Consider the following 104,933-nt stretch of genomic DNA (forward strand, 5'->3'; position numbering starts at 1 on the left):
GCCAGAGCTGCTTCACTACTGAGAGTGTCTCGGATGCGCATATCTCCTACTGCACGGCGACGCCCGGTACCTCACGTCAGGCCTTCGTCGGCAGCTCCAGAGTTGTATAAGAGACAGGGGCTACGGGTCGAGGGGTTCGGCTCGACGCTGTCGGGTCACGCGAGTGGTAATAAATTATTATTGTGATAAACTTTTATTGAAACGAGTCACGCGCGGGCGCGTGTTCCATGCGTTCAATGAAGAAAGGAAATCCCCGTGAAGAAGCTACCTGAAGCCATAGGGCCATACTCAGCCTATCGGAGGCAGGGCCGGCTCCTGGTCACATCGGGCCAACTGCCCCTGGACCCGGAGACGAACCGGATCGAGGCCGAGAGCGTGCATGACCAGGTCCTGCAGAGCCTGGCCAACATCGAGGCGATCCTGTCCAATGAGGGCCTGGGCTGGTCGGACGTGCTCAAGCTCACGGTATACATGGATGACCTCTCCGCCTTCTCCGAGGTGAACGAAGCCTTCGGGAAGGTCCTGGGCGAGCCCTTCCCGGCCAGGACGGCCATCGAAATCTCCGCCCTACCCATGGGTTCCCACATCGAAATCGAAGCGATTGCATTAGGGGGGCAAGGATGAGCGAAGTGACGACGAGTGGCGCGGGCGGCGCCAAACTCAGCTCGGTGGAGCGGCATGCCGCCAAAGCCGGCATGAGTGTCGAGGAATGGAAGAAAGCCACCAAATTCGACGGTACCGACTGGGGTTGGGTCATCATGAGCATCGGCATGGCCATCGGTGCCGGCATCGTCTTCCTGCCGGTCAAGGTGGGCATGATCGGTCTATGGGTGTTTCTGGTCTCGGCGGTCATCGCCTACCCGGCCATGTACCTCTTCCAGAAGCTCTTCATCAACACCCTGGCCGAATCGGAGGAGTGCGACGACTACCCCTCGGTCATCAGCGGGTATCTGGGCAAGAACTGGGGCTTCCTCCTGGGCGTGCTTTACTTCCTCATGCTGTTGATCTGGGTCTTCGTCTATTCCACGGCCATCACGAACGACTCCGCCTCCTACTTGCATTCCTTCCATATCACCAAGGGCGTCTTGTCGGACAACCCCTTCTACGGCCTTGTGATCGTATGCGCATTGGTGGCCATCGCCTCCCGGGCCGAGAAAGTGCTTTTCCGCATCTCGTCCTTCATGGTGATGACCAAACTGGTCATCGTGGCCGCCCTGGGTGTGGTCATGATCGGCATGTGGAACCTCGCCAATGTCGGTGCGTTCCCACCCTTGGGCTATCTGGTCAAGCAGACCATCGTCCTGCTGCCGTTCACCCTGACGTCCATCCTCTTCCTGCAGTCGCTCTCGCCGATGGTGATCTCGTTCCGCTCGCACAACAAGAGCATCGAGGTGGCCCGCTACAAGGCCATCAGGGCCATGAACATCGCCTTCATCACTCTGTTCGTCGTAGTCTTCTTCTACGCGGTCTCCTTCAACCTGGCGCTCGGTCATGACCAGGCCGTGGAAGCCTATGAGAAGAACGTGTCCACGCTGGCCATCGCCGCGCAGAACATGGACGGCAACTTCGTGAAGATCCTGAGCCTGGTGCTGAACATCTTCGCCGTCATGACAGCCTTCTTCGGTGTATTCCTGGGATTCAAGGAGGCCTGCCAGGGCATTGCCACCAACATCCTCAAGCGGTTCATCCCGGAAGAGAAGATCAATATGAAGGTGCTGAGCTTCTCCATCCTGGTCTTCTCGGTACTGGTGGCCTGGGGGGCGATCCTGCTGAACGCGCCGGTGACCAGCTTCACCTCCATCTGCTCGCCGATCTTCGGCATGATAGGCTGCCTGATTCCCGCCTATCTGGTCTACAAGGTCCCCAAGCTCCATAAGTTCAAGGGTCCCAGCCTCTGGCTCATCATCTTCGTGGGCATCCTGCTGGTGGTTTCGCCCTTCTTCGCCTTCATCAACTAACGCAGTACGGCATCAATCGGAAGGAAACACCATGATACAGAGCAATGAGGGTCTGTTCATCCAAGCGCTCAGGGAGAACGTGCTGCCGGCGACCGGCTGCACCGAGCCCGTCGCCGTGGCCTACGCCGCGGCCAACGCCATCCATATGATGGGCGACAGGACCGTGGGGCATGTGCGTGTCTCGGTCTCGCCGAACATCATGAAGAACGCCCTGGCGGTGATCGTGCCGGGGACCGGTGAACCGGGTTTGAAGATCGCGGCGGCCGCCGGCATCGTCTCGGGCCGCTACGACGCCGGGCTCAAGGTCATATCCGACATCAGGCCCGAGGATGTGCAGGCCATCAAGGACCTGGCCGCCTCCGGCAGGATCGACGTGGAAGTGGCCCCCTACGACGACGACCTCTATGTGGAAGTGGAGATCACCAACGGCACGGAGGACGTGACCATCTTCATCGCCGGCGACCACACCAATATATTCAAGATCGTCCGCAACGGCGAGGTGGTCAAGGAGGATGAGCGTCCGGCCGCGCACGAGGTCTCGCCGGTTCAGCAGGCCTTGCAGGAGTGCAGGCTGAGGCAGATCTGGGACTTCGCCCTGGACGAGCCCTTGGAGCGGATCACCTTCATGGACGAGGCCGGCAAACTGAACATGGCCTTGGCGGAGGAGGGTCTCAAGCACGAATACGGCTTGAAGCTGGGCATGTCGATGAACCGTGCCCGTGCCGTCAATTTCGGTTCGGGCGTGGACGCCGACATCTCCACCGAGATCGTCGCCTATGCTTCGGCGGCGTCAGATGCCCGTATGGGCGGTGCGACCCTGCCGGCCATGTCCAATTCCGGGTCGGGAAACCAAGGCATCTCGGCCACGGTGCCGGTCTGCGTGGTGGCGCGTCATTACGGCGCCACGGACGAGCAGCGCATACGCGCCCTGACCCTGTCCCACCTGACCGCCATCTATATCCACGCCTTCCTGCCGATCCTGGGCCCCTTCTGCGCCACCGACTCCGCGGCCATGGGAGCTGCGGCCGGCATCGTCTATCTGCTCGGCAAGGACTATGACACCGCCGCCGTCGCCATTAACAATATGGCGGGGGACGCGGCAGGCATGGTATGCGATGGCGCCGGATGCTCCTGCGCCATGAAAGTGGCCACATCGGCATCCTCCATGTACCGGTCGGTCAACCTGGCCCTGCAGGGCGTAGCCATTCCCGCCAGCAACGGCATGGTCTGCCCCGACGTGGACCAGACCATCCGCGGCATCGGGCACCTGGGCACCGAGGGCATGGCAAGCACGGATCCCGTGGTCTTGGATATCATGATGAACAAGCAGTGACGGTTCACCGATCACAGCGCAGGAAGCGGCCGGCCGGGTCTTCGGGCCCGACCGGCCGCTTCCTGCGTGTCCGGTGGGGAGCATGGCCGGGCGCATGGACTGATGCGAGGGCAGGTAAGCTGGGAGGGTGATCATGGAAGCAGGGAACAACAGCCCGGACGGGGATGAATCGGCGCGGGTCCAACTTGACCGGCGGTATGTCCAGGCGTTCAAGCCTTTGGTCGCCTTCCTGGGGCAGGTCTGCGGACCGTTGACCGAGATCGCCTTGCATGACGCCTCCCGCCCGGACAGTTCGATTGTGGCCATCGCCAACGGGCAAGTGAGCGGCAGGACCGTGGGCTCGCCGGCCACCGACCTCATGCTGCGCATCCTGGGCCGGGGCAAGGCGGAGAACCGGGATTACATCGCCGGCTACGCGGGTCACGCCGCCAACAGCGACATCCCCTTGCTCTCCTCCACCTACTTCATCCGCCGGCAGGGAAGAATCGTGGGCATGCTCTGCATCAACCGAGACCAGAGCGCACTGGCCGCCCTCTCACGGGCGGTCGTCGATGTGCGCGATTCATACTTTCCGTCCTCGCCTGCCGGTGCCGAGGCTTTGCGGTCCGCCCTGGCCGGGGGTATCCCATCGATGTCCGTGCAGCCGGCGGCATCCGCGGACCCTTCCCTCGTGGAACCGCTCCCCGGGAGCGGCCACCAGGCCGGGGCGGATGATGAGGAGGAGAACCTGAGCCTGACGGTGGACGACATGGCCCAGCGCGTGGTCAAGGAGGCCGTCTCGTCTACGGGCCGCAAACCCGGCGATTTCAGTCTGGAGGAGCGCATGGCCGTGATCCGCGACCTCCACACGGCCGGCTATTTCCTGCTCAAGGGTTCCATCGCCAGCATCGCCAGCCTGCTCGACGTCGCCGAGTCCACGATCTACCGCTACCTCCAACAGGTCCGCAAGGGTTGAGCCAGATATGTCACTGTATCCCTGCTGAGTCCACCGGGAGGGCTGGGGCGGCCGTAAGGGTCTAGTGGGCGTTGCCTTTGATGCGACCGATTTTCAGGGCGGTCTGCAGGACGAAGGCTTCGCGTGGGTTCGATGGATCCCAGCCGGCGATCTTGACGGCTTGCTTCAGCCGGTAACGTACCGTGTTCGGGTGGACGCTCAGGCGCTTTGCCGTCAGTTCCAGGGAACGCCCGCACGCCAGGAAAGCCTCCAGCGTCGCCAGCAGGATCCTATGGGGATCGCCCTGCCGCATGCGCAGATACACCTCGCGGTAGAGCTGGTCGACCGCAGAGGCGTCCCCGATCAGGGCCCGCTCGGGCAGGACGTCGTCCGCCTGGAGGGGGCGGGCCGGACGACCGCCCACGAACACGTCATCGGCGGCCGGAGCCACCTGATAGGTCGTGATCGCGGCCCGTATGGTCCGCGAAGCCCCTTCTGCCCCACGGCGCAAGGGCCCCAGGCAGACCGGGGCGTCTTCGGCGAAGAAATGGAGCAGACCGGTGCCGACCTCCTCCGGGCTTCCCTGATCGCGGGGGTCGACCAGGACCATGGTCAGATCGTCCTTCGTGGCGATCAGGCACTGGCCTCCGATGGCTTGGACACGTTTGCGGATGCGTCGGGTGACGGCGCTCGCGCCGAGCCTGCCTTCCTGTCGCAGTTTGCCGACCATGGCGAAACAGGCGTAGTCGCTGGGCCAGCCCAACATGGTCATCTGCGAGGCCACACCGGCGTCAGCCACCCCGTTGGCCAGGTTCTCCATCGCGAACGCCTCGGCGCGCGCCTTCCAATTCTCGCGCATCTCTGCGGTGTCGGCGTATATGGCGGCGGCCGAGAACGCCACCTCCCTGGCGTAGTAGAGGATGGCGTCCCTGGTCTGACGCTCCCGACCCGGCTGGGCGAAGGCCGCGACATTGTTCTCAAGCAGGTCCACCACCACACGGGTGACATCCAGGGTCTGGCGCAGGCTCACCACCTGTGTGAATTCCAGCGGGGCTATGAAGAAGATGTGGTCCAGGGAGGGTCTGGGTGCGTCATCCGAAGCGGGATCGGACTTGAGGTCCGCTTGCCAGGAGACGAAGTTGGCAACGGCTGTCTCGATCACCAGATTCAATGTCGCCTTGTCGTCCGCAGACAGGGACTGGTACCAGGTGAGCGTCTCGCCCAGATGATCCTGGGCCTGTCTGAGGATGAGGCGGACCGGCTCCGGCAGGCTCGTTGAATCGGCGTCACCCGGCCGGACCCGGTCCGAAAGCTCCCTATGGGCGGCACGGTGCGGTTGGTCGGGTCTCAGCGGCCTGTCCTCCTTGCTGTGCCATTGCAGCGCATGCCATAGGTTGTGCTCGCCGTCGGTCGTGCCCGTGGTCTTCCTGGTCGCTGTTCGACTTGCCTGGCGGCCGCCCGTCGCTGCTCCGGATTTGCTCATGCTGTCAAGCTTAGCCACCTGTCGTTGCGGGACATTGACAGTTCACGCATGGGCGCATTGGTGGAAATGTACAAAACATGCCGGCCCGATTTGTAGGCGGAGCGCTTTCGAAGGCGGCCGCCCGCCGATATTTTGGTCCTTGTGCACACCCAAGAGCAAGAGATGGCGACCGTGGAGGCAGGGCGGCCGCATACTGTCATGCCTTGGGCGACTTTCCCCTGCCTGGGTTCGACGAATACCTTGCTGTCCGGGCTGATCGCTATGTCCGATCGGCGCGCTGCCGCCGATCGTGTGGTGCATGTCTTCGATGGCATGGATGAATCCGGCGACGAAGCCGCTGGTGGCCCGACACGGAGTTCGTTGAAGGTCGTACCGCTGAGGTCGGAGGCGGGAATCGGCATGACCGTGCCCATCAGCCTCGCTTTGGCCGACAGACAGAACCAGGGCCGGGGTCGTTTGGACCGGGTCTGGTACAACCAGCCGGGAGAGTCCTTCATGGCTTCCTGGGCTGCCGCCCTACCCACCCGCATCCTGTCCGGAGCCCGGGGGGGATGGCTGCCGATGGCGGTCGGCCTGGCCCTGGCCCATGGTCTTGACGAGGTTTTGCATGATTGCGGGGCCGAACCTTTGGACGGGTCGGACGGACCAGTCGGTCTGTCCCTGAAATGGCCCAACGATTTGTTCCGGCGGGGAAGAAAACTGGCGGGTGTGCTGTGCGAGTTCGTGCCGGTGGACGAACGGGAATCGGTGCTGGTCGCCGGCGTCGGCCTCAACCTGTTCGTGCCCGCCGACCGGCTGCCCACGGAGCTGGCAGGCTCCCTCCAGCTGGAGTATGGCCCCCTGCCTGCATATGGCGGCCTGCGTGACCGACTCGCCCTGGCTGTCAGCGCGGAACTGGCCCGGTCGTTGACTCGGCTGGTGGAGGGCGGTGATGAGGCGTATGCCGACCTGCGCCGTGAGGTCATGGCCCATAGCTGGACCTTGGGCAGACAGGTCGAGATCAATCCGGTTTCCGGTGATCCGGTGCGTGGTCGGGCCGTCGGTCTCAACACGGACGCCTCCCTGGAGGTGGAGCTGGACGGGGGAGGACGGTTTGCGGTGACCACCGGTGATGTGGGCGTCCTGCCCGAAACGGGTGGAGGAGCCGAGGCAGCTTGATCCGGCGGACGCCGCATGCAGGGGAAGACACAGACAAGGGACGGATGGAAGGACGAGGTCGATGAGGAAACTGGTCGTGGCCAATCGTGGAGAAATCGCTTTGCGGGTGATTCGGACCGCGCGTGAGATGGGAATCGCCACAGTAGCCCTTTACGCCGAGCGCGACCGCCAGGCACCATACGTTCAGCTGGCCGACGAGGCGTTCCTCCTGCCCGGAGACACCAACCAGGAGACATACATGAACGCCGACCTCATCGTCGATACGGCGCTCAGGGCGGGTGCCGACGCCCTCCACCCAGGGTATGGCTTCCTCTCCGAATTCTCCTCCTTCGCCGGCAAGGTCATCAAGGCGGGAATCACCTGGGTGGGACCCTCACCGCAGGTCCTGGACCAGCTGGGGGACAAGATCGCCGCCTGCAAGGTGGTCGAGGCAGCGAAGGTCCCGGTGGTGCCCGGTTTGAGCGAGCCGGTGCGCGATATGAAGACCCTGCTGGCCTTCGCCCACGAAAAGGGTTATCCGGTCATGATGAAGAAGGCCGACGGTGGCGGCGGCCACGGCATCACGCTCATCTCCAACGACGACGACCTGCGTGCCTTCTACATGAACCATGACGCGCTGCAGGGCGGGGACCTTGGTGACTATTTCATCGAGAAGTTCGTGGACAAGGCCCGGCATGTCGAGACCCAGTCCGGGCGCGACAGCCACGGACACTTCACCGTCTACTCAACCCGCGACTGCTCGGTGCAGCGGCGCAACCAGAAACTGGTGGAGGAGGCCCCCGCACCCTTCCTGCCTGCCGAGGCGATCGAGCGATTGAAGACATACTCGTATTCGCTGTTCGACACGGTCGGCTACGTGGGACTGGGCACCTGCGAGTTTTTGGTCACTCCCGAGGATGAGGTCTACTTCATGGAGGCCAACCCTCGGCTGCAGGTCGAGCACACGGTCAGTGAAGAGGTCTGCGGGCTGGACCTGGTGCGCGAGCAGCTGACCATAGCGGACGGCGGCGATCTGACCGAGGCACCTGCGCCGCGCGGCCATGCCTTCGAACTGCGCATCACTTCGGAGGACCCCGCCACGAACCTCACGCCGTCCTCCGGCACAATCGAAGCGATCCGTTGGCCGTCCGGGCCGGGCATCCGCGTGGATTCGGGCGTCGAGGTGGGTGATACGGTCTCGCCGCGCGATGATTCGATGATGGGTAAGCTTGTGGTCTCCGCCCAGGACCGTCCCACGGCCGTGGCCCGTGTCAGGCGAGCCTTGGAGGAGCTTGATATACAGGGTGTCCCCACCCCGGCCTCCTTGTATCGGCGCATATTCGAAGATCCCGCTTTCACCGCCGAGGACGGCCATGGCTTCGACGTGACGACGAAATGGCTGGAACGCACATACCTGAACCAGGCCCCCCGCTCCTCCTCCGCCGGTCAGCCCGCCTCGATGGCCACTGCCGCCGCCCCCGGTCCCGATGGTGCCGGGGACGGGGAGGCCATGGCGACCTTCGCCATCGAGGTCGACGACAAGAGGGTCAAGCTCGCCTTGCCTCCGGAGGCTTTGGCGGCGTTGGGCGCGTCCGCCGGCGAGCATGGGAGCCGCCGGCCGCAGCAGCCCTTGCGGGGGCAGGGTGTCAGGGACCAGGTCGGCGGCGCCGAAGCCCAGGCGGAACGTTCCGGTGCCATCGCGGCCACCATGCAGGCTGTCGTCACCCGCATCAAGGTGGCCGACGGGCAGGCGGTCGACAAGGGCGACCTCCTGGTCGTGCTCGAATCCATGAAGATGGAGAACTACGTGTATGCCCCTGCGAAGGGGATGGTGCGCTCCATCGAGGTGAGTGTGGGCCAGGGGGTGGATGCCGGGCAGACCCTGGTGCAGCTTGATCTGGGTGGCGATGGACATGACGACGGCCCGGATGGCGGCAAGGGGCGGCACAAGCGTGTCGGCCCCGATGGCACGAATGGCGAGACAGGAGGACGGTGATGACGGCTGTGATGAAGAGTCCAGAGCGGGTGCGGCCCCAGGTTGGACAAAGCCCGGAGCGGTCCGCGGCAGTCGGCGCTGCGGACGACGGCGCTCAGGGCGCTGCCCGGTCCCCGGACCGGTCCACCGGTAGGCAACCGGCCCGGACCGCCGTTCGTCGGGCTGCCGAACTGGCCCGGCAGGCCGAGGAGCATGCCCGGGCCAAGCAGGGAGCCAAAGGCAAGCATACGGCTCGCGAACGGCTCGACCTGCTCTTTGATACCGGTTCCTTCGAGGAGATCGGCCGTTTCGCGGGTGGTGACATAGCGGGCGGTAGTGCCGGCTCCGCGGTCATCACCGGCTTCGGTCTGGTATACGGGCGCAAGGTGGCTGTGTACGCGCAGGATTTCTCGGTGCGGGGCGGTACGCTCGGCCGCGCCGAGGGCGCCAAGATCTGCCGGCTGATGGATATGGCCATCGAGCTCAAGGTGCCGATCGTGTCCTTGATTGACTCGGGTGGCGCCCGCATACAGGAGGGGGTCGCCGCGCTCACCCAGTATGGGCGGATCTTCCGCAAGACCTGCCAGGCTTCGGGCTTCGTGCCTCAGATTTCCCTGATCCTTGGGCCGTGCGCGGGCGGTGCGGTGTACTGCCCGGCCTTGACCGACATGATCATCATGACCAAGCGCAATTCCAACATGTTCGTGACCGGCCCCGATGTGGTCAAGGCCGCCACCGGCGAGACGATCAGCATGGATCAACTGGGCGGTGGCCGTGTCCATGCCTCCACCTCCGGTGTGGCCCACTACCTGGGCGAGGACGAGGCGGATGCCATCGACTACGCCCGTACCGTCCTGGCTTACCTGCCCTCCAACTGTGAGGAGCCGGCGCCGACCTATGCATACGCGTCCGGTCACGCGGACCAGGCGGCCGCCAAGCGCCTGGCGGCGATCGTGCCTTCCAACGACCGTCAGCCTTACGACGTCTTGGACGTGGTTCGCGCCATCGTGGACTACGGGGAATTCGTGCAGGTGCAGGAGCTGTTCGCCCGTTCGGCGGTCGTCGGTTTCGCCTGCATCGAAGGGCATCCGGTCGGGATTGTGGCCAATCAACCGCTGGTGGACGCCGGCAGCCTGGACGTGGACTCCTCGGAGAAGGTGGCCCGTTTCGTGCGCCTGTGCGACGCCTTCAACCTGCCTGTCATCACTTTGGTGGACACCCCCGGCTACAAGCCGGGTTCCGACCAGGAGCACGCCGGCATCATTCGCCGGGGGGCCAAGGTCATCTATGCATACGCCTCGGCCCAGGTCCCCCTGGTCACGGTCGTCCTGCGTAAGGCCTTCGGCGGCTCGTACATAGTGATGGGTTCCAAGTCCATAGGCGCGGACATGAACTTCGCGTGGCCCAGTTCGCAGATCGCCGTCCTGGGTGCCCGGGGCGCGGTGAACATCATCCATCGTCGTGACCTGCAGAAGGCGAAGGAGGAAGGCAAGGACGTGGACGCCTTGGCAGAGCGTCTGGCCACCGAATACGAGGAGACCACCGTCAACGCCAACCTGTCCCTGGAGATGGGCGAGATCGACGCCATGATCGATCCCGGGCAGACCAGGGCCGCCATCGCTGATTCCCTGCGCACCCTTGCTTCGAAACGCAGGACACAGATGGTGGATAAACACCATGGAAACCAACCACTCTGACCAACAACCGCGAGTATTTCAGACTTTAGACCAGCATCACTCAAGAAATAGGACATCATGACAGACACTCTGTTCATCAACCGTTTGGCCCAGCAACCCCACGCCCTCATGTTCGCCGGGCAGTCGACACCCTGGACGGTGGCTCTGGCGGACCTGATCCAGGATCCGACCATGGAGGCCGAACTCAAGGACCATGCCGAGGCCGCTTCGCGCCTCCTGACCGCAGTCGCCACAAGCCTGCTGGCGACCGACGGTCGACCGCTCGACCTGTTCGGCTATGCGCCGAACCCGGCCAAGCTGGGAGCCGCGGCCAATGCATCCGTCTCGGTGCCTGGCATCGCCCTGACCCAGCTCGGTGCCTTGATTGATATGGATCGGCTGGGGTACCCCGTGGCCTCGGCCCATCCGCGGGCCCTGCTTGGTCATTCCCAAGGAATCATCGGCGTGCATATGGCACAGGCCATTCAGGATGCGGGCTCCATGGACGCCGCCAGGGGGCAGATCGATCAGATCCTGGCGCTGGCCATGCTGATCGGCGCGGCCGGGACCCGCCAGGTGCGGCGGTTGGGCATCCATGCCCAGGGTGAGGCCACCCCCATGCTTTCGGTCCGCGGCGCGACCCGTAAGCAGGTGGAGATCCTGATCGGGCGTGTGCCTTCGCCCAAGGGGCCGATCAGCATCGCCGTCACCAACTCCAGGCGCCACATGGTGCTTTCGGGATACCCGGAGGATCTGGCCGCATTCGCGATCGAGGTGGGCAAGGAGGCGGACCATCAGGCCAAGCTCCGCGAAGGGAAGGTGCGCGGGGGTACCCCGTTCGCGCCGGTGCTGGAATACTTGGAGGTCGGCCTGCCCTTCCATTCGCCGTTGATGGCGGACGCAGTCGAAGAGGCCGCCGCATGGGCGGCCCGTTGCGGGCTGGATACCGACCGGGCCCGTTTGCTGGCCCAGGAGGTCCTGCTCAAGCACGCGGATTGGGCCGGCCAGGTGGACGCTCTTCTGCGCGGTCAGGATCCAAGTCGGCTGTGGTTGGTCGATCTGGGCCCGGGTGAGACCCTGGGCAAGCTGACCGGCAGCCTCACCCAGGGAACGGGTGTAGGCGTGGTCGAAGCAGCCGGCAGCTCGGAGCGTGCGGCGCTGTCGACCTTGGAGGGTGAGCCCCAGCGAGGTCAGGACTGGTCCGCATTCAAGCCCAAGGTCATCGCCACTCCTGCTGGGGAGAAGATCTCAACCGCCTTCAGCAGGTTGACCGGCAAGCCGCCGGTTCTGCTGGCAGGCATGACTCCGACCACTGTGGATCCGCAGATCGTGGCCGCCGCGGCCAACGCCGGGTACTGGGCCGAGCTGGCGGGTGGCGGTCAGGTAACGGCCGAGGTGTTCGAGCGTCATATGCAGGAGTTGGAGGCCGAGCTGGACGAAGGGCGAACGGTCGAGTTCAACGCCATGTTCATGGATCGTTACCTGTGGAACCTGCAATTCGGTTCCCAGCGCATCGTCTCCAAGAAGCGTGAGTCCGGAGCCCCGATCGACGGCGTCGTCATTTCCGCCGGCATACCGGAGCTGGAGGAGGCCGAGGGTCTCATCTCCCAGCTCAACGCCGACGGATTCCCCTACGTGGCGTTCAAGCCGGGCACCGTCGACCAGATACGCCAGGTGGTGGCAATCGCAAAGCAGGTGGCCCCCAAGCCGATCCTCATGCAGGTCGAAGGCGGGGCGGCCGGCGGCCACCATTCCTGGGAGTCCCTGGACGACTTGCTCTCCACCACCTATGCCCAGGTGCGTGAATGCTCCAACATCATCCTGGTGGCCGGCGGAGGCATCGGGACCCCTGCCAGGGCGGCCGACTACATCTCCGGCTCCTGGTCCCGTGCGTACGGATTGCCGGACATGCCGGTGGATGCTGTGATGATCGGCACGGCCGCCATGACCGCCAAGGAGGCACACACCAGCCCCGAGGTCAAACAGGCCCTGGTGGCCACCCCGGGCATCGACATGAGCCGGCCCGATCCCGACCCCTTCGCCCCGATCGGCGAGCGGTGGGTGCCGTCAGGGCAGTCCGTCGGCGGTGTGGGCTCCGGCCTGAGCCATCTGCATGCGGACATCTATGAGTTGGAGAATTCCTCCGCCGAATGCGGCCGGCTTCTGGTCCGGGTCATGAAGCATCCGGAGGAGCTGGAGTCGCGCCGGGCCGAGATCATCGAGGCTTTGGGCAAGACAGCCAAACCGTACTTCGGCGACTTGGCGGACATGACGTATCAAGGCTGGGCCGAGCGATTCGCACAGCTGTCCAGCCCCTGGGCGGACGACACATACATCGATCGTTTCCTGCACCTGCTGCGCCGGGTGGAGGCCCGCGTGTGCGACAAGGAGTCCGGTGAGTTCGAATCCATCTTCGTCGATCGCGAGGATGTGCGTGAGCCGGGGCAGGCTCTGAGGAGGCTGCGGGAAGCCTATCCGCAGGCCGGCCGACTCAAGGTCGTACCGGCCGATGTGGCCTGGTTCCCGGTCCTGGTGCGCGAATATCCAAAGCCGATGCCCTTCGTGCCCGCCATCGACAATGACCTCCTGCGCTGGTGGGGGCAGGACCAGCTGTGGCAGTCCGAGGATCCGCGCTACCCGGCGGATTCGGTCCGCGCCATTCCCGGCCCGATTTCCGTGGCCGGCATCACCACGGTGGACGAGCCGGTCGCCTCGATCCTGGGCAGGTTCGAAGGGGCGGCCCTGGAACGGGTCCGCCAGGAAGGGGTCGAGCCGGCACAGGCATATTCGCAATTGGCGTGCGCCGGTTCCCCCGAGGAATTCATCCGCCGCAGCCCGCACATCTCCTGGGTCGGCCATTTGATGGCGAACCCGGCCTATGGAACCGCAGTGGGCGACAAGCACTACGAGATTCGTCCGGCGGGCCCGGATCAGGGCCTGGAGCGGTACGACCTGGACATCCATCTGGACACCTACTGGGATGACGACCCGGACGGCGGCCTGGACAAGCACGCGGTCCGCCACATTGTCGTCCCCCTGACCGTGGATCCGCATGCGGCCGGTTCGTTCCCTGTCGTGGACAGGAAGCGTCTGCCTGAGGACGTGTATGCCATGCTGGCCGCGACGGCCGGAATCGGCAACACGGCCATCACCGGCGATCGGCTGGAATCCATGCCCTCCATCGAGCACATGGATGACGAATCCGCGTACCCGTTCGGCGTGGCCCATTCCGGGTACACCTTGTCGGCCAACCTGGGCTTCGACCATGAAGCCGCGACCGGAGCCGCCCTGCCGGCCAGCTTGGCTCCCTCCGCCATCGCGCCCGATGCCTTGGTCGGACCGGCTTGGCCCGCGATATACGCGGCCCTGGGTTCCGTTTATGTGCAGGGCTTCCCGATCATCGAAGGACTCCTGAACGCCGTCCACCTGGACCACCTGATTGAGCTGAAGGTCAGCGAGGATGAACTCCTGAAGCATACGGGCGAGCGGATTGGGCTCACGTCCTGGGCCGAGGAATACCGCGAATCCGCCTCGGGTCGCGTCGTCACCATCCACGTGCGTCATCAGGCCTCTGACGGCAGCGTCCTGGCCGACGAGATCGAGCGCTTCGCCATACGGGGCAGGGCATACTCCGATCAGCTGCCGGAGCCGGCCCCCGACTATGGTGGCATCGAAGCCGACACCGTCGATACGCCCCGTCGCCTGCTGCGCAGGGTCACCGTGACCGCGCCCAGGGACATGACCGCATTCGCGCGCACCTCCGGTGATTTCAACCCCATCCACACTTCCGCCCGTGGCGCCGCCGTCTCCGGCCTGAAGGCGCCGTTGGTGCACGGCATGTGGCTGTCGGCAACCGCTCAGTATGCAGCGCAGTCCCGGGATGAGCAGGGTGCCCACTACGAGATCGCCGGCTGGACCTACAACATGTATGGCATGGTCCAGTTGGGCGACCATGTGGAGATTTCGGTCGAGCGTGTGGGCAAGGTCCGCCATGGCGGCCTGGTCCTGGAGGTCACCTGCCGCATCGACGGCCAGTTGGTTTCCAGGGGCACCGCCATCGCCCGCGCCCCCCGCGCCGCGTACGTCTACCCCGGCCAAGGCATCCAGCAGCAGGGTATGGTCCTGGACGAGCGTGCGCAATCCACGGCAGCCCGACGGACCTGGGAGCGGGCCGATGCCCTGACCCGGTCCAAGCTCGGCTTCTCCATCCTGGCCGTGGTGCGTGACAACCCGAAGACATTGACGGCCAAGGGGGTCACCTACCATCATCCGGAGGGTCTGCTCAATCTGACTCAGTTTACCCAGGTTGCACTGGCGACCGTGGCTTTCGCCCAGACCGCGCGGCTGCGCGAATCAGGTGCGGACATCTGGCCCGCCTACTTCGCCGGGCACTCACTGGGTGAATACAACGCCCTGTCGTCCTTCGCCGGGGTCATGTCCCTGGAGACGGTGCTGGAGCTTGTCTTCCACCGCGGATCGACCATGCATTCGCTCATCGAACGCGACGAGCAGGGCCGTTCGAACTACCGGATGGGCGCCCTGCGGCCCAACCAGTTCGGACTGGGTGATGCCGATGTCAAGGCGTATGTGGAGTCGGTGTCGGCCGATTGCGGCGAGTTCCTGGAGATCGTGAACTACAACCTGGCGGGTCAGCAGTACGCCATCGCCGGCACCATCGCCGGGCTGGAGTACCTGAAGCGGGATGCCGATCGGCGCGCGAAGGAGGCCGGCGGCAAACCCGCCTTCATGTACGTGCCCGGCATCGATGTACCTTTCCACTCCTCCCTGCTGCGCAAGGGTGTCCCGGAGTTCCGTGACACACTCGACCAGCTTCTGCCCGCCCACATCGATTACTCGCGTCTGGAAGGCCGCTACATTCCGAACCTGGTGGCCCGGCCCTTCGAGATGACCCGTGAATTCGCGGCATCAATCCTGGAGGTCGTGCCCTCCGAGCGCATCCAACAGGCCCTGGGCGACCCGGCTGTCTGGGACTCCTATGCCGCGGACGACCAGAAGCTCGGACGGCTGCTCCTGACCGAGCTGCTGTCCTGGCAATTCGCCTCGCCTGTGCGTTGGATCGAGACCCAGTCGCTCATGTTCGGCGCCCGCGAACAGGGCGGTCTGGGTGTGGAACAACTGGTTGAGGTCGGCCTGGGGCACTCGCCCACGCTGGCGAACATGGCCGCGAAGACCTTGCGCCTGCCTGATTTCAGGGAACGTCAGGTCACGGTGTACAACCTGGGCCGTGACGAGGCCAGGGTATACCTGACTGATTCCGACCCAATCGCGTCCATCGAGGACGACGAACCGGTGCAGGAGCCGGTCTCGCCAACCCGGACGGATACAGCGGATTCAGGTACGGCCGTTTCCCAGCCGGTGGAGGCTGCCGAGCAGCCCGCGCCCCAGCCATCGTCATCGCCGGCCACGGCGCAACCGGCCGCTGGGGCTGCCTCCGGCGCGGATGTGCCTGACATTCCCTTCAAGGCCTCCGATGCCATTCGCACCCTCCTGGCCTATTCCGCCAAGATTCGCACCGATCAGATCGGCGCGACCGACACTACCGACACCCTGACCAATGGTGTCTCCTCCCGTCGCAACCAACTGCTGATGGACATCTCCTCGGAGCTGGGTGTGGCATCCGTGGACGGTGCCGCCGAGGCTTCGATGGGGGACCTGAGCGCTCTGGTCAACAAGGTGGCTCCCAACTACAAGCCATTCGGAACGGTTCTGGGCGATATCGTCCGAGACCGGGTAAAGGCGCTCTTCGGCCCCGCAGGCCTGAAGCTCAAGCAGGTCGAGGACCGTGTGACCGGCGACTGGCAGCTGGGCCCCGGGTGGGCCGCTGCGGTGGTGGCAGCCCTGGTCCTGGACACACGCGAAGGCGGTTCCTCGCGTGGCGGGAACCTGGCCCGGCTTTCCACCAAGCCGGCGGCCACCGCCTCCGCGGCGAAGTCCCTGATCGATCAGGCCGTGCAGAATGTGGCCCAGGCCCATGGGGTATCCGTCTCCCTGCCCAGCTCAGGTGGCGCAGCGGGCGGTGCCGTCGTCGACTCCGCGGCCTTGGACGCGTTCGCGGCCAAGGTCACTGGCTCGCAGGGACTGCTGGCCTCAACCGCACGTTACGTTCTCGCTCAACTCGGTCTGAAGCCACCCGTGGCAGCCACCGGTTCGGATGAGGACGCCGCTGTGGTGGCCGCCGTCGAAGCTGAGCTGGGATCGGATTGGCCCAAGCAGGTCGAACCGGTCTTTGACGGCCGCAAGGCGGTCCTCTTCGACGATCGCTGGGCCAGCGCCCGCGAGGACCTGGCCCGTATCCAATACGAGGGCGATCGGGCGGCGGCCCAGGGCAGCTTCCTGGGTGCGGGGCCCGAGGTCCAGGCACAGGCCCAGTGGTATGCGCGCAAGGCCGACACCGAAGGGAGGGCCGACCTGTCCCAGGTCTTCGCCCGCATAGCCGGCGAGGCGGGGCAATCGCCCTCGTCCGATCCCCGGTCGTCCCGCTTCGCTTCGGATGTTGCCGTGGTCACGGGTGTGTCGTCCAACTCCATCGCCGGTTCGCTGGTCGCCGGGCTGCTGGAGGGTGGCGCGACTGTGGTGGCGGTCTTCCACACCTTGGATCAGAAGGCTGTGCAGTGGGCGAAGTCCCTGTACCGCAGCCATGCGGTCGCCGGGGCCAAGCTGTGGGTCCTGCCCGCCAACCTGTCCAGCTTCCGCGACGTGGATGCGTTGGTGGATTGGGTCGGATCCGTGCAGAAGAAGACCACGGGTGCCACGACCACCATCCTGAAGCCCGCGTTGGAGCCCAGCATCCTGCTGCCCTTCGCCGCCCCGCCCATGCATGGCACGATGTCCGATTCCGGCAGGCTGTTCGAGTCCCAGGCCCGGCTCATGCTCTGGGGGCTGGAACGCCTGATCGCCGGCTTCGGGCAGATCGGTGCCGACACGGATGTCGATCACAAACTCCATGTGGTGCTGCCGGGCTCGCCCAACCGTGGCATGTTCGGTGGTGACGGCGCTTACGGCGAGATCAAGGCCGCGTTGGACGCCATCGTCAACCGTGCCCGCAGTGAATCAGACTGGTCAGACCGGGTCACTTTCGCGCACCCGCTGATCGGCTGGGTCCGGGGCACCGGCCTCATGGGTGGCAATGACCCCCTGGTCAAGGCTGTCGAACGGCATGGTGTACGCACATACTCCACCGAGGAGATGGCGGGTGAGCTGCTTGATCTGTGCACGTCCGAGGCGCGCGTCCGCGCCCAGGCGGGCCCGCTGAAAGCGGACCTGACCGGGGGCTTGGGAACCGAGCACCTGGATTTGCGTGAGCTCAAGGACCAGGCCGCCGCAGATGCCGAACCCGGGCAGGGCGTGAAGGCGGCATCGAAGGCGGCTGGGGCCGCAAGCGGTGAACGAACGGTCAAGGCCCTGCCTACGCCGCACGTCCCGAGTCAGGCCCCCGTGGACCTGTCCGAGTGGGATGGCGTCACGGCCCGCCCCGAGGACGAGATCGTGATCGTCTCCATCGGGGAGATGGGGCCCTGGGGCTCCGGCCGTACCCGCTTCGAGGCGGAGCTGGGCATCCACTCGGATGGCGAAGTGGACCTTTCGGCCGCGGCCGTGCTCGAACTGGCCTGGAACATGGGCCTGATCGAGTGGCAGGATTCCCCCAAGCCAGGCTGGTACGACACCGATGGCGAGCTGGTGCGCGAGGAGGACATCGCCGAGCGCTATCACGACGATGTCGTTGCCCGCTCCGGCATCCGCCCCTTCGACGATGGCATGGGCTCCGACTACCGGAATGGTACGAACGAGGAGGAGGTCGACGTCTTCCTGGACCACGATGTGGTCTTCTCCGTCCCCACCGAGGACATGGCCCAGGAGTATGTCAGGCTCGACCCCGACCACACGGATGTAGAGGAGGACGCGGAATCCGGGGAGTGGAACATCACCCGCAAGGCCGGTTCCAAGATTCGCGTGCCGCGCAGGGCCACCATGTCCCGTACCGTCGGTGGGCAGTTCCCCAAGGGCTTCGACCCGGTTAAGTGGGGTATCCCGGCCTCGATGGTCGGCGATGTGGACCCGATCGCACTGTGGAACATCGTGACTACGGTGGACGCCTATCTCTCCGCGGGATTCACCCCCACCGAGATCCTCCAGGCCATCCACCCCTCCAAGGTCGCATCCACGCAAGGCACGGGCTTCGGGGGTATGGCCTCCATGCGCAAGCTCTACCTGGACAGGTTCCTGGGGAGGGAGATCCCCACGGACATCCTCCAGGAAGCCCTGCCCAATGTGGTGGCGGCGCACGTCATGCAGTCCTATATCGGGGGCTACGGCAACATGATCCAGCCGGTCTCGGCATGCGCCACCGCCGCGGTCTCGCTGGAGGAGGGCGCCGACAAGATAGCCCTGGGCAAGGCGGACTTCGTGGTCACCGGAGCCATCGATGACATCGGGGTAGAGTCGGTCATCGGCTTCGGCAACATGAACGCGACCGCCGACTCCGGCGAGATGTACGCCAAGGGAATCGCACCGCGGTTCTTCTCCCGGGCGAACGACCGTCGGCGTGGCGGATTCCTGGAATCCCAGGGTGGCGGCACGATTCTGCTGACACGGGGTGATATCGCGCTGAGGATGGGATTGCCTGTGGCTGGTGTGGTCGGCTACATCCACTCCTTCGCCGACGGCGCGCATACGTCGATCCCGGCGCCCGGTCTGGGTGCCCTGGCGGCCGGCATGGGCGGCAAGGATTCCGATCTGGTACACGCCCTTGCCAAACTGGGTGTGACTCCTGACGAAATCGCAGTGGTTTCGAAGCATGACACCTCCACGAATGCCAATGATCCCAACGAATCCGAGCTCCACAACACGCTGGCCCACGCCATCGGTCGCACGGACGGCAATCCGCTCTATGTCATCTCGCAGAAGAGCCTTACCGGTCACGCCAAGGGAGGTGCCTGCATCTTCCAGATCAATGGCCTTACCCAGCTCTTCCGTTCGGGTGTCATACCGGCGAATGCGGCCTTGGATTGCGTGGACCCGGAGCTCAGGCGAGACGACCACCTGGTCTGGCTGGAAAAGCCCCTGCATGTGGGGTCCATCAAGGCCGGACTGGTCACTTCGCTCGGTTTCGGCCATGTGTCAGGAATCGGCGCCATCGTGAACCCGGGCGCGTTCGAGGCGGCCGTGGCCAAGAGCGAAGGGGTCCAGGTCCTGGAGGAGTGGCGGGAACGGGCCAACACCCGTCTGGCAGCCGGGCAGCGCCGTCTGCAGGAGGGACGCATGGGTCGTGCCGCGCTCTACGAGCCGATAGACAACCGTCGCTTCCATGAGGACGGTGCTTCCTACAAGGGGCATGAAGTGGAGAAGTCCATGCTTCTGAACCCCGCGGCCCGCCTGGGTGCCTCCGGCTACTTCGAGATGTAGGTGTGCTGACGGGCGCCTGTAATGGGTGCGCCATGAAACGGTCCCTCCCGCATGCCGAATGCTGGAGGGACCCTCTGCCGTTCCAGCGTTGCTGCGGGTGTTCCCAGTGCGCGCACAGGCCATGCCTGGCTGTGCTCGAGGAGACAGTGCGACCGGGCGCGGCATTTACAGGGAGGTTTCAAGCCGGTATCCGTGCTTTCCTATGGCTGTGCTGTATGCAAGGTTTTTCGACTGGATCGCGATGTGGGCGGGCGGGGCGTTTTTGGGTCTTTCCCCTGCATGCCTGCATTGACGGGGCGTTCAGGATGGAACAGGGCTCGGCCCCGAGAGTGTCCGTGAGAACCGTCGCCGGACGGATGCGTACGTTTTGGCGGGGGGGGGGGGCGAGACGCGATGGACAGCTCACGCACGGTCCTCGCGCCGCAGAGCCGGGAAGGTCTTTCGTTACTGCTCGGACCTGATGCGTCCTGTTGTTCGCTCGCTTGGGCCGGCCAGCATATAATTGATAGAAATTAGTGTTCTATATCAATAATAAGAATATGCTCCAATGTCGCACAATATATAGGAAAAGTATTAGACTTGTATTATTAGACACTGGATATTGCGTTGTATCGCGTGTAGGGGGCAGTAACCGGCGCACACTGTTTGTCCTTATGTCTGAGTGTGTGAGCAGGAGGTTTGCCGAGAAATGAACCGGGGGAGTGTATCTTTGTCCAAGCTGTCCAAGGAAAATTCATATAAATGCCTAGGGGCGGCATTGTCCGCCATTTCGATGTGTGGATTGCTGCTGTTCGCCCCAGTTGCCGGCACCGCCCAAGCGGCGGAGCTTCAGCCTCGTGACGCTGGTGGCAGCAGCAGGCCACAGTTGGCGCATCGGCAGGATACCAATGGGTGGCATGACCCCAGTTGGATGAAGGTTCCGGATATAGAGGCGCATTGGCTGCATCCGCTCAATCGTGACAATATTTATTGGACCACATGGCGCAGCGGCATTGTGGGAACGACGCCTGGCAGCAATTACACTGTTCTGAATGAAAGCTACGGCTGGTCGGGTGACACCTACAAGACGCGTCCTGTTATGGAGTTCCAGCGCACGGCCGCTGTCGGCACCGCGAATATCACCGACCCGGCTATGTTCTCCACCTACGCCATGGGGGTCTACGGCAATCCTCCCCGTGGGGCCGATGGCGAGCAGCCGTTGACGGTGTATTTCTGGTGTGATAATGCGAACTCGGTCCAGTCCTATATTCCTGCCAGCAGGATTCCACCTGGATATATAGCGGTGATGCGTGTAACCAGTGCGGCTGCTGGTGAGAAGTCCGATGTCTATATGGGTGTCATGCCCACCCCTGGCACGGTTGCGGACCCTGTGACTGGATGGACGCACGGTCCTGGTGTGGGAGATGGCTATCCTTCCGGGTGGGCGACCGGCGGGGAGGTCAGTCAGGCCACCGGCTACCTGCACACCTCGTCGATTTACGCCAGGCAGATCGATGACACGGATTGTGCATCAACCAACCCGACATACTCCACGTCGCAGTATTGCATCTGGGACCCCGTTACCGGTGCCTATTCGCTGTCGCATCTGGTGCAGCCGGGTGATTGGTCAAACGGTATGTCGACCCCGTCGAGGGATCGGTGGAGTCTGCGTCGGCAAGTCGGGGACACCAGTACAGGGCCTGTGAAGGCGGATGGGAGCCCTCAGTCGGTCTCGGTCGAGAGTACTGTGGCCAGTGCCGATATGGGTATGGATGCGTTGGGCAATATGTATCTGTACTATGGGATGGCCGTACCCAGCAGCGGGCTTGCCTACAATGCCGGTATCGTAAAAATCTCCCCGGCCAGGGATTCCGACGGCAATATCGTGGATGGGAGCATAAGCGCTCCTTGGCGTTATACCAATGTGACGAAAGTACGCTCGCAGTTCGGCGAGTCTTGGGGCGCCGCTAACAGCATGTGGGGTGTCGGCATCAGGAACGGCAAGTTCCTTATCGGGACGTCGATCGGAACGACACCCGGTTCCGTGCCCGTCCCCGGTGTGTCCGGCCGTCAATCCCGTCTGGTCCGCATCGACCCCCTGAGCGGGCTGGGGAAGATGATGGGGTCAAGCGACAACGCGGTGGGACATGATAACACTCAATACATCCCCGCTGTGGATTCCGAATCCTTCGATATGGCTTCGGCCCAGGAGCTCATGGTCATACAGGGCGTGCTCTACGACGACGTCAATGGTGAGGGGCGATCGGCCGCCGATGGGGTGAAGCCTGTTGATGCCCGGTCGCTGCCGGGCCAGACCCTTGCTCTCTATGATGCGGACAAGAAGCTGCTGGGTTCCACGGTTTCCTCAGCCAAGGGCACATATTCCTTCATAGTGGCATCCGATGGCAAGTACTATGTCCGCGTGGCACAACCCCGTGTGCTGCAGGCGGGCGGCGAAGGTATAGCGGCTCATCAGACCTGGGGTGCCGCCACGTCAGGAAGCATCGCGGGGGGTGTCCAGAACAGGGTCAATTCAGCTGTCGTCAAATGCAGGGGCGGCGATATCACCAACCCCACGGGCAGGGCGGCCGGTGCCTGCGCGGGCACACTCGAAGCGCCGTATGTCGACAAGAACCTCCCGTCAGTGGGCAGCACCGGCAACGAAGGCGAATGGCCGTCCTACGGTGTCGTGAGCATCCAAACAAGCACGGTGATTCCCAAACTTGATTTCGGTTTCAGTGCAAGAGGAAGTTTCGGCGATGCCAGTAAACCGCCATATAACACGACGATTGCCCAGAAGGGTCCGCTGCTGCAGTCTGCTGATCAAAGCGATCTCAGGCTCGGGAGCAAGTTGGGCTTTTACGGTGATGGGACAAATGCCCCTTCCGCCGACGGACATGACACCGACGATGGTGTGCGCATCAAGCTGAAAGACGGCTCACTGTCGCCGCTTCAGGGCGCCGCTCTGGCCCGGGGCCATTCATATGAGCTCAGTTTGGCGGTGGACGGCAGGCTCGCACCCAGCTCGAAGGTGAGCATATGGCAGCGGAACAACGATGGCACAGGCTCCTCGGGTCCGATTTCAGCGGATGCCGTGAGAGGGGCGAATACGCTCCATCTCAGTCTGCCTGCGGCAGGCGGAGGTATCAGCCCCAAGCAGGTGCGGGCCATCATTGCCCCAAGGGATGTCACTCCTGATGTGGATGACGCAAACGGTGTCTTCGCCAACCATAGGGCGGGTGCGGCATCGAACAATACCAGTCCTTGGACGGTTCCAGGAGAAGTGGAGGACTACGGTATATATTCGGCCGACACCCTGATTCGCTTGCAGGTGCGTGTCAATAACGGAGCGCTTCCGCCTGCGCCTTTCGAGTTCGCCATGACCAATGTCCACGACGGGACCGCAGATGCCGGCAATCCTTCTCGTGACACTGATTCCATTACCCCGACGGCCGTCGGTGACGTCATCACGTCCCCGACAGTCCATGCGGTCGATGACACCTCCAGCGGCAACAAGGGTGTGAAGATCAGTGATGTGACCAACAGGTCCGGCTGGGGCAGTGACTACAGCATCTCCAGTGTCGTATGCAAGGGCACGACTGATGCCGTCAACTTCCCGACGTCGGTTGAGGCGCATGAGGGCGTGGCCACTGTCACGGGTATCACGGGGGGCTCTGACGTGGCCTGCCTCGTGTCTTATGACAACCATGCTCATTTTGTGCTGCCCCGGGCGGGCGATGTTTCGCTCTTCTCCACCCTTGGCGCCGCACTGGTGCTGCTGTCGGTCTCGGGAGTCATCGGTCTGGGGCTGAAAAAGCGGTCCGCGCAGGAATTGTAACAAGCGCACCATCCGGTAGACCGCCCACAGGGGCCTGCATGTGGGGAGGCAGAGATGAGTCTGTTGGGTCGCACATGCATACGGATATGCTGCGGTGAGCGGTGCTTCCGGGAGCCGGGCGCTTGGGGGGCAGGAATCTCTCCGGCTGTTGTCCTCCGCGGACTGAGGGGTCCGGTGGGGGCAGGAGTGCTGTGATGGTTCCGTTTCGTATTCGGAAACAGCGAAGGACGATTCAAGCCCGGGATTGGATGGGGACGAAGTGGATATGGATTCGTCCCCGCCATATGTACCCTGGTTTGCATCGCCGGCATTCCGCCGGCCAGCAGGCCGCTGTATACGGCTCGGGTGAAACTGGGTGTCTGGACGGTGATGAATAAGCTAGGCGATTCGGGGTCTCATATCAATGGACATCATGGGTCTTGGCCACGATGTGGTGAATGTGGAAACCTTCGGGGGGCAGCTGGCCGGCCCTGGCTCGCACATGGGCGACTTGTTCTCGCCGCGTGAGTTGCGCCAGTGCCATGAGCGCGCCCGTTTGAAGGGAGACGACGAGGCGGTTCACCTTTCCGCCCGTTGGGCGGGTAAAGAAGCCGTCCTCAAGGCCTGGTCCGCCGCCTTGGGTTCGGGTCCGGCCCCCTATACGATTGATCGCTTCCCCTGGGCGGCCATCGAGATACTGGATGATTCGCGTTCCCGGCCCGGTGTGTATTTGTCCGATCGCGTAAATGCCCGGTTATATGAATCGGTGGCGTGCGCCGGTTCGCTTTCGTGGTTGATTTCGCTGACCCATGATGGGCCGGTCGCTTCGGCTGTCGTCATGCTCGGCTCCTTGCATACGTGAACCTTCCGGGACTCGCTGATCAAGGAGCGGCCTCCCCTGCCCCATCAGGTCGGGTGCCAATGGGGAGGAGGGGTACGCGCCGCCGCGTGGAGTTGTGGCAGCGGGGCCGACAGGATTCAATCAGCGGGCGTGCCGCGTGGCAATGGCCGGCCCGGTTGTCGGTGGCCCACCCCGAATGCAGCGCTGCTGCAACGGTTTGTTCCCTGGGCTATCGGCGGTCGGCCATGGGGGTGTCCGAGAGGGCGGCCCCTTGTGGTATGCTCTGAATCGAGTTCATGGCCTCTGCGGGCGTAGCTCAATGGTAGAGCCTCAGTCTTCCAAACTGATTACGCGGGTTCGATTCCCGTCGCCCGCTCCAACTGGAAGCCCCTGGAAACAGCGAGAAACCCACTGTTTCCGGGGGCTTTTGCTATATCCGGGCCAGGCTCCCCGCCTGGCTGACTAAGCAAGATTTACGGCAGAAAGCGGCACTGTACGGGCACGTAGGGTACACGATAGGGTACACACCGGAGGTGCTTGGTGGCGTATATGCAAGTAACAACGAATGGATGAGGGACGGTGAGGGAGAGTGATTCATGGGACTGCCGGGATGTTGTGGCTAAAGTGACCATCGACGCTTTTGCCCCCCCCCCCCCGACAGTGCATGTTCGGGAAAGGTGAACCAGTCGTGACGGTAAGGATAAATGGCCGGTTATGTAGGGGCCGCCGTCGTAGAGTCATCTGGATGTCCCATCCTTCGAAGCGGTCTGCAGGGAGGCCTGGTAATTTGACTTCGGCGCAGCGGCAAACCTCTTATAGCGATAAGCGTTCCTGGCGTCCATGGCTCGTCTTCCTGGGCTGTTGCATGCTGTCCTTTGTGGGCTATGGGCTCATTGTGAACACGCCCGGCCTGTACTATCCGATTCTCTCGAAAGAGCTCGGTGTATCGCGCACACAGATTGCGTTGACTTCGACGATCATGAACCTGGCGGGTGCTGCGGCCATGTTGTTCTCGGGGAAATTGATGAAGCGTGTCGATTCACGTTTTCTGCTCAGCCTATGCATCATCGCATGCGTGGTGATTTTCTTTGTCCAGTCCTTCTTCACCCGCCTCTGGCACTTCTATATATCCTTTGCCTTGATCGGTGTGGCATACGTCATACCAATCACCTTGGCGCCCTCCGTCCTGCTTTCCAACTGGTTTGAGCGCAGGCTCGGCCTGGTGATGGGCATCGCCCTGGGGCTATCGGGGCTGGGTGGGATGGTGTTCAATCCCGTTGTCTCAATCTGGATCGCGGATCTGGGCTGGCGGCCGGCTTATCGCTTGACGGCCCTTCTGCTCGCGGTATTCATTCTGCCGTTTTCATTGTTCGTCTTGCGGTTCCGCCCCAGCCTGGGCGGGGCCGTTGCCCCGAACGGGATGGGGGCGACGGAAGAGCTTGGCGGTGAGAGCCCATCAACCGGGGCTGTCCCCGGCGCCTCGGACGATCGTTCCGAAGTCCCTGGAATTGAGGCAAGGAAGGCCTATCGAACCCCCACCTTCCTCCTGCTGATGGCCTGCTATGTGCTCCTCCAATGGGTTACCGGAATGGTGCAGCACGTATCCGGTTACGGGCAGTCCCGGGGCCTTACCTTGCAGCAAAGCGCGTTCGTGGTGTCCGGGATCATGCTTGGGGCGGCTATCGGCAAGGCCAGCATCGGCATCCTTCTGGACAAGTTGAAGACGGAATTGGTACTCACCATATATTCAGCGGTAGGTCTGGTCGGCTGGGGGTTGATGATGGTCCTCGTCGAGCCCACCACCGCCGCGCTCTCGGGTTTCCTGGCCGGATTGGGGCAGGGTGTGCTGCTGGTGGCGCTACCTTGGTTGGCAAGGCGGTCCTTCGGGCAACGCGACTATGCGGAGATCCTGAGCATTCTGACCATGTCCGGTGTCCTCTCGGTGGCACTTGCGAACACGGTCAACGGTACGGTCTTCGACTTGGCTGGTTCATACCTGCCGGTCCTGGTGGTAAACGTGGCTTGTTATCTCTTGTCCCTGGCAGCAGCCATCACGGCCTACCATCTGCGCCCCCTCAAACAATGAAGCTATGCGCGGTTGGGTGCGGTGGTGGGCGGGAATCCGGGGTCGGCAGGACCTGTTTCGATGCCGCTTCCACCAGAACGAACGGTGTGAGCTGCCAGGCGAGGCGCGTGGACAAGGCCCCCCCCCCCCGGGTCCTCACTGTCAGGGTCGGCAGGTTTGGGGAAAGTTGTGGCCGGTGCCTGGTGTATACTGATTGTTTGGCGTGATTCGCCCGCGGATTGAGAGCGCTTCAGCATTGGGCTGGTGCACCGCGCAACGGATACGAGGAGAGACCGTGGCACTGTCGACGGAAGAGAAGAACAAGATCGTTGCCGAGTATGCGACGCACGAGGGCGACACGGGTTCCCCCGAGGTCCAGGTGGCTTTGCTGAGCAAGCGCATCTCCGACCTGACCGAGCACCTGAAGACGCACCAGCACGACCATCATTCCCGTCGCGGCCTGCTCCTCATGGTCGGTCATCGTCGCCGTCTGCTCGACTACCTGAAGCAGGTGGACATCGAGCGTTACCGGTCCCTGATCGAGCGTCTTGGACTGCGCCACTAATGAGAGCTTCCGCCCGGGCCTGTGCGCTCGGGCGCTTTTGCATGCCGAAGAACTGAACAGTGAACGATGAGACGGGCGGCGAGCGCCGCGGATAGATGCCGGGGAAGGGCGTGGAAACGCCGGGACCGGTCCCGCCAGGCGCCGATGCGACACCGTCAGGCATGGATTTTGCCGACAAGTGCACGCGATCAGGTATGTCGCGTCCGGCATGCACGAGGATGAATGAAGTAGCAGGTATCAGGAAACAAGAAGTAACAGCAGTAACAAAGGAGGAACCCTATGGAGGGTCCCGAAATCAAGGCTGTAGAAGCCACCATTGACAATGGTTCATTTGGCAGGCGCACGGTGCGCTTCGAGACGGGTCGTCTCGCCCAGCAGGCGGATGGGGCTGTAGCCGCATATCTGGATGACGATTCGATGGTCCTGTCGACCACGACCGCAGGGTCCAGCCCCAAGGAGAACTACGATTTCTTCCCGCTGACAGTAGACGTGGAAGAGAAGATGTACGCCGCCGGCAAGATTCCCGGCTCCTTCTTCCGCCGTGAAGGCCGTCCTTCCACCGAGGCCATTCTGGCTTGCCGGTTGATCGACCGCCCCCTTCGTCCGCTGTTTCCCCATACCTTCCGCAACGAGGTCCAGGTCGTCGAGACCATCCTGGCGCTCGATCCGGAAGATGCGTATGATGTGCTGGCCCTCAACGCGGCCTCCGCGTCCACGCTGATCTCCGGACTGCCCTTCGAGGGTCCGGTCTCCGGTCTGCGCCTGGCCCTGGTCGATGGGCAGTGGGTGGCCTTCCCCCGCTGGAGCGAGCGCGAGCGCGCCGTCTTCGAGCTGGTCGTTGCCGGTCGTGTGGTCGAGGGCGACGACGTCGCGATCGCCATGATTGAGGCTGGGGCTGGCAAGAACGCCTGGGAGCTCATTTATAATGAGGGCCAGATCAAGCCCGACGAGGCCGTTGTGGCCGAGGGCCTTGAAGCCGCCAAGCCGTTTATCAAGGTCCTGTGCAAGGCGCAGTCCGAGCTCAAGGCCCAGGCCGCCAAGCCCACCAAGGAATTCCAACTCTTCCCGGAGTATTCGGACGAGCTGTATGCCCGTATCGACCAGATCGCGCACGCCGACCTGGATGAGGCCCTCTCCATTGCGGAGAAGCTGCCCCGTCAGGAACGCATCCATGAGATCAAGGAACACGTCCGCCAGGCCCTGGCCGACGAGTTCTCCGATATGGAGGACAACGAGAAGGATAAAGAGCTGGGCAACGCCTTCAAGGAGCTCCAGCGCCAGATTGTCCGTCGGCGTATCCTGACCCAGGATTATCGCATCGACGGCCGTGGCCTGCGTGACATCCGCACCCTGTCCGCAGAGGTGGACATCGTGCCGCGCGTGCATGGCTCCGCTCTTTTCCAGCGCGGCGAGACCCAGGTGCTGGGAATCACCACCCTGAACATGCTCAAGATGGAGCAGACCATCGACGCCCTGTCCGGTCCTTCCACCCGCCGCTACATGCACAATTATGAAATGCCCCCGTATTCGACGGGCGAGACTGGTCGCATGGGTTCTCCGAAGCGTCGCGAGATCGGTCATGGGAACCTGGCGGAGCGTGCCTTGATTCCTGTGCTTCCCTCACGTGAGGACTTCCCTTACGCCATTCGCCAGGTCTCCGAGGCCATCGGGTCCAACGGCTCCACCTCCATGGGGTCGGTCTGCGCGTCCACGCTCTCCCTGCTTGCCGCCGGTGTGCCGATCAAGGCCCCGGTCGCCGGCATCGCCATGGGCCTGGTCACCGGTGAGGTGGATGGACGGCCTGCTTACAAGACCCTGACCGACATTCTGGGTGCCGAGGATGCATTCGGGGATATGGACTTCAAGGTGGCAGGGACCTCAGAGTTCATCACCGCCCTGCAGTTGGACACCAAGCTGGACGGCATTCCGGCCGACATCCTGGCGGGCGCTCTCCAACAGGCCAAGGAGGCCCGCACCACCATCCTTGATGTGCTCACCGAGTGCATCGATGAGCCTGCCGAGATGAGCCCGACCGCTCCCCGTATCATCACGACCAAGGTGCCTGTGGACAAGATCGGCGCGGTCATCGGGCCCAAGGGCAAGATGATCAACCAGATCCAGGATGAGACAGGTGCCGAGGTGTCCATCGAGGATGACGGCACGGTCTACATCTCCTCCGAGGGCGGCGAGGCCGCCGAGAAGGCCAAGGAGACCATCGACCAGCTGGTCAACCCGCACCTGCCCGAGGCCGGTGAAACCTATGACGGCAAGGTCGTCAAGACGACCAGCTTCGGCGCTTTCGTCAACCTCACGCCGGGCACCGACGGCCTGCTGCACATCTCGCAGATCCGCAACCTGGCGAATGGTGAGCGTATCGATGCCGTGGAGGACGTGCTCCAGGAGGGTGACGAGGTCCAGGTCATCGTCCAGGGTGTGGATGACCGGGGCAAGATCTCCCTGGCCATTCCCGGTTTCGAGGAGACGCAGTCAGGTTCCCGCGGTGGCCGTGAGCGTTCCGAGCGTCCGGCCCGGCGCGACCATGACCGCGCGGGCCGTCCGGATCGTCGTGACCGTGATCATGACCGCGATCGCGGCCGGGCACGCCGTTCCGAGCGCCCCCGTTACGAGGATGAGCCCGCGGTGGTCGAGGATGACTTCGTTGAAGAGGAAGTCTCCCGCCCCCGCCACCGTCGTGAGGATCGCGATTATGACCGGGACGAGCGGTCCAGCCGTGATCGTTCCGAGCGTACCGGTCGTCGTGACCATGACCGTGGCGACCGTTCCGAGCGGCACGAGCGGCGTGAGCGTTCCGACCGTCGGGGTGGCGAGCGTCGTCATGAGCGTTCCGGTGGCCGTGGCGGATACCGTGGCCGTCGCGAAAACCCCCGCTATGCTGCGGACGAGCACTATGACGAGTACGAGGCGGGTCGCGAAGTGCGTTCCGAGCGCCCCCGTCGCCGTGTGCGCCGGGACTTCGACCCCTTCGACGATGAGGACTGATCGCTGACGGGCCCACGCCCGTAGCCTGTATCCGGCGGCCCCTGACCCTCCGTGGTCGGGGGCCGCTCCGTCTTGCCTGGTCGTACAGACAGGGCGGTATGGAATAATGGTCGATATGTCTATGCTTACGAAAGTGCTGATCATCATCCTGGCGGTCATTGTCCTGCTGGTCCTGTGGGGGGTCAGCGTCTATAACTCCATGGTGGGTCTGCGCAACCGGGTGAAGAACGGCTGGTCACAGATCGATGTCCTACTCAAGCAGCGTGCCGATCTGATTCCCAACCTGGTGGAGACGGTCAAGGGCTATGCCGGGCATGAATCCGGCACCCTCACTGCGGTGACCCAGGCCCGTGCCGGCGCCGTGCAGGCAGCCGCTGCCTCCGCCGCCTCCAATGATGGTTCCCGTGCGGTCGCCATGCGTGCCCAGGCCGAGAACAAGCTCTCCGGCGCACTGGTCAATTTGCTGGCCACCGCCGAAGCCTACCCGGACCTGAAAGCGAACCAGAACTTCCTGGACCTGCAGGGGCAGCTGTCGGACCTGGAGCAGAAAATCGCTTACGCCCGCCAGTTCTACAACGATGTGACCCAGAAGTACAACACCCGCATCCAGCAGGTGCCCAGCAACATCATCGCCGCTCTCTTCCATTTCCGGGAGTCCCAGTACTTCGAGGCCGAACCCGCGGCCCGGGAGGTTCCGAAAGTGGATTTCAGCAAGTAATTGTCCCTTGGGTGACAGGGCTGGCCGCACCAGTATGGTCGGTCCTTTCCGCAAGCGAGTCTAGTGCCTCCAGGGAGGGGCTGTAGTGAACGCTTCAGTCGACAGGATGCCGTCCAACACGGCGGAGTCAGTGAAAGCCAGCAGTGACGCAGGGGTGCCTGAAAACGACGGCGGTCCCACGGGCATCGACCCGGCCAGTAGCGGCTCGCCGGCCGGCGGCCCCTCCGCGCCGTTGCAGGTAACCGATGCGGGCGTGCGGTCCGTCGGCGGCTGGAGCGGCAAACGGTTCACCCTCTCCCTGCTTGGGGCCATTGCGGCCGGTCTGGTACTGGCCTTACTCTTCACGACTGTTTCGGCCGCCGGCAACTCAACGGACTTGGCATACAACGCCTTGGACTACGATGTGACCGTCCTGCCGAACGGTGACCTCAGGGTCAAGGAGCGCATTGACATGAGCCTGAGGGCCCGCGAGGACGGGGACGGGGACGACAAGCCCTGGCGGCAGCTCTACCAGCGCTATAGGATCAACCCGGAGAATCTCACGGGCATCTCGGATGTGTCGGTGCGGGACGTGGACCGGGGCAAGAACTACCCGCAGACCGTCAGTATGAATCCTTCCGATGTGGGCCAGGCCGACCACTGGGATGAGGACCAGGCCGACAGTTGGTACATCGCACAGGTGGAAGGCGATGACCTGTACGACTATGAGTATGAACGACCCAAGGACCCAGGAAACCCGACGCCGGGCGAATGCCAGATGGGCGGCGGCTCCTGTCAGGTGGAGATCGGCTGGAACATCCCCGAGCTCAAGGAGGCCGACAGCAGGGTCTTTGAACTCGCCTTCACCATGCATGGCGTCTCAACGGCCTACGACGATGTGACCGCCTTCCAGTGGGAGCCGGTCGGTACCGGCAACCAGACGCAGATCGGCAAACTGTCAGGTGTCATCCACCTGCCCCAGGGCGAGCACCGTGCGCGGGCCGCGACCAAGGCCTGGCTCCACTACACCGGTCCCTCCAGCGACTGGCGGGATGCCGGAGGGGACCTGCACTTCCAAGCCGACCGGGTGTCCCCGGGACAGTTTCTGGATGTCAAGGTGATCATGGACCGGACGCTGACCCGGGATGTGCCCCGGGTGCGCCATGAGCGGGCCGGGCAGCGCATCGCCGGTGAGGAGGACAGGCAGGAGGCAGCCTGGAGGCGCGGCCGGACGATCAAGGCCCGCCTGAGTCTGGCCCTGTGGACGCTGATTGCCGCGGTCACCCTGGCCATGGCCGTACTCGCGATCCGCTCGGCTTTCAGAAGTTTCAGGAGCTCCCGTTACGCCGGCCCGATCACGTACTGGCGGCAGGCCCCGCAGATGTCGCCAGCGGCGGCTGCGGAGCTGAATACGGTCATGTTCGGCGGTAGGAAAGCATTGCACTCGCGGCAGATGGCAGCCACTGTGCTTTCCCTGGCTTCCAAGGGTGCCATTGCGGTCTATCCCGGTCCCGTCCGACGCTATGCCGGTCTGAACCTGCTGACCGTGGACCCTCGGGAGCTGGGGCGGGCCATGGGAGCGAAGGGCACGGTCATGGATCGGGCGGAGGGCACATCCACAATCGTCATAAGGCCGGTGGCATACGAGGATGTGGAATCCCTCGCCCTGGCCAACAGCGAGCTCGCGGCCCTGGCCCTGCTGAAGCAAGCCGCCGAGCGGTTGGGCAGCCGTGTCTTCGATCTCAAGCAGATGCAGGACTCATTCAGTGATTACCATGACGCCTGGCATCTTATGAGCCGTTTCGACAATGCCGTTGCAGTCGAATTCGGCTCCCTGGCCGCCACCCGTTCACTCAGCGGGTCGATGGTGCTTGAATTCCTTGGTGTGGTGGCCGCCCTGGGCCTGTGGGCGCTGGGGCCGGCGACGGGGCAGAGTATGTTGGGCTGGATCTGTGGCGCGGTACTGCTGCTGGCCTGCGCCTTCGCGCTGGGCTACGGCAGGCCGGTCGGCCTCACCGGGCAGGGGCAGGAATGGGCGGGCCAAGTGGCGGGTCTGCGCGCCTACCTGCTTGATTTTTCGTCCTTCCGGGAGCGTGGTGTGGAGTCCTTGGCCCTATGGGACGTGTACCTGGTGTATGCCACCGCCCTGGGCATCAGCAAGGAGGCGATGAGGGAATTGGCCAAGGCCTACCCCCAGGTGACCGATTCCGACTGGTTGGACGCCCACTACGGCGGACTGCTCTATATGTCCTACCGTCCATACGGGCGCACCGGCGGCTGGGGGAGCGAGGGACCAGGCCTGCAGGCGGTCGGTCGCGGGTTCTCGGCAGGAATCGGTGACCTGGGCGGCCAATTGTCCTCCGGCTTCTCCCAGCTCCAGGAAACAATCAGCGCCGCTGGCTCCTCGGGTTCTTCGGGCGGTTCCTTCGGTGGTGGTGGCTTCGGCGGCTCATCGGGCGGCTCGGGTGGCGGCTCCTTCGGTGGCCGCTAGCGTTTACGGTTGGGGTCCCGTAGGCTTGACGGTGTACGGGGGCGAGGAGCGGATCCTGCTGCCCTGCGGTCGGTAGCATGGCTCGGTGATGAGTCGGTTCAAGGGAAAGGAAGTAGATGATGACGCTGTTGACGAGGACTTTGGGATTCAGCCGGACCACGGCTGTCGGGCTGGGATGCATGGGACTGTCCATCGAAGGCAAGCCCGCTCGCGAGCAGGCGGTGCAAACCATCCATGATGCCTTGGACGCGGGCTGCCGCCATTTGGACACCGCATGGTCCTACTATGCGTCAGGGGGACCGGAGCAGACCAACGAGAACCTGGTCCGCGAGGCCCTGGCCTCTTGGAAAGGGCCCAAGGACGAGGTCCTGGTGGCCACCAAAGTCGGCCACTTCCGTAATTTCGACCGCGACGGCAAACCCGGTTGGGGGGTCGATGGCCGCCCGGAAACCCTTATCCGCCGGGCCAAGGAGTCCGCCCGGGCCTTGGGCGTGGACACCATCGACCTGCTCTATATGCATCGGCCTGATCCTGATGTGCCCTACCAGGAGTCGATCGAGGCCATGGCACAGCTGGTCCATGAGGGTGTGGCCCGCCAGATAGGGATCTCGAACGCCGACCTGCGTCAGATCGATCTGGCACGCGGCGTCCTGGGCAAGGACCTGGTGGCCGTCCAGAATCAGTTCTCCCCGCTCTTCCGCGACACCCGCAAGGTTCTGGACTACACGGGCCAGGTGAACCTGGCCTTCGTATGTTGGAGCCCCCTGGGCGGTTTCCGCAAGCCCAAGGACGAGTCCAAGTTCGCTCCCTTCAGACAGGTGGCCCAGGCCCACGGCGTCTCCTTCCAGCAAGTGGTGCTGGCCTGGGAGCTCGCTCAGGGCGAGCACGTCTTCGTGCTGCCGGGCGCCCACCGTCCGCAGACCATCCTGGATTCCCTCAAAGCCGGCGAGCTCAAGCTGAGCCGGGACGAGTTGGCGACGTTGGACTGATATGGACGGGGCGGAGCCGGTTAGGGCGGCAAGGAGGGAGCGCAGGACGGTCATGGAGGATGAGGGGACTTACGGGGAATGGAGCCGGGAGCATGAACTGGTGGATTCCAGCGCGGTCCCCCACGATGACGGGGCCGGCGCTCCCATACCGGTGACTATACCCGTGGACCTGGCGGCGGGGGTCAAGGTCGTCTTCACCACCAGGCTGGGCGGCGTCTCCAGGGGTGACTACGCCAGTCTCAACCTGGGCGGCAAGGGGGGCGACGACCCTATCGCCGTGGGCGCCAACCGCCGGGCCTTGGAGCGGACCTTGGGGGCGCCGCTGACCTTGGTCAGCCAGGTGCATTCGGGCAAGGCCCAGGATGCCGATCGCTCGCCCCGTCAGGAGCTGGCTTCGGTGAATGCGGACGCGCTGGTCTCCTCACAGGCAGGTGTCGCCCTGGGTATGTTCGCCGCAGACTGCCTTCCGGTTCTGCTGGCCGACCCGCATTCGGGCGTGATTGGCGCTGCCCACTGCGGCCGGCGGGGCTTGGAGCAGGGTGTGATCACTGCCGTTGTTGATCTGATGGTCGCCAAGGGCGCTCGCCGTCGTGACATCGTCGCCGGTCTGGGGCCGGCCATCTGCGCCGACTGCTACGAGGTGGGCGACCGGATCGCCGCCGACTTCTCGCTGAGGTTTCCTGGCACGGCCGGACCAACCCGTTTCGGGGGACAGGGTATCGACATCTCCGGCGCAGCCCGGCAGGCCCTGGCGCAGACAGGTGTCGACAGGCTCGTGGACTGTGGGCCGAGGATGGCGGCGGCGACACAGTACCTGCGCTCGGACCCCGAGTTGGCTGATCTGTGTGCCGTGGACGGTGAGGGGCCGGACTTGGCTGGACGGCTGAAGCGCTTGCGCCATGCCCGCTGCACGCTGGAGAACCCGCTGTGGTACTCGCATCGCCGGGCGGCCTTGGCTGGAAAATCCCACGAAGGCCGGATGCTGGCGTTGATTGTGCGGGCGGACTGATACGGGCGGTGCGGGCCCAGACTAGACTGGTCGGGTATGGAGCAGCTCAAGGTAATTATCGCCGGGTACGACCAATACGAAGGTGTGCGGGTCAATCCTTCGGCGGAGGTGGTCCGTATGCTCGCCGAGCAGGCGGCGCCGGAGTCGGGGGCGGACGACGATCCGCTGCATGGTGTGGACCTGCGCATCCGGCCGGTCTTCATGCCCATCTCCTTCGGCAGGGCCTGGCCGGTGCTTCTTGAGGCCATAGACGACTTCGACCCCAGGATCGTCATCGCGACCGGACTGAAACGTTCAGCCAGGAGCATAGCAATGGAACGCTGCGCCGTGAACCTCAAGGACGCCAATCGTGCGAGCGGTTCCTCCGAATCCGCCCCGGCCGTACGGCGTGAGGCTATCGACCCGGAGGGTCCGGCCGCCCATTGGACAAGGCTGCCGCTGCGGTCCATACTGCAGGCTTTCGCCCGGGACAACATCCCCGCCACGCTGAGCTCGGACGCGGGAACTTACGTGTGCAACGCGGTCTTCTACAACCTGCTCAACTGGACGACCGCGCATCCGGGTGTGCTGGCGGGTTTCGCCAGCCTGCCCCCTGTCCCGGACCCGCAGGTCGGCCAGACGGACGGCCTGGCCCTGGACCAGCAGGTCAGGGCCGGATGGGATCTGGTCGGCGAGACGGTGCGCTACTACCGCCGCCCCTCCTCGAGCGACATGCTGATCGCTTGATCCGTCCGTCCCCTCCTGGCTCCATGAAACACGCCGGGGGCTCAGGAAGGTGCATATTATAAGGCATTTCCCGACGTTCCTGTACTGTAGAATGTCATTCAGGTCATTTGTTTGGACGCTAAGCCCGCCGGATGACGCAGCGGTTCATCAAAGCGGTGGCAAAAAGGAGTGAAGCATGGCGGACGATCAGTTTCCAATAGTGTTGCGTGGATATGACAAGGACAAGGTCGATGAAGCCCTGGGGTCCTTGCAGGACAACATGTCCAGGTTGCGGCAGCAGATCAAGAGCGACGATAGCCGGATCCTGAAACTCGAGGCGCAGCTCCAGGAGGAGCGTTCCAAGCGGTCGGGTTCCGACCGGCAGGGGTCCTTCGCCTCTCTGGGCGCCAATGCCCAGCAGCTCCTGACCTCGGCCGAGCAGACATCCACCGAGCTGCTGAACCGGGCCAAGCAGGATGCCGCAGCCACGAGGACCTCGGCCCAGGAGAAGGCCACCACACTGGTCAAGGACGCCAAGATCGACGCCCAGCGCATCGTCGACGAAGCCAAGGCCAAGGCCGCCGCCGCGCTTGAGACGGCGGAGGACCAGTCCCGTACCCTGACGACCACGGTGCGTCAGCAGGCCGATCATCTCAAGGCCGCTGCGGCCAAGCAGGCCGAGGAGCAGCGTCAGGCCCTCCAGTTGGAACTGAAGAACACGCGCGAGGAGGCGGCCAAGCAGCTGGCGGCGGAGCGAGCCGCTCAGGAGAGCAAGCTCTCGCAGGCCACCGCCGATGCCACGAAGCGAATCGCCGAGCAGCGTCAGAAGGCCAATGACGAGGTCGTCAAGCTCAAGCAGAGCGCGAACGATCAGATACAGAAGGCCTTGGCGGATGCCAACAAGAAACTCTCGGACGTGCGTGAGCAGGTGTCCAAGATGCTGACGGAAGCACAGCGGCAGGCCGGTGAGATCACCGACAAGGCCAAGACCCAGGCCCAAAGGATCATCGACGACGCTAACGTCTCCTCCGCTGAAACCAAAGCAAAGGTGAAGGCCGAGGCCGAGCGGGTCCGCCAGCAGATCTCCGCCCAGCAGCAGGAGGCCACCTCCAAGGTCGACGAACTGCTGAAGAACCTGGAGGATCGGCGCAAGAAGACCGAGGAAGAAACCGACCAGCTGATGGATCAGGCGAAGAAGGCCCGCGAGGAAGCAGATTCATACGCCGCTTCCAAGCGCCAGGAGGCCGAGAGCAAGGCCACCCAGATTCTGGAGGAAAGCAGGCGGCAGGCCAAGGAGGAGATCGAGGAACGTCGGCAGGCGGCCCAGAACGAGCTGTCCGACCTTAAGGAGCAGATCGCCAAGCTCCAGCACCGGGAGGCGACGATCACCGCCCGCGTGGACGAGCTGCGCTCCATCTTCTCCAAATCATTCGGCGCCTTCGACAAACTGGGCATCCAGGGGGACGAAGCCCCGGCGGAGCCTGCACAGGACGGCGTCGCCACCGGCTCCGATTCGGATGTGCCCGACCTGCTGTCGGTTCCGGCGCCCCGTCCTTCAACGGCAGCCTACAGCGGTTCGGCGAGCCCCAAGGGGCAGGTGCCTGCGCCATCAGCCAAAACCGCCACCCCCTTGCCACCCGCCCAGAAAGCCAAGGACAGGAACCGGCATTCGGGCGCCCCTCAGCCCGCCCCCACCGAGGTCATTCAACGCAGCCAGCGTGAATCCTGACCCGTTCCGCCAATCGCGCCCACGGGCCGGCATCCAAACGGATGACCGCACTGTGGGCGATTCCTACCGTCCCTGATCCGGACGCGATAGGATACTCGTACATCCTGCAGCACAGTGTCCACTAGCGAAGAGGAAAGCTAAATCCATGAGCACAGCATTGACACCATTGTCCACGTCAGCCCTTGAGGGGCTCCGTTCCGAATTCGACCAGCGGGCCGACAACCATCTGGCCATGAACGCGGTCACCACCGCCGGCATCGGCCAGGTGGCCCACAACTACGACCGCGCCCGCCTGCTCCAGCACCGATTCTCGGTAACGATTGACAACGGCAAGGTCACCTCGCAGGCCAAGTCCGGCCGCTGCTGGCTTTTCAGCTCCCTGAATGTAGCGCGTTTCGTGGCCCGTCGCGCCCTGAACATCGACACCGCTTCGCCGGCCAACCCTTCAGGTGACTTTGAATTCTCCCAGGCCTACGCCATGTACTACGACAAGCTTGAGCGCGCCAACTACTTCCTGCAGGACGCGGCCGGCCTGGTGCGCGGCGGCGAGAAGACCGACTCCCAGCTCATGCAATTCCTCCTGTCCGACGTGATGGGCGACGGCGGCCAGTGGATTATGGCCATGAACCTGTACAAGAAGTACGGTGCCGTACCCAAGCAGTTCTACCCTGAGACCGCCTCCTCGCAGAACACCGGTCCCATGAACAACCAGCTGCGCTCGGTATTGCACCAGGCTGTGGCCCACATGTATGCCGAGCCGGGGCAGATCGCTCAGATCGTCAAGGATTCCCTGGCCGCCTGCCACCGTATCCTGACCATCCACCTGGGCACCCCGCCCACTTCTTTCGACTGGGAGTGGACCGACAAGGACGGTGGCTTCCACCGTGACGGGGAGATCACCCCGCAGGAGTTCTGGAAGAAGTACGTCAATGCCGGCCTGGAGGACTACGTCTGCCTGGTGGACGACCCACGCTCCGAGCACCCCAAGGGCAAGAAGATCGGCATCGAGCACTTGGGCAACGTCGCCGGCGGCGATGCCACCGAGTACCTGAACGTGCCCAACCGATTCATGAAGGACTGCGCCCGCACCATCATGAGCGAGCAAGGCATCCCGGTCTGGTTCGGCGCCGACTGTGGCCCCATGATCGACCGCAAGGCCGGCCAGTGGGCCACCGACCTGTTCGAGTATGGCCGGGTCTATGGCTTCGACTTCGACATGGACAAGGAACAGCGTGTCCGCTTCGGTGACTCCGCCATGAACCATGCCATGGCCTTCGTGGGCGTGGATGTGGCCGACGACGGCAAGACCACCAACCGCTGGCGGGTGGAGAACTCCTGGGGCGGCGACATCGCCAACGACGGCTACTTCGCCATGAGTGACGACTGGTTCACCGAGTACGTCTTTGAAATCGCCGTTCCCAAGTCCATGCTGCCGGAGGAATACCGCAAGGCCTTTGAGGAGCCGGCGATCATGCTGCCCGCCTGGGACCCGATGGGGACCTTGGCCTGAGTGGTATCCGGTCCGACCGACCGGTCCGAAGACGTCCGCCGGCTCCTTCCCAGGGGCGGGCGGACGTCTGCTATTTTCGTATACAGGGAGCGGGGGAAACCGATGGGTCCTCAGAAGGGTGCAGACATGGCGGGGCGAGAGGAAGGGGGCGGGAGCATCAATGCCGGAACGGGCATCGGTGGTCTGGATGATCGCGCGGTCTACCCGGAGACCGTGGATGTCAATATCCGCCAGCTTGATCCGATACCCGCCCCCCGCGCCTTCATTGACGCCCTGCCGTTGGATGCCAAGCGGGCGGACCTGGTGCTGCGTTCACGGCAGGCCATCCGCGACATCCTTCACGGCCTGGACGACCGGCTCCTGGTCATTGTGGGGCCTTGTTCAATCCATGACCCTGGAGCGGCCTTGGACTATGCCCGTAGACTGGCGGCGGTGAATGCCCGCGTGCGCGACCGGTTGCTCATCGTCATGCGGGTCTATTTCGAGAAACCGCGCACCACGGTGGGCTGGAAGGGGCTGATCAACGACCCGGATCTGAATGGCTCCTTCGATATCCGCAAGGGTATGGGCCTGGCCCGCCGCATGCTGCTGGATGTGCTGTCCTTGGGTTTGCCTGCAGCGACCGAGTGGCTGGACCCTATCACCCCCCAATACCTGTCGGACGCGGTCTCGTGGGGCGCCATCGGTGCCCGCAACACCGAGAGCCAGGTGCATCGCGAGCTGGCTTCGGGGCTTTCGATGCCGGTCGGTTTCAAGAATTCGACCGACGGCAATGTGCAGGCGGCCGCCGACTCATGCTATGCCTCAGCCTTCAGGCACCACTTCCTCTCGATAAACCTTGACGGACAGGTCATCGCCGCTGAGACCAGGGGCAACCCCGACTGTCATCTGATCCTGCGCGGCTCTTCGCACGGGCCCAATTATGGTGCGGCGGATGTTCGGCGGGCCTTGGATGCGCTGGGCCGTTCCAAGGCAGGGGGATCCCGTGTGCAGGGCCTGCTGGTGGACGCCGCCCATGGCAACTGCGGCAAGGACGAGCTGCGCGAGGCCGGTGTGGTCGAGGAGTTGGCCGGGCGACTGGCGGCCGGCGAACGGGGGATCCTGGGGGTCATGATGGAGAGCTTCATCAAAGGAGGCCATCAGGACCCCGGCCCGCTTGACCAGCTGGTGTATGGGCGGTCGGTCACCGATGCCTGCATATGCTGGGAGCGCACAGAGGAGTTGCTGGATCGCCTGGCCGGAGCGGTCCAGACGCGACGGAAGGCGCGTGCCGACAGAGCGGTCGAGGAGGACGAGCATGAACGGTAAGGCAGACGGACGCCAAGAAAGCGTCGTTAACGATCCGCTCGCCGGACAAGAGGGCCGGCGCTGGGAGGACGAGGTGGGCATCGGTCGCATCGTCAACAGACGCGTCATTGAACTCGACCCTCTGCCCACACCGGCCCAGGTGTTGACCGACCAGCCCTTGGACCATTCGGCCAGGGACCTGGTGATCTCGTCCAGGGAAGCCATCCGCGACGTGTTGTGCGGCCGGGACGACCGGCTTCTGGTCATCGTGGGTCCCTGTTCCATCCACGACCCTGAGGCCGCCCTGGACTACGCGCACAGGCTCGCCGCGCTCAAGGCCGAGCTGTCCGGCGACCTCCTGATCGTCATGCGGGTCTATTTCGAGAAACCGCGCACCACGGTGGGCTGGAAGGGCCTGATCAACGATCCCGACCTGGACGGCAGCCACAATATCCACAAGGGCCTGCTGCTGGCCCGTCGGATTCTACTGGACGTGCTCGGGGCGGGGCTGCCGGCAGCCACGGAATTCCTGGAACCCACATCGCCACAGTTCATCTCCGACGCGGTCTCCTGGGGTGCCATCGGTGCGCGCAACACCGAGAGCCAGGTGCACAGACAGCTGGCTTCTGGCCTGTCCATGCCGGTCGGGTTCAAGAACGCTACGGACGGCGACGTCGGTGTGGCCATAGATTCCTGCTTCACCGCCGCCCAGGAACACACTTTCTTCGGCATCAACCACGAGGGCCGGGCTTCGGCCGTGCGTACCCTGGGCAACCCTGACTGCCACTTGGTGTTGCGCGGCTCATCCCATGGCCCCAACTGTGACCCTGCCTCCATTGTCCAGGCGTTGGTGCGCCTGCGCAGGCAGATGTCTGCGGACTCCGCGGCCGCCCATGGACTGGTCATCGATGCCTCCCACGGCAACTCCGGCAAGGACGAAGTGCGTCAAGCCGGTCTGGTCGAGGAATTGGCAGGGCGTATAGCGGCTGGTGAGCAGGGCATCTCCGGGCTGATGATGGAGAGCTTCATCGAGGGGGGCAACCAGCAGCCAGCCCCTCTGGACCAGCTGGTCTATGGCCGTTCGATTACTGATCGTTGCATCTCATGGCCTCGTACGGAGACGCTGTTGCGTCTGCTGGCACAGGCCGTCGACCACCGTCGCTCACGCTGAGCGGTGCGTCCGGAGCATGCCTGAGCCTAGGATGGGCGTACAAGTGCCGGTGTCGTCGGCTGTGCCCGTCGCGGCACCGCGCCCGTCCAAGCCCAAGCAAACAGTCAGGAGCAGCAGTGATGGAGAACGCAAGCCAGGCCGGTGCCACAAATGGCAGCCGGGATCTCGTGGCGGTGATCGGCGCGATGGATGAGGAAGTGGCATTGGTCGCCCAGGGCTTGGAGGGGGCGGTCCACGATTCGGCCTCCCGTTCCGCCGGACTGGACGTAGTGCGCGGCTTCCTGCCCAAGGCCAACGGAGACAGGGTGGAGCTGGTCGCTACGGTGGGTGGCATGGGGACAGTCAACATCGCGGCCTCGGTCCAGTACCTCATCGACGCCTACCACCCCAAGGCCCTGATCTTTTCCGGTATTGCAGGCAACCTGAACACCGATCTGCACATCAACGATGTTGTTCTGGGGGGCACGCTATGCTACCTGGATTCCGACATGCGCATGATCGCCCAGTTCGCACCCAAGACCGAGGTCTTCCACTCGGACGCGCGCTTGCTTGACCTGGCGGACCAGGCCTTGGACGGCATGGGTGTCAAGCACATAACCGGTACCATCGCGACCGGCAACACCTTTGTGGACACCCCCGAGCAGACCGCCCGGGTCAAGGCCCAGACCGGTGCCGATGCGGTGGAGATGGAGGGCGCGGCGGTCTGTCATGTGGCAGCCCGCAACGGTGTGCCCGCGCTGGTCATCCGCGCCCTGAGCGACAATGCCGACACGGATTATGAGGTTTTCAAGGAATTCGACGTCTCGGAATATGCCGACACCGCCGCGAAGCTGGTCCTGTCCATCGCCGCCTCGGTCTGAGTGAGGAGTGGGTGCAGGGGCCGATTCTGATAGTGGGGTCGGCCCAGGGTGTATACTGAGCTCTTGTACACCAAAGACTGCTGGTTGAAGGCCGAAAGGCCTTCCGAAGTACGGCTCGCCGAGCCAGCACAGGTCGGGATAGGCAGTGGGCATGCCCGCTGCTGTCGGAATCGCAAGATTTCATATGCTCTGCCTGTGCGCAGGGCTTTTTTATTGCCTGCAGGCAAGGCCTTCCATACCGGTCCAGGAGTCGACTTAGGAAGGAACGCCATGAGAAGGCCCGAAAAGGAACAGGTGGTCGCCGAGTTCACGGACAAGTTCCGTGCGGCGGACGCGATCATCCTCACCGAGTACCGCGGGCTGACTGTTCCGCAGTTCTCAGAGCTGCGTGACAAGCTGGGCCGCGATACTTCCTATGCTGTCTCGAAGAACACGCTGGCTCGCATCGCGGCGAAGGAGGCGGGGATTGAGGGTCTGGACGACCTCATCGCCGGCCCCTGCGCCATCACCTTCGTCAAGGGTGACTATGTCGAAGCGGCCAAGACCCTGCGTGACTTCGCTGCGGACAATAAGCAGCTGGTCGTCAAGGGCGGTTACATCGATGGAGCCGTCGTCGACGCCGAGGAGATGAAGAAGATCGCGAGTCTGGAGTCCCGCGAGGTTCTGCTCTCCAAGATGGCTGGCGCCCTCAAGGGCACCATGTCCAAGGCTGCGTACGCCTTCGTCGCCCTGCCCACCAAGGCCGTGCGCACGATCGACGCCCTGCGCGAGAAGCAGGAGAAGGCGGCCTGAGGTCTCGGCCTCAAGCCACGTTCTTGCCGCATAGGATACAAGTAGTAGTGAAAAGATGTACGGCGGCGGGTCGCCTGACCCGGTTGCCATGATTGAAAGGAAGCCATTATGGCTAAGCTCTCTGCTGACGAGCTCCTTGACGCGTTCAAGGAAATGACCCTGGTTGAGCTCTCCGACTTCGTCAAGAAGTTCGAGGATGAGTTCGACGTCGAAGCCGCTGCCCCCGTGGCTGCTGCAGCTGCCGCCCCCGGTGCCGCCGCTCCGGCCGCCGAGGAGCAGACCGAGTTCGACGTGGTCCTCTCCGCCGTCGGCGACAAGAAGATCCAGGTCATCAAGGCCGTCCGTGCGATCACCAAGCTGGGTCTGGCCGAGGCCAAGAGCCTGGTCGATGGCGCCCCCAAGCCCGTCCTGGAAGGTGCTTCCAAGGAGGACGCCGAGTCCGCCAAGTCCCAGCTGGAAGAGGCCGGTGCGACCGTCGAGCTCAAGTAGCTCAAGCTTCAGCTCCTTTGGGAGCGACTTGCAGGAACCCCGCTACCGGCTTGTCCGGCGCGGGGTTCCGCGCTATATGGACATACAGGGGAGCGGCGTCTGAGTGTGGGGTTACGGGTGGATTCGGATGTAGGCGCTCCGAATTTCAAGGATTCATGGCACAATAGCAGGTAGTGTTGTAGATACGCATGCGTATTTTGTCTTGGGAGAACGGGAGGTCGAGCACGGTGAGCGATGGTCAACGGCCGACACGGCAATGGGTGGTCACTATCAATGGCGTGGAGAAAATCCGCCTGAGCCCGGGACAGAGCATTGAAATCGGGCGCAAGCCTCTGCGCCCCCTGCCCGACGACGGCATGATTCGTCTGGAAGTGCAGGACCAGACCAAGTCCATGTCCAAGCGGCATGCTTCTTTCATCGTCGACAAGAGCGGACGGGCACGCCTGCGTGACCTGGGTTCCACCAACGGATCCTATGTCGTCCAGGATGATGGCGATCTGATCAGGATTCCGGAAGACACTGATTACGCCCTCCAGCACTCGGCCGAACGCTTCCAGTTCGGCGACGTGCTGGTCGATTTCGCCCTGGCAGTGCGCCCGGCTGATAACGCCGGTGATGACGGGCAGAAGCAGTCCGATCCGGTGCCCGACCTGTTCTCGTACGCCCAGGCAGATGACCAGCGTGAGACCGTCCCGGATGAGTCCAACATGTCGGTCGATGACATTCTCGACATGCGCGCCGGCGAGCCGACTGGCGTCTTCCATGCTGAAGGCGTGCGCTCGCGTATCGATGCCCTCCATGACCAAGTGGTCAACCAACGCCAGCGGCAGGCAGAGCAAGCCGACCCCACCAGGCGGCCCAAGGACACTCAGAACCAGTCGGCCGATCAGGATGAACAGCCTCGGTCCGGGGACGAATCTCGCAATCGGTCCGATTCCGAACCCGAGCCTCAGTACATCGACGCTTCCGGGGATTCCCGGAAGGAGTCGGACGATCAGGATGCAGCGGGCAGCCAGCTCCAATTCCAGCCGCTCGGAGCAGCACAGCTGGAGCAGGAGGGGCGGCAGGCCCAGACGGCGGCAGAGGCGCGTCCCGCTGCCGACGATGACCAGCACCGGACCTATAAGCCCGCCTTCGAGCCCGGGTCGGTCTTCGAGAAGGTCTCCAAGGGCGATTTCGCCCAGGACGAGCAGGTTGTCGAGGTGGATGGGATGACCAGCGACGACGCCAAGAACTCAACTGACTTCTCGCTCCAGTTCGAGATGGCAAAGCACACCCAGCTCCTGCCTTTCCTGGCCATGAATCCCTCACTGTATGACGACCTGTACGCCTGGCTCTCGGCTCAGGGTGACGAGGATATCGACGCGGCGCTTGACAAGAATGAAGGATACCGCGAGTATCTTGCAGCAGCTCAGGAGTGAGGCGGGATGAGCGAACGATCATCTGATTCAGGCGATGTGAGTCTGCGCGACCAGCGCATTGCCGCCTCGCCCGGCCAGGCCGGGGCCGCCGATGTCCCGGCCGAACACGGCCAGGATGTTCCGACTCCATCGACCGAAGCCGATGCCGAAGACAGCCAGGATGAGCCGGCGGCCTTGGACCCGCTGGAGCGGATCCGCGGATGGCGGCAGGCCTACCAGAGCAATTCAGGCCTGACTCCATTGGAGGATATGGGCCAGTTGTCCGCCCAGTTGGACCTGACCCACGCCCACCCCTCGGGCATAGCGCAACTCTTCGCTTCCGGCCAGGTGCATCTGGATGCCCTGTTCCGTGACAACGCCATGCTCAGGGCCGCACACCGTCGGCTTGAGCGTGTGTTGGATGACCTTCAGACCAAGGAACGACAGAGCGGTTCGGCCCAGCTGTCGCTGGTCGTCGGTGTGGCGGGATGGCAGGGCACGAGCATGCCCGTACTGCTGTATCCGGTTCAAGTGGATCTCAGCCAGGGCAGTGGCGGCAAGGCACTGATTACGATCACGGGTCGGTCCCAGCTGAACTCATCCTTCGTTTCGGTCCTGCGTTCCCGCGGCATCGAGCTAGATGCCGCGCCGCTTTCCGACGCCACCCGCCACCAGGGCGGTTCAGTGGAAAACTCTTCGCTCTTCAAAACCATCGCCTCCCAGGTTTCTCCGCATATCAGCGATTTCTCAATCGACCAGCGTGTGGTCCTGGGCTGCTTCATAGAGCCCTCCGCCCTGATTCTGGGTGAGAGCCAGGACCTGATCGACCGGATGGAGGCAGGCCCGACCGGCAACGTCCTTCTGGATGCGCTGGCGGGTGATGAGGAGGCACTGGACCAGATTCAAGGCGATCCGCTTCCCCAGTACAGTCCTTTCGACGCCGATCCGCATGCCGAATTCGAGGTCGGTGATGTAGACAATACAGTGCGTTATGCCGCTGGGCTGGTTTCCAGCGGGCACTCGGTCCTTCTGGATGAGGCTTCCGGGCGCAATGGTGTCTCCAGCAGCGCGGCCATCGCCTCCCGCTGCGTCATGAACGGTCGGACCGTGCTCTACGTGCCATGTGTGGTCGAGCAGAAGCGCCGGTTCGAACGGTACATGCAGGCATACCGTATGGGTGACCTGGTCCTGGACATCAAATCCGTTCAAGCCAAGGACGCGGTGGATGCGCAACTGATAGACGCGGTCTCCTTCAAACCAGGGAAGGCCACGGCACGTTTCGACCAACTGGCCGACGAGCTGGTGGGGGTACGTACCCGTCTGACCCGCTATCTGGGTGACCTGCATGGAGTCAGCAAAACCTGGGGCGTATCCGCCTACCAGACCATTCAGAACCTGGCCCAGGCGGCCAACCTGCCGACACATCCGGCCACCCGCGTGCGCCTGAGCGTCCAGACCGCCCGACAGTTGCGGGACGGCATGGAGGAGTGGGGCGACAAGCTCGAACGGGCCGCCGCCCTGGGCGAGTTCACTGTAGGCCCCCAGGACACCCCCTGGTATGGTGCCGCCATGTACAGCGAGGAAGAGGCTGTATCCGCCTACGAGCGTGTGGTCCGCATCCTGGAGAAACTGCTGCCGAACACCCGGGAGCAGGTTGCGTCAACAGTGAAGACCTGTGGTTTTCCCGTACCCAAAACGGCCCAGGAATGGGGCAGGCAGATTGCCATGCTCAAGAATCTGCGCCGGGTTCTGGATGTCTTCCAGCCCGCTGTATTCGAGCAGGACATCCCGGCCATGATTGAGGCGACCGAACCCAAGGAGAAGCGTAAGTCATCAGGTGGTTCGATGGGCTTCTGGGAGCGCCGGCGCCTGGTCAAGGAAGCCAAGGGACTCCTACGTGTGGGGGCCCAGGTCGATGACCTGCACGAGGCCCTGCTGATTGTATCCCGGCAGGCCAAGCAGTGGCGTACCTTCGTTCCTCACGGTGGTTGGCCGGTTTTGCCCTCCAAGCTGGACACCATCCTCGACACCTATGAGGCGCTGATCCGGGATATGACGGCCTTGGACACCATCCTCGCCTCCACTCCCGCCGGCGGGGACCTAGAGACCGCGTCCTTCGAGAATGTGGAGGAGCGGCTGCGCTCGCTGTTTGACGATCACATGGCGCTGGACACCCTTCCCGAGCGCTGCAATCTGGAGCGCGAATTACAGGCTGCCGGGCTGACCGAGCTCGTCCAGGACCTGCGTAACAGGCAGGTGCCCCAGGATGCGGTGCGCGGTGAACTCTCCCTGGCTTGGTGGACCACGGTCTTCGATGACATCATGCACTCTTCGCGTATCATCTCCAATCAGGATGGGTCCGCCCTGTCCGCGGCCGCAGATCGCTTCAACCAGGTGGATCTGGATCATGTGCTGAGCGTGGGGCCGATGGTCGGTCAGGAGAGCCAACGACGTCTGGCTGAACTCCTGTTCGCCCACAAGCGAGAGGCCAATCAACTCCATGCGGCTTTGGCGAGCCGGGATTGGTCCTCGATCAGTGATCTGATCAGGAACTTCCCGACTTTGCTGGCGGCGGCTAAACCGATCATGCTGGCTACGCCTGCCACTCTGGCGGCGCGCACCGCCCCCGAGCAGATGGCGGACGTGGCCATCATCGACGCTGGCGCCCACATGCCCTCTATCCAGGTGCTGACCATCCTGGCCCGTGCCAGGCAGGTGGTGATCGTCGCCCACCGGCGGACCATGACTTCGGACGGCCTGGCCCATGTGGCTGACATGCTTGTCCCCGTCGTTTCGAATGGCCATCCTTCGAAGCGGCCTCCGGAGATCACGGCCTTCCTCCATGACCACGATTATGGCCGTGTGGCTTGCCTGCCCGCTCAGGAGCAGGCCCGGGGCCATGTCACCTACACCCGGGTATCAGGCAACGGCGTGCCGGTACTGTCCTCCGGTCTGGTCGAAACAAGCCAGCAGGAGATCAATGCGGTCGTGGGGCTCCTGCGGGAACGGGCCGTCCTGGCAGATTCGTTGCCCAACTCCTACATCCTGTCAATCGTGACCCTTTCGGACACCCATCGTCTGCGGCTTGGCGCGGACCTGAAGGCCCTGGCGGCGAAGGACCCCGCCTTTGGCCGTTTCCTGCGCCATGTGCGTATCGTGGACATCGACGAGGTATGCGGCACCGCATGCACGGATGCGATTCTGTCGGTGGGCTTCGCAAAGACCTCCCATGGACGTCTTCTCCAGCAGTTCGGCAAGCTCGAGGGGGAGGGCGGCTCGGGTATGCTTCTGGATGCCCTGGCTTTGGCGCAGCGTAACGTCGACATCGTCTGCGCCTTCGGTTCCGAGGACATGGAGGACGATCGGATTCATCAACCAGGTCCGCAGCTGTTGAAGGAGATGCTGGCTTGGGCCGAAGGGCTTGGAGGGGAGATGGAGCTGCCCGGGGAGTCGGATGAGGTCGGCAATGTGCTCTTCGCTGATCTGGCCCTGCGGTTGCGGCAGCGTGGACTGAGCGTGGCACTGGATTACGGTTTTGAGGATGGTGCCCGTATTCCCATGGTCGTAGGTCCTGAAGGGGGCCCCTTCAACCTGGCCGTCGTCACGGATGATGCCGACTTCATGCACACCCAATCCACCCGTGAACGTCATCGCTTCCGCATGGAGGATCTGGAGCACTTGGGGTGGAAGGCAATGACGGCTTGGAGCGTCGCGGCTTTCGTCAACCCCGACAAGGAGGCTGACCGTATAGCCGAGTATGTCGGGCAGGCTGCAGGGACCGAACACGTCGAGGCTTCCAACGCGTCCAGCGATGGGGCTGATCAGCCGGCAGAGGACCAGGAGTGAATACGGACGGTTCCACCGTTGCGCCTGGAGGCGGCCGGTCAGGGCGTCGGCGTATCCACCGCAGGGTGGTGCGCCAGGGGACGGAGCATTTTGAAGGCGACGGCCTGGGGGAGGCCGGACTGGCTTCGGATGAGGACCAGCGGTCGCAGACCGACAAGCAGTCGGACGACGATCGTCGCATACTTGGTGAGCTGCCGCCTCACTGGGGGCTTTTCCCTGCGGAAAAGGGCTGAACCTCAGGCCTTGTCGGTGCTCTTGGTTGTTGCCTCGGTGCCTCCTGCGGCCTTCATCTGATCCAGGATGGACTGGAGGAGCTGCACGGTCTGCTGGTCGGGAGAGGGCGTGTCGTCTTTCGTTTTCTGGTCATTGCCCGAGCTGGATGCGAGACGGGTCAGATCACGCAGTTTGTTCATGGGCAGGATGATGCAGAAGTAGATGGCCGCCGCCACCAGGATGAAGTTCAGGATATCGCCGATTATAGCCCCGAAGGATATCGTCGCCTTGCCGTTGCTGATCGTCAGCAGCCCCGACAGGTCGGGTTTGCCGAAAATCATAGCTATGAGTGGGCTAAGCAGGTTCTTGACGATGGAATTGACTACGGCGGTGACCGCCGAGCCCATGACCACGCCGACCGCCATGTCGACCATGGAGCCGCGTGAGATGAATTGCTTGAAACCAGCCAGAGGCTCCTTGTCGCTGATCTTCGCCAGCTCGTGGGCTGCTTGCGCCGCCTGTTGTGTTACTGGTGTGCCGCCGGATGCCATGCTGCTCCTCTCCCTTGTGGGGCGTCCTCCCTTATGGAAGACGTTCTCCCCGTTCCATTATGACTCCCGACCGCGGACTGAAGGTGTTACGTCCCGACTCCTGTCAACTCCCGCCGGTGGCCACCGCGATGATCGGTGCGCCCTCCGGTAGGCTCAGCGCCTTGATAGCGTCGTCCGGTTTGAGGGCGAAGGCGGTCATACCGGAGTCGCTGTCCTTGCCGACGGTTCCCAAGGGGTCAGGCTTTCCCTTTGTCTGTGGGAGGGCCATGATTGTGGCTTCGCGGGCGATCGCGCAGGCGCCCTGGCTTTGGGCACCCTCCTTGCCGTCGCCGGTCTGCAGGCCTTCCTGCCCGCTTTTGCCGTCACAGCCGGTCGAGGAGACCAGCCGCACATGTTGACCGGGCAGCATCGACTCGGGGGCGGAGGAGAGGGACAGCCGGACGGTGGTGGTTCCCACGGGCGGTGGTGGCACCCGGGTCAGGGCTGTTCCGGCAATCGGCTGGCCGGACTCCAGATCCGTCAGTGTGGTCATACCCACGGCCTCGTCCGGGCGGCTGAGCAGCTTGCCTGTCAGACCGGAGGTGGGGATGGATTCGGTATGGAGCATTTCCGGGGATATACGCGTCCCGCGTTCGACCCGACGTGCGGCGGTCAGCACCGGTGTGCGGGAGCTTGCTCCCCCGAGGGTCTGCAGGACGCAGAAGACGGCCAGGCCTGCGCAAAGGCACGCCGCCAGACGACGAAAGTGCACCGTTTGGCGGCGGCCTTCCAGACCGGATCGCCGGCCTGGAAGGCCGGCTGAGGACAATGAGGGCAGTGTTAGCTTCATGCCGCCATCCTGCTACGGACAGGCTGCAGGGGGAAGCGACCGCGGCCGATGTGGTCGAATGTGCCTGGCGATGCCAGTGTGGCAGGACGGGGTGGGGCTACTTTTTGGTGGAGTCCGAGGAGGCCGAGCCGCCGTCGGTCCGGTAGAAGCCGTGCCCCTTGAACTCGATCGGCACGGCTGAGTAGACCTTACGTACCTGTTCCTGACCGCACTTGGGGCAGACGGTGACCGGATCGTCGCTGAAGGATTGCTCCTTGGTGAAGTCGTACCCGCAATTCTTGCAACGGTAATGGTAGGTTGGCACAGTCCGCTCCCTCCGAAGATTCGTGCTCTGATAACAATCCGACAACCCATATCCTAGCCCCCTGCAGGGTCCGGAAGTCCCGTTCCTCAACCTTCAGCGGCATACAATGGCCGTATGTCCGTCTTCCACAGTCTTTTGGACGCCCTTCACCAGGCGGCCGTCCAGCGCGGCCAGGCACGCTCCTTCATCATGCCTGATCGCTTGGGTCCCGTCGCCGGCCATGGGGATTTCGCTCTGAGGCCGCTGCTTTTGGATGATGAAGCCGAATGGGGTCGGGTGCGCTGGAGCAACGATTCCTGGCTGGCTCCCTGGGAGTCGGGGGACCCCGAAGGAGGTGCCGGTTTGTCCTTCGCCCAGTGGGTGTCACGAATGAGGCAGGCCGAAGCGGAGGGGAGCGGCGCTGTGTTTGCGATGGTCTTCCAGACCGCCATCGTCGGGCAGATATCGTTGGGCGCCATCCGCTATGGCTCCATGCGTTCCGGCATGGTGGGCTACTGGGTTGATCGGGCGCACGCCGGCCATGGGTTCGCCCCGTTGGCATTGGCCCTGCTGGGCGACTGGGCCCTGCATGATCCGTCGGGCCCGCGTCTGCACCGCCTGGAGGTCGCCATTCTGCCGGAGAACGCACGGTCCCTGCGTGTCCCGGCGAAGCTGGGTATGCGGTCGGAAGGGCTCAGGCCAGGGTACATGTTCGTGCGAGGCGGTTGGAGGGACCACCTGACCTTCAGCCTGTTGGCCGACGACATCCGTACCCCCCTGGTCGGGCGCCTCCGGAGCGGTGACGGCGACACGCCTGGGAAGGCTTGAGTGCGGGGCATGCTCTCCTCTATCCTTGGAGGTATGGTATATGAGTCGCTGTCAAGCATCCTTCTGCTGTTGATAACGGCGTTACTTGTGCTCGGCTGGTTACCGGGTCGGACGATGAGGGGCATGAAGCGTGCCTCCCAGCATAGGCAGGACCGTATGTCCGCCTCGCTCCACCTGGTCGATGAGAGCAGCGCACGGCGGTTCGGGGACACTGAACCACGCAGGTTGAAAGGGTTGGTTATGCAGCCAGAGCGCGAAGGCGGAGAGGGCCGCCGGGAGGCCGAGAGGGTCAAGCGCGTCCGCCTCATGCGCCGGGCCGCGGCCCGCCGCCGGCGAATCCTGACCGGTTCCCTGTTGGTCGCTACCATGGGGTTGGGGTTCCTATCGTATGCGGCCTCACTCAGCCCGTTATTCTGTTTGATTCCCCTGGCATTGTTGGCTGTCGTCCTGGTGGCAGGCGCGAGGGCGGCCGCCCAGGCCCGCCGGTGGGAGGCCCGTCTGGCCGAACGCCAGCGCAGGCAGCACGCACATCGTCCGCATCCCCAAGCGCCAAGCGAACATGTCGCTGCCGCTGACCCGGCTAAGGTCGAGGGCCAGACCACCGATGCCATGAGCCAGCAGGACATAAAAGCTGCCATCCTCCAAGCCAGGCAGGCGCAGGTTCAGGCTCTTGCGGCACGTTCGGACGAACGGCGGGAGGAAGCGCCAACAGCCGGGGGCGACGCGCAGGTCAAGAGCGTGCAGTCGGTCCGGCCGCCGCTCGAGCCGACCGGCGACCACGCCGATGACAGCGAACAGGCGAAAAGCGGAAATCCGGCTTTGGGGCACCAGAATCAGCCGCTGCTTTCCTTCTCGATGGGCCGGCCGCGGCAGGGGATCCCGCCCAAACAGGCCGAACCCCTCAGCCGTGAGATTCAATCGACCAAGCAGGTGTCCAAGGCGGTGCCCCGGCCGGAGGCCGTCAAAGCCGCTGCCGCCCAATCGGCCGACGAGCGGACCGACAAGGCGGATGGCAGGAACGACGTCGTCGATCGCCAAGCCCGATATGGGGCATCGAATCCGACGGCCGGGGCCAGGCGTCCGGCCACAGGCACCAAGGGCGGCCGACCTTCTGATTTCCACCGTCGTGAGATCCAGGCCGATGTGGAGGCGCCGGAACTGAGCGAGGATTCCCTGGGCAAGGTCGGAGTCGAGGCAATACTTGCCCGGCGCAGCAAGGCCTGACCACAGGTTCGGCCTGCCGGCAACGGTAGGCGTTCACTCAAAGCGTTAGCACTCAAGTTGGCAGAGTGCTAATTTCGCGCTACCATACAACTAGCGCAGCGGAAGGCGTCGGTGGGTGCCGTCAGCCTCTCATCGGCTTTCTGGTGCGGGTAACCCATTGAGCGTACTCATAGAAAGAGGAGGTCCACAGTGTCGATCTCACTCACACCGTTGGAAGACAAGATCGTAATCAAGCAGGCTCCCGCCGAGACCAAGACCGCGTCGGGTCTGGTCATCCCGGATTCCGCCAAGGAGAAGCCCCAGCAGGGCGATGTCTTGGCTGTAGGCCCCGGCCGCCGCGACGATAAGGGAGAGCGTATCCCCGTCGACATCAAGGTCGGCGACAAGGTGCTGTACTCCAAGTATGGCGGCACTGAAGTCAACTACGAAGGCGAGGATTACCTGATCGTTTCGGCACGCGACGTGCTGGCCGTCCTCAAGTAAGTTTTTGCCGGAAGTAGTGAGGCCCCCCGGGTGGTTCTGAATCGCCCGGGGGGCCTCGCTTCGTCTGCCCCCCCCCCCCATGCTGCCATGGTTGGCGGGTGCTCTGTGAGATTGGGCACACAAAACACTAGATATGCCCCTCGCAAATTTTAGAATTACTAGATATAGTGGTTCTCGGTTGGTCGTTAGCGGAGCGTTCCGCTACCGACCCTGGAAATGGGTTTCGCCAAACGGGAGGTTGAGATGGAGCAGTCAGCGCCAGCACAGGAGGCGCAAATGGTCAGCATGCCTGAATACCCGGCGGACGGGGAACGGATCGGTGCTCTGGTCTATTTCTCCTCCCAGTCCGAGAACACTGCCCGTTTCGTGGCCAACTGCCATCTCCAGGAGGAGGGCATTGACGTCTTCCGCATCCCGGTCAGACCCCATGAGCCGCCACTGAATGTACGCGAGCCCTATATTCTGATGGTCCCCACATATGGGGGAGGCTCCGCCCGCAAGGCGGTCCTGCCGCAGATCAAACGTTTCCTGAACGACCCGGCCAACCGGGCGGGCATACGGGGGGTCATAGCATCAGGCAATACCAATTTCGGCGAGGCGTTCTGCATGGCCGGGGACATCGTCTCCCAAAAATGCAAGGTCCCTTTCCTCTACTACTTCGAACTGATGGGAACCAAGGAGGACGAGACCAAGGTACGGCAAGGAGTCCTGGACTTTTTCCGCAACCACCCCGAATGAACGCAGGTTGCAGGCCCGAGTGGGCCGAAGGTTTTGCGATACACGAATGAATGCAATGAATGAACACCGGGCCACCGGCCCCGGGAAAGGACGCCAGATGGCAGCACAGGACGACACGTCATTGGCCTTGGACAGGACAACGAGTGAGGGGGAGGCGTACGACCCCGCACGCGACTACCATGCATTGAACGCGATGCTCAACCTATACGACAGGAATGGGCGGATCCAGTTCGACAAGGACAAGGAGGCCGAGCGCCAGTACATGACCACGCATGTGGCCGCCAACACACGCCCGTTCGCCTCCACGGCCGAACGCCTGCGGTACCTGACGGACAACCTGTATTACGACAAGGCCGTGTTCGCAAAATACAGCCCCGGTTTCCTGGACCGCATCTATGCGCACGCCGAGTCCGCTGGCTTCGAGTTCGAGACCTTCCTTGGTGCCTTCAAGTTCTACACCTCATACGCGCTCAAGTCCTTCGACGGCAAGCAGTATCTGGAGGACTTCCCCCAACGGTCCGTCGCCGTGGCCCTGGAGCTGGCGGACGGTGACGAGGCCGCGGCCATGAAGTACGCCGATGAGATCATCTCCGGCCGCTTCCAGCCCGCCACCCCGACCTTCCTCAACCTGGGCAAGGCCCAGCGCGGTGAGCCCGTCTCCTGTTTCCTGGTGCGCATCGAAGACAACATGGAGTCCATATCCCGTGGCATCAACGCTGCCCTGCAGCTGTCCAAGCGAGGCGGTGGAGTGGCCTTGCTGCTATCGAATCTGCGTGAGCTCGGTGCCCCGATCAAGCACATCGAGAACCAGTCCTCCGGTGTGATTCCGGTCATGAAGCTCCTGGAAGACTCCTTCTCCTATGCCAACCAGTTGGGGGCCCGCCAGGGCGCAGGCGCGGTCTACCTCAACGCCCATCACCCGGACATCCTGCGATTCCTCGACACCAAGCGCGAGAACGCGGATGAGAAGATCCGCATCAAATCCCTCGCCCTTGGTGTGGTGGTGCCCGATATCACCTTTGAGCTGGCGAAGAAAAAGGAGCCCATGGCGCTCTTCTCCCCCTACGACGTTGAGCGCGTATACGGCAAGCCATTCGCCGACATATCCGTGAGCGAGCACTACGAGGAGATGGTCAAGGACAGCCGTATCCACAAGAAGTACATCGACGCACGCGACTTCTTCATGACCCTGGCCGAAATCCAGTTCGAGTCCGGCTACCCATACATCCTCTTCGAGGACACGGTCAACAAGGCCAACCCGATCGACGGCCGGATCACCATGAGCAACCTGTGCTCCGAGATCCTGCAGGTCCAGGAGCCCTCCACCTACGACGAAAACCTGAACTACAGCCATGTTGGCCGCGACATCTCCTGCAACCTGGGTTCGCTGAACATCGCCAAAGCCATCGACGGTGGGCTCGCGGACACGGTGGAGACCGCCATCCGTGCCCTGACCTCAGTGTCCGACCACACCAACATCGAGGCCGTCCCCTCCATCAAGCGAGGCAATGACGAGGGCCACGCCATCGGCCTCGGGCAGATGAACCTCCATGGTTTCCTGGCCCGCGAGGGCATCCACTACGGCTCCGAGGAGGGGCTGGACTTTACGGACATGTACTTCATGACCGTGGCATACCATGCCTACCGGGCCTCCCACCAGATCGCGGTGGACCGGGGGCATGCCTTCGCGACCTTCGCCAGGTCCGCCTACGCCAAGCCCGCCGGCCAGGGCAACTACTTCGACAAGTACACGGATGGACGGCGCTCGCTGGAGCCCAGGACCGAGCGGGTGCGTGCCATCTTCGCCAAGTACGGCATCGAGATCCCCTCGGTTGAGGATTGGCGGGAGCTCCAGGCGCAGATCATCCGTGACGGCATATACAATCAGAACCTCCAGGCCATCCCACCCACAGGCTCCATCTCCTACATCAACCACTCCACCTCCTCAATCCTGCCCATCCCGGCCAAGATAGAGATCCGCAAGGAAGGCAAGATCGGTCGCGTCTACTACCCGGCGCCCTTCATGACCAACGAGAACCTGGACTACTACGAGGATGCCTACGAGATCGGGTGGAAGAAGATCATCGACACCTATGCCGAAGCGACCCAGCATGTGGACCAAGGACTGTCGCTGACTCTGTTCTTCCCTGACACCACCACCACACGCGAGGTCAACAAGGCGCAGATCTACGCCTGGCGTAAGGGCATCAAGACCCTCTACTACATCCGCATCCGTCAGCAGGCGCTTGAGGGCACGGAGGTCAAGGACTGCGTCTCCTGCATGCTGTAGGCTGACGGCCCCGTCAGTAAGAGGTTGCCCGTCCTGTTTCGCAGGACGGGCATACAAGACAGTCTTCATAGGAAGCAACGAAGGAGTAGTGACATGGTCCCACCGATTTCCATACCCAGGCAGCCGTTGAAACTGATCGACCGGGTCTCCGCCATCAACTGGAACCGCTTGGAGGACGAGAAGGACCTGGAGGTCTGGGACCGTCTGACCGGCAATTTCTGGCTGCCTGAAAAGGTGCCGGTATCCAACGACATCCCCTCCTGGCAAGCCATGAGCCAGGAGGAACACACGCTGACCATGCGCGTATTCACCGGGCTCACCCTTCTGGACACCATCCAGGGCACAGTTGGCGCCGTCTCGCTGATTCCCGATGCCCTGACCCCCCATGAGGAGGCGGTCTACACCAACATCTCCTTCATGGAGTCGGTGCACGCCAAGTCGTACTCCTCCATCTTCTCCACCCTGTCCAACACCCCGGAGATCGACGCAGCCTTCGATTGGTCGGAAAAGAACGAGTTCCTGCAGAAGAAGGCACAGATCGTGTTGGACTATTACGAGGGCGACTCGCCTCTGAAACGCAAGGTCGCCTCCACCCTGCTGGAGTCCTTCCTGTTCTACTCGGGCTTCTATCTGCCCATGTACTTCTCCTCCCACGCCAAGCTGACCAATACCGCGGATCTGATCCGGCTGATCATCCGTGATGAAGCCGTGCATGGCTACTACATCGGCTACAAGTACCAGAAGGGTCTGGCCAAGGTCTCCCAGTCGGAGCAGCAGGAGATGAGCGACTATACCTACGAGTTGCTGAACGACCTGTACGACAACGAGGTGGAATACACCGAGTCCCTGTACGCTGGTGTGGGTTTGGTGGACGATGTCAAGAAATTCCTGCGCTATAACGGCAACAAAGCCCTGATGAACCTGGGCTATCCCGCCCTCTTCCCCTCGGACAGCACTGATGTGAACCCGGCCATCATCGCCTCCTTGAGCCCCAATGCGGACGAGAACCACGATTTCTTCTCCGGTTCAGGCTCTTCCTACGTGATGGGCAAGGCGGTGGAGACCGACGATGACGACTGGGACTTCTGAAGGTCGGTTACCGGCAGGTCGGCCCTGGGCGGATATGCGCGACACGGCCCGGGACTGACTTGCGAAAGTCGACGAAACGTGTCATCATAGGCAAGTTGCCGTGCTGAGCTTAACGCTTTGTGCGACATGGCGGATTTCCCAAGCGGTCAAAGGGAGCTGACTGTAAATCAGCCGCGTAATGCTTCAGAGGTTCGAATCCTCTATCCGCCACGCCTCGGTAGCTCAGTGGCAGAGCACTTCCTTGGTAAGGAAGAGGTCGTGAGTCCGATTCTCACCCGAGGCTCTCTGGCGGGGTAGCTCAGCTGGCTAGAGCGTACGACTCATAATCGTAAGGTCAAGAGTTCGAGTCTCTTCCTCGCTACGGACGCAGGCAGAAGCCTGCGTGAAACGACTACAGAGGTGAACCATGGCAAAAGCCGCAGATATTCGTCCTGGCATTACGCTGGCGTGCACCGTGTGCAAGGAGCGTAATTACATCACGACGAAGAACCGTCGCAACACTCCTGACCGCCTCGAGCTCAAGAAGTTCTGCCCCCGTTGCGGGAAGCACACTGTTCATCGTGAGACCCGCTGAGAGCTGATCGAGTCTCCAGACGTTTCCCAAAGGCCCGGCCATTCGCCGGGCCTTTTCGCATGTCCGAACGCCTGTGTTCCATGTCATCCGGCCAGGCCGCGGGCTAGACTATCTCTCATGGCTAATTCCGATGCGCCCACAGTCCCTGCGGTTTCTTTCTCCGATCTGACCACGATACGAGTGGGGGGCACCATCGGTTCCCTCCTCAATGCCAAGGACCGGGTGGGCATCATCGAAGCCGTCGAAGGGGCTGATTCCGCGGGGGTGCCTGTGTGCGTGCTGGGCGGTGGATCCAACCTGCTGGCTTCCGATGAGCATTTTGCGGGTCTGGTGGTGCGCGACGCCCGCCGGGCGATTCACGTCCTGGACGAGGCTGCTCCGGTCGAATCCGGGGACCGGACCGTCCACGTGGGTGCGACGGCCGGCACGAACTGGGACGACCTGATCATGTACTGTCTGGACATGGGCCTGTCCGGGGTGGAGGGGCTATCCGGCATCCCCGGTACCGTGGGTGCTTCTGTAGTGCAGAACATCAGTGCATACGGCCAGGAAGCGGCCCAGTCGGTGGCATCGGCCGAGGTCTGGGACCGGCAGGAGAAGAGGACCAGGACGCTTGCCGCCCGGGACATGGCCTTCGGCTACCGGACCTCCCTGCTCAAGGCATCCATGTACCGGGCACCGGGTGAGCCTGCCGGCCGTTTCTTCCCCACCCCCCGGTATGTGGTGCTTTCGGTCACGTTCGCCCTGCGTCATAGCGCCCAGGGGAAGGTGGACTCGGACCAGCTGGCTCGTGCCCTAGGTGTGGGGCAGGGGGACGAGATGCCTGCCGTGCGCATTCGCCAGGCGGTGCTCGGTATCCGCGCCGGCAAGGGGATGTTGGAGGATCCGGCCCGGTACAGTAACCCCTGGATGCTTGGTTGCCGGGAGGAAAGGGGCATTCGCGCCGCATCTGACCCGCTGGCAGCCATACGCCCCGACGACACGAGATCGCTGGATAGCGGCACGGGGGAGATGCTGAATCGCAATTCCTGCGGTTCCTTTTTCACCAACCCGGTGCTTACGGCCGGGCAGGCCGCCCGTCTGCCTAAGGACGCACCCCGCTTCCCGGCACCGGGCGGTCCCGGCGGCGGGTCGGCCCCTACGATGATCAAGACCTCGGCGGCTTGGTTGATTGATCATGCCGGCTTCCATAAGGGGTTCGCCCTGCCTGGTTCCGGTGCCGCCCTGTCCACTGCCCATACCCTGGCCCTGACCAACCGTGGGACCGCGACCGCCGCTCAGGTGGTTGAGTTAGCACGGACCATCCGCGACGGCGTTCGCTCCACCTATGGGGTTGAACTGGTACCGGAGCCGGTCCTGGTGGGCCTGAGCCTGGACTGAGGCCTCATTGACCGGGGTCCGGCCGGTTGCGTCATCCCGATTGCGTTGCTTTTCGGTAGGGTCAGTCGGTCAGGAGCTTGGCTCGCAGGGCATCGACCTTTTCGGCCCCGAAGCCCAGAGCCTGGTCGGCGTAGGAGAATACGTCGCCGTACTGCTCGTGCATGAGCCGCTCGGCGTATTCCAGATACTCCCGTTTGACGTACAGGGCGATTGAAAGCGCATCTATGGTCTCCTGGCCGAAGCCCCGCTTCCGGAAGCTGTCCAGGAGCTCGTTGTTGGCCGCCACCCGGGCTTTGTTGGTCTTCAGGTAGTCTTCCATGACCTTGGTGTCGTCCACTTCCAGGAGCCACAGGATCAGCGCTGCGCCGAAGCCGGTCCGGTCCTTGCCGGCGAAACAGTGGAAGAGCGTAGAGCCTGAATCGTTGTCCAGGATCAGGTCCAGGAACCTGCCAAGCCCCTCCTGCGCGCTTTTGGACTCGACCAGTCCACGATAGGTCTGCATCATGTGCTGGTCGACAAGGTCGGCGTCCGCGATCGAGGCGAAGCTGTCCAGGGATGCATCGCCGTTCTCGCTGTCGCCGATAAGGTCCAGGCCGACGATCCTGACACCGGGCAGCCTATCGTCAGGAGCCTCTTTGACTTCGAATGGCCTGCGGAAGTCCACGATCAGACTCAGCCCGTAGTCCTCCGTAAGCTCGTGTCTGTCGGCCTCATCGAGCCCTACAGGCTGACCGGCACGGAGCACCATGCATGGTTTCACCCGCCGTCCGTGTATGGTCTCAATGCCGCCCAAATCCCTGAAATTCGTCAGTTTCACCGCTGTCCCTCCTGTTGTGTGTGGTCGGACCAGGTACGCCGGCCCCCTCAACCCGCTGGTACCGCCTGCGAGGCCTGCAATGGTTCGACGATGATATATCATCCTTGCAGAGACGGCGAACAAGGCCCCGACATGGTGAAGTCCAGCCGGCCCGCCCTCATGGGCGCGGAGGCTGGACTTCACCGGGAGAGGGGTTCGTCAGCTGGTTAGGAGCTTCGCTCGCAAGGCCTCCACTTTTTCGGGGCCGAAGTCCAGTGCCTGGTCAGCGTATGCGAAGACATCGCCGTATTCATCGCGCATGAGCTTCTCGGCATGCTCCAGATACTCTCGCTTGACATAGAGAGCCTGTGAGAGGGCATCGAGGGAGTCCTGGTCGAAACCCTTGGCCCGGAAGCGTTCAACCAGTTCGTCGTTGGCCTTGACTCTCTCCTGGTTGGTCTTCAGATAATCGGTCATGATGACGTCGTCGTCCACCTCAAGCAACCAGTAGAGCAGCGCTGCGCCGAAGCCGGTCCTATCCTTGCCGACGAAGCAGTGGAAAATCGTGGAACCGCTGTCGTTGTCGAGGACGAGGTTCAGGAAGCGCCCGAAACCCTGCTGTGCTCCCGGGTCCAGGACCAGACTGCGGTAGGTGCCCATCAGATGGTCTGAGACCTTGGACGCCTTGCCGATCGAGGCGAAGTCGTCCAGGCTCATGTCGGCGGCGCCAATCAGGCCGAGAAGGTCGATGTTGATCATCGTCGCCCCCGGCACTTCATCATCGGGCTGCTCCTGGATCTCGAACGGCCGACGGAAGTCGATGATCAAGGATAGGTGGTAGTCGTTCTCCAATGCGTCCATCGTCGTCTGGTCCAGATCCACCAAATGCCCGGAACGCATTACCTGCCGCGTGCGTACCTCTTGCCCATGGATATTCCGGACCCCGCCCAGATCGCGGAAGTTCGTGATGTTCATCGTCGTCATCGTGGCTCCTTACTTGTCCTCGTTCTTGATCATTCTGGCTTCGCTCCTGAGTTTGCGTTCCTCGCGGACTGCGACGAGCCCGAAGAGGACCACCGCCATGACGATGGCGAAATACAGCACCACGAAGGTGTCGTTCCATCCGTGCAGGATGTGTCCGAAGAGGTTGAGCCCATTGGAAGAGGAGTCGGCGATCTTGGCCAGCAGCACTTTAGCGGACGAGTCGCCGAACAGATAGGCGAAGGCGCCCAGCATTCCTCCGGAAAGGACACTGGCCTTTTTCGGGATTTGGTTCAGCAGGGAGATGTTGACCAGCATCTGCGGACCGAAAACAAGCATGCCGAGGAAAAAGAGCGAGACGTAGATGACCAACGGGGTGCGTCCCACCTGGTAACCGACCATGGCGACCGGCAGCAGGAGGGCGCATCCGGTGGAGACCAAGGCCGGGCGACCACCCAGGAAATCGGAGAGCAATCCCCAGGTAAGGCAGCCGACCAGGGCTCCCATCTCGAAGTAGAAGATGGTCTGGGCGCCGACTTCATTGCTGAAGTGCAACTGCTCGGTCACTCGCAGAGGGGCCCAATTGTCGATGCCGATACGGACAAGGTAGGTGAACACATTGCTGACGCACAGCACCCAAACCCAAGGGTTCCTGAGGAGGTATTTGCTGAACATCTGCCAAGTGGAATCGCCCTTGGACTCTATGTCTTCGATCTTCGGGGGTTCGTTGAAGATCTGCTCGGGGGTCTGCCAACCAAGGTCCTGGGGACGGTTCTTCCCGACGAAGAAGCATGCGATGGCCACCAGGAACGCCACAGCGCCCGGAATGATGAACATGCCTGCCACATGCCCATGGAAGAATGTCTGGGCGCACCAAATCGCGAAGACGCCTGCCAATCCACCGCCGATGTTGTGCGAGGCGTTCCAAACGCCCTGATAGCGACCGAAGCTCTTCTTTGTGGTCCAGTTGGCGATCACAGTGGCACAGGAGGGACCGCCCGCGCACTGGAGGGCGCCGTTCATGGCCCACAGCACAATGAGCCAGCCGATCGAGACGTGGCTCATCGTGAACAGGAAACCGATGCACATGACCACGATGGACGACCCGAACAGCATCAGCGAGGCCATCTTCTTGTTGTCGTTGTTGGCGATCAGGTAAGTCACGACGATTTTGCCGATGCCGTAGACGACTGAGAACACGAAGCCGATCAGGCCTAGCTGCTGGGTGGTGATTCCCAGCTGCTGCTTCATCAAAGGCTGCGCCGCCTTAAAGTTGTTGCGCACCAGATACATGGTTATGTAGAGGACAATGATCACCAGGAAGGGTTTCATGAACTCTTTGAACCACTGCTTGCGCTGTTCCGATATGGGCATGTCCACCTTGGGCACGTGCTTATCGAACTTCAGGTTGAACGCACGTTCAGACATCTTTACCTCCTTGTACAGATGCAATGGGTGAATGGTATAACGTTTTAGCAACCTTTGGCAACCTGCCTTGCTTCGCCCCGGCCCGCCTGTGCGATGTTGTGCGTCGGTGCCGGGAGCGTGGCTAAGTTCAAGTCTCGACCTATAGTGATGGTTGGTCGCAGGCACATCGGACGAGATGAGGACCCATGCATGTGTTCAGGACGAAGACCGTCGAACAGACCCTCGCTGAGACGGGGGAGGAAGGGCGCAGGCTCAAACGGACCCTGTCCACCTGGGACCTGGCGGTAATGGGGGTGGCGGTCGCGGTCGGCGCCGGCATCTTCTCGGTTGGCGCCCAAGCGTCCGCCTTCCATGCCGGCCCAGCGGTCATCCTCAGTTTCATCATCGCGGGCATCGTCTGCGGCGCCGCCGTCATGTGCTACGCCGAATTCGCCTCCATGATCCCGGTGTCCGGTTCCGCTTACACCTTCACGTACACGACGATCGGCGAGCTCGTTGCCTGGGTGATCGGCTGGGACCTGATCCTGGAGATGCTCATGGCCGCCTCGGTCATCTCCAAGTACTGGGGTGTCTATCTGAATGATTTCGTCCACCTGATGGGGGGTGCAGGCTTCTCCACGACCTTCGCGATCGGTACCTTCCCCATAGATGTCGCACCGCTGATTGTGGTCGGGCTCTTTACGGTCCTGCTGGTTCTGGGCACCAAGATGTCCGCCCGCTTCGATGGCGCTCTGACGGTATTGAAAATAGGCATCGTCCTGTTTGTCATCATCGTCGGGTTCTTCTATATCAAGGCCGAAAACTACCACCCCTTCATCCCCCCATCCCAGCCTGCTTCCGCGATCAAGGGCCAGGAGGTCACTTCGACCATGGCCCAGCCCCTGTGGCAATGGGCCACAGGCAAGAGTCCCACCGTCTATGGCGTACCGGGCATTCTTTCGGGCGCGGCCCTTGTCTTCTTCGCCTTCATCGGCTTCGATGTGGTCGCCACCACCTCGGAGGAGGCGAAGGATCCCCATAGGACCGTCCCTCGGGGAATATTCCTCGGCATGGTCATGGTCGTCGTCCTCTATGTGCTCGTCGCCATCGTCACCACCGGCATGGTCTCATACAAGGACCTGGCCAAGTCGCCTTCGCCTTCCCTGGCAACAGGTTTCGAACTGGTGGGGGCGACTTGGGCCGCGAAGCTGATCTCCTTCGGCATCGTCATCGGACTCACCACTGTGGTCATGGTCCTTCTCTTGGGCCTGACCCGCATCGTGTTCGCGCTGAGCCGGGATGGTCTCCTGCCCCGTTCGCTCTCGCGGACCGGTCGCCATGGCACCCCCGCCCGCATTCAGGTCGTCGCCGGGGTGGTCGTGGCGATCGTGGCTTGCTGCTTCAACATCGATGTCCTGTCCGATATGGTCAATATCGGTACACTGTCAGCCTTCATGCTGGTGGCAGCATCCATCCCGATCATGCGCCGCAAGCGCCCCGACCTGGAGCGGTCCTTCAAGATGCCCGGCAATCCGGTCATTCCTATCCTGATCGCGCTGGCCTGCCTGTGGCTCATGCTCAACCTGACCGTGCTCACTTGGATCCGCTTCCTTGTCTGGCTGCTCATCGGCTTCGCTATCTACTTCGGTTACTCCTACCGGCACTCACGCTTGGGGGAGGACCTGCTGACCGACACCATCTCGGCTGAAGCCTTGCGGGACCTGGGCTGAGCCCCGGCGCTGGCATCCGGGGCGGGGCCGCTGCCGTTCCGGGAGCGTCCCAAGCCGAGGGTATTCTTGTCGGTATTGCCTGAGGAGGAGCCCATGACGTATGTGATTGCGCAGCCTTGTGTGGATGTCAAGGACAAAGCGTGCGTGGACGAGTGCCCGGTGGATTGCATCTACGAGGGGCCACGCGACCTGTACATCAACCCCAACGAGTGCGTGGACTGCGGTGCCTGTGAGCCGGTGTGCCCGGTCGAGGCGATCTTTTATGAGGATGACCTGCCGGAGGACTGGGCCTGGTACAAGGACGCCCAGGAGGAGTTCTTCGCACAGGTCGGAGATGCCGGTGGCGCCCAAGCCCAGGGACCCTACGACCATGATCACCCCAAGGTGGCGGCCCTGCCTCCGCAGGGGAGATGAGTGAGCTGCTTATTCGATGGCTTTCAGCCCGGTCCGGATCGTCCGGAGCCGGGCTGGCGTGCATTCGGGCACTGAATCCGTGTGCCGCGTTTGCATATGGTGATCTTGGCCATCCGGCTGCGGTGCCCCGCTCATAGTCCCAGTTTGACCGAGCCTTTGCCGAAACGGCCACGGATGGAGTCCAAGGCCTGTTCGGCCGTTTCCAACTGGGCCTTTCGCTGTTGGTCCGGCTCCTCCTCTTCCTCTTCAAGGAGCTCGTCCAGGGAAAGTTGCACCGGCGTCTCCCCGGCCTTGGTCAGTCCCGAGGCGGAGACGCCGGCCAGGCGCACCAGGCGCGGTAGCTCACCGGCATCCACCTGCCCCTCATCCATCCCCAGCATGTTCTCCAACAGGTGCAGGGTTTCCGGGAAAATCGCCGAAGCCGCATGGACGGGAACCCGTAGCGTATGGGACTTCGTCATGTAAGTGAGGTCTTCGAAACGCAGCTTGACGGTGATGGTGCGTGCCAGCAGCCCCCGCTTGCGCAGGGCCGATGCCACTTCGTCCGAACATCTGCGTAACAGGGCCGAGACCTCTTTGAGCGAGGTCGTGTCCTTCAGGAAAGTCCGCTCCGCCCCGATCGACTTTTCAGGTGTATACGGGGTGACCGCCCGCTCATCCAGCCCGTGCGAGGCCAGGAAGAGGCTGTGCGCGCTGATCCGGGATCCCGTGGCTTGCAGCAGCTCCGTTTCCGAGCACCTGCTCAGGGCCGCAACATCTTCGATGCCCCAGGATTTTAGCCGTTTTTCCAAGGCCTGACCGATGCCCGGTATGCCGCGCAAAGGCATCAGCTGAACGAATTCGGCCTGCCGTGTCCGGGGAATCAGCAGCATGCCGTCGGGTTTGGCGTTCGTCGAAGCCATTTTCGCTATCAGTTTGTTGGAAGCCACACCCACCGAACAGGTCACATGGAAACGTTCGGCCACCCTTTCCCGGATGGCCTGTGCGATTGCGGTTGGATGCCCCCACCGCCGCAAGGCCCCCGACACGTCCATGTAGCACTCGTCCACCGACACCTGTTCCACCTGGTCGGTCACCCGTGAGAACACCTCGGCGAATATTCGTGCGGAGATCGCCCGGTAATACCGCATGTCCACGGGAAGAAACGTGCCGTGCGGGCACAGGCGCCGGGCCGTTGCCACCGGCATGGCCGAGTTGATCCCATAGCGCCTGGCCTCGTAGGAGGCGGCGGAAACCACCGAGCGCGGCCCGGTGCCGATGATCAACGGCAGTCCCCTAAGCTCCGGGTGCCGGGCCACCTCGCAGGAGGCGTAGAAGGCATCCATATCGATATGCAGCACCGTGCAGCCGGCTTCATCGCCGCCCCAGTCGCGCTTGGCGGCCGCCAACCTCGGTGCAGTGCTCATGCCCCCATCCTAGCGGCGCTCGCCCCCTGCGACGGTCCGGCATTCGCTGGGGGAGAAGGGCTCTGCCACAAGCTGGTGCCCTGGGTCGCCGCAGGCCGCGGCGCGTCTGGGGAGCCTGAGTGATATGCTGGCTTATTGTAATCTTGAGCGGGTTTTATGCTCGTGCAGGATTCGGAGACGTGCCTGAGTGGCCGAAAGGGGCACCCTGCTAAGGTGTTGACTGCGCAAGCGGTCCAGGAGTTCGAATCTCCTCGTCTCCGCAGATAGGCCCGCAAACCGCTGTTAGTCACGGTTCGCGGGCCTCATGCTTGCAAGGCACCGTCCTCGTTGCACAGGCGGAAAGCTGTTGCCTGCAGGATAGTTGCCCCGAGCCAACTGTGGAACTTTCCCAAAGGCATGCTGCCGGCTGCTGCATGGATTCTTGGGCCTCATGCCCTGGTGCGGTGTCCTACAGCCGTTTACGGCTGAGGATCAGGGCGCTGAAGGTGAGACAGGCTGCAGCCGCAACCAGGGAGACCAGGAAGGCGGGTGCGAGCCGGCACAGGTCCTCGTCTCCTTTCAGTAGGGGCATGCTGCCGGACAGCAGTGAAACCGGATTGTAACGTTTCACCCGGTCCAGGGTGTTGAGGGCCATGAGTGCGACCTGGACGATGACGGCTGTGAGCAGGGCTGCATGGTTGGAACGCGCCAAGGCGGATCCAAGGACAAGGGCCGCCATGAAGAAGAAGCCGAAGGCCAGCAGGGGAGCCAAGGCTGTGAGCGGGTGGGGGCCGTGGCCGTCGGGGAAGTAGTAAAGGGTGTATCCCCAGGTGATGGAAAAAGCAAGGGTGATGGAGAGCGCCCATTGGACCAGGGCTGACAGGTATTTGGCCGCGATGACCGTAGGACGGGGAAGGCCTTTGGCCACCAGGTTGACCAGGGCACCGGAGCTCACGTCATGGCTGACCATGCCGCTCAGGATGATGGCCGGCATATAGATGCCCAGCTGGGTCATCGACTTGTAGAACTGGGCCCAGGAGTCCAGGGAGTCAGGCTCGGGTATGAGCCGTGCCAGCTGCGCTCCACCAGGTGCCGACTGGAGTATGGCGGGTGTCAGCTTGGCGGCCAGTGGCCCGGCGAAGCCCAGCAGCACGAATACGGCGGCCAGGATGAGCAGACGCTTGCTGCGCCAGGCGGTCTTTGCCTCCACGGCAAGAAGCGTCACAGTGGTCCGTGCTGTCTGTCTGATTGATGTGCTCATCCCACAACCTCCATGAAAACGTCATCCAAGTTCGGGCTCACCTGTTCGAAGCTTATGGGTGTCAGGCGGGCGCTGAGCAGGATTCGCAGGACCTCTCCGGCTGCTTGTTCATAGGGTCCTGAGTAAGGCAGGTTGATTTCGCTGCCTGTTCGTCCGGCTCCCGGCCGGGGATGAAGCGTCTCCGCGTCCCTTGCATATTGGCGCGCTTGCCTCTGAAGGGCTTCTGCCGCAAGTGGCAGCGCCATTTCGGCTTGGTCGGCGCCGGCGAAACCTATGCGCAGTCTGGGCTGGGCATATGCGCTTTCCAGCGTTTCCGGACTACCCTCCTCGACCAGTCGTCCCCTGTTCAGGAAGCCCACGCGGTCGCAGAGCCTTTCCATGTCGCTCAGAATATGCGTGGAGAGAAGGACGGTCATGCTGCCTCGCAGACCGTCCAAGAGGGTTAGGAAATCGTGCCGACCCTTCGGGTCGAGCGCGGATGTAGGTTCGTCGCAGATCAGCAGTTTTGGGCTTCCCAGCAACGCCTGGGCTATGCCAAGGCGTTGCCTCATGCCACGGGAGAAGCCACGGATCAGGCGTTTCCTTGCGGAGTGGAGGCCGACGATTCCGGTCACCTCCTGTACTTGGCCCGATATGGCGCTCGCTGGGGTGCCTGCAATGCTTCCGCATGCGCTCAGGTATTCTTCGGCGGTCAGGTAATCATAAAATGCCGGCACGTCGGACAGGAAACCGACATGCCGATTGGCTGCCGCCGATCCGAAGTGCACCTGTTGTCCGGCGATGAGCACGGAGCCGGAGTCCGCGTGGTCCAGACCTAGAATTATGCGCATGGTGGTTGTCTTTCCTGCACCGTTAGGACCTACGAGTCCGTAGATCTCACCCGGCTCCAGTTCCAGATTGAGCCCATGCAGGACCCGTTTGCCTTGATAGTGCTTTACCAAGTCATGTATTTCCAGGGCTTTCATTGTCCGCTCCAGGAATCATGGGGCGCGCAGTCCGGCGTCATCTGGGCGTCCTCCTCCTCGTTGCTTGTCTGGCCCCGCTCTTGCCCGAAGAGCAAGTAAGCCAGCGGACCAAGGAACCCCAGGCAGACGATGGCGATCACCCATAAGGTCCTGCTGCCGAAGCGATAATGGTGGTGACGGAATACGTGGACCAAAGCGATGATCATGAGCGCCAGCTGCACGAGTGCCAGGGGGATCAGAATGGGGGTCAGCTGATCGACCGGCACCATCCGAGGATCGTTTTGAGCGCCCATGGCGACAGTGCAGACGGATGTGCAGGGAAAGGTGGCGGCGTTCAGCCCCAATTGTGTGATGAATTCCATGGTTTTACCTTTTCATTGTCTTAAGTTGTGCCGCCAGCGGGGCGAATGGTTCGGTCTGCAGGAGACCGCCCAACTGGGGGTGCCGGAAGGGTAACAGGCTCATGTTCTGCTCATAGAGACCGCTCAGGCGGGGAGCGGGCGCATCAACACCGATGGTCTCGAGCCAATGGTCGATGCGGCTGAAGTATTCGTCGCCATGCCTGGTGATTGGGAATGCCGCCGTAGCCAGCAGGTCGGCATAGGCTTGCAGCGCCTGACGAGCTCCATCGGTCACGCCTAAGTCGGCATAGGCACAGGCAAGGGAGAGCCGGAAATTGAGGACGATCACCGGGCTCAGGTCCTCCAGGCGGAATGTCGTGATGAGGGCTTCCCCTCGTTCTGCGGTGGCGATGACCGCAGTCGACGAGGACCGTATGAGCGGCAGGTAGGAGGCCAATTGGCTGACCAGAACCGTGGCGTATTGGAATATCGATGCTTGTGTGGTTTCCAACGCGTCCTCCGTCCGCCCCAGCTGTTGCTGGGCGCTGGCTATCAGTGTCTCGCCGGGGAAGAGCTCATCCATGTGTTCGCCAAGCAGCTTGAGCACATCTTGGGGGCGGCGCAAGAGCAGCAGGCAGTAGGCCTCGTTCTTATTGGCCCTGTCGATCAGTTTGGCGTCGCTGCTCAGTTCGCGTACCCGCGCGAAGAGCTCGCGGGCCCTCTCCAGGTAGATTCGGTCATGGTCCATCGTGTGTGGGCCTGGTAGCAGGTCGTAGTGGTTGAGCACAAAGATTCCCATGCTCAACAGGAGGATGGGGCTGGAGTAATAACGTTTGATCAGTGCCTGGACCGAGGTCCACACTTTCCGCGCGCTCTCGGGGGTAGGGGCGGCTGATTGTTCTTGCCGGCTGTCGGCTTTGCCGCCCGCCTGGTCGACCCGGTCATTGCTTGCCCCGCCAAGGGTCCGCGCCAGATTGGCGTAGATGGAGTGTGCTTGCTCTTCGCTCAGCTGGGCTTCATAGCCCAGGAGCTGGTCGATGCTCACGTTGAAGTAGGAGGCCAGTAAGGGCAGCGAGGAGATGTCCGGCAGGTTCAAGCCGTTCTCCCACTTGGAGATGGCTACTTTGCTTACGCCGACGAATTCGCCGACCTCCTGCTGGGTGCTGCCGCGCTCCTTGCGCAAGCGGAACAGGGTTTGTCCGAGGTTCAATGGTTTGTCATATGAGGTTTTCATACGGCTTATGCTAAGAGCGACCAGTGTGCCCGGCCTGCGTGTCGCGGTTTATTCTCGGGTGGTTCTGTAAACCTCTTGGAAACCTGGCGAGGTGAGGATGCCCGCCGCCAGGACGGGCCGCGGCCGGTTGTGTGCTGGGTCGGATGCTAGAGGGGTTGGTACAAGGCGGTCAGACCTTGGTCCTGGGCACTTAGCCGTCCATTGAACGAGTTTCTGAGACTGGCCTTGAAGGTCGCCACCTCCGGTGCTGGCAGAGCGATGGTGAGCGAAACGCGGTCGGTGAAGGTTTCGTCGTCCACGCGTCCCTGGCAACGCTCGACCAGTCGTCTGAGGCGCTCGTAGCGGGGGTAATCCGCTTGCACGAGCAGGCGGCAGGCCGGTACGATCCGCGCTTTCGTGGCCCTGCTGAGCGCAGCCGAAGCGGCCGATGAGTAGGCACGTATAAGCCCGCCGGAGCCCAGAAGGGTCCCTCCGAAGTAGCGGGTCACCGTCACGATGCAGTCGGTCATGTCGTTGCGCCGCAGGACTTCCAATATCGGCTTGCCTGCTGTTCCCGATGGCTCACCGTCATCGCTCATGTGCTCGGACAGGGTACCTGCACCTATGCCGGCGGGGGAGCCTTCGCCCACGCCGGTCACGGCTTTGCCTTTGCCGGTCAAGGCTGCCGCATCACCGCCCCAGATCGCACAGTGGCATACGTGCCGGGCCTTGGGGTCGTGCTCGCGTCGTGCAGCGATGAATTCGAGTGCTTCGGCCTCCCCGCTCACATGGCAGGCCGCCCCGATGAAAACCGACTTACGGTCCTCGATCTCACCGACCGCGGGTTTCCCGGGCGGGTCCAGCACTGTTTGCATCCCGTCTCCTGCCGGTTTGAGAACGTTCGCACCAATCCTATCCAGTGTAGGACTTCTCAGGAAAGGCGGGGGCTGGAAGATCCCGCCGACACGTCAATGGTCGTTCCCGCCCCGGCAGGGGGGGGTGCTATCGGGCCCAGGGCACCCGTCTGGTGGAGTTGGGCCGGGAAATCGAATGGTTTGCTTATGCTGGTTGCCATGAGCGATTCGGAGAACGGGCAGCGGGGTCAAGGCCATCCTGGGGAGGTTCTGACCGTCTCCTACGAACGGTTGCGTCACTCCGAGGATGCAGCGGAACTGAGTAGGTTGGCGCGTCAACCCCTGCCTGACCGGGCGGACCAGGCTGCCTTCTCGCGCGCCACGGCACTGCTTGAGGCTGTGGCCGGCAACCTGCACACGCCGGTCGAGGACCGGGTGTTCCTGGCTGAGACCATGCCCTTCCCGAACATTCTGGTCAAACTCTCCCAGGACCCGGACCCACAGGTGCGCCGGGCCGTGGCCGCCAACAAAGACGACAAGAACTGGCTGGCCGGTCTCCTGACCAAGGATTCGGACGGCGGCGTGCGTGCGGCGGCCCTGACCAATCCCATGACCTCCTGGAAAATGCGGCTGGAAGGGGCCCAGAACGGGGATACGGATCCGGAGACCCTGGATTTCCTGGCGCAGCTGGGGATAAGCGTGGAGCCCGATGCGCCCGGTGTGCTGGCCACGATGGTGCGCCGTGCGGTGGCTGTGAATCCGTCGACCGCTGCCGGGACTATCGAGCGGCTCAAGTCGGATCCGGAGGCCCATGTGGCCAAGGCGGCCGCTTCCCGCGGGTAGGGGGCATCAGGTGGGGTGCGGCGTTTGGGGGAAGTCGACGCGCTGTTCCCCTGGGGTTTGTGCCAAGTCTAGGCCCGGGCTACAATGGGGTTTTGTTGTGTTTCCCTCAGGGGTCCTCAAAGCGCTTTTCCCACTCGCCGTCTAGGACTTGCAGGGAGCCCACGGATAATGCGGTTTGCCGCACGTTGCCTTAACAGCGTGTCGGGGAGCCCGAAACACAATGCAAGGAAAAGGTTGAAACTGTGAAAACGTTCACCCCAAAGCCGGCTGACTTGAGTCATGACTGGTACGTCGTCGATGCCACCGATATGGTGCTCGGCCGCTTGGCCGCCCAGGTCGCGATCCTGCTGCGCGGTAAGAACAAGCCCACGTTCGCGCCCCATGCCGACTCCGGCAACCACGTGATCGTCATCAACGCGTCCAAGGTGGCCCTGACCGGCAACAAGGACAGCAAGGTCCTGTACACACACTCCGGCCGCCCCGGCGGCCTGCGTCGCGACTCCTACGGCGAGCTCATGCAGCACAACCCCGAGCGGATCATCACGACCGCCGTCAAGGGGATGCTGCCCAAGAACAAGCTGGCCCGGGTCCAGATGACCCGCCTGCACGTCTATGCGGGCGAGGACCACAAGCACCAGAGCCAGAAGCCTACCGAGTTCAAGATCGCTCGGGTCTCGCAGCAGGCTAAGTAGAACCGAAGGGAACGATAACTATGGCTGATAACAACAACAGCTCCGCGGTTCTTGAGGCTGAGCAGACCGCGTACACCTCCGAGACCAACTCCGGTGCAGGTACCGGCACCTCCGCGATAGCTCCGGGCTACGGCACCGGTCGTCGCAAGGAGGCAGTCGCCCGGGTCCGTCTGGTTCCCGGCGAGGGCAAGTGGTCCATCAACGGCCACAGCCTGGAGGAGTACTTCCCCTCCAAGCTGCATCAGCGTGAGGTCAATTCGCCGATCGTGCTCCTTAAGCTCGAGGGCAAGTTCGATGTCAAGGTCCTGGTGGACGGCGGCGGTGTGACCGGCCAGGCCGGTGCGGTGCGTCTGGGTGTGGCCCGCGCGCTGAACGCCATCGACCGTGATGCCAATCGCGCAGCGCTCAAGAAGGCCGGCTTCCTGACCCGTGACGCCCGCGTCGTCGAGCGCAAGAAGGCCGGTCTGCACAAGGCCCGCCGCGCTCCCCAGTTCTCGAAGCGTTAACGCCAAGGGCTCTTCGGCTTCAAGCAACACCCCCGCTCGTCCGGTTACCCGGACCCGTGGGGGCTTTTGCTATTCCAAAGCGTCCAAGCCGTGGCCCTGTGGGCAAAGGTGCATGCCGGTCGAGCATGGACGGGCATGCATGCGGGTGGTAGGCAGGACCTATCGGCCCTTGGTCCAGTTACCATGTTTGCAGGAACTCAAGTGGACGAGAAAACTCACATTCTGTGTTTGAAACCGAACATGATCCGCCGGATTTCAAGCAGTGACACGCCGCAAACCGCACGAAACCCGTTCGAGTGGCCCAGGGCGGTCGTATCCGCTACATTGTGATTCTGGTCACAATACGTTGGCCAAGTTGTGTACAGGACAGACAAGGGCGCCGCATCCTTAGGGGAATGTGCCCTTGGATGAGGTGCCGGGCCAGACCGTCATAAGGAGGGGCTGTGGTTTCGGCACGTAAGTCATCGACGAAGATCCGGGAGAAGACGGAGGCGCCTGGCGCCCAAAACGAGGTGGACGCCTTGGTGTCCAGGGCCCAGGTCGCTTTGAAGGAGTTCGAGAAGCTCGATCAGGAGCAGGTGGATCGGATTGTAGCCAAGGCCTCGATCGCAGCGCTCAACAAGCACCTGGAGCTGGCGCGGATGGCCGTCGAGGAGACGGGCCGCGGGTTGGTGGAGGACAAGGCGACCAAGAACATCTTCGCCTGTGAACATGTGACCAATCACCTGGCCCATCAGCGCACGGTCGGTGTCATCAGTGAATCGGACGTGGATGGAATCGTCGAGGTGGCCGAGCCCGTGGGTGTGGTGGCCGGCGTGACTCCGGTGACCAATCCCACCTCGACCGCGATATTCAAGTCGCTGATTGCCTTGAAGACACGCTGCCCGATTGTGTTCGGCTTTCACCCCTTCGCCCAGCGGTGCTCGGTTGCCGCCGCGAGGATCGTGCGTGACGCGGCGATCGAGGCGGGGGCCCCGGCAGACTGCATCCAGTGGATCGAGCACCCGTCCGTGGACGCCACCGGTGCGTTGATGAAGCACCCTGGGGTGGCCACCATCCTGGCCACGGGCGGCCCCGGCATGGTCAAAGCCGCATATTCCTCCGGTAAGCCGGCCCTGGGTGTCGGAGCCGGCAATGCGCCCGCGTATGTGGACAAGGCGGTGAGTGTGCCCCGCGCCGTCAATGATCTGATCCTGTCCAAGCACTTCGACTATGGCATGATCTGTGCCACCGAGCAGGCCATCATCGCCCATCAGGACATATACGACCGCCTCGTGGCGGAGATGAAGCGCCGGAAGGCATACTTCGTCAACGAACGCGAAAAGGCCCTGCTCGAGCGGTACATGTTCGGAGTGACCTCATACCCGGGCAAGGATGCCCCCGCCCCCAGGCTCAACTCGATGGTGCCGGGAAAATCACCCCAGTACATCGCCAAGGAGGCCGGCTTCGAGATTCCCGAAGACGCCACCATCATCGCGGCCGAATGCAAGGAAGTCGGCGAGATGGAGCCGCTGACCATGGAGAAGCTGGCGCCGGTCCAGGCGGTGCTCAAGGCCACAGGCAAGGATGAGGCCTTCGACATGTGCGAGAGGATGCTGGTGCACGGAGCCGGACATACCGCCGCCATCCATACCGACGATGAGACCCTGGTGCGTGAGTACGGCATCAGGATGCATGCCTGTCGCATCATCTGGAACCAGCCCTCGTCCCTGGGCGGCATCGGTGACATCTACAATTCGATCGCCCCTTCGCTGACCCTGGGCTGCGGCTCATACGGCGGCAACTCGGTCTCGGGCAACGTCCAGGCCGTCAACCTGATCAATGTCAAGCGGATCGCGCGGAGGAACAACAACATGCAGTGGTTCAAGCTGCCGCCCAAGACCTACTTCGAGCCGAATGCGGTCAAGTACCTGCGCGACATGTTCGGCATCCGTCGGGCGGTCATCGTGTGCGACAAGGTCATGGAGCAGCTGGGCATCGTTGACAAGATCATCGATCAGCTGCGGGCCCGCTCCGAGCCGGTCACTTTCCGCACAATCGATTACGTCGAGCCGGAGCCCTCCGTGGAGACGGTGGAGCGTGGCGCCTCAATGATGCGTGACGAATTCAAGCCCGACACCATCATCGCGGTGGGTGGGGGCTCGCCCATGGATGCAGCGAAGATCATGTGGCTCCTGTATGAGCACCCTGAGATTTCGTTCGCGGACGTCCGTGAGAAGTTCTTCGACATCCGCAAGCGCGCTTTCAAGATTCCCCCGCTGGGTTCAAAGGCCAAGCTGGTGTGCATTCCCACCTCCTCGGGCACCGGATCGGAGGTGACGCCCTTCGCGGTGATCACCGACCATAAGACCGGCTACAAATATCCTGTCACTGATTACGCCCTGACGCCATCGGTGGCGATTGTGGATCCGGTGCTGGCCCGGACTCAGCCTCGGGCGCTCGCCTGTGACTCCGGGTTCGATGCCCTGACCCATGCCACAGAGTCCTTCGTCTCCGTCTATGCGAATGATTACACCGATGCCATGGCGCTGCATGCGGCCAAGCTCATCTGGGACAACCTGTCGACTGCGGTCAACGCCCAGCCAGGTCGTGAGCGCACGAAGGCGCAGGAGAAGATGCACAACGCAGGCACCATGGCCGGCATGGCATTCGGCTCGGCCTTCCTGGGTATGTGCCACGGCATGGCTCATACGATCGGGGCCTTGTGCCGGCTTGCCCACGGCCGCACCAACTCGATCCTGCTGCCGTATGTGGTGCGTTACAACGGGCAGGTGCCGCAGGAGTCCACGTCATGGCCCAAGTACAGCCAGTATACGGCGGCTGAGCGCTACCAGGAGCTGGCGCATGAGCTGGGCATCGAGTCCTCCAGCCCGCAGGAGGGTGTGGAGAAGTACGCCCAGGCACTGGAGGATTACCGCGACAACAAGCTCGGTATGGAGTCCTCCTTCCAGGCCGCCGGAGTGGACGAGGACTATTTCTGGAGTGTGCTCGACCAAATCGGGATGCGCGCCTACGAGGACCAGTGCACCCCGGCCAACCCGCGTGTCCCGCAGATCGAGGATATGAAGGATATCGCCATCGCAGCCTACTACGGCGTTTCCCAGGAGGAGGGCCACGCCCGCCGTGTCGCCCGTGAAGGCAAGGCCGCCACCGAAGAGGCGTCGCAACGGGTGGATTGAGGGAGCGAACGTCGCGGTAGCGCCGGTGACGGACGCTGCCGCGACGGTCGTCGAGTCCAGTGTGCTTGCGTGTCGTGGCGGCCGGCTCGGCCCCGCGTGTAGGATGGCGAAGCCTGCTTCCAGGCCATAGGGGAGGGTCCTGCAGGTGTCCCGCTGCCCGTGGGTCAGCCTGGACCACGTATGGTCTGAATCGAACTGAGAGTCGTGTACTCGTGTTTGCCTGTGGGGCCGGCAAGGAAGCCGGTGAGGCAGCGGGAGCAAGGAGCGAATCGGGCCGGTTCGGTGCTGTTGATGCCCGCGATGATGGCGGAGGTTGCTGCCCACGTGGGAAGTGCCCGCTGCAGGGTTCGCTCAGGCCAGGTGTGGAGCGGGGTCCGGACGGTGAAGACGAGGCGACACGCCCGGATTATGCTAGGGTCCCCCTCGTGCTTTAATAAGAAAGTTGCCTCTTTTGGGGCTCGCACTTTGGTAAACAAAACAGCGAGCGTAGCGCAAGGGTTTCTCCCCAGTTGCCCGGGCGGCCACGCATTGATGTGGACCGGTTCCGCAGGTTTCCGCCTGCGAGGCCATAAGCGCCGATGCCCTCAGGAGCAGGTTGGTAAACAGTTAAATCATCGCTAGAAAGGGCGGACGGCAATGGCGGGACAGAAAATCCGCATCAGGCTTAAGTCCTATGACCATGAGGTCATCGACCAATCGGCGAAGAAAATCGTCGAGACGGTGACGAACGCGGGCGCAACGGTTGTTGGCCCCGTTCCGCTGCCGACTGAGAAGAACGTGTATGTCGTCATCCGTTCTCCTCATAAGTACAAGGACTCCCGCGAGCATTTCGAGATGCGGACGCACAAGCGCCTGATCGACATCGTGGACCCCACGCCCAAGGCGGTGGATTCCCTGATGCACATCGATCTGCCTGCGGACGTCAACATCGAGATCAAGCTGTAAGGGAGGAGGGAACCGCATGACTCGAGAGCAGAAGAACAGCACTGCCTTGCTGGGCCGCAAGCTCGGCATGTCGCAGGTGTGGGACGAGAACGGCTTCTTCGTCCCCGTGACTCTGGTAGATGTCTCCACCAACGTGGTGACCGCCGTCAAGACCCAGGAGTCCGACGGCTACGCCGCCGTGCAGATCGGCTACGGTCAGATCGACCCGACGAAGGTGACCAAGCCCCTGGCCGGTCACTTCGCCAAGGCCGGGGTCACGCCCCGTCGCCACCTGGTCGAAATCCGCACCGAGGACTCCGACAAGTACGAGCCCGGTCAGGAACTCGCCGTCGATTTGCTGCCTGAAGGCACCCGTGTGGATGTCACCGGCACCACCAAGGGCAAGGGCTTCGCCGGCACCATCAAGCGTTGGGGCTTCAAGTCCTACCGCCGCACCCACGGCTCTCACAAGAACGAGCGTCGCCCCGGCTCTGTCGGTGCATGCGCTACGCCGAGCCGAATCCTGAAGGGGAAGCGCATGGCCGGACGCATGGGCCATGACACGTCCACCGTGCAGAACCTCACCATCGTCTCCGCGGACATCGAGAACGGCATCATCGCCGTCAAGGGCGCCATTCCCGGGCCCCGCGGCTCGATCGTCGTGGTTCGCTCGTCCGTGAAGGGAGCTTGATACCTATGGCAAGCGTCACGTTGAACATCACCGATGCCAAAGGCAAGGCCGCTGGTTCCGTCGAAGCGCCCGCCGACATCTTCGGTATCCCTGAGGAAGACGTCCAGGCCCACATCCCGCTGATTCACCAGGTGGTCATCGCCCAGCTGGCTGCGGCCCGCCAGGGCACGCACGCGGTCAAGAACCGCGCCCGGATCTCCGGCGGCGGTAAGAAGCCCTGGAAGCAGAAGGGCACCGGTCGTGCCCGTCAGGGTTCGATTCGTTCCCCACAGTGGGCCGGCGGTGCAGTGGCCCATGGGCCAGTACCCCGCGACTACTCGCAGCGGACTCCCAAGAAGATGAAGGCTGCTGCCCTGCGTTACGTCCTGTCTGACCGGACCAATGCCGGCCGTACGCACGTAATCGACTTCGGCATCGGCGAACAGCCCTCCACCAAGGGCGCCAAGGCGGCCCTGCTGCCCGTTGTCAGTGCAAGGTTCACGACAATCGTCTTCTCCCGCGACGAGATCAACGAATGGCTGTCGGTGCGGAACCTGCCCACGGTGCATACGATCTTCGCCGATCAGCTGAACACCTACGATGTGGTCACCGCCGAGGACCTGGTCTTCACCAAGGCAGGCTTCGACGCCTTCCTTGAGTCCAAGAGCCAGACCAAGGCCGAGACCGCGAAGGAGGCCTGATTTCCATGGCAGCTATTCACAAGCCAGCGCACGATATCATTCTGAAGCCCATCGTCTCCGAGAAGAGCTACATGAACGCCGATCGCGGTCAGTACACCTTCCTGGTGGACCCTAGCGCGAACAAGGTGGCTATCAAGCAGGCCATCGAGCAGATCTTCAAGGTTAAGGTGACTTCGGTCAACACTCTCAACCGTCAGGGCAAGCGCGTCCGTACACGTTCCGGCTTCGGCCAGCGTATCGCGGAGAAGCGCGCCATCGTCACGGTGGCTGAGGGCCAGTCGATCGATGTCTTCGGTAACTGAAGGCTAGCCGAGAAAAGTTAAGGAAGAACTACATTATGGCTATCCGTACATACAAGCCGACGACCGCGGGCCGTCGCAACGCTTCGGTTTCGGACTTCTCCGAGATCACGCGCTCCAAGCCCGAGAAGTCGCTGGTACGCAAAAAGAGCAAGACCGGTGGACGCAATGCCTATGGTCGTGTCACGAGCAGGCACCGGGGTGGCGGTCACAAGCGCCAGTACCGTCTGATCGACTTCCGCCGTTGGGACAAGGATGGCGTGCCCGCCAAGGTTGCGCAGATCGAATACGATCCAAACCGTTCGGCCCGGATCGCCCTTCTGCACTTCGCCGATGGTGAGAAGCGTTATATCGTCGCGCCTGAAGGTGTGAAGCAGGGCGATGCCATCGAGACTGGACCGCAGGCGGACATCAAGCCCGGCAACAACCTGCCGTTGGCCAACATCCCCACCGGTACAATCGTCCACGCCATCGAGCTGAGGCCCCTGGGAGGCGCCAAGATCGCCCGTTCCGCAGGTGCCGGCGTCCAGCTGGTCGCCAAGGACGGTGCTTACGCCCAGCTGCGTATGCCCTCCGGCGAGATTCGTAACGTGGATGCGCGTTGCCGCGCCACGATTGGCGAAGTCGGCAACTCCGAGCACGCGAACGTCGAACTGGGCAAGGCGGGTCGAGCCCGCTGGCTCGGTCGTCGCCCGATCACCCGTGGCGAGTCCATGAACCCTGTCGACCACCCGCATGGCGGTCGTACCCGCGGCGGCAAGCCGCCTGTGTCCCCATGGGGCAAGGGCGAGGTCCGTACACGCCGTCCGAAGAAGGCTTCGAACAAGATGATCGTGCGTCGTCGGCCCAATGGCAAGAACCGCAAGTAAGGGAGTGTCGGAAAGATGACTCGTAGCATCAAGAAGGGCCCATTCGTCGACGCCCACTTGCAGAAGAAAGTCGACGCGCAGAATGAGAAGGGCACGCATGAGGTCATCAAGACCTGGTCGCGCCGTTCCATGATCACCCCCGACTTCATCGGCCACACGTTCGCCGTGCACGATGGTCGCAAGCATGTCCCGGTCTTCGTGACCGAGGCCATGGTGGGCCACAAGCTCGGGGAGTTCGCCCCCACGCGCACCTTCAAGGGGCACGTGAAGGATGACAAGAAAGCACGCCGCTGAGGCGGAGGAAGAGTACAGACATGGAAGCTAAAGCAATTGCCCGTCACGTTCGCGTGACGCCCCGCAAGGCTCGCCGCGTCGTCAACCTCATCCGAGGCAAGCGTGCGACGGAAGCCGTCACCATCCTGAAGTTCGCGCCGCAGGACGCAGCCACCCCGGTACGCAAGGTCCTGGAGTCCGCAATCGCCAACGCGCGCGTCAAGGCGGACAAGGCCAACGAGCCTTTCCGCGAGAACGATCTGATGATTCGCGAGACCTATGTGGATGAGGGTGTGACGATGAAGCGTTTCCGCCCGCGTGCCCAGGGTCGAGCGGCTCGCATCAACAAGCGCACCAGTCACATCACGGTTGTGGTGGCCGACAAGGAAGGAGCCCGATAATGGGGCAGAAGATCAACCCGTTTGGCTACCGGCTCGGCATCACCGAAGACCATCGCAGCAAGTGGTTCTCAGACTCCCATAAGCCTGGAGAGCGCTACAGCGACTTCGTGCTTGAGGATGACAAGATCCGCAAGGAGATGAACAAGGATCTGGAGCGCGCTGGCGTCTCCAAGATCGTCATCGAGCGCACTCGTGACCGGGTACGTGTCGACATCCACACCGCCCGGCCGGGCATTGTGATCGGCCGCCGTGGTGCAGAGGCCGAGCGTGTCCGCGCCAAGTTGGAGAAGATAACCGGCAAGCAGGTGCAGCTGAACATCTTCGAGGTAAAGAATGCCGCCATCGATGCACAGCTGGTCGCTCAGGGCATCGCCGAGCAGCTGACCAACCGCGTCACCTTCCGCCGTGCCATGCGCAAGGCGGAGCAGGATGCCATGCGCGCTGGCGCCAAGGGCATCAGGATCAAGCTCTCAGGGCGCCTGGGTGGCGCTGAGATGAGCCGTTCCGAGTTCTACCGTGAAGGTCGGGTGCCGCTGCAGACCCTGCGTGCGCTGATCGACTACGGCTTCTTTGAGGCCCGCACCACCTATGGCCGTATTGGCGTGAAGGTGTGGATCTACAAGGGCGACATGACCGAGCGCGAGTTTGACGAGCAGCAGGCCCAGCAGGGCAGCCGCGGCCGTCGTGGCTCCGATCGTCGTCCCCGTCGCGGTGGTGCCCGCTCCTCTGAGGGCCGTACGCGCCAGCGTCAGGCTGCGGAGCACGAGAACAGTGGTGTCGCCACGCCGCCCGCCGAGGTCGCACAGACCGAGGCCCAGGCGCCGGTCGCAACGGAAGCAAAGGAGTGAGCTGTGCTTATCCCAAAGAGGGTTAACTACCGCAAGCAGCATCGTCCCTCCCGTAGGGGCATGTCCAAGGGCGGCAACGAGATCGCTTTCGGCGACTACGGCATCCAGGCGTTGGCTCCGACCTATCTGACCAACCGTCAGATCGAGGCGGCACGTATCGCCATGACCCGTTACATCAAGCGTGGCGGTCGTGTGTGGATCACGGTCTTCCCCGATAGGCCCCTGACCAAGCACGCTCTTGGTTCCCGAATGGGTTCCGGAAAGGGTGCGCCTGAGTTCTGGGTGGCCAATGTCCATCCGGGACGCGTCCTGTTCGAAATCGGCGGCGTGAGTGAGGATGTCGCCCGTGAGGCCTTGCGCCGAGCGATTGACAAGCTCCCCATGAAGTGCAGGATTATCGCACGTGAAGGCGGTGACATCTGATGACAGTCGGAACAGCCGAATATTCCATCAAGAACCTGAACGAGAAGACCGACGCAGAAATTGAGGACTTCCTCAAGAAGTCCAAGGAGGAGCTGTTCAACCTGCGCTTCCAGTCTGCCACCGGTCAGCTTGAGAACACCTCCCGCCTCAAGGCTGTCAAGCACGACATCGCCAGGATGTACACCGTCCTGCGCGAGCGTGAGCTGGGCATCAGCCAGGCGCCAGCGGAGGGTGCTGACAGCAAGAGCGAAGCTGAGGAGAAGTAAGCATGGCTGACAAGCAGGAGCGCAACTTCCGCAAGGTTCGTCGCGGCTACGTAGTGTCCGATGGGATGGACAAGACCATTACGGTCTCGATCGAGCAGCGCTCGACCCATCCCCTCTACGGCAAGGTCGTCCGTTCGAACCGCAAGGTCAAGGCCCATGATGAGAAGAACGAGGCCCATATCGGCGATCTCGTCCAGATCATGGAGACCAGGCCACTGAGCAAGACCAAGCGTTGGCGTCTCCAGGAGATCGTGGAGCGCGCCAAGTAACAAGTTCGGCAAGGCTCCGCCGGTTACCGTCCCCCTGACGGGGTATGGTGCATGCGGAGAACCAGCGCGGCTAAGGAGAATCAATGATTCAGCAGGAATCGCGGCTTCGCGTCGCTGACAACACGGGTGCTAAGGAGATCTTAGCCATCCGCGTGCTCGGCGGGTCGAAGCGACGCTATGCCGGCATCGGCGATGTCATCGTCGCTTCCGTCAAGGACGCCATCCCCGGCGGGTCGGTCAAGAAGGGCGAGGTCGTCAAGGCCGTAGTCGTCCGCACTGTAAAGGAGCACCGTCGTCCTGACGGCTCCTACATCAAGTTCGACGAGAACGCAGCTGTCCTTTTGGGCAACGGGCAGGAGCCCCGCGGTACTCGTATCTTCGGACCGGTCGGTCGTGAGCTGCGCGACAAGCGCTTCATGAGGATCGTGTCCCTTGCACCGGAGGTGATTTGAGATGGTAGCCAAGATCAAGACCGGCGACCAGGTCAAGGTCATCCGCGGCAAGGATCGCGGCAAGGAGGGCAAGGTCACCAGGATTCTGCCCAACGACCGTCTGATCGTCGAAGGCGTGCAGATCGTCAAGAAGCACATGAAGGCCACCCAGCAGGGTCAGCAGTCCGGCATCGTGCCGGTTGAGGCGCCGATCCACCGCTCCAACGTGATGGTGATCGACCCGGAGACCAAGCAGCCGACGCGCGTCGGCGTGGTTGTCAAGGAAGAGGCCCGTGACGGCCGCATCAAGCGGGTACGCACGCGCGTGGCCAAGAAGTCAGGCAAGGAGCTGTCATGAGCGATACAACCGTCGAAGCACCGGCAGTCCCTCGTTTGAAGCAAAAGTACACCGAGCAGATCGTGCCCGAGCTGGTGAAGGAATTCAAGTTCGCCAACCCCATGCAGGTGCCGAAGATCGAGAAGGTCGTCGTCTCCATGGGTGTGGGTGCGGCCGCCCGCGATTCCAAGCTGATCGAGGGTGCCATCAAGGATCTGTCCGCCATCACCGGACAGAAGCCCAAGGTGACCAAGGCCAAGAAGTCGGTGGCGCAGTTCCACCTGCGTGAGGGCCAGGCCATTGGTGCATACGTCACCCTAAGGGGCGAGCGCATGTGGGAGTTCCTGGACCGTCTGCTGACCGTGGCCCTGCCCCGGATCCGCGATTTCCGCGGCATCTCCGGCAAACAGTTCGATGGACAGGGCAACTACAACTTCGGCCTGACCGAGCAGTCCGTCTTCCACGAGATTGACCCCGATCAGATCGACCACCAGCGTGGTATGGACATCACTGTGGTGACCACCACCAAGAACGACGAGGAGGCCAGCTCACTGCTCAAGCAGCTTGGTTTCCCCTTCAAGGAGAACTGAAATGGCAAAAACCGCTCTGAGGAACAAGGCGGCACGCAAGCCTAAGTTCAAGGTACGTGGCTATACACGCTGCCAGGTCTGCGGTCGTCCCCATTCCGTTTATCGCAAGTTCGGCCTGTGCCGCATCTGCCTTCGCAATAAGGCACATGCCGGCGAGCTGCCCGGAGTTACGAAGTCCAGTTGGTAAAGATCGACGCTGAAGGTCCGCTGTCCAGGCAGGAGACTGCCGGGCGGCGGAAACCACGGCGAGGAAGGGCATAAGCCCACATGACAATGACAGATCCAATCGCGGACATGCTGACGCGTCTGCGGAACGCGAGTGCGGCCAAGCATGAGACCGTGGACATGCCGTATTCGAAGTTCAAGGCGGCCATCGCTCAGATTCTCAAGCGCGAAGGCTACATCAAGGACTTCACCGCCAAGGAGGCCCGCGTGGGCCAGACCTTGGAGATCAAGCTCAAGTACGGTCCCCATGGTGAGCAGAGCATCGAAGGCATCAAGCGTGTGTCGAAGCCTGGTCTCAGGCGGTACGCCAAGTCCGACTCCCTGCCCATGCCGCTCGGCGGTCTGGGTGTGGCCATCATCTCGACCAGCTCTGGTCTGATGACGCAGAAGGAATGCCTCGACCGGGGCATCGGCGGCGAAATCGTCGCCTACGTGTGGTGAGAAAGGAGAGCTGAACATGGCATCGCATATTGGTAAGCTCCCCGTCGCCATCCCGGCGGGCGTGGAGGCTTCATTCAAGGGTCAGGACTTCATGGCCAAGGGACCTAAGGGCTCCGACTCCTTCACCCTGCCCGAGGGTATATCCGGCAAGGTCGATGGCTCGCAGATCATCCTAGAACCGGCGAATGAGGATCGTGGCACCAGGGCCAACCATGGCCTGTCGCGTGCAATCATCGCGTCGATTGTGGAGGGTGTCTCCAAGGGCTTCGAGAAGCACCTGCTGGTGGTCGGCACCGGTTACCGTGCAGCAGCCAAGGGCAAGGGCCTGGAGCTCTCCCTGGGTTACTCACACACCGTGAGCGTCGACGCGCCCGAGGGAATCACCTACGAACTGCCCAACGCGAACGAGATCATCGTGCGCGGCACCAACAAGCAGCAGGTCGGCCAGGCGGCAGCCAACATCCGTAAGCTGCGGGCCCCCGAACCCTACAAGGGCAAGGGCATCAAGTACGCGGATGAGCACATCCTACGCAAGGCAGGAAAGGCTGGTAAGTGATATGACAGTCGCAATTCGCGGAAAAGGCAAGAAGGTCGCCCGTCTGCGCCGTCACCTCCGCCTGCGCAAGCGCATAGAAGGCACGGCAGAGCGCCCACGTCTGGTGGTCACGCGTTCCAACAGGCACATGGTGGCACAGATTGTGGATGACACCAGGGGCATCACCCTGGTGAGCGCTTCCACCATGGCCGGAGACTTCCCCAAGGTCGATGGGGACAAGACCGCCGCGGCCCGCAAGGTCGGCGAGCAGATCGCCCAGAAGGCCAAGGACGCAGGCATCACCACCGTGGTATTCGATCGCGGTGGCAACAAGTACCATGGTCGCGTGGCGGCCGTGGCGGAAGGCGCCCGTGAGGGAGGTTTGGCACTGTGAGCGATAACGAGACGACAAAGGACACCCAGGTGGCCGGCGAGGCACAGGCCAGCCAGGCTTCCCAGTCCGCAGGCACCGGCGCACGGGGCGGCAATGACGACCGCAGGGGCCGTCGTGGCTCCCGTGGCGACGGCCGGCGTGGCGAAGGCCGGCGGGACGGCCGTCGTGGCCGTCGCGGCCGGGATGACCGCAACGACGACATGCTCGACAAGGTCGTGACCATCAACCGTGTATCCAAGGTACACAAGGGTGGCCGTACTTTCAGCTTCGCGGCCCTGGTGGTCGTAGGCGACGGCAAGGGCACGGTCGGCGTGGGCTATGGCAAGTCCCGCGAGGTCCCGGCGGCGATCGCCAAGGGCCAGCTGGATGCTAAGAAGCACATGTTCACGGTTCCTCGCATCCGTGGCACCATCACCCACCCGGTGATCGGCCACGATGCAGCCGGAACCGTCCTCCTGCGGCCTGCGGCTCCGGGTACCGGCGTAATTGCCGGCGGTCCCGTCCGCGCCGTCATGGAGTGCGCGGGCATCACCGACATCCTGACCAAGTCCATGGGGTCGGCGACGGCCGTAAACATGGTCCGGGCCACGGTTGCCGGGCTGAAGTCACTGGAGGAGCCCGAGGAGATCGCGGCACGCCGTGGTCTGACCTTGGAGGAAGTCGCTCCCGACTCCCTGCTCAAGGCGCGCGCAGCCGGCATCGCCGAGGCGCGCAAGGCCCGTGAGGAAGCCAAGGCGAAGGCCTCCGACCAGAAGGATGGTGAGTGATGAGCAAGCATCTGAAGGTCACCCTGGTCAAGGGTTTCGCCAACCAGACAGAGCGCCAGAAGGTGAACGCGCGTTCGCTGAATCTGCGCAAGATCGGTCAGAGCGTCGTCATAGACGACACGCCGGTCTACCGCGGCATGATCGACAAGGTTCGCCACCTGGTCACCGTTGAGGAGGCAGACTGATTATGGCTAGCAAGAACTCCACTCAGGCCGAGGAGCCGCAGATTCTGCGCATGCATGACCTGCACCCGGCCCCCGGTGCCAAGCGCGACCGCATCCGCGTCGGCCGCGGTGAAGGTTCAAAGGGCAAGACCTCGGGCCGCGGTATGAAGGGCACGAAGGCGAGGTACCAGGTGCGTCCGGGATTCGAAGGCGGACAGCTCCCTCTGTACATGCGCCTGCCCAAGCTGCGTGGCTTCAAGAGTCCGTTCAAGCAGCAGTTCCAGGTGGTGAACCTGAACCGGCTGTCCGAGCTGTTCCCAGATGGTGGCGAGATCACCGCTGAGGCTCTGGCGGAACATGGTGCGGTCCGCTCCGGCCGCCCGGTCAAGGTCCTGGGCGAGGGCGAAGCCAAGGCGGCTTTCACGCTCAAGGGTGTGAAGGTCTCCGCTTCGGCCAAGACCAAGATTGAAGCCGCGGGCGGTTCCGTCTCTCAGGACTGAACCGAGCCAGGCGGTTTCGGGAAAACGGTATGACGATCGGCTCCCCCCGCAGCAGCGGGTGGGGGCCGATGGTTTACCGGGCTTTAAGCATTGACCTGCCCATCATCTAAGCTAGGGCAGGAAGTTGTCAGCGCGGCATGGGGTAGCCGAAGCGCTTATAGGGAGGAATCCAGGTGAGGACGTTAATCCAGGCCTTCAAAACCAAGGAGTTGAGGAAGAAGATCCTCTTCGTCTTCGGTATCATCATCATCTACAGGATCGGTTCCTTCATACCCACGCCGGGCGTGGATTATCCGGCGGTGCAGAAGTGCGTCACGTCGGCGGGCAATGAGGACTTCATCGGTCTGGTCAACCTGTTCTCCGGTGGCGCCCTTCTCCAGCTGTCCATCTTTGCCTTGGGCATCATGCCCTACATCACCGCATCGATCGTGGTTCAGCTGCTGCGTGTGGTCATCCCCAGATTCGAGGCCCTCCACAAAGAGGGGCAGTCGGGTGAGGCCAAGCTCACGGAGTACACCCGTTATCTGACCATCGGTCTGGCTATCCTCCAGTCCACGACCATCCTGGTCACCGCACGTTCGGGTGCCCTGTTCAACAACGCCTGCACCGAGAAGGTCATCCCCGACGGATCAGTATGGAACTTCGTGGTCATGATCCTGGTCATGACCGGTGGCACCGGCCTGATCATGTGGATGGCTGAGCTGATCACCGACAAAGGCATCGGCAACGGCATGTCGGTACTGATTTTCACTTCCATCTGCTCCGGATTCCTGCCCCAGCTGTGGAACATTGGTTGGGGCACCAACGGCAAGAACGGCGATTGGAAGAAGTTCGGCATCGTCGTTGGCGTCCTCGTCCTCATCCTGATCTTCGTCAACTACGTTGAACTGGCGCAGCGACGCATCCCTGTGCAGTACACGCGCCGTATGATCGGTCGGAAGATGTATGGCGGATCCTCCACCTACCTGCCGCTCAAGGTGAACATGTCCGGTGTCATCCCGCCCATCTTCGCATCGTCGATCCTGGCCATTCCCACACTGGTATCGCAGTTCGGCAAGCCCGAGCAGTCCTGGGTCAAGTGGGTGAACACCAATCTGGCGAACACCACCAGTGTGTGGTACATCGCCATGTACTCGGTCATGATCGTCTTCTTCTGCTTCTTCTACACCTCCATCACCTTCAATCCGGATGAAACGGCCGACAACATGAAGGAATACGGCGGTTTCATCCCGGGCATCCGCGCCGGCAGGGCCACCTCCCGCTACCTGAACTATGTGATGAACCGCCTGAACACGGTCGGCGCCATCTACCTGCTCTTCGTGGCGCTGATTCCCACGGTCCTGATCATGCTGCTCAAGATCAACGGCAAGCTGCCGTTCGGAGGCACTACGATCCTGATTATCGCGGGCGTGGGCCTTGACACCCTGCGCCAGGCCAAGGCCCAGACCGAGCAGTTCCAATACACCGGCTTCCTGCTGGAGGGGGACCACAAGGAAGGTTGATCCTTCCCATGTGCTCGAAGAGATGAACGTATGATCCGGCCGTGGCGAGTGCTCGCCGGGCCGGATCACGCATAATGCGACGAATGCAAACCGCAATGATTGACAAACAAAGGAAAGAGACATGGCTCAACGACTGCTCATCATGGGACCCCAGGGAGTCGGTAAAGGTACGCAGGCTGCCCTGCTGAGCAAGCACTACGGTATTCCTGCCATTTCAACGGGCGACATCTTCCGCTACAACCTGAAGAACGGCACCGAGTTGGGCAGGCAGGCCCAGGCTTACATCGACAAGGGCGAGTTGGTGCCCGATGAGTTGACCAACAGGATCGTCGAGGATCGTCTGGGCATGGACGACGCTAAGGACGGTTGGATTCTGGACGGATATCCTCGTTCCGCGTCGCAGGTGGAGGCGTTGGATTCCATGCTGGACGAGCTGGGTACGCCACTGAGTGCTGTGGTCGCCCTTGACGCGGACCGTGATGTGCTGATGGAGCGCATGAAGAAACGGGCCGAAATAGAAGGCCGTGCCGATGATACCCCTGAGGTGATCGCCAAGCGTCTGGACGTGTACTCGAAGGAGACGGAACCGCTGCTTGCAACATATGAAGGGCGTGGGCTTCTGGTCAAGGTAGATGGGGTCGGCGATATCGATGCCATTTCCAAGGCAATCGTCAGCAATTTGGATCGTCGCGGCTGAGCAGACGTTTATGACATGGTGAAGGCGGCACCGACGCGAGTCGGCGCCGCCTTTTGTGTTTCCAGAGGGCGGGCCTACCTCCGAATGAAAACCTGAGTCATTAAGGCTCAAGTTTGGTTTCGCTGTGGGTTGAATCCGGGCATAGCACGGCGGTGAAGCGGTTGTTAGTAGTGAACGGCGGGGGAGGCCCCCGGGAATACCCGGTGGCCAGGATCCTGGCCCAATGATGTGAATGTGTATGCTACCTAAGGAGTGTGCATGATGACAATGCTTCCGGCTTTGATGAACAACTCGATTTTCGGTGATTTCTTCGATGACCCCTTCTTCAACAACTGGCGTGATTCCCGCCGTTCCGACGGTTCAGGCAGAATGGCGCAGGCCGCTCTTATGAACACGGATGTGCGCGAGAAGGACGGATCCTACGAACTCGACATCGATTTGCCCGGCTTTGCCAAGGATGATGTCAGCCTGCGGCTGGAGGACGGTTATCTGATCGTGTCCGCCCAGAAGAAGAGCGAGCAGGACGACAAGGGCAAGGGCGGCAAGTGGATTCGCCGCGAACGCTACACCGGTGCCTGCTCCCGCAGCTTCTATGTGGGCGAGGGGGTCAAGGAGGACGACATCCACGCCAAGTTCTCCGACGGCACCCTGCACGTCTCGGTTCCGAAGGAATCGGTGCAACCGGTCGAGAGCAGGAAGACCATCGCCATCGAAGGCTGAGATTCGCGATTCCTGAGAAGGATGATGAGCCGCCGGCGGCCCCAAGGCTGGCCGGCGGCTCATCCTGTTCAGGGGGAATGCAAGGCGACAGAGGCTCTGAGGTCGTATTGCGACTCGCCGGAGATTCGAGGATTGAATTATGCTATACTAGCAAGTTGGCGTGTCTTGAGACATGTCAAGTAATCAGCCAACGGACGGATTGAAGGCTCATGGCAAAAGATGGTGTGATCGAAGTCGAAGGTCGGGTAGTGGAGGCATTGCCGAATGCGATGTTCCGCGTCGAGCTCGAGAACAAGCACACCGTCCTGGCGACCATCTCCGGCAAGATGCGCAAGAATTACATACGTATTCTGCCTCAGGACAGGGTCGTGCTCGAGATGAGCCCCTACGACCTGAACCGTGGCCGCATTACGTACCGGTACAAGTAAAGGTACACAGAAGCAAAGGAAAACCATGAAGGTCAGCCCTAGTGTGAAGAGGATCTGCGAGAACTGCCGCGTGATCCGCCGTCACGGCCGTGTCATGGTGATCTGCACCAACCCGCGCCACAAGCAGCGGCAAGGCTGAGGTAGATTTCCAGCGGCATAACTGAAAAAGGCGTCAAGTCACAGCCCTACAGGCTGAACCCCGGGTGCGCAGGCCCGGGCCGGGAGACCGGGCGACTTGGTGCACGACCTGCGTGAACAGAAGGAATCGAGTATGGCACGTCTTGCCGGAGTCGACATCCCCAACGAGAAGCGCATCGAGATAGCCCTCACCTACATCTTCGGTGTCGGGCGCACTCGTGCGAAGGAAACACTTGCCGCCACTGGTGTGAATCCAGACACCCGCGTCAAGGATCTCACGGATGAGCAGCTGGTTACGCTGCGTGATTACCTCGAAGGCAACTACAAGATCGAGGGTGATCTGCGTCGTGAGGTTGACGCTGATATTCGCCGGAAGATCCAGATTAATTGCTATCAGGGCCAGCGCCACCGCAGGGGACTGCCCGTGCGTGGCCAGCGCACCAAGACCAATGCGCGCACCCGCAAGGGCCCGAAGCGCACGGTCGCCGGAAAGAAGAAGGCGACCAAGTAAGGTCGTGAAGGCTCGGAGCCAGGTCGCTCCCGCCCTCGAAAGCAAGTAATTCAATCGTTAGAAGGAAACGAGGATCAATGGCCGCCACAAAGCAAGCCACGCGCAAGCCTCGTCGCCGGGACCGCAAGTCGGTTCCCGTCGGGCAGGCGCACATCAAGTCCACATTCAACAACACCATCATTTCGATCACCGACCCCTCGGGCGCGGTGGTGGCGTGGGCCTCCGGCGGTGACGTCGGCTTCAAGGGCTCCCGCAAGTCCACCCCCTATGCCGCCGGTATGGCCGCCGAATCCGCCGCCCGCAAGGCGATGGAGCACGGCGTCAAGAAGGTGGATGTCTTCGTCAAGGGCCCCGGTTCGGGCCGCGAGACCGCCATCCGCTCCCTGCAGTCGGCGGGCCTGGAGGTCGGTTCCATCTCCGACGTCACCCCGCAGGCATTCAACGGTGTCCGTCCTCCCAAGCGCCGTCGCGTCTGAGCACTCGAAAACCAATAAGTCCACCCGCGAAGACCGGTGAGTGCACCACCGGTTGGAGCTGAAAGGATAAGAACAGTGCTTATTGCACAGCGTCCGACACTTACTGAAGAGGTCGTCAACGCCCAGCGCTCACGGTTCACTATCGAACCTCTGGAGCCTGGCTTCGGCTACACTCTGGGCAACTCACTGCGTCGTACCCTGCTGAGCTCGATTCCGGGGGCGGCCGTCACTTCGGTCCGTATCTCCGGTGCGCTGCACGAATTCACCACGCTGCCCGGCGTGGAGGAGGACGTGACGGAGATCCTGCTCAACATCAAGAACATCGTGCTCACCAGTGAGTATGACGAGCCGGTCGTCATGTACCTGCGCAAGTCGGGCAAGGGCGAGGCGAAGGCTGGCGATATCACGCCGCCGGCCGGCGTCACTGTGGCCAACCCCGACCTGCATATCGCGTCCCTGGCAGAGGATGGGGAACTCGAGATCGAGTTCACCGTCGAGCGTGGCCGTGGCTACGTGCAGGCCCAGCTCAACAAGCAGGATTCCGATGAGATCGGCCGCATCCCGGTCGATTCGATCTACTCGCCAGTCCTGAAGGTCTCATACAAGGTGGAGGCCACCCGCGTCGAGCAGCGCACCGACTTCGACAAGCTGGTGCTGGACGTGGAGACCAAGCCCGCCATCTCGCCCCGCGACGCGGTGGCGTCAGCCGGGTCCACACTCGTGGAGCTCTTCGGTCTTTGCCGCGACCTGAACAACCAGGCCGAGGGCGTGGAGATCGGCCCCGAGCCCGTCCAGGAGGAAGCGGACCCGGAGATGGCCGTTCCAATCGAGGACCTGAACCTGACGCAGCGGTCATACAACTGCCTCAAGCGTGAGGGCATCCACACGATTGGCGAGCTTGTCTCGCACACTGAGCAGGACTTGCTGGATATCCGCAACTTCGGGATGAAGTCAATCGACGAAGTCAAGGAGAAGCTGCAGGGCATGGGACTCGCCCTCAAGCCGTCGCCCCTGGGCTTCGACACCAACAACCTCGAAGGCGGGACGTTCTTCTCGCCGGAGGATCAATGACCTCGCTGTAGGTCGACCGTGGGGTGGACGGCAGCGGAGACGTGCGTCCACCCCCCGTAAGAGCCTCCCAGGCTCGGATGCTCGGGCGAATGCCCACCTGGACCCGGGAAGCAACACAAGGAGAATACAATGCCACAACCGAAAAAGGGCCCACGTCTGGCGTCCAGCCCGGCGCATGAGCGCCTCATGCTGGCCAACATGGCCACCAGCCTGTACGCACACGGCAGGATCACCACCACGCTGCCCAAGGCCAAGCGACTGCGGCCCCTGGCCGAGCGTCTGATCACCTTCGCCAAGCGGGGCGACCAGCCTTCCCGTCGGCGGGTCATGCGCGTCATCCGTGACAAGTCCGTGGTCCATAAGCTCTTCACCGAGATTGCCGAGCAGATGGAGCAGCGTGAGGGCGGATATACACGCATCACCCGAATCGCCCCTCGCAAGGGCGATAACGCCCCTCAGGCGGTAATCGAACTCGTGACCGAACCGCTGTCAGCCAAGAAGGCCACTGTGCGTGAGGCCGAGGCCGCCGCCAAGCAGGCTGCGAAGGCTGACGACAGCGAGATGGCCGAAGCCACCGAGGCGGCCATCACCGAGGGTCTCGCCAAGGACGCGACCGATCAGGCCGTCGACGCCAACGAGTCCGGGCAGGATGTCGCCGGAGCGGATGAGGCCGCCGTTGACCTGCAGAAGGAGTCCAGGAAGGACGAGGCCGCCGAGGCCGAAGCCGAAGAGGACGCCGATGTGGCAGAGGATGCCGCCAAGTCGGACGAGAAGTAGACTGACCACCAAGCAGCCGGATGTGAAACCGGGCTGGTAGGCGGCAATGGGCTGGGGCGCAAACCCCGGCCCATTCTTGTATCGTGGCACACCGGTATCCGGTGATGAGGAGGGACATGGCAGGCGACACCCGTAAGGGCCTGGCTGAGGGCATGCAGGAGGGACAGGCCGGCCGGGATACGGTCAGGCTGCGTATCGATCTGGCCTATGACGGGGGCGACTTCCATGGTTGGGCCCGGCAGCCGGGCTTGCGGACGGTCCAGGGCGAGATGGAGGCCGCCCTGGCCCGGGTGCTGGGAACGTCGGGGTCCGCAGGAGGCAGGCGGGCCGGGGGCAGGGGCGCCGGGGAGCCGGAGGGCTGGGTCCCCCGGCTGGTGGTGGCCGGCCGTACGGATACTGGTGTGCACGCCGCACACCAGGTCTGTCATCTGGACATTCCCTCGGGCGTACTGTCGGGCTGTGTGGGTCATATGGATGCGGCGCCGGAAAGTGCCTTGGAACACCGGTTGCAACGCCTCCTGCCCACGGATATAGCCATCCACAGGGTGCAGAGGGCACCTGGGGGGTTCGACGCCCGGTTCTCGGCTTTGGAACGGACCTACCTCTATCGTGTCAGCGAGGGCCGTGATCGCTTCGATCCGCGGCTGCGGGGTTTCGTACTCGGGTTGGAGGGCTCCCTCGACCTCGATGCCATGAACCGCGCGGCGGCAACGGCCGTAGGCCTGCATGACTTCGGTTCCTTCGCCACACCGAATCCAGGGGGAACCACCATACGGCAGGTCAAATACGCCCACTGGGACCGGGTGCCGGGTCGGCCGCTGCTGACTTATGGGATGGGGGCAGGACCGGCTTTCCGGACTCCGGCCGCGGAATCGGGATTGGTCGTGTTCACGATCGTGGCGGACGCCTTCGCCCACAACATGGTGCGATCACTGGTCAACGCCTGCCTGCGGGTGGGGCAGGGCAAGCGGGACGCGGACTGGTTCCGGGACAAGGTCATGCACCCCCTGCGGGAGGGCTCCACAGGCCCGGTCGCCGCACAGGGGTTGACCCTGGAGCATGTGGCCTATCCCTCGGACGACCGGTTGGCGGAGCGCGCCAGCGCGATCCGTGCCAAACGCACCCTCGACGGCTGATTCCGGCAGCGGTGACCGGGAGGGGCAACTGCTGGCCCCTCCGGCTCCGCGGGCAGGCCTGGTGGCTGATGATCGCCGTCCGATGTTCGACGCGCCGGCCATTTGGTCGCTCAGGTATGGCATAATGGAAAAGTTGCCGCCACAGCGCAGCTGATGGCAGCAAGGGATGAGTGTCCGAGCGGTCTAAGGAGCACGCCTCGAAAGCGTGTGAGGCTAACCCCTCCGCGAGTTCGAATCTCGCCTCATCCGCCTTTGACGGGGCCCCGGTAGCGATACCGGGGCCCCGTCGGTTTATGTGTATCGGATCTATGACACTGGATGGGACCGGTTGTGGACTGAATGTGCTGACGGTGGCTTGGCTGGACTGGGTGAGCGCAAAGCGGTGTTTTGTTTACGAGTTCGGGACTTCCTGCAGCAGCGCCTGAGGAAGGGCGGGGTAGCCCTCGTCCAGGGCCGTATAGGCGTGGGCGGTGGCCATGAGGGCAAGGGTGCCCAGGGCCTGCCGCTGTTCATGTACGGGGTTGCGGCTGCCGGGTTGTTTGCCGTCCGCGAGGCCTGGGGCCCCGGGCCGGCCTTGGGCGCCGCCCTCGTCTTCGGCCTCCATGCCTTCCTTCGCAGCGGTTGTGACGAATCCTTGGAAGGCCTGGATGAGACCTCGCGCGCAGTTCATCTCCACCACGGACTCGGTGGGCGCTTCCAGTCCATTGGAGGGATCGGTCATCGAATCAGGATGCTGCAGGAGATCCTTGCTGGAATAGACGGCCTGGCGTGGGTCGCCCGCAGGGTCGGCCGAAGCCAGGGACTGGGCCGCTGCATGATGGCGGTCGCCGACTGCCAGGAGGGTGGTGCCACCGGACTGACGCCGTCCGGCCAGTACGATAAGCGAGAATCCGGCCCTGTCCTCCGCCCTGGCCGCCTGTGCCAGCTGTGTGGGTCCGAGCAGGCGGGCGGCGGATGGAAGCTCCTGCAGGGCCTGCAGTGTGAGGGCCTGGGGGTCCGCCGGCATCAGCGCGGAAGCTCCTCCGGCCCGGGCGCGGCGGTTGGCCGTCATCCAGGCCAGGGCCGAACGGTTCACGGCTTCACCGAAACGGGCCGGGCATGCTATGGCCACTTCGTGCCAGGCCTGGGCTGCGGCCGCAGGCTCCTGGAGGCGGGCCCCGGCGGCGGATGCGAACCAGGGGTCGGCCGTGCGCCGGTCGTATGTCCGGGCATCGGCCACTGCCCGGTCGCAGGGGCTGAGCACGCTCTGGCCCCCTTGCGGGTCCATCCGCTGGATGGCGACAGGGGAGGAGCAGCCGGACAGGACGCTGGCCGCCGCGCACAGCAGGAGGATGCAGGAGCGGACGCGGGCCTTGCGCCTGGAGGGGAATCGGCCTCGCGCGTGCGCTCCTGAACCCGTACGTGTCTGCATGAAAGGCTAGGATAGTCTGAATTGCAGACCGTCGCCCGTTCAGCAGGCACGGCATAACTTCATAGGAGGCCTTGACATGGAATTGGACCTGACAGAGATCCATCAGCTGGCGGCGGAGCAGGGGATAGATGCCGAGACCTTGGATGAAGCACTGACCGAAGCCCTGCGTCTGGCCTATTCCAAAACACCCCATGCCGCCAAGCATGCCCGGGTCGAACTCGACGACCGCGCCGGCTCCTTCACGGTGTGGGCCCAGGACGAGATTCCCCAGGAACCCACCGAGGAGGACCCCCATCCCGTGCCCAGGCTCGGGGAGGAATACGACGACACGCCGGAGGACTTCGGCCGCGTGGCTGCTTCGACGGCACGGGGTGTCCTGAACGACCTCTTCCGTGAAGCCGAGGACAAGCGTATCTTCGGCGCATTCGCCGGACAGAAAGAACATCTGATCACCGGCGTGGTGCAGCAGGACGCGCTCGATCCCAACAACGTGCATGTCGCGGTCGGGGATGTGGAGGCCATCCTGCCCAGGCGCGAGCAGGTGCCGGGGGAGCGCTACCGGCATGGCCAGCGCATACGTGTCTACGTGGTCACGGTCTCACGGGGCTTCCGTGGACCGGAGATAGTGGTCTCGCGTTCGCACCCCGGCCTGGTTCGACGCCTGTTCGAGCTTGAGGTGCCGGAACTCAACGCAGGGGCCGTCTCCATCATGGCGATCGCCCGCGAGGCGGGGGCCCGCACCAAGATCGCGGTCAAGGCCAACGCCAAGGGGGTGAACCCCAAAGGCGCCCTCATCGGGCCGGGGGGTGCCCGCGTGCGCGCGGTCATGGAGAACCTGGGCGTGGAGAAGATCGACATCGTCGACTGGTCCAAGGACCCTGCCGAGTTCATCGCCTCGGCCCTGTCACCGGCCACGGTGCGTGAGGTCGCCATAGTCTCGCCGCGCAACCAGACCGCGATCGCATACATACGCGACTCGCAGCTCTCGCTGGCCATCGGCAAGGAGGGGCAGAACGCCCGTCTCGCCGCCAAACTGACCGGCTGGAAGATCGGCATCGAATCCCTGGAGAAGCATCAGGCCAAGCTCAAGGAGCAGGAGGCCGCCCGGGCCGCCGCCGACGCCGCCCGGCCCTCCGGCGGGCAGGGCGCGCAGACACCGCAGACCGTGGCATCCGCCGAAGCCTCAAACCCCGCGGCTGACCCTTCCCCCGAAGACGAAGAGGGCTGAGCGGAACATCCGTACGCACGAGTATGCTTAGAGCCGTATCCGAAGTGCGCGGCATTACGCTGCCCGGATGCGGTACAGAGACGAGGTAACACGATCATGGTCGCACGATGAGACAGGATATGTTCGCCGTCGAAATGGAATGATCGCGCCTTCATACGCGCGGTCGGTGATTAGGAGAGAAGTAAGTGCCCAAAGCGCGCGTGTATGAATTAGCCAAGGAGCTTGGCGTAGACAGCAAGACAGTCCTGAGCAAGCTCAAGGACATGGGGGAGTTCGTCAAGTCCGCCTCCTCAACGGTGGAGGCGCCCGTCGTCCGCCGCCTCAAGAACGCTTTCCCCCAGTCCGGTCAGCAGGACGGGGAGCAAAAGTCAGGCAAGGCCCGCGCGGCCTCGCCTTCGCCCGCCCGTCATCCGGGTGGCAGCCGACAGTCGTCCGCCAAGCCGGCGGCACCGCAGGGTGCATCCAAGGCCGCGGAGGCTGCCAAGCCCTCATCGGCCCAGGCTCCGTCGCAGCCCTCCGCCGCCGCGCGGCCCGGGGACCGTCGCATGCCCACACCGGGTTCGAGCCGCCGTTCCGGCGGTGGTAGCCCTGCGGCCCAGCGTCCAGGTGCCGGCCAGCAGCCCCAGCAGCCCCAGCGCCGCCAAGGACCGCGTCCCGGTGCGCCGGGAGCACATCCCGGCCCGCGCCCGCAGGGGCAGCAGGGCGGGCGAAAGGGCGCATCGGCGCCCCGGCCCGGCAACAATCCCTTCAGTCGCAAGCAGGGAATGAAATCCCCCATGCCCAGCGACATCCCGCGTCCGCATCCGATGGCGCGCCCGACAGTGAACGACAGCCGCCGTGGCGGGGGCCTGCGGGGCCGCTTCCGCAACGGCCGGCCGGGTCAGCAGGGCGGAGGCGCCAGGACCAACCAGTGGGGTCATAACAGGCCCGGCGCATCCGCAACGGGCGCACGTCCGGGGCAGGGCGGCAACCGCTTCGGCGGTGCCCCGCAGTCCTCGGGCCCCGGTGGCCGTGGCCGTGGTCGCGGTGGAGCGGCAGGCGCATTCGGCCGCCAAGGGGGCAAGTCCTCCAAGGCCCGCAAGAACCGGATGGCCAAGCGCCATGAGTTCGAGGAGATGAAGGCACCCGTCATCGGCGGGGTGCGCATACCCGCGGGCAATGGGCAGACCATCAAGCTGCGGCAGGGCGCCACCCTGTCCGACCTGGCCGAGAAGATCAACGTCAATCCGGCCGCCCTGGTCACCGTGCTCTTCCACCTGGGTGAGATGGCCACGGCCACCCAATCCCTGGACGAGACCACCTTCGAGGTGCTGGGCCAGGAGATCGGCTGGAACATCAAGATCGTCTCCGCCGAGGAGGAGGACCGCGAGCTCCTCCAGCAGTTCGACATCGACCTGGACTCCGAGAAGGAGGGGCAGGACGACGCGGATCTTAAGCCGAGGCCTCCGGTGGTAACCGTCATGGGCCACGTGGACCACGGTAAGACACGCCTGCTGGACACCATCCGCAAGACGAACACCTCGGCCCACGAGGCCGGCGGCATCACCCAGCGCATCGGCGCCTACCAGGTGACCGTCGATCTGGAGGGCGAGCCACGCAAGATCACCTTCCTGGACACCCCAGGCCACGAGGCCTTTACGGCCATGCGCGCCCGCGGTGCCGAATTGACCGATGTGGCCATCCTGGTGGTGGCCGCCGACGACGGTGTGATGCCGCAGACAGTGGAGGCCATCAACCACGCGAAGGCAGCCGACGTGCCGATCGTCGTGGCGGTCAACAAGATCGATGTGGAGGGCGCCAACCCGGAGAAGGTGCGGGGCCAGCTGACCGAGTTCGGCCTGGTCTCCGAGGAGTATGGCGGCGACACGATGTTCGTCGACATCTCCGCCAAGCTGGGCACCAATGTCGACAAGCTCCTGGAAGCCGTCCTGCTCACCGCTGACGCCGAACTGGACCTGCGCGCCAATCCCGACATGGACGCACGGGGCGCCACCGTCGAGGCCCGCCTGGACAAGGGCCGCGGCGCTGTCGCGACCGTGCTGGTCCAGCAGGGCACCCTCCATGTGGGCGACGCGATCGTGGCCGGATCGGCATACGGCCGTGTGCGCGCCATGCTGGATGAGAACGGTCAGGCCATGGACGCGGCCGTGCCCTCCACGCCTGTGCAGGTGCTGGGGCTCACATCCGTACCTTCGGCCGGCGACGTCTTCCTGGTGGCCCCCGACGACCGCACCGCCCGGCAGATCGCCGAGAAGCGCGAAGCCACGGCCCGCGCGGCCCAGTTGGCCAAGCGCCGCAAGATCGTCTCCCTGGAGAGCCTGAAGGAGCAGTTCGCCAAGTCCGAGGTCGACATGCTCAACATTGTCATCAAGGGCGACTCCTCCGGTTCCGTAGAGGCCTTGGAGGACTCCCTGATGAAGATCGAGGTCTCCGACGAGGTCGGCATCCAGGTGATCCACCGCGGTGTCGGTGCCATCACCCAGAACGACGTCAACCTGGCGACGGTCGACAAGGCCGTCATCATCGGCTTCAACGTCCGGCCCAACCGGCAGGTGGCCGAGCTCGCCGACCAGGAGGGTGTGGAGATCAAGTACTACTCGGTCATCTACCAGGCGACCGAGGACATCGAGGCCGCTCTCAAGGGCATGCTCAAGCCCGAGTACGAAGAGGCCACCACCTCCCACTCGGAGATCCGCGAGATCTTCCGCTCCTCCAAGTTCGGCAACATCGCCGGCGTCATGGTCCAGGACGGCACGGTCAAGCGCGGCACCAAGGCACGCATCTCCCGCAATGGGGTCGTCACCATCAACGACCTGGAGATCGCCTCCCTGCGTCGCTTCAAGGACGACGTCAACGAGGTGGCCGAAGGCTACGAGGCGGGCATCAACCTGGGTGACTTCAATGACATCCAGATCGGCGATGTCATCGAGACCTACGAGATGCGCGAGGTTGAGCGCAAGTAGTGGTCCGCGGCCCTGCGGGGCCGCTCGACGTGAACCGGCAGTACGAGTAAGGAGCATAAGGCGATGGCCACAGGCAGCAATCCAAGAGCCGTGCGGATAGCGGCCCTGATTCAAAGGGTCATCGCCTCCTCGCTCGAAGGGAAGATGCACGACAAGCGTCTGGACGGGGTGACGATCACCGAGGTGCGCGTCACCAACGACCTTCAGATCGCCAAGGTGTATTGGACCCAGATCGGCCGACCCGGCCACGAGCAGGGGGAGCGCAAGCGCGCACAACAGGCCCTGCGCCAAGCCACCGGCCGTCTGCGCTCACTGGTGGGTGCCAAGGCCGGGCTGCGGCTGACCCCCAACCTGCGCTTCATCTATGACGAAGTGCCCTCCCAGGCCACAGAGATAGAAGACGTCCTGACAGTCGCCCAACGGCGGGACCAGGAGCTCCAGGCGGCTCGGGCGAACGCCCAATATGCCGGCGACCCCGACCCCTACAGGCACGACGAAGACGAGGATGATTCCGAGTCCGACGCCGAAGCCGAGGCCGGCGCGGAGGAGACCGGAGACCACTTCGAGGGCCACGACCAGGACGGCTGGTCCGACCAGGCCGAGGGGCCCGAGGAAGCCTGAGCCTGAACGGGCTTCGGCCCGCCCTACGGCAGGGACACCGCCCGTCCTCCGTGGGCATGCGAAAGAGACGATTGCACCCATGCATAGCGGAATACTGATAGTCGACAAACCCCAGGGGATGACCAGCCACGACCTGGTGGCCGCCGTCCGCTCCCGCCTGGGCCTGCGCAGGGTGGGCCACGCCGGCACCCTGGACCCCATGGCCACCGGTGCCCTGATCATCGGCTTCGGCCAGGCCACCCGCCTTTTGAACGTGATCGTCGGTCACGACAAGACCTATGAGACCACCATCCGCCTGGGCCAGGCCACCGACACCGACGACGCCGACGGTGAGCTGCTTGCCGCCGGGCCGGGCGTGGCGGCCCGCGTGCGCGCCCTCAGCCGGCAGCAGGTGGAACAGGCCATTCGCGAACACTACACCGGTCCCATCCAGCAAGTCCCGAACGCCTATTCCGCCATCAAGGTGGAGGGACGGCGCGCCTACGACCTGGCCCGGCAGGGACAGGAGGTCAGGCTGAAAGCCCGGGGGGTGACCATCAGCGAATTCGCGCTCCTGGGCTACGAGCCCACGCAGGCGCGCGACGGCAGCCCCGTCGTGGACATCAGGGCCCGGGTCACCTGCTCGTCCGGCACATACATCCGCGCACTGGGCCGTGATCTGGGCCGGGAGCTCGGCGTGGGCGGCCACCTGACCGTCCTGCGCCGCACCCGGGTCGGACGGTTCGACCTGGCCGACCCCGGCCTGGCGCCGCGCGTCCTGACCGCCCGGGCGGTCGATCACACCTACACGGACCGGGAGGGGCGCACCGTCACCCGCCCCAAGGCAAGCCTTGACCAGGACCGCCGGGAGATACAGAGCCGGGCCCTGGACCTGGTGGAAGGCGCCAGGCTTACCATGCCCACCATCGCAGTGGACCGGGCGCAGACGCAGACCCTCCAGCATGGAGGGTTCCTGGATCTGCACCTGGATGGGCCCACGGCGGCCATCACGGGGGCGCAGACGGGCGTCCAGGAGCGCCTGGTGTCCATCCTGGTCCCGCGAAACAGCCGCCAGGCCAAGCCCAGCGCGGTCTTTGCCCTTGACGAAGCCTGAGGCGCCCGCATACGCTGGGGAAGCGGCGAGAAGAAAAGGAAACGAATGAACGTCAGCAGACTGGAACCGAACGCCAGCGGCATCGTGGACTGGCCGACCCTGAGCACCAGCAAGCAGAGCGTCGTCACCGTCGGGGTCTTCGACGGCATCCACCGGGGGCATCAGGCGGTCCTCCGGCGCGTGGTCGAGCTGGCCCATCAGCAGGACGACTATGCGGTGGTCATCATGTTCGACCCCAGTCCCAAGCGCGTCCACACCTACGCCAAGGCCCACGCCGGCGGTGAACTGCCGGATGATGAGCCGACAGCCGATCCCGACGAACTCATGCCCGCCGACGAGCGGATTCGGCTCATGCGCCAGCTGGGCGTGGACTGGGTGCTCAGCGTGCGCTACACCCTGGCCTTCGCCTCCAAATCCTACCGTTTCTTCCTGGGCTCGCTGGTAGGCAAAATCGGCATGCGCACCCTCGTGCTCGGCCAGGATGCCAGCATGGGTGCCGGCCGCAGCGGCGACGTCCACGCGATCGAGACCCTGGCCGAGGCCACAGGCGTCTTCCGGCTCGATGTGGTCGACGACTCCGGTCCCGGCAAGACCTGGATCCCCACCCGCGACATCCCCGTCCCCAGCGGCGCGGGCGAGCCCGCCGACCCGCTTGAGGGGCTGAGCAAGGCCCAACTGCGCGCCTGGACCAAGGCCCACTCCTGCAAGAACGTGCGCGTCTGGAGTTCCAGCAACGTGCGTTCCCTCCTGGCGCAGGGCCGCATACGAGCCGCGGACGAGATACTGGGACGGGCGCACGCGGTTGAAGGCGACGTCGTACACGGCGAACAGCGGGGCCGTGCCCTGGGCTACCCCACAGCGAACATCGGCGCCGACCACCGTGGCCGCATGCCTGCGGACGGGGTCTATGCAGGGTGGCTGGTCGACCTGGGGCCCGAAAAGGAAGCGGATGCCCAAGCCGGGCGTGGCGGCGCGGCCGACGGATACAGGCAGGGCGATGCTCGAACGGACACACAGCCTGGAGCCGTCAGCGCCCTGGAGGCCCGGCTGGCGCCCGGCTCGCCCTGGCGTTGGCCCGCCGCCATATCCATCGGTTCAAAGGAGACCTTCGCCGGGGAAGGGCGGCGGTATGAGCGTGTGCTGGAGGTGAACGCCATCGCCGGCGACGACTGGCTGGAACTGTATGGGCACCGGGTGCGTGTGGAGTTCCTGGCCTACCTGCGTCCCCAGGTCAAGTTCGCCGACGGCGGTGAGCTTGCGAACCGGCTGCGGCAGGATGCGGCCGAATCACTGCGCCTGACGCAGGAGGAAGACGGCCGGCGGCGGATATAGGCTCCGTATGGCTGGGGCTGGTTGGTGGATCGGGTCGGCGGATCAGGTCCGGCGGCTGCGGAGCAGGAGCCAGGCGGCGCCCATAGCGGAAGCGGTCAGCAGAAGAGCCAGGCCTGCCATGCGCCGGGCCGGCAGGCCCCCGGTGGGAGGTAGAGGCAGGGGGTCGAAGTACCGGTAGGGCGTGATGGTGAAATTCGTCTGTCCGACGCCGTTCAAGGTCCATTCGATGCTTACCGTCACAGGGCCGTCGGTGTGGGCCGGGACGGTCGCCGTCCATGTGCGCGGGTCACTACCGCTCACCGCCAGGCCTGTCGCCGGCAGTCCATCGAATCGTACACCGGTGACGGCTACCTTCCGGGGCATGTCTATCCCGATCGCCTGCTTGCTGATATCCCCGGAGCCCACGTTGGCTGTCGTACCAAGCTGTCCGTACTGGTTGCTGCCCCAGCCCCAGAGTGCGCCGGACTCGTCGAGTAGGGTGGTGTGCTTCCAACTGGCGGCTACCAGCTTAGGTACTATGTCTCTGTTTAGGGGCGGCCTGGCGATGGGGACAGGTCTGGTCACGTTCTGCTGGCTGTCGGCGGCGATTTGGTTGCAGGCGTTGAAACCCCAGCCGTAGAGTGTCCCGCCGGTTGTCAGCACGACGGTGTCGTCCGCGTTGATCATGAATGTTTCGACACGTTCGTTGGGTGGAAGGCCCACTTCATAAGGACTGGACCTTGGATTCATTGTGCCGTCTCCCAGCTCGTTGTCGCCGTTGTATCCCCACGTATAGACGCGGCCGTTGCCGCCGACGGCGATTGACCAGTCCTCGGGTGCGGCCACTTGCCTGAGCTCCACTCCGGCTGGAAGCCTCACCTGGACCGGCCTGAGGGCTATGGCGGCTGGATTGTATATGCCGGTGGGTATGGCTGTGGCGCCCAGCTGGCCGTACGCGTTCCAGCCCCAGCTGTAGGTCTTGCCATTGTCGGCGATGCCCAGGGAGTGTGAGGAGCCGGCGGCCATGGTGGTGAAGTGTCGTACGCCGGCAGGCAGGATAACCCGGACCGGTGTTAGTCTGTCGGTCCGGGTGCCGTCGCCGAGCTGGCCTTCAGGGTTCTGTCCCCACGCCCAGGCCACTTGGCTGTCATCCAATGCAAGCGTGAACTTGGGCCCAGGGAAAATCTGGGTTATGTGAATGGGCCGTCCGCTTGCCGGGTCGGTCGGCTGGATGCGTACAGGGGTGGTCCTGTCGGTGGTCATGCCGTCGCCGAGCTGGCCTTTGCCGTCGGCCCCCCAGCCATATAGGGAGCCGTCCTCGGCGAAAGCGAAGGAGTCGTTGGGGCCTGCGACGATTTTCGTGAACCGCATGCCCGTCGGCAATTCGACCTCGACTGGCTTGGAGGTATGGGCGGCATCGAAACCGGCGGGGACCGACGAGTTGCCAATCTGGCTGCCGTCATTGCGCCCCCAGGAGTATACCCGCCCGTCCGTGTCCAGTGCCAGCGCATGGAAGCGGCCTGCGGACAGCTGTTGGAAGTGTTTGCCGGGCATGGCCGGTGCCTGGACCGATACCTGGTTGCCTCCTGCAGTGGGGCCTGATTCCGGGCTCAGTGTGAAATCGGCCGGTGCCCAACGCGCTGTTAACGTCACATTGCTATTCACTTGACGGCTGAAGTCATACGGTGCTGAGCCGGCATACCAACCCACGAACACAGCCTGTGGCTTCGTGGGCACATTGGTCGGCATCGGCACCGGTTTACCGGCGGTTACAGTCTGTAGCCGGGGCGGGGAGCCATTGTCGGGGTCGAACTTGACCGTGTAGTTGCTGAATACAATCGGGGCGTTCTGATCCGCCGAGGCCGGTTGAAAATTCCTTGCCAGGAGGGCCGCAACCAGGCTGATCGGGAGAAGCATAAGCATAAGCACCGCGCCATACCAGACGCTCCATCTATGCCGTCTGCGCATATCCAATCAGACCCTCCTTGGTGCAGTGCTGATACTTTATTTCCCCATGCGCCTGTCATCTGGCGAACACGTCAGTAAACATCGCCCACTATGCATGTGCCGATTCCCCAAGCGGCGCATAAGCGATAATGAGCAGCTTACCAGTGGGGCTAAGACGTTGTGTGAAGATCATCATCATCGTTTCTTCAGGTAACCGGAAGGACAGGTGGAAGTGGCTGTCTCGTATACACATTTGACGCTGCGGACTAAGGCGTAGGTGTCGGATTCGGGTACGGCGTGGTTATTCACCCAAAAAGAGCGAGAAGTCATTCTTCGCATATCGTAATGTTGTAGCTGGTTACGATG

The 104,933-nt window shown here is 63.2% G+C and carries 92 protein-coding genes, 6 tRNA genes and 2 pseudogenes; 85 read left to right on the forward strand and 15 right to left on the reverse strand.

Features of this window, described 5'->3' with window-relative positions; translation table 11 throughout:
- Window positions 1-255: 255 nt before the first annotated feature.
- From CRD59_RS03815 to CRD59_RS03830, 4 genes are all read left to right on the forward strand, one after another.
- On the forward strand, window positions 256-624 hold the full coding sequence (locus CRD59_RS03815) for a RidA family protein (protein WP_113853285.1): 369 nt from the start codon (window positions 256-258) through the stop codon (window positions 622-624).
- Window positions 621-1,958, forward strand: a complete 1,338-nt coding sequence (locus CRD59_RS03820) for an SLC5/6 family protein (RefSeq protein ID WP_201736550.1) — start codon at window positions 621-623, stop codon at window positions 1,956-1,958. The genes CRD59_RS03815 and CRD59_RS03820 overlap by 4 nt, the downstream gene beginning before the upstream one ends.
- Before the next feature lie 31 nt (window positions 1,959-1,989).
- Window positions 1,990-3,291, forward strand: coding sequence for an L-cysteine desulfidase family protein (locus CRD59_RS03825; protein ID WP_113853287.1), 1,302 nt, complete (start codon window positions 1,990-1,992; stop codon window positions 3,289-3,291).
- Between the two features lie 133 nt (window positions 3,292-3,424).
- A complete protein-coding gene (locus CRD59_RS03830; protein WP_127920936.1) occupies window positions 3,425-4,246 on the forward strand; it encodes a helix-turn-helix transcriptional regulator in 822 nt (273 codons plus the stop codon).
- Between the two features lie 61 nt (window positions 4,247-4,307).
- Here CRD59_RS03830 and CRD59_RS03835 read toward each other — a convergent pair whose 3' ends face one another.
- On the reverse strand, window positions 4,308-5,708 hold the full coding sequence (locus tag CRD59_RS03835; RefSeq protein ID WP_113853291.1) for a PucR family transcriptional regulator: 1,401 nt from the start codon (window positions 5,706-5,708) through the stop codon (window positions 4,308-4,310).
- A 198-nt stretch (window positions 5,709-5,906) separates the two neighbouring features.
- Here CRD59_RS03835 and CRD59_RS03840 point away from each other — a divergent pair, with 198 nt between their 5' ends.
- The 26 genes and pseudogenes from CRD59_RS03840 to CRD59_RS03960 all read left to right on the forward strand — a co-directional run bounded on the left by CRD59_RS03840 (window position 5,907) and on the right by CRD59_RS03960 (window position 49,394).
- The gene (locus tag CRD59_RS03840; protein ID WP_161522276.1) at window positions 5,907-6,866 is read left to right on the forward strand and encodes a biotin--[acetyl-CoA-carboxylase] ligase; all 960 of its coding nucleotides are present in this window, start codon (window positions 5,907-5,909) and stop codon (window positions 6,864-6,866) included.
- Window positions 6,867-6,927: 61 nt separating this feature from the next.
- Window positions 6,928-8,841, forward strand: a complete 1,914-nt coding sequence (locus CRD59_RS03845) for an ATP-binding protein (RefSeq protein WP_113853295.1) — start codon at window positions 6,928-6,930, stop codon at window positions 8,839-8,841.
- On the forward strand, window positions 8,841-10,517 hold the full coding sequence (locus CRD59_RS03850) for an acyl-CoA carboxylase subunit beta (protein WP_113853297.1): 1,677 nt from the start codon (window positions 8,841-8,843) through the stop codon (window positions 10,515-10,517). The genes CRD59_RS03845 and CRD59_RS03850 overlap by 1 nt, the downstream gene beginning before the upstream one ends.
- A gap of 57 nt (window positions 10,518-10,574) precedes the next feature.
- Window positions 10,575-17,805, forward strand: a pseudogene (locus CRD59_RS03855) (fatty acid synthase subunit beta domain-containing protein); the annotation flags it as partial.
- A 104-nt stretch (window positions 17,806-17,909) separates the two neighbouring features.
- Window positions 17,910-19,919: pseudogene (locus CRD59_RS08350) on the forward strand (beta-ketoacyl synthase N-terminal-like domain-containing protein); the annotation flags it as partial.
- A 910-nt stretch (window positions 19,920-20,829) separates the two neighbouring features.
- Window positions 20,830-23,736, forward strand: a complete 2,907-nt coding sequence (locus tag CRD59_RS03860; RefSeq protein WP_113853301.1) for a hypothetical protein — start codon at window positions 20,830-20,832, stop codon at window positions 23,734-23,736.
- A gap of 403 nt (window positions 23,737-24,139) precedes the next feature.
- Window positions 24,140-24,577, forward strand: coding sequence for a holo-ACP synthase (locus CRD59_RS03865; protein WP_113853303.1), 438 nt, complete (start codon window positions 24,140-24,142; stop codon window positions 24,575-24,577).
- Window positions 24,578-24,861: 284 nt separating this feature from the next.
- Window positions 24,862-24,935 (forward strand) — tRNA-Gly (locus CRD59_RS03870).
- Window positions 24,936-25,421: 486 nt separating this feature from the next.
- A complete protein-coding gene (locus tag CRD59_RS03875) occupies window positions 25,422-26,642 on the forward strand; it encodes an MFS transporter (RefSeq protein WP_236632709.1) in 1,221 nt (406 codons plus the stop codon).
- 274 nt (window positions 26,643-26,916) lie between these two features.
- Window positions 26,917-27,186, forward strand: a complete 270-nt coding sequence (gene rpsO / locus CRD59_RS03880; protein WP_113853307.1) for a 30S ribosomal protein S15 — start codon at window positions 26,917-26,919, stop codon at window positions 27,184-27,186.
- 279 nt (window positions 27,187-27,465) lie between these two features.
- A complete protein-coding gene (locus tag CRD59_RS03885) occupies window positions 27,466-30,186 on the forward strand; it encodes a polyribonucleotide nucleotidyltransferase (RefSeq protein ID WP_113853310.1) in 2,721 nt (906 codons plus the stop codon).
- A 115-nt stretch (window positions 30,187-30,301) separates the two neighbouring features.
- Window positions 30,302-30,904 (forward strand): LemA family protein, encoded by a 603-nt coding sequence (locus CRD59_RS03890; protein ID WP_407923107.1) that lies wholly within the window; start codon window positions 30,302-30,304, stop codon window positions 30,902-30,904.
- A gap of 85 nt (window positions 30,905-30,989) precedes the next feature.
- Window positions 30,990-33,374: a DUF2207 domain-containing protein gene (locus CRD59_RS03895; RefSeq protein WP_113853314.1), complete on the forward strand. Its 2,385-nt coding sequence runs from the start codon at window positions 30,990-30,992 to the stop codon at window positions 33,372-33,374.
- A 116-nt stretch (window positions 33,375-33,490) separates the two neighbouring features.
- Window positions 33,491-34,363 (forward strand): aldo/keto reductase, encoded by an 873-nt coding sequence (locus CRD59_RS03900; RefSeq protein WP_407923108.1) that lies wholly within the window; start codon window positions 33,491-33,493, stop codon window positions 34,361-34,363.
- 52 nt (window positions 34,364-34,415) lie between these two features.
- Window positions 34,416-35,372 (forward strand): polyphenol oxidase family protein, encoded by a 957-nt coding sequence (locus tag CRD59_RS03905; protein WP_113853316.1) that lies wholly within the window; start codon window positions 34,416-34,418, stop codon window positions 35,370-35,372.
- Between the two features lie 36 nt (window positions 35,373-35,408).
- The gene (locus CRD59_RS03910) at window positions 35,409-36,098 is read left to right on the forward strand and encodes a pyroglutamyl-peptidase I (protein ID WP_113853318.1); all 690 of its coding nucleotides are present in this window, start codon (window positions 35,409-35,411) and stop codon (window positions 36,096-36,098) included.
- Between the two features lie 175 nt (window positions 36,099-36,273).
- Window positions 36,274-37,806, forward strand: coding sequence for a DivIVA domain-containing protein (locus CRD59_RS03915; RefSeq protein ID WP_113853320.1), 1,533 nt, complete (start codon window positions 36,274-36,276; stop codon window positions 37,804-37,806).
- A gap of 145 nt (window positions 37,807-37,951) precedes the next feature.
- On the forward strand, window positions 37,952-39,316 hold the full coding sequence (locus tag CRD59_RS03920) for a C1 family peptidase (RefSeq protein WP_113853321.1): 1,365 nt from the start codon (window positions 37,952-37,954) through the stop codon (window positions 39,314-39,316).
- A gap of 126 nt (window positions 39,317-39,442) precedes the next feature.
- Complete coding sequence (locus CRD59_RS03925) at window positions 39,443-40,624, forward strand: 3-deoxy-7-phosphoheptulonate synthase (protein WP_113853323.1); 1,182 nt, start codon at window positions 39,443-39,445, stop codon at window positions 40,622-40,624.
- Complete coding sequence (locus CRD59_RS03930) at window positions 40,614-41,774, forward strand: 3-deoxy-7-phosphoheptulonate synthase (protein WP_113853325.1); 1,161 nt, start codon at window positions 40,614-40,616, stop codon at window positions 41,772-41,774. Before CRD59_RS03925 ends, CRD59_RS03930 begins: the two co-directional genes overlap by 11 nt.
- 119 nt (window positions 41,775-41,893) lie before the next feature.
- Window positions 41,894-42,634 (forward strand): 5'-methylthioadenosine/S-adenosylhomocysteine nucleosidase, encoded by a 741-nt coding sequence (mtnN, locus tag CRD59_RS03935; protein WP_113853327.1) that lies wholly within the window; start codon window positions 41,894-41,896, stop codon window positions 42,632-42,634.
- 270 nt (window positions 42,635-42,904) lie between these two features.
- On the forward strand, window positions 42,905-43,426 hold the full coding sequence (gene rplJ, locus CRD59_RS03940) for a 50S ribosomal protein L10 (protein ID WP_113853329.1): 522 nt from the start codon (window positions 42,905-42,907) through the stop codon (window positions 43,424-43,426).
- A gap of 108 nt (window positions 43,427-43,534) precedes the next feature.
- Window positions 43,535-43,915: a 50S ribosomal protein L7/L12 gene (gene rplL, locus CRD59_RS03945; RefSeq protein WP_113853331.1), complete on the forward strand. Its 381-nt coding sequence runs from the start codon at window positions 43,535-43,537 to the stop codon at window positions 43,913-43,915.
- A gap of 260 nt (window positions 43,916-44,175) precedes the next feature.
- Window positions 44,176-45,336, forward strand: coding sequence for an FHA domain-containing protein (locus CRD59_RS03950; RefSeq protein ID WP_236632710.1), 1,161 nt, complete (start codon window positions 44,176-44,178; stop codon window positions 45,334-45,336).
- Window positions 45,337-45,342: 6 nt separating this feature from the next.
- The gene (locus CRD59_RS03955) at window positions 45,343-49,161 is read left to right on the forward strand and encodes a helicase (protein ID WP_236632711.1); all 3,819 of its coding nucleotides are present in this window, start codon (window positions 45,343-45,345) and stop codon (window positions 49,159-49,161) included.
- A complete protein-coding gene (locus CRD59_RS03960; RefSeq protein WP_113853335.1) occupies window positions 49,158-49,394 on the forward strand; it encodes a hypothetical protein in 237 nt (78 codons plus the stop codon). The genes CRD59_RS03955 and CRD59_RS03960 overlap by 4 nt, the downstream gene beginning before the upstream one ends.
- A gap of 3 nt (window positions 49,395-49,397) precedes the next feature.
- On the opposite strand, the gene mscL is transcribed toward CRD59_RS03960, so the two are convergent.
- The 3 genes from mscL to CRD59_RS03975 all read right to left on the reverse strand — a co-directional run bounded on the left by mscL (window position 49,398) and on the right by CRD59_RS03975 (window position 51,058).
- Window positions 49,398-49,925, reverse strand: a complete 528-nt coding sequence (mscL, locus tag CRD59_RS03965) for a large conductance mechanosensitive channel protein MscL (protein ID WP_113853336.1) — start codon at window positions 49,923-49,925, stop codon at window positions 49,398-49,400.
- A gap of 103 nt (window positions 49,926-50,028) precedes the next feature.
- Window positions 50,029-50,754, reverse strand: a complete 726-nt coding sequence (locus CRD59_RS03970) for an SAF domain-containing protein (protein ID WP_113853338.1) — start codon at window positions 50,752-50,754, stop codon at window positions 50,029-50,031.
- Window positions 50,755-50,851: 97 nt separating this feature from the next.
- Window positions 50,852-51,058, reverse strand: a complete 207-nt coding sequence (locus CRD59_RS03975; RefSeq protein ID WP_113853340.1) for an FmdB family zinc ribbon protein — start codon at window positions 51,056-51,058, stop codon at window positions 50,852-50,854.
- A gap of 114 nt (window positions 51,059-51,172) precedes the next feature.
- Between CRD59_RS03975 and CRD59_RS03980 the strand changes: the two genes are divergently transcribed.
- The 11 genes from CRD59_RS03980 to CRD59_RS04030 all read left to right on the forward strand — a co-directional run bounded on the left by CRD59_RS03980 (window position 51,173) and on the right by CRD59_RS04030 (window position 59,643).
- The gene (locus CRD59_RS03980; RefSeq protein ID WP_407923109.1) at window positions 51,173-51,865 is read left to right on the forward strand and encodes a GNAT family N-acetyltransferase; all 693 of its coding nucleotides are present in this window, start codon (window positions 51,173-51,175) and stop codon (window positions 51,863-51,865) included.
- 123 nt (window positions 51,866-51,988) lie between these two features.
- Window positions 51,989-53,089, forward strand: coding sequence for a hypothetical protein (locus tag CRD59_RS03985; protein WP_113853342.1), 1,101 nt, complete (start codon window positions 51,989-51,991; stop codon window positions 53,087-53,089).
- Window positions 53,090-53,278: 189 nt separating this feature from the next.
- Window positions 53,279-53,572: a co-chaperone GroES gene (gene groES, locus CRD59_RS03990; protein WP_113853344.1), complete on the forward strand. Its 294-nt coding sequence runs from the start codon at window positions 53,279-53,281 to the stop codon at window positions 53,570-53,572.
- A gap of 276 nt (window positions 53,573-53,848) precedes the next feature.
- A complete protein-coding gene (nrdI, locus tag CRD59_RS03995; protein WP_236632713.1) occupies window positions 53,849-54,310 on the forward strand; it encodes a class Ib ribonucleoside-diphosphate reductase assembly flavoprotein NrdI in 462 nt (153 codons plus the stop codon).
- Between the two features lie 97 nt (window positions 54,311-54,407).
- The gene (gene nrdE / locus CRD59_RS04000; RefSeq protein ID WP_113853460.1) at window positions 54,408-56,600 is read left to right on the forward strand and encodes a class 1b ribonucleoside-diphosphate reductase subunit alpha; all 2,193 of its coding nucleotides are present in this window, start codon (window positions 54,408-54,410) and stop codon (window positions 56,598-56,600) included.
- A 93-nt stretch (window positions 56,601-56,693) separates the two neighbouring features.
- Window positions 56,694-57,689, forward strand: a complete 996-nt coding sequence (nrdF, locus tag CRD59_RS04005; protein WP_113853346.1) for a class 1b ribonucleoside-diphosphate reductase subunit beta — start codon at window positions 56,694-56,696, stop codon at window positions 57,687-57,689.
- Between the two features lie 128 nt (window positions 57,690-57,817).
- A tRNA-Tyr gene (locus CRD59_RS04010) sits at window positions 57,818-57,899 on the forward strand.
- Window position 57,900: 1 nt separating this feature from the next.
- A tRNA-Thr gene (locus CRD59_RS04015) sits at window positions 57,901-57,972 on the forward strand.
- Between the two features lie 4 nt (window positions 57,973-57,976).
- A tRNA-Met gene (locus CRD59_RS04020) sits at window positions 57,977-58,050 on the forward strand.
- Between the two features lie 45 nt (window positions 58,051-58,095).
- Complete coding sequence (gene rpmG / locus CRD59_RS04025; protein ID WP_113853348.1) at window positions 58,096-58,263, forward strand: 50S ribosomal protein L33; 168 nt, start codon at window positions 58,096-58,098, stop codon at window positions 58,261-58,263.
- A 117-nt stretch (window positions 58,264-58,380) separates the two neighbouring features.
- Entirely contained in the window at window positions 58,381-59,643 is a 1,263-nt protein-coding gene (locus CRD59_RS04030; RefSeq protein WP_113853350.1) for an FAD-binding protein, read from the forward strand.
- A 61-nt stretch (window positions 59,644-59,704) separates the two neighbouring features.
- Here the strand turns inward: CRD59_RS04030 and CRD59_RS04035 are convergent, their stop codons facing one another.
- The 3 genes from CRD59_RS04035 to uhpT form a co-directional block, all read right to left on the reverse strand.
- Complete coding sequence (locus tag CRD59_RS04035; protein ID WP_161522277.1) at window positions 59,705-60,460, reverse strand: tyrosine-protein phosphatase; 756 nt, start codon at window positions 60,458-60,460, stop codon at window positions 59,705-59,707.
- Window positions 60,461-60,658: 198 nt separating this feature from the next.
- Window positions 60,659-61,423 carry a tyrosine-protein phosphatase gene (locus tag CRD59_RS04040; protein WP_113853354.1) on the reverse strand — a complete coding sequence of 255 codons (765 nt, stop codon included), beginning with the start codon at window positions 61,421-61,423 and terminating at the stop codon, window positions 60,659-60,661.
- A gap of 9 nt (window positions 61,424-61,432) precedes the next feature.
- Window positions 61,433-62,848: a hexose-6-phosphate:phosphate antiporter gene (gene uhpT / locus CRD59_RS04045; RefSeq protein ID WP_113853356.1), complete on the reverse strand. Its 1,416-nt coding sequence runs from the start codon at window positions 62,846-62,848 to the stop codon at window positions 61,433-61,435.
- A 185-nt stretch (window positions 62,849-63,033) separates the two neighbouring features.
- Between uhpT and CRD59_RS04050 the strand changes: the two genes are divergently transcribed.
- Both CRD59_RS04050 and fdxA read left to right on the forward strand, forming a co-directional pair.
- The gene (locus tag CRD59_RS04050; RefSeq protein WP_113853358.1) at window positions 63,034-64,557 is read left to right on the forward strand and encodes an APC family permease; all 1,524 of its coding nucleotides are present in this window, start codon (window positions 63,034-63,036) and stop codon (window positions 64,555-64,557) included.
- A 93-nt stretch (window positions 64,558-64,650) separates the two neighbouring features.
- Window positions 64,651-64,971, forward strand: a complete 321-nt coding sequence (gene fdxA / locus CRD59_RS04055) for a ferredoxin (RefSeq protein ID WP_113853360.1) — start codon at window positions 64,651-64,653, stop codon at window positions 64,969-64,971.
- 131 nt (window positions 64,972-65,102) lie between these two features.
- Here the strand turns inward: fdxA and dinB are convergent, their stop codons facing one another.
- A complete protein-coding gene (gene dinB / locus CRD59_RS04060) occupies window positions 65,103-66,377 on the reverse strand; it encodes a DNA polymerase IV (RefSeq protein WP_113853362.1) in 1,275 nt (424 codons plus the stop codon).
- Window positions 66,378-66,550: 173 nt separating this feature from the next.
- Between dinB and CRD59_RS04065 the strand changes: the two genes are divergently transcribed.
- Window positions 66,551-66,637 (forward strand) — tRNA-Ser (locus tag CRD59_RS04065).
- Window positions 66,638-66,825: 188 nt separating this feature from the next.
- Here CRD59_RS04065 and CRD59_RS04070 read toward each other — a convergent pair.
- From CRD59_RS04070 to CRD59_RS04090, 5 genes are all read right to left on the reverse strand, one after another.
- On the reverse strand, window positions 66,826-67,617 hold the full coding sequence (locus CRD59_RS04070; protein ID WP_113853363.1) for an ABC transporter permease: 792 nt from the start codon (window positions 67,615-67,617) through the stop codon (window positions 66,826-66,828).
- A complete protein-coding gene (locus tag CRD59_RS04075; protein ID WP_113853364.1) occupies window positions 67,614-68,582 on the reverse strand; it encodes an ABC transporter ATP-binding protein in 969 nt (322 codons plus the stop codon). The genes CRD59_RS04070 and CRD59_RS04075 overlap by 4 nt, the downstream gene beginning before the upstream one ends.
- Window positions 68,579-68,944 carry a PLD nuclease N-terminal domain-containing protein gene (locus CRD59_RS04080; RefSeq protein ID WP_236632714.1) on the reverse strand — a complete coding sequence of 122 codons (366 nt, stop codon included), beginning with the start codon at window positions 68,942-68,944 and terminating at the stop codon, window positions 68,579-68,581. The genes CRD59_RS04075 and CRD59_RS04080 overlap by 4 nt, the downstream gene beginning before the upstream one ends.
- Before the next feature lie 4 nt (window positions 68,945-68,948).
- Window positions 68,949-70,157, reverse strand: coding sequence for a helix-turn-helix domain-containing protein (locus tag CRD59_RS04085; protein WP_113853366.1), 1,209 nt, complete (start codon window positions 70,155-70,157; stop codon window positions 68,949-68,951).
- Between the two features lie 146 nt (window positions 70,158-70,303).
- A complete protein-coding gene (locus CRD59_RS04090; RefSeq protein WP_113853368.1) occupies window positions 70,304-71,011 on the reverse strand; it encodes an IMPACT family protein in 708 nt (235 codons plus the stop codon).
- A gap of 186 nt (window positions 71,012-71,197) precedes the next feature.
- On the opposite strand from CRD59_RS04090, the gene CRD59_RS04095 reads away from it, so the two are divergent.
- The 36 genes from CRD59_RS04095 (at window position 71,198) to CRD59_RS04270 (ending at window position 94,242) form a co-directional block, all read left to right on the forward strand.
- Window positions 71,198-71,833 carry an AbrB family transcriptional regulator gene (locus CRD59_RS04095; RefSeq protein WP_113853370.1) on the forward strand — a complete coding sequence of 212 codons (636 nt, stop codon included), beginning with the start codon at window positions 71,198-71,200 and terminating at the stop codon, window positions 71,831-71,833.
- A 242-nt stretch (window positions 71,834-72,075) separates the two neighbouring features.
- On the forward strand, window positions 72,076-72,525 hold the full coding sequence (gene rplM / locus CRD59_RS04100; RefSeq protein WP_113853372.1) for a 50S ribosomal protein L13: 450 nt from the start codon (window positions 72,076-72,078) through the stop codon (window positions 72,523-72,525).
- A gap of 20 nt (window positions 72,526-72,545) precedes the next feature.
- Window positions 72,546-73,031 carry a 30S ribosomal protein S9 gene (rpsI, locus tag CRD59_RS04105; protein ID WP_113853373.1) on the forward strand — a complete coding sequence of 162 codons (486 nt, stop codon included), beginning with the start codon at window positions 72,546-72,548 and terminating at the stop codon, window positions 73,029-73,031.
- Window positions 73,032-73,474: 443 nt separating this feature from the next.
- Entirely contained in the window at window positions 73,475-76,210 is a 2,736-nt protein-coding gene (gene adhE, locus CRD59_RS04110) for a bifunctional acetaldehyde-CoA/alcohol dehydrogenase (protein ID WP_113853375.1), read from the forward strand.
- Window positions 76,211-76,846: 636 nt separating this feature from the next.
- Window positions 76,847-77,155: a 30S ribosomal protein S10 gene (rpsJ, locus tag CRD59_RS04115; protein WP_006295278.1), complete on the forward strand. Its 309-nt coding sequence runs from the start codon at window positions 76,847-76,849 to the stop codon at window positions 77,153-77,155.
- A gap of 16 nt (window positions 77,156-77,171) precedes the next feature.
- Complete coding sequence (gene rplC / locus CRD59_RS04120; RefSeq protein WP_113853377.1) at window positions 77,172-77,825, forward strand: 50S ribosomal protein L3; 654 nt, start codon at window positions 77,172-77,174, stop codon at window positions 77,823-77,825.
- Window positions 77,826-77,830: 5 nt separating this feature from the next.
- Window positions 77,831-78,505: a 50S ribosomal protein L4 gene (gene rplD / locus CRD59_RS04125; protein ID WP_113853378.1), complete on the forward strand. Its 675-nt coding sequence runs from the start codon at window positions 77,831-77,833 to the stop codon at window positions 78,503-78,505.
- A gap of 5 nt (window positions 78,506-78,510) precedes the next feature.
- Window positions 78,511-78,807 carry a 50S ribosomal protein L23 gene (gene rplW, locus CRD59_RS04130; protein ID WP_113853380.1) on the forward strand — a complete coding sequence of 99 codons (297 nt, stop codon included), beginning with the start codon at window positions 78,511-78,513 and terminating at the stop codon, window positions 78,805-78,807.
- Window positions 78,808-78,842: 35 nt separating this feature from the next.
- Complete coding sequence (gene rplB / locus CRD59_RS04135; RefSeq protein WP_113853382.1) at window positions 78,843-79,673, forward strand: 50S ribosomal protein L2; 831 nt, start codon at window positions 78,843-78,845, stop codon at window positions 79,671-79,673.
- Between the two features lie 15 nt (window positions 79,674-79,688).
- A complete protein-coding gene (rpsS, locus tag CRD59_RS04140) occupies window positions 79,689-79,967 on the forward strand; it encodes a 30S ribosomal protein S19 (protein WP_033504332.1) in 279 nt (92 codons plus the stop codon).
- 20 nt (window positions 79,968-79,987) lie between these two features.
- A complete protein-coding gene (gene rplV, locus CRD59_RS04145; protein ID WP_113853384.1) occupies window positions 79,988-80,347 on the forward strand; it encodes a 50S ribosomal protein L22 in 360 nt (119 codons plus the stop codon).
- Window positions 80,347-81,195 carry a 30S ribosomal protein S3 gene (gene rpsC, locus CRD59_RS04150; RefSeq protein ID WP_113853386.1) on the forward strand — a complete coding sequence of 283 codons (849 nt, stop codon included), beginning with the start codon at window positions 80,347-80,349 and terminating at the stop codon, window positions 81,193-81,195. Before rplV ends, rpsC begins: the two co-directional genes overlap by 1 nt.
- A gap of 3 nt (window positions 81,196-81,198) precedes the next feature.
- Window positions 81,199-81,618 (forward strand): 50S ribosomal protein L16, encoded by a 420-nt coding sequence (rplP, locus tag CRD59_RS04155; RefSeq protein ID WP_113853388.1) that lies wholly within the window; start codon window positions 81,199-81,201, stop codon window positions 81,616-81,618.
- Window positions 81,618-81,884 (forward strand): 50S ribosomal protein L29, encoded by a 267-nt coding sequence (rpmC, locus tag CRD59_RS04160; RefSeq protein ID WP_113853390.1) that lies wholly within the window; start codon window positions 81,618-81,620, stop codon window positions 81,882-81,884. Before rplP ends, rpmC begins: the two co-directional genes overlap by 1 nt.
- 2 nt (window positions 81,885-81,886) lie before the next feature.
- Window positions 81,887-82,153: a 30S ribosomal protein S17 gene (gene rpsQ / locus CRD59_RS04165; RefSeq protein ID WP_113853392.1), complete on the forward strand. Its 267-nt coding sequence runs from the start codon at window positions 81,887-81,889 to the stop codon at window positions 82,151-82,153.
- Between the two features lie 83 nt (window positions 82,154-82,236).
- On the forward strand, window positions 82,237-82,605 hold the full coding sequence (gene rplN, locus CRD59_RS04170) for a 50S ribosomal protein L14 (protein WP_113853393.1): 369 nt from the start codon (window positions 82,237-82,239) through the stop codon (window positions 82,603-82,605).
- Window position 82,606: 1 nt separating this feature from the next.
- Window positions 82,607-82,942: a 50S ribosomal protein L24 gene (gene rplX, locus CRD59_RS04175; RefSeq protein WP_113853395.1), complete on the forward strand. Its 336-nt coding sequence runs from the start codon at window positions 82,607-82,609 to the stop codon at window positions 82,940-82,942.
- On the forward strand, window positions 82,939-83,511 hold the full coding sequence (gene rplE, locus CRD59_RS04180) for a 50S ribosomal protein L5 (RefSeq protein ID WP_113853397.1): 573 nt from the start codon (window positions 82,939-82,941) through the stop codon (window positions 83,509-83,511). The genes rplX and rplE overlap by 4 nt, the downstream gene beginning before the upstream one ends.
- Before the next feature lies 1 nt (window position 83,512).
- Complete coding sequence (locus CRD59_RS04185; protein ID WP_113853399.1) at window positions 83,513-83,698, forward strand: type Z 30S ribosomal protein S14; 186 nt, start codon at window positions 83,513-83,515, stop codon at window positions 83,696-83,698.
- Window positions 83,699-83,778: 80 nt separating this feature from the next.
- Window positions 83,779-84,177 (forward strand): 30S ribosomal protein S8, encoded by a 399-nt coding sequence (gene rpsH, locus CRD59_RS04190; RefSeq protein WP_113853401.1) that lies wholly within the window; start codon window positions 83,779-83,781, stop codon window positions 84,175-84,177.
- Between the two features lie 16 nt (window positions 84,178-84,193).
- On the forward strand, window positions 84,194-84,733 hold the full coding sequence (rplF, locus tag CRD59_RS04195; protein ID WP_113853403.1) for a 50S ribosomal protein L6: 540 nt from the start codon (window positions 84,194-84,196) through the stop codon (window positions 84,731-84,733).
- A 1-nt stretch (window position 84,734) separates the two neighbouring features.
- Complete coding sequence (rplR, locus tag CRD59_RS04200) at window positions 84,735-85,106, forward strand: 50S ribosomal protein L18 (RefSeq protein WP_113853405.1); 372 nt, start codon at window positions 84,735-84,737, stop codon at window positions 85,104-85,106.
- Complete coding sequence (rpsE, locus tag CRD59_RS04205) at window positions 85,103-85,873, forward strand: 30S ribosomal protein S5 (protein WP_113853407.1); 771 nt, start codon at window positions 85,103-85,105, stop codon at window positions 85,871-85,873. Before rplR ends, rpsE begins: the two co-directional genes overlap by 4 nt.
- Window positions 85,873-86,058 (forward strand): 50S ribosomal protein L30, encoded by a 186-nt coding sequence (gene rpmD, locus CRD59_RS04210; RefSeq protein WP_113853408.1) that lies wholly within the window; start codon window positions 85,873-85,875, stop codon window positions 86,056-86,058. Before rpsE ends, rpmD begins: the two co-directional genes overlap by 1 nt.
- A gap of 2 nt (window positions 86,059-86,060) precedes the next feature.
- Window positions 86,061-86,537, forward strand: coding sequence for a 50S ribosomal protein L15 (gene rplO, locus CRD59_RS04215; protein WP_113853410.1), 477 nt, complete (start codon window positions 86,061-86,063; stop codon window positions 86,535-86,537).
- Between the two features lie 173 nt (window positions 86,538-86,710).
- Window positions 86,711-88,039 (forward strand): preprotein translocase subunit SecY, encoded by a 1,329-nt coding sequence (gene secY / locus CRD59_RS04220; protein WP_113853412.1) that lies wholly within the window; start codon window positions 86,711-86,713, stop codon window positions 88,037-88,039.
- 121 nt (window positions 88,040-88,160) lie between these two features.
- Complete coding sequence (locus CRD59_RS04225; protein ID WP_113853414.1) at window positions 88,161-88,736, forward strand: adenylate kinase; 576 nt, start codon at window positions 88,161-88,163, stop codon at window positions 88,734-88,736.
- A gap of 261 nt (window positions 88,737-88,997) precedes the next feature.
- The gene (locus CRD59_RS04230) at window positions 88,998-89,456 is read left to right on the forward strand and encodes an Hsp20/alpha crystallin family protein (protein ID WP_113853464.1); all 459 of its coding nucleotides are present in this window, start codon (window positions 88,998-89,000) and stop codon (window positions 89,454-89,456) included.
- A 209-nt stretch (window positions 89,457-89,665) separates the two neighbouring features.
- Entirely contained in the window at window positions 89,666-89,884 is a 219-nt protein-coding gene (gene infA / locus CRD59_RS04235; protein WP_113853415.1) for a translation initiation factor IF-1, read from the forward strand.
- A gap of 25 nt (window positions 89,885-89,909) precedes the next feature.
- Window positions 89,910-90,023, forward strand: coding sequence for a 50S ribosomal protein L36 (gene rpmJ, locus CRD59_RS04240; protein WP_003814578.1), 114 nt, complete (start codon window positions 89,910-89,912; stop codon window positions 90,021-90,023).
- Window positions 90,024-90,155: 132 nt separating this feature from the next.
- A complete protein-coding gene (rpsM, locus tag CRD59_RS04245; protein WP_113853417.1) occupies window positions 90,156-90,533 on the forward strand; it encodes a 30S ribosomal protein S13 in 378 nt (125 codons plus the stop codon).
- A gap of 77 nt (window positions 90,534-90,610) precedes the next feature.
- On the forward strand, window positions 90,611-91,009 hold the full coding sequence (gene rpsK / locus CRD59_RS04250; RefSeq protein WP_113853419.1) for a 30S ribosomal protein S11: 399 nt from the start codon (window positions 90,611-90,613) through the stop codon (window positions 91,007-91,009).
- A 75-nt stretch (window positions 91,010-91,084) separates the two neighbouring features.
- Window positions 91,085-92,080, forward strand: a complete 996-nt coding sequence (locus tag CRD59_RS04255) for a DNA-directed RNA polymerase subunit alpha (protein ID WP_113853421.1) — start codon at window positions 91,085-91,087, stop codon at window positions 92,078-92,080.
- Between the two features lie 129 nt (window positions 92,081-92,209).
- The gene (rplQ, locus tag CRD59_RS04260) at window positions 92,210-92,857 is read left to right on the forward strand and encodes a 50S ribosomal protein L17 (protein WP_113853423.1); all 648 of its coding nucleotides are present in this window, start codon (window positions 92,210-92,212) and stop codon (window positions 92,855-92,857) included.
- A gap of 152 nt (window positions 92,858-93,009) precedes the next feature.
- Entirely contained in the window at window positions 93,010-93,993 is a 984-nt protein-coding gene (locus tag CRD59_RS04265) for a tRNA pseudouridine synthase A (protein ID WP_113853466.1), read from the forward strand.
- Window positions 93,994-94,157: 164 nt separating this feature from the next.
- Window positions 94,158-94,242 (forward strand) — tRNA-Ser (locus CRD59_RS04270).
- A 142-nt stretch (window positions 94,243-94,384) separates the two neighbouring features.
- On the opposite strand, the gene CRD59_RS04275 is transcribed toward CRD59_RS04270, so the two are convergent.
- Entirely contained in the window at window positions 94,385-95,404 is a 1,020-nt protein-coding gene (locus CRD59_RS04275; protein ID WP_127920938.1) for a hypothetical protein, read from the reverse strand.
- A 76-nt stretch (window positions 95,405-95,480) separates the two neighbouring features.
- Between CRD59_RS04275 and nusA the strand changes: the two genes are divergently transcribed.
- The 5 genes from nusA (at window position 95,481) to CRD59_RS04300 (ending at window position 102,641) form a co-directional block, all read left to right on the forward strand.
- Window positions 95,481-96,632 carry a transcription termination factor NusA gene (gene nusA, locus CRD59_RS04280; protein ID WP_113853426.1) on the forward strand — a complete coding sequence of 384 codons (1,152 nt, stop codon included), beginning with the start codon at window positions 95,481-95,483 and terminating at the stop codon, window positions 96,630-96,632.
- Between the two features lie 185 nt (window positions 96,633-96,817).
- Window positions 96,818-99,595, forward strand: a complete 2,778-nt coding sequence (infB, locus tag CRD59_RS04285; RefSeq protein WP_113853428.1) for a translation initiation factor IF-2 — start codon at window positions 96,818-96,820, stop codon at window positions 99,593-99,595.
- 63 nt (window positions 99,596-99,658) lie between these two features.
- The gene (rbfA, locus tag CRD59_RS04290; RefSeq protein WP_113853430.1) at window positions 99,659-100,216 is read left to right on the forward strand and encodes a 30S ribosome-binding factor RbfA; all 558 of its coding nucleotides are present in this window, start codon (window positions 99,659-99,661) and stop codon (window positions 100,214-100,216) included.
- 79 nt (window positions 100,217-100,295) lie between these two features.
- Window positions 100,296-101,309, forward strand: a complete 1,014-nt coding sequence (truB, locus tag CRD59_RS04295) for a tRNA pseudouridine(55) synthase TruB (protein ID WP_113853432.1) — start codon at window positions 100,296-100,298, stop codon at window positions 101,307-101,309.
- Between the two features lie 45 nt (window positions 101,310-101,354).
- Window positions 101,355-102,641, forward strand: coding sequence for a riboflavin kinase (locus CRD59_RS04300; protein WP_113853434.1), 1,287 nt, complete (start codon window positions 101,355-101,357; stop codon window positions 102,639-102,641).
- A gap of 42 nt (window positions 102,642-102,683) precedes the next feature.
- Here CRD59_RS04300 and CRD59_RS04305 read toward each other — a convergent pair whose 3' ends face one another.
- Window positions 102,684-104,588 carry an RCC1 domain-containing protein gene (locus CRD59_RS04305; protein ID WP_113853436.1) on the reverse strand — a complete coding sequence of 635 codons (1,905 nt, stop codon included), beginning with the start codon at window positions 104,586-104,588 and terminating at the stop codon, window positions 102,684-102,686.
- Window positions 104,589-104,933: the final 345 nt, after the last annotated feature.

Origin of the sequence: Bifidobacterium xylocopae (assembly GCF_003315615.1) — a bacterium.
Classification (GTDB): Bacteria; Actinomycetota; Actinomycetes; order Actinomycetales; family Bifidobacteriaceae; genus Bombiscardovia; species Bombiscardovia xylocopae.

Coding starts and splice junctions, on each gene's coding strand:
- nusA (WP_113853426.1), top strand. CDS start 95,481: ATGGAATTGGACCTGACAGAGATCCATCAGCTGGCGGCGGAGCAGGGG.
- CRD59_RS04090 (WP_113853368.1), bottom strand. CDS start 71,011: ATGCAAACAGTGCTGGACCCGCCCGGGAAACCCGCGGTCGGTGAGATC.
- rpsI (WP_113853373.1), top strand. CDS start 72,546: ATGGCTGATAACAACAACAGCTCCGCGGTTCTTGAGGCTGAGCAGACC.
- rplE (WP_113853397.1), top strand. CDS start 82,939: ATGAGCGATACAACCGTCGAAGCACCGGCAGTCCCTCGTTTGAAGCAA.
- rpmJ (WP_003814578.1), top strand. CDS start 89,910: ATGAAGGTCAGCCCTAGTGTGAAGAGGATCTGCGAGAACTGCCGCGTG.
- rplF (WP_113853403.1), top strand. CDS start 84,194: ATGGCATCGCATATTGGTAAGCTCCCCGTCGCCATCCCGGCGGGCGTG.
- CRD59_RS04095 (WP_113853370.1), top strand. CDS start 71,198: ATGCTGGTTGCCATGAGCGATTCGGAGAACGGGCAGCGGGGTCAAGGC.
- CRD59_RS04185 (WP_113853399.1), top strand. CDS start 83,513: ATGGCAAAAACCGCTCTGAGGAACAAGGCGGCACGCAAGCCTAAGTTC.
- CRD59_RS03875 (WP_236632709.1), top strand. CDS start 25,422: ATGCTGTCCTTTGTGGGCTATGGGCTCATTGTGAACACGCCCGGCCTG.
- CRD59_RS03840 (WP_161522276.1), top strand. CDS start 5,907: ATGCCTTGGGCGACTTTCCCCTGCCTGGGTTCGACGAATACCTTGCTG.
- rplJ (WP_113853329.1), top strand. CDS start 42,905: ATGAGAAGGCCCGAAAAGGAACAGGTGGTCGCCGAGTTCACGGACAAG.
- rplB (WP_113853382.1), top strand. CDS start 78,843: ATGGCTATCCGTACATACAAGCCGACGACCGCGGGCCGTCGCAACGCT.
- rpmD (WP_113853408.1), top strand. CDS start 85,873: ATGAGCAAGCATCTGAAGGTCACCCTGGTCAAGGGTTTCGCCAACCAG.
- truB (WP_113853432.1), top strand. CDS start 100,296: ATGCATAGCGGAATACTGATAGTCGACAAACCCCAGGGGATGACCAGC.
- CRD59_RS03910 (WP_113853318.1), top strand. CDS start 35,409: ATGGAGCAGCTCAAGGTAATTATCGCCGGGTACGACCAATACGAAGGT.
- rpmC (WP_113853390.1), top strand. CDS start 81,618: ATGACAGTCGGAACAGCCGAATATTCCATCAAGAACCTGAACGAGAAG.
- CRD59_RS04265 (WP_113853466.1), top strand. CDS start 93,010: ATGCAGGAGGGACAGGCCGGCCGGGATACGGTCAGGCTGCGTATCGAT.
- mtnN (WP_113853327.1), top strand. CDS start 41,894: ATGGAGAACGCAAGCCAGGCCGGTGCCACAAATGGCAGCCGGGATCTC.
- uhpT (WP_113853356.1), bottom strand. CDS start 62,848: ATGTCTGAACGTGCGTTCAACCTGAAGTTCGATAAGCACGTGCCCAAG.
- CRD59_RS03825 (WP_113853287.1), top strand. CDS start 1,990: ATGATACAGAGCAATGAGGGTCTGTTCATCCAAGCGCTCAGGGAGAAC.
- rplQ (WP_113853423.1), top strand. CDS start 92,210: ATGCCACAACCGAAAAAGGGCCCACGTCTGGCGTCCAGCCCGGCGCAT.
- CRD59_RS04080 (WP_236632714.1), bottom strand. CDS start 68,944: ATGGAATTCATCACACAATTGGGGCTGAACGCCGCCACCTTTCCCTGC.
- CRD59_RS04300 (WP_113853434.1), top strand. CDS start 101,355: ATGAACGTCAGCAGACTGGAACCGAACGCCAGCGGCATCGTGGACTGG.
- CRD59_RS03820 (WP_201736550.1), top strand. CDS start 621: ATGAGCGAAGTGACGACGAGTGGCGCGGGCGGCGCCAAACTCAGCTCG.
- rplR (WP_113853405.1), top strand. CDS start 84,735: ATGACAGTCGCAATTCGCGGAAAAGGCAAGAAGGTCGCCCGTCTGCGC.
- rplW (WP_113853380.1), top strand. CDS start 78,511: ATGGCAGCTATTCACAAGCCAGCGCACGATATCATTCTGAAGCCCATC.
- CRD59_RS03830 (WP_127920936.1), top strand. CDS start 3,425: ATGGAAGCAGGGAACAACAGCCCGGACGGGGATGAATCGGCGCGGGTC.
- rpsS (WP_033504332.1), top strand. CDS start 79,689: ATGACTCGTAGCATCAAGAAGGGCCCATTCGTCGACGCCCACTTGCAG.
- CRD59_RS03860 (WP_113853301.1), top strand. CDS start 20,830: ATGAAGGTTCCGGATATAGAGGCGCATTGGCTGCATCCGCTCAATCGT.
- CRD59_RS04040 (WP_113853354.1), bottom strand. CDS start 61,423: ATGACGACGATGAACATCACGAACTTCCGCGATCTGGGCGGGGTCCGG.
- CRD59_RS03955 (WP_236632711.1), top strand. CDS start 45,343: ATGAGCGAACGATCATCTGATTCAGGCGATGTGAGTCTGCGCGACCAG.
- rpmG (WP_113853348.1), top strand. CDS start 58,096: ATGGCAAAAGCCGCAGATATTCGTCCTGGCATTACGCTGGCGTGCACC.
- rpsK (WP_113853419.1), top strand. CDS start 90,611: ATGGCCGCCACAAAGCAAGCCACGCGCAAGCCTCGTCGCCGGGACCGC.
- CRD59_RS04305 (WP_113853436.1), bottom strand. CDS start 104,588: ATGCGCAGACGGCATAGATGGAGCGTCTGGTATGGCGCGGTGCTTATG.
- CRD59_RS04030 (WP_113853350.1), top strand. CDS start 58,381: ATGGCTAATTCCGATGCGCCCACAGTCCCTGCGGTTTCTTTCTCCGAT.
- rpsM (WP_113853417.1), top strand. CDS start 90,156: ATGGCACGTCTTGCCGGAGTCGACATCCCCAACGAGAAGCGCATCGAG.
- rpsH (WP_113853401.1), top strand. CDS start 83,779: ATGACAATGACAGATCCAATCGCGGACATGCTGACGCGTCTGCGGAAC.
- CRD59_RS03850 (WP_113853297.1), top strand. CDS start 8,841: ATGACGGCTGTGATGAAGAGTCCAGAGCGGGTGCGGCCCCAGGTTGGA.
- mscL (WP_113853336.1), bottom strand. CDS start 49,925: ATGGCATCCGGCGGCACACCAGTAACACAACAGGCGGCGCAAGCAGCC.
- CRD59_RS03835 (WP_113853291.1), bottom strand. CDS start 5,708: ATGAGCAAATCCGGAGCAGCGACGGGCGGCCGCCAGGCAAGTCGAACA.
- rplO (WP_113853410.1), top strand. CDS start 86,061: ATGGCTAGCAAGAACTCCACTCAGGCCGAGGAGCCGCAGATTCTGCGC.
- CRD59_RS04070 (WP_113853363.1), bottom strand. CDS start 67,617: ATGAGCACATCAATCAGACAGACAGCACGGACCACTGTGACGCTTCTT.
- CRD59_RS03970 (WP_113853338.1), bottom strand. CDS start 50,754: ATGAAGCTAACACTGCCCTCATTGTCCTCAGCCGGCCTTCCAGGCCGG.
- CRD59_RS04075 (WP_113853364.1), bottom strand. CDS start 68,582: ATGAAAGCCCTGGAAATACATGACTTGGTAAAGCACTATCAAGGCAAA.
- CRD59_RS04275 (WP_127920938.1), bottom strand. CDS start 95,404: ATGCAGACACGTACGGGTTCAGGAGCGCACGCGCGAGGCCGATTCCCC.
- CRD59_RS03845 (WP_113853295.1), top strand. CDS start 6,928: ATGAGGAAACTGGTCGTGGCCAATCGTGGAGAAATCGCTTTGCGGGTG.
- rplX (WP_113853395.1), top strand. CDS start 82,607: ATGGTAGCCAAGATCAAGACCGGCGACCAGGTCAAGGTCATCCGCGGC.
- rplN (WP_113853393.1), top strand. CDS start 82,237: ATGATTCAGCAGGAATCGCGGCTTCGCGTCGCTGACAACACGGGTGCT.
- rplL (WP_113853331.1), top strand. CDS start 43,535: ATGGCTAAGCTCTCTGCTGACGAGCTCCTTGACGCGTTCAAGGAAATG.
- CRD59_RS03980 (WP_407923109.1), top strand. CDS start 51,173: ATGTCCGTCTTCCACAGTCTTTTGGACGCCCTTCACCAGGCGGCCGTC.
- nrdE (WP_113853460.1), top strand. CDS start 54,408: ATGGCAGCACAGGACGACACGTCATTGGCCTTGGACAGGACAACGAGT.
- CRD59_RS04085 (WP_113853366.1), bottom strand. CDS start 70,157: ATGAAAACCTCATATGACAAACCATTGAACCTCGGACAAACCCTGTTC.
- CRD59_RS03865 (WP_113853303.1), top strand. CDS start 24,140: ATGGACATCATGGGTCTTGGCCACGATGTGGTGAATGTGGAAACCTTC.
- CRD59_RS03890 (WP_407923107.1), top strand. CDS start 30,302: ATGTCTATGCTTACGAAAGTGCTGATCATCATCCTGGCGGTCATTGTC.
- rplV (WP_113853384.1), top strand. CDS start 79,988: ATGGAAGCTAAAGCAATTGCCCGTCACGTTCGCGTGACGCCCCGCAAG.
- CRD59_RS03905 (WP_113853316.1), top strand. CDS start 34,416: ATGGAGGATGAGGGGACTTACGGGGAATGGAGCCGGGAGCATGAACTG.
- rbfA (WP_113853430.1), top strand. CDS start 99,659: ATGGCCACAGGCAGCAATCCAAGAGCCGTGCGGATAGCGGCCCTGATT.
- dinB (WP_113853362.1), bottom strand. CDS start 66,377: ATGAGCACTGCACCGAGGTTGGCGGCCGCCAAGCGCGACTGGGGCGGC.
- CRD59_RS04230 (WP_113853464.1), top strand. CDS start 88,998: ATGACAATGCTTCCGGCTTTGATGAACAACTCGATTTTCGGTGATTTC.
- rpsQ (WP_113853392.1), top strand. CDS start 81,887: ATGGCTGACAAGCAGGAGCGCAACTTCCGCAAGGTTCGTCGCGGCTAC.
- infA (WP_113853415.1), top strand. CDS start 89,666: ATGGCAAAAGATGGTGTGATCGAAGTCGAAGGTCGGGTAGTGGAGGCA.
- CRD59_RS03930 (WP_113853325.1), top strand. CDS start 40,614: ATGAACGGTAAGGCAGACGGACGCCAAGAAAGCGTCGTTAACGATCCG.
- CRD59_RS03885 (WP_113853310.1), top strand. CDS start 27,466: ATGGAGGGTCCCGAAATCAAGGCTGTAGAAGCCACCATTGACAATGGT.
- CRD59_RS04050 (WP_113853358.1), top strand. CDS start 63,034: ATGCATGTGTTCAGGACGAAGACCGTCGAACAGACCCTCGCTGAGACG.
- rplC (WP_113853377.1), top strand. CDS start 77,172: ATGACTCGAGAGCAGAAGAACAGCACTGCCTTGCTGGGCCGCAAGCTC.
- fdxA (WP_113853360.1), top strand. CDS start 64,651: ATGACGTATGTGATTGCGCAGCCTTGTGTGGATGTCAAGGACAAAGCG.
- CRD59_RS03915 (WP_113853320.1), top strand. CDS start 36,274: ATGGCGGACGATCAGTTTCCAATAGTGTTGCGTGGATATGACAAGGAC.
- CRD59_RS03985 (WP_113853342.1), top strand. CDS start 51,989: ATGAAGCGTGCCTCCCAGCATAGGCAGGACCGTATGTCCGCCTCGCTC.
- CRD59_RS03925 (WP_113853323.1), top strand. CDS start 39,443: ATGGCGGGGCGAGAGGAAGGGGGCGGGAGCATCAATGCCGGAACGGGC.
- rplD (WP_113853378.1), top strand. CDS start 77,831: ATGGCAAGCGTCACGTTGAACATCACCGATGCCAAAGGCAAGGCCGCT.
- nrdF (WP_113853346.1), top strand. CDS start 56,694: ATGGTCCCACCGATTTCCATACCCAGGCAGCCGTTGAAACTGATCGAC.
- rpsC (WP_113853386.1), top strand. CDS start 80,347: ATGGGGCAGAAGATCAACCCGTTTGGCTACCGGCTCGGCATCACCGAA.
- CRD59_RS04225 (WP_113853414.1), top strand. CDS start 88,161: ATGGCTCAACGACTGCTCATCATGGGACCCCAGGGAGTCGGTAAAGGT.
- CRD59_RS03920 (WP_113853321.1), top strand. CDS start 37,952: ATGAGCACAGCATTGACACCATTGTCCACGTCAGCCCTTGAGGGGCTC.
- rpsJ (WP_006295278.1), top strand. CDS start 76,847: ATGGCGGGACAGAAAATCCGCATCAGGCTTAAGTCCTATGACCATGAG.
- nrdI (WP_236632713.1), top strand. CDS start 53,849: ATGGTCAGCATGCCTGAATACCCGGCGGACGGGGAACGGATCGGTGCT.
- CRD59_RS03900 (WP_407923108.1), top strand. CDS start 33,491: ATGATGACGCTGTTGACGAGGACTTTGGGATTCAGCCGGACCACGGCT.